The sequence below is a fragment of the Rhizobium sp. B230/85 genome (assembly GCF_019355735.1).
Lineage (GTDB): Bacteria > Pseudomonadota > Alphaproteobacteria > Rhizobiales > Rhizobiaceae > Rhizobium > Rhizobium rhododendri.
The window spans coordinates 403699-519041 of record NZ_CP072157.1 but is presented as its reverse complement, the minus strand read 5'-3'; the positions used below and the strand labels follow the sequence as shown (position 1 = coordinate 519041).

The 115343-nt window shown below is 57.5% G+C and carries 102 protein-coding genes and 5 pseudogenes (1 of these 107 running past the window's edge); 46 read left to right on the top strand and 61 right to left on the bottom strand.

Going from position 1 to position 115343, the window contains the following annotated elements; all coding sequences use genetic code 11:
• A protein-coding gene (locus tag J5289_RS20525; RefSeq protein ID WP_142831109.1) for a polysaccharide biosynthesis/export family protein crosses the window boundary here: on the top strand, nt 1-1200 show its 3' portion. 183 nt of this gene lie to the left of the window's left edge; only the last 1200 of its 1383 coding nucleotides appear in the window; its start codon lies off the left edge, out of view; its stop codon occupies nt 1198-1200.
• Nucleotides 1201-1861: 661 nt separating this feature from the next.
• Here J5289_RS20525 and J5289_RS20520 read toward each other — a convergent pair.
• Both J5289_RS20520 and J5289_RS20515 read right to left on the bottom strand, forming a co-directional pair.
• The gene (locus J5289_RS20520) at nt 1862-3100 is read right to left on the bottom strand and encodes an FAD-binding protein (protein ID WP_209207427.1); all 1239 of its coding nucleotides are present in this window, start codon (nt 3098-3100) and stop codon (nt 1862-1864) included.
• 780 nt (nt 3101-3880) lie between these two features.
• Nucleotides 3881-4294, bottom strand: coding sequence for a helix-turn-helix domain-containing protein (locus J5289_RS20515; protein ID WP_247750746.1), 414 nt, complete (start codon nt 4292-4294; stop codon nt 3881-3883).
• Nucleotides 4295-5091: 797 nt separating this feature from the next.
• On the opposite strand from J5289_RS20515, the gene J5289_RS20510 reads away from it, so the two are divergent.
• The gene (locus tag J5289_RS20510; RefSeq protein ID WP_209186124.1) at nt 5092-5649 is read left to right on the top strand and encodes a fasciclin domain-containing protein; all 558 of its coding nucleotides are present in this window, start codon (nt 5092-5094) and stop codon (nt 5647-5649) included.
• Between the two features lie 69 nt (nt 5650-5718).
• Here the strand turns inward: J5289_RS20510 and J5289_RS20505 are convergent, their stop codons facing one another.
• The 3 genes from J5289_RS20505 to J5289_RS20495 all read right to left on the bottom strand — a co-directional run bounded on the left by J5289_RS20505 (nt 5719) and on the right by J5289_RS20495 (nt 9088).
• Nucleotides 5719-5877: a hypothetical protein gene (locus J5289_RS20505; RefSeq protein ID WP_153816490.1), complete on the bottom strand. Its 159-nt coding sequence runs from the start codon at nt 5875-5877 to the stop codon at nt 5719-5721.
• 161 nt (nt 5878-6038) lie between these two features.
• A complete protein-coding gene (locus J5289_RS20500) occupies nt 6039-7580 on the bottom strand; it encodes a flagellar hook-length control protein FliK (protein WP_209207428.1) in 1542 nt (513 codons plus the stop codon).
• A gap of 377 nt (nt 7581-7957) precedes the next feature.
• Nucleotides 7958-9088: an alkene reductase gene (locus J5289_RS20495; protein WP_209207429.1), complete on the bottom strand. Its 1131-nt coding sequence runs from the start codon at nt 9086-9088 to the stop codon at nt 7958-7960.
• Nucleotides 9089-9184: 96 nt separating this feature from the next.
• Here J5289_RS20495 and J5289_RS20490 point away from each other — a divergent pair, with 96 nt between their 5' ends.
• Complete coding sequence (locus tag J5289_RS20490; protein ID WP_209188084.1) at nt 9185-10099, top strand: LysR family transcriptional regulator; 915 nt, start codon at nt 9185-9187, stop codon at nt 10097-10099.
• Nucleotides 10100-10647: 548 nt separating this feature from the next.
• Nucleotides 10648-11475 carry an SDR family oxidoreductase gene (locus J5289_RS20485; RefSeq protein ID WP_209207438.1) on the top strand — a complete coding sequence of 276 codons (828 nt, stop codon included), beginning with the start codon at nt 10648-10650 and terminating at the stop codon, nt 11473-11475.
• On the opposite strand, the gene J5289_RS29385 is transcribed toward J5289_RS20485, so the two are convergent.
• Nucleotides 11389-11769 carry a transposase gene (locus tag J5289_RS29385; protein WP_257625534.1) on the bottom strand — a complete coding sequence of 127 codons (381 nt, stop codon included), beginning with the start codon at nt 11767-11769 and terminating at the stop codon, nt 11389-11391. The genes J5289_RS20485 and J5289_RS29385 overlap by 87 nt on opposite strands.
• Before the next feature lie 631 nt (nt 11770-12400).
• On the opposite strand from J5289_RS29385, the gene J5289_RS20475 reads away from it, so the two are divergent.
• From J5289_RS20475 to J5289_RS20410, 14 genes are all read left to right on the top strand, one after another.
• Complete coding sequence (locus J5289_RS20475) at nt 12401-13624, top strand: lytic transglycosylase domain-containing protein (RefSeq protein WP_209186963.1); 1224 nt, start codon at nt 12401-12403, stop codon at nt 13622-13624.
• Nucleotides 13621-13992 (top strand): TrbC/VirB2 family protein, encoded by a 372-nt coding sequence (locus J5289_RS20470; protein WP_142831946.1) that lies wholly within the window; start codon nt 13621-13623, stop codon nt 13990-13992. The genes J5289_RS20475 and J5289_RS20470 overlap by 4 nt, the downstream gene beginning before the upstream one ends.
• Before the next feature lie 2 nt (nt 13993-13994).
• Nucleotides 13995-14315 carry a VirB3 family type IV secretion system protein gene (locus J5289_RS20465; RefSeq protein ID WP_142831944.1) on the top strand — a complete coding sequence of 107 codons (321 nt, stop codon included), beginning with the start codon at nt 13995-13997 and terminating at the stop codon, nt 14313-14315.
• Nucleotides 14316-14318: 3 nt separating this feature from the next.
• Nucleotides 14319-16838, top strand: a complete 2520-nt coding sequence (locus tag J5289_RS20460) for a VirB4 family type IV secretion/conjugal transfer ATPase (RefSeq protein WP_209207430.1) — start codon at nt 14319-14321, stop codon at nt 16836-16838.
• On the top strand, nt 16816-17988 hold the full coding sequence (locus J5289_RS20455; RefSeq protein WP_209207431.1) for a lytic transglycosylase domain-containing protein: 1173 nt from the start codon (nt 16816-16818) through the stop codon (nt 17986-17988). Before J5289_RS20460 ends, J5289_RS20455 begins: the two co-directional genes overlap by 23 nt.
• Nucleotides 17989-18010: 22 nt before the next feature.
• Nucleotides 18011-18802: a conjugal transfer protein gene (locus J5289_RS20450; protein WP_209186960.1), complete on the top strand. Its 792-nt coding sequence runs from the start codon at nt 18011-18013 to the stop codon at nt 18800-18802.
• A gap of 214 nt (nt 18803-19016) precedes the next feature.
• Nucleotides 19017-20090: a type IV secretion system protein gene (locus J5289_RS20445; RefSeq protein WP_209188088.1), complete on the top strand. Its 1074-nt coding sequence runs from the start codon at nt 19017-19019 to the stop codon at nt 20088-20090.
• Nucleotides 20091-20148: 58 nt separating this feature from the next.
• On the top strand, nt 20149-20883 hold the full coding sequence (locus J5289_RS20440) for a virB8 family protein (RefSeq protein WP_209186924.1): 735 nt from the start codon (nt 20149-20151) through the stop codon (nt 20881-20883).
• On the top strand, nt 20880-21713 hold the full coding sequence (locus J5289_RS20435) for a TrbG/VirB9 family P-type conjugative transfer protein (protein ID WP_247750747.1): 834 nt from the start codon (nt 20880-20882) through the stop codon (nt 21711-21713). The genes J5289_RS20440 and J5289_RS20435 overlap by 4 nt, the downstream gene beginning before the upstream one ends.
• Before the next feature lie 8 nt (nt 21714-21721).
• Nucleotides 21722-23059 (top strand): type IV secretion system protein VirB10, encoded by a 1338-nt coding sequence (gene virB10, locus J5289_RS20430; protein ID WP_209188089.1) that lies wholly within the window; start codon nt 21722-21724, stop codon nt 23057-23059.
• A complete protein-coding gene (gene virB11, locus J5289_RS20425) occupies nt 23056-24105 on the top strand; it encodes a P-type DNA transfer ATPase VirB11 (RefSeq protein WP_209186922.1) in 1050 nt (349 codons plus the stop codon). The genes virB10 and virB11 overlap by 4 nt, the downstream gene beginning before the upstream one ends.
• Nucleotides 24074-26884 (top strand): type IV secretory system conjugative DNA transfer family protein, encoded by a 2811-nt coding sequence (locus tag J5289_RS20420; RefSeq protein WP_209207432.1) that lies wholly within the window; start codon nt 24074-24076, stop codon nt 26882-26884. The genes virB11 and J5289_RS20420 overlap by 32 nt, the downstream gene beginning before the upstream one ends.
• Before the next feature lie 84 nt (nt 26885-26968).
• The gene (locus J5289_RS20415) at nt 26969-27313 is read left to right on the top strand and encodes a hypothetical protein (RefSeq protein ID WP_209207433.1); all 345 of its coding nucleotides are present in this window, start codon (nt 26969-26971) and stop codon (nt 27311-27313) included.
• Nucleotides 27314-27705: 392 nt separating this feature from the next.
• Complete coding sequence (locus tag J5289_RS20410; RefSeq protein WP_209186920.1) at nt 27706-28047, top strand: helix-turn-helix domain-containing protein; 342 nt, start codon at nt 27706-27708, stop codon at nt 28045-28047.
• Between the two features lie 35 nt (nt 28048-28082).
• Here the strand turns inward: J5289_RS20410 and J5289_RS20405 are convergent, their stop codons facing one another.
• The 5 genes from J5289_RS20405 to J5289_RS20385 form a co-directional block, all read right to left on the bottom strand.
• Complete coding sequence (locus J5289_RS20405) at nt 28083-28628, bottom strand: hypothetical protein (protein ID WP_374108604.1); 546 nt, start codon at nt 28626-28628, stop codon at nt 28083-28085.
• A 396-nt stretch (nt 28629-29024) separates the two neighbouring features.
• Nucleotides 29025-29336, bottom strand: coding sequence for a hypothetical protein (locus tag J5289_RS20400; protein WP_209188092.1), 312 nt, complete (start codon nt 29334-29336; stop codon nt 29025-29027).
• A complete protein-coding gene (locus J5289_RS20395; RefSeq protein WP_247749384.1) occupies nt 29337-29933 on the bottom strand; it encodes a thermonuclease family protein in 597 nt (198 codons plus the stop codon).
• Nucleotides 29934-29956: 23 nt separating this feature from the next.
• Nucleotides 29957-30586 carry a thermonuclease family protein gene (locus J5289_RS20390; RefSeq protein ID WP_209188094.1) on the bottom strand — a complete coding sequence of 210 codons (630 nt, stop codon included), beginning with the start codon at nt 30584-30586 and terminating at the stop codon, nt 29957-29959.
• 17 nt (nt 30587-30603) lie between these two features.
• Complete coding sequence (locus tag J5289_RS20385) at nt 30604-31284, bottom strand: nuclease (protein WP_209207434.1); 681 nt, start codon at nt 31282-31284, stop codon at nt 30604-30606.
• Between the two features lie 115 nt (nt 31285-31399).
• Here J5289_RS20385 and J5289_RS20380 point away from each other — a divergent pair, with 115 nt between their 5' ends.
• From J5289_RS20380 to J5289_RS20360, 5 genes are all read left to right on the top strand, one after another.
• Entirely contained in the window at nt 31400-31732 is a 333-nt protein-coding gene (locus J5289_RS20380; RefSeq protein ID WP_209186915.1) for a hypothetical protein, read from the top strand.
• A gap of 80 nt (nt 31733-31812) precedes the next feature.
• Entirely contained in the window at nt 31813-32562 is a 750-nt protein-coding gene (locus J5289_RS20375; RefSeq protein WP_142831914.1) for a ParA family protein, read from the top strand.
• Between the two features lie 100 nt (nt 32563-32662).
• Nucleotides 32663-32971, top strand: coding sequence for a hypothetical protein (locus J5289_RS20370; protein WP_247749386.1), 309 nt, complete (start codon nt 32663-32665; stop codon nt 32969-32971).
• A 5-nt stretch (nt 32972-32976) separates the two neighbouring features.
• On the top strand, nt 32977-33369 hold the full coding sequence (locus J5289_RS20365) for a hypothetical protein (RefSeq protein WP_209188097.1): 393 nt from the start codon (nt 32977-32979) through the stop codon (nt 33367-33369).
• A complete protein-coding gene (locus tag J5289_RS20360) occupies nt 33335-35350 on the top strand; it encodes a relaxase/mobilization nuclease domain-containing protein (RefSeq protein ID WP_209188098.1) in 2016 nt (671 codons plus the stop codon). The genes J5289_RS20365 and J5289_RS20360 overlap by 35 nt, the downstream gene beginning before the upstream one ends.
• Nucleotides 35351-35464: 114 nt before the next feature.
• Here J5289_RS20360 and J5289_RS20355 read toward each other — a convergent pair whose 3' ends face one another.
• The 4 genes from J5289_RS20355 to J5289_RS20340 all read right to left on the bottom strand — a co-directional run bounded on the left by J5289_RS20355 (nt 35465) and on the right by J5289_RS20340 (nt 37755).
• Nucleotides 35465-35689, bottom strand: coding sequence for a transposase (locus J5289_RS20355; RefSeq protein WP_257625533.1), 225 nt, complete (start codon nt 35687-35689; stop codon nt 35465-35467).
• A 75-nt stretch (nt 35690-35764) separates the two neighbouring features.
• Nucleotides 35765-35977 carry a hypothetical protein gene (locus tag J5289_RS20350; protein WP_209185779.1) on the bottom strand — a complete coding sequence of 71 codons (213 nt, stop codon included), beginning with the start codon at nt 35975-35977 and terminating at the stop codon, nt 35765-35767.
• 29 nt (nt 35978-36006) lie between these two features.
• Complete coding sequence (locus tag J5289_RS20345) at nt 36007-36546, bottom strand: hypothetical protein (protein ID WP_209185778.1); 540 nt, start codon at nt 36544-36546, stop codon at nt 36007-36009.
• Between the two features lie 204 nt (nt 36547-36750).
• The gene (locus tag J5289_RS20340; protein WP_209207435.1) at nt 36751-37755 is read right to left on the bottom strand and encodes a class I SAM-dependent methyltransferase; all 1005 of its coding nucleotides are present in this window, start codon (nt 37753-37755) and stop codon (nt 36751-36753) included.
• A gap of 293 nt (nt 37756-38048) precedes the next feature.
• Here J5289_RS20340 and J5289_RS20335 point away from each other — a divergent pair, with 293 nt between their 5' ends.
• From J5289_RS20335 to J5289_RS20320, 4 genes are all read left to right on the top strand, one after another.
• A complete protein-coding gene (locus J5289_RS20335; RefSeq protein WP_209188100.1) occupies nt 38049-38969 on the top strand; it encodes an AraC family transcriptional regulator in 921 nt (306 codons plus the stop codon).
• A 74-nt stretch (nt 38970-39043) separates the two neighbouring features.
• Nucleotides 39044-40258 carry an MFS transporter gene (locus J5289_RS20330; protein WP_247750748.1) on the top strand — a complete coding sequence of 405 codons (1215 nt, stop codon included), beginning with the start codon at nt 39044-39046 and terminating at the stop codon, nt 40256-40258.
• 9 nt (nt 40259-40267) lie between these two features.
• Nucleotides 40268-41668 carry a hypothetical protein gene (locus tag J5289_RS20325; RefSeq protein WP_209188101.1) on the top strand — a complete coding sequence of 467 codons (1401 nt, stop codon included), beginning with the start codon at nt 40268-40270 and terminating at the stop codon, nt 41666-41668.
• Between the two features lie 381 nt (nt 41669-42049).
• Nucleotides 42050-42538, top strand: coding sequence for a helix-turn-helix domain-containing protein (locus tag J5289_RS20320; protein ID WP_143123038.1), 489 nt, complete (start codon nt 42050-42052; stop codon nt 42536-42538).
• A 91-nt stretch (nt 42539-42629) separates the two neighbouring features.
• Here the strand turns inward: J5289_RS20320 and J5289_RS20315 are convergent, their stop codons facing one another.
• The 5 genes and pseudogenes from J5289_RS20315 to J5289_RS20295 all read right to left on the bottom strand — a co-directional run bounded on the left by J5289_RS20315 (nt 42630) and on the right by J5289_RS20295 (nt 47356).
• Nucleotides 42630-43865, bottom strand: coding sequence for a CapA family protein (locus tag J5289_RS20315; protein WP_209185773.1), 1236 nt, complete (start codon nt 43863-43865; stop codon nt 42630-42632).
• Between the two features lie 81 nt (nt 43866-43946).
• Nucleotides 43947-44792 carry a transporter substrate-binding domain-containing protein gene (locus J5289_RS20310; RefSeq protein WP_202617178.1) on the bottom strand — a complete coding sequence of 282 codons (846 nt, stop codon included), beginning with the start codon at nt 44790-44792 and terminating at the stop codon, nt 43947-43949.
• Nucleotides 44793-44824: 32 nt separating this feature from the next.
• The gene (locus J5289_RS20305; RefSeq protein ID WP_374108611.1) at nt 44825-45553 is read right to left on the bottom strand and encodes an ABC transporter permease; all 729 of its coding nucleotides are present in this window, start codon (nt 45551-45553) and stop codon (nt 44825-44827) included.
• A 64-nt stretch (nt 45554-45617) separates the two neighbouring features.
• A pseudogene (locus J5289_RS20300) lies at nt 45618-46274 on the bottom strand (ABC transporter permease subunit); the annotation flags it as partial.
• A gap of 2 nt (nt 46275-46276) precedes the next feature.
• On the bottom strand, nt 46277-47356 hold the full coding sequence (locus J5289_RS20295; RefSeq protein ID WP_111223089.1) for an IS630 family transposase: 1080 nt from the start codon (nt 47354-47356) through the stop codon (nt 46277-46279).
• A 323-nt stretch (nt 47357-47679) separates the two neighbouring features.
• Here J5289_RS20295 and J5289_RS20290 point away from each other — a divergent pair.
• The 3 genes and pseudogenes from J5289_RS20290 to J5289_RS20280 form a co-directional block, all read left to right on the top strand.
• Nucleotides 47680-47868: pseudogene (locus J5289_RS20290) on the top strand (LysR family transcriptional regulator); the annotation flags it as partial.
• A 79-nt stretch (nt 47869-47947) separates the two neighbouring features.
• A protein-coding gene (locus J5289_RS20285) for an IS630 family transposase (protein WP_374108560.1) occupies nt 47948-49008 on the top strand; the annotation gives its coding sequence in 2 pieces (ribosomal slippage) (nt 47948-48475 and nt 48478-49008; 1059 coding nt in all).
• Nucleotides 49009-49011: 3 nt separating this feature from the next.
• A complete protein-coding gene (locus tag J5289_RS20280) occupies nt 49012-49752 on the top strand; it encodes a LysR substrate-binding domain-containing protein (protein WP_209207442.1) in 741 nt (246 codons plus the stop codon).
• A gap of 787 nt (nt 49753-50539) precedes the next feature.
• Here the strand turns inward: J5289_RS20280 and J5289_RS29925 are convergent.
• The 4 genes from J5289_RS29925 to J5289_RS20265 form a co-directional block, all read right to left on the bottom strand.
• Nucleotides 50540-50647, bottom strand: coding sequence for a hypothetical protein (locus J5289_RS29925; protein WP_348529189.1), 108 nt, complete (start codon nt 50645-50647; stop codon nt 50540-50542).
• 282 nt (nt 50648-50929) lie between these two features.
• Nucleotides 50930-52519: a maltose alpha-D-glucosyltransferase gene (gene treS, locus J5289_RS20275; protein WP_209207443.1), complete on the bottom strand. Its 1590-nt coding sequence runs from the start codon at nt 52517-52519 to the stop codon at nt 50930-50932.
• 564 nt (nt 52520-53083) lie between these two features.
• A complete protein-coding gene (locus J5289_RS20270; protein WP_209185767.1) occupies nt 53084-53578 on the bottom strand; it encodes a cupin domain-containing protein in 495 nt (164 codons plus the stop codon).
• A gap of 345 nt (nt 53579-53923) precedes the next feature.
• A complete protein-coding gene (locus J5289_RS20265) occupies nt 53924-54124 on the bottom strand; it encodes a hypothetical protein (RefSeq protein WP_209188105.1) in 201 nt (66 codons plus the stop codon).
• 434 nt (nt 54125-54558) lie between these two features.
• On the opposite strand from J5289_RS20265, the gene J5289_RS20260 reads away from it, so the two are divergent.
• The 3 genes from J5289_RS20260 (at nt 54559) to J5289_RS20250 (ending at nt 57154) form a co-directional block, all read left to right on the top strand.
• The gene (locus tag J5289_RS20260; RefSeq protein WP_209188106.1) at nt 54559-55491 is read left to right on the top strand and encodes a TIGR03571 family LLM class oxidoreductase; all 933 of its coding nucleotides are present in this window, start codon (nt 54559-54561) and stop codon (nt 55489-55491) included.
• A 91-nt stretch (nt 55492-55582) separates the two neighbouring features.
• Nucleotides 55583-55870, top strand: coding sequence for an oxygenase MpaB family protein (locus tag J5289_RS29920; RefSeq protein ID WP_374108610.1), 288 nt, complete (start codon nt 55583-55585; stop codon nt 55868-55870).
• Nucleotides 55871-56236: 366 nt separating this feature from the next.
• Nucleotides 56237-57154: a DMT family transporter gene (locus J5289_RS20250; RefSeq protein WP_209185763.1), complete on the top strand. Its 918-nt coding sequence runs from the start codon at nt 56237-56239 to the stop codon at nt 57152-57154.
• A gap of 96 nt (nt 57155-57250) precedes the next feature.
• Here J5289_RS20250 and J5289_RS20245 read toward each other — a convergent pair whose 3' ends face one another.
• Together J5289_RS20245 and J5289_RS29375 are read right to left on the bottom strand one after the other, a co-directional pair.
• Entirely contained in the window at nt 57251-57649 is a 399-nt protein-coding gene (locus tag J5289_RS20245; RefSeq protein WP_209188108.1) for a hypothetical protein, read from the bottom strand.
• A gap of 580 nt (nt 57650-58229) precedes the next feature.
• Nucleotides 58230-58784, bottom strand: a complete 555-nt coding sequence (locus tag J5289_RS29375; RefSeq protein ID WP_247749388.1) for a cold-shock protein — start codon at nt 58782-58784, stop codon at nt 58230-58232.
• Between J5289_RS29375 and J5289_RS20235 the strand changes: the two genes are divergently transcribed.
• Nucleotides 58783-59208 carry a DUF4174 domain-containing protein gene (locus J5289_RS20235; RefSeq protein WP_209188109.1) on the top strand — a complete coding sequence of 142 codons (426 nt, stop codon included), beginning with the start codon at nt 58783-58785 and terminating at the stop codon, nt 59206-59208. The two genes, J5289_RS29375 and J5289_RS20235, sit on opposite strands and share 2 nt — an antisense overlap.
• Nucleotide 59209: 1 nt before the next feature.
• Here J5289_RS20235 and J5289_RS20230 read toward each other — a convergent pair whose 3' ends face one another.
• Entirely contained in the window at nt 59210-59608 is a 399-nt protein-coding gene (locus tag J5289_RS20230) for a copper resistance protein CopC (protein ID WP_209207444.1), read from the bottom strand.
• An 822-nt stretch (nt 59609-60430) separates the two neighbouring features.
• Here J5289_RS20230 and J5289_RS20225 point away from each other — a divergent pair.
• Together J5289_RS20225 and J5289_RS20215 are read left to right on the top strand one after the other, a co-directional pair.
• Complete coding sequence (locus J5289_RS20225; RefSeq protein ID WP_209230067.1) at nt 60431-60574, top strand: hypothetical protein; 144 nt, start codon at nt 60431-60433, stop codon at nt 60572-60574.
• 610 nt (nt 60575-61184) lie between these two features.
• Entirely contained in the window at nt 61185-61730 is a 546-nt protein-coding gene (locus J5289_RS20215) for a GNAT family N-acetyltransferase (RefSeq protein WP_209188112.1), read from the top strand.
• Nucleotides 61731-61935: 205 nt separating this feature from the next.
• Here the strand turns inward: J5289_RS20215 and J5289_RS20210 are convergent, their stop codons facing one another.
• From J5289_RS20210 to J5289_RS20175, 8 genes are all read right to left on the bottom strand, one after another.
• Nucleotides 61936-62643, bottom strand: coding sequence for a glutathione S-transferase family protein (locus J5289_RS20210; protein WP_209188113.1), 708 nt, complete (start codon nt 62641-62643; stop codon nt 61936-61938).
• 410 nt (nt 62644-63053) lie between these two features.
• Nucleotides 63054-63308 (bottom strand): hypothetical protein, encoded by a 255-nt coding sequence (locus tag J5289_RS20205; protein WP_209207445.1) that lies wholly within the window; start codon nt 63306-63308, stop codon nt 63054-63056.
• A gap of 447 nt (nt 63309-63755) precedes the next feature.
• On the bottom strand, nt 63756-64004 hold the full coding sequence (locus J5289_RS20200; protein ID WP_209188115.1) for a hypothetical protein: 249 nt from the start codon (nt 64002-64004) through the stop codon (nt 63756-63758).
• A gap of 279 nt (nt 64005-64283) precedes the next feature.
• Nucleotides 64284-65024, bottom strand: a complete 741-nt coding sequence (locus J5289_RS20195) for a 5-formyltetrahydrofolate cyclo-ligase (RefSeq protein WP_209188116.1) — start codon at nt 65022-65024, stop codon at nt 64284-64286.
• An 11-nt stretch (nt 65025-65035) separates the two neighbouring features.
• Nucleotides 65036-66604: an ABC transporter permease gene (locus J5289_RS20190; protein ID WP_209207446.1), complete on the bottom strand. Its 1569-nt coding sequence runs from the start codon at nt 66602-66604 to the stop codon at nt 65036-65038.
• Nucleotides 66594-67364 carry an ABC transporter ATP-binding protein gene (locus tag J5289_RS20185; protein WP_209188118.1) on the bottom strand — a complete coding sequence of 257 codons (771 nt, stop codon included), beginning with the start codon at nt 67362-67364 and terminating at the stop codon, nt 66594-66596. The genes J5289_RS20190 and J5289_RS20185 overlap by 11 nt, the downstream gene beginning before the upstream one ends.
• Nucleotides 67361-68335, bottom strand: a complete 975-nt coding sequence (locus J5289_RS20180; protein ID WP_209188119.1) for an ABC transporter substrate-binding protein — start codon at nt 68333-68335, stop codon at nt 67361-67363. The genes J5289_RS20185 and J5289_RS20180 overlap by 4 nt, the downstream gene beginning before the upstream one ends.
• A gap of 32 nt (nt 68336-68367) precedes the next feature.
• Nucleotides 68368-69054 carry a 5-formyltetrahydrofolate cyclo-ligase gene (locus J5289_RS20175; RefSeq protein ID WP_257625505.1) on the bottom strand — a complete coding sequence of 229 codons (687 nt, stop codon included), beginning with the start codon at nt 69052-69054 and terminating at the stop codon, nt 68368-68370.
• 150 nt (nt 69055-69204) lie between these two features.
• Between J5289_RS20175 and J5289_RS20170 the strand changes: the two genes are divergently transcribed.
• Nucleotides 69205-70056: a MurR/RpiR family transcriptional regulator gene (locus J5289_RS20170; RefSeq protein WP_209188121.1), complete on the top strand. Its 852-nt coding sequence runs from the start codon at nt 69205-69207 to the stop codon at nt 70054-70056.
• Nucleotides 70057-70362: 306 nt separating this feature from the next.
• Here the strand turns inward: J5289_RS20170 and J5289_RS20165 are convergent, their stop codons facing one another.
• The 6 genes and pseudogenes from J5289_RS20165 to J5289_RS20145 all read right to left on the bottom strand — a co-directional run bounded on the left by J5289_RS20165 (nt 70363) and on the right by J5289_RS20145 (nt 78493).
• Nucleotides 70363-73548 carry an efflux RND transporter permease subunit gene (locus J5289_RS20165; protein ID WP_209188122.1) on the bottom strand — a complete coding sequence of 1062 codons (3186 nt, stop codon included), beginning with the start codon at nt 73546-73548 and terminating at the stop codon, nt 70363-70365.
• Nucleotides 73545-74729 (bottom strand): efflux RND transporter periplasmic adaptor subunit, encoded by a 1185-nt coding sequence (locus tag J5289_RS20160; protein ID WP_209188123.1) that lies wholly within the window; start codon nt 74727-74729, stop codon nt 73545-73547. The genes J5289_RS20165 and J5289_RS20160 overlap by 4 nt, the downstream gene beginning before the upstream one ends.
• 252 nt (nt 74730-74981) lie before the next feature.
• Nucleotides 74982-75304, bottom strand: a pseudogene (locus tag J5289_RS29370) (transposase); the annotation flags it as partial.
• Nucleotides 75305-75509: 205 nt separating this feature from the next.
• Nucleotides 75510-76448 carry a 2-dehydropantoate 2-reductase gene (gene panE / locus J5289_RS20155; protein ID WP_209188161.1) on the bottom strand — a complete coding sequence of 313 codons (939 nt, stop codon included), beginning with the start codon at nt 76446-76448 and terminating at the stop codon, nt 75510-75512.
• Nucleotides 76449-76488: 40 nt separating this feature from the next.
• A complete protein-coding gene (locus J5289_RS20150; RefSeq protein ID WP_209188124.1) occupies nt 76489-78045 on the bottom strand; it encodes a Fic family protein in 1557 nt (518 codons plus the stop codon).
• A gap of 208 nt (nt 78046-78253) precedes the next feature.
• A complete protein-coding gene (locus J5289_RS20145; RefSeq protein WP_209188125.1) occupies nt 78254-78493 on the bottom strand; it encodes a hypothetical protein in 240 nt (79 codons plus the stop codon).
• Between J5289_RS20145 and J5289_RS20140 the strand changes: the two genes are divergently transcribed.
• Nucleotides 78390-78617, top strand: coding sequence for a hypothetical protein (locus tag J5289_RS20140; RefSeq protein WP_209188165.1), 228 nt, complete (start codon nt 78390-78392; stop codon nt 78615-78617). The genes J5289_RS20145 and J5289_RS20140 overlap by 104 nt on opposite strands.
• On the opposite strand, the pseudogene J5289_RS20135 reads toward J5289_RS20140, so the two are convergent.
• Together J5289_RS20135 and J5289_RS20130 are read right to left on the bottom strand one after the other, a co-directional pair.
• Nucleotides 78569-78760, bottom strand: a pseudogene (locus tag J5289_RS20135) (helix-turn-helix domain-containing protein); the annotation flags it as partial. The gene J5289_RS20140 and the pseudogene J5289_RS20135 overlap by 49 nt on opposite strands.
• A 185-nt stretch (nt 78761-78945) precedes the next feature.
• Nucleotides 78946-79947: an IS30 family transposase gene (locus J5289_RS20130; RefSeq protein WP_142825025.1), complete on the bottom strand. Its 1002-nt coding sequence runs from the start codon at nt 79945-79947 to the stop codon at nt 78946-78948.
• Nucleotides 79948-80622: 675 nt separating this feature from the next.
• On the opposite strand from J5289_RS20130, the pseudogene J5289_RS29365 reads away from it, so the two are divergent.
• A pseudogene (locus tag J5289_RS29365) lies at nt 80623-80919 on the top strand (YncE family protein); the annotation flags it as partial.
• A gap of 570 nt (nt 80920-81489) precedes the next feature.
• On the opposite strand, the gene J5289_RS20120 reads toward J5289_RS29365, so the two are convergent.
• The 6 genes from J5289_RS20120 to J5289_RS20095 all read right to left on the bottom strand — a co-directional run bounded on the left by J5289_RS20120 (nt 81490) and on the right by J5289_RS20095 (nt 90239).
• Nucleotides 81490-82542 carry a sensor histidine kinase gene (locus tag J5289_RS20120; protein WP_209207448.1) on the bottom strand — a complete coding sequence of 351 codons (1053 nt, stop codon included), beginning with the start codon at nt 82540-82542 and terminating at the stop codon, nt 81490-81492.
• The gene (locus J5289_RS20115; RefSeq protein ID WP_209207461.1) at nt 82539-83981 is read right to left on the bottom strand and encodes an ATPase domain-containing protein; all 1443 of its coding nucleotides are present in this window, start codon (nt 83979-83981) and stop codon (nt 82539-82541) included. Before J5289_RS20115 ends, J5289_RS20120 begins: the two co-directional genes overlap by 4 nt.
• A gap of 510 nt (nt 83982-84491) precedes the next feature.
• Complete coding sequence (locus tag J5289_RS20110) at nt 84492-84932, bottom strand: YqaA family protein (protein ID WP_142831822.1); 441 nt, start codon at nt 84930-84932, stop codon at nt 84492-84494.
• 648 nt (nt 84933-85580) lie between these two features.
• A complete protein-coding gene (locus J5289_RS20105; RefSeq protein WP_209207449.1) occupies nt 85581-87536 on the bottom strand; it encodes a PhoX family phosphatase in 1956 nt (651 codons plus the stop codon).
• 682 nt (nt 87537-88218) lie between these two features.
• On the bottom strand, nt 88219-89172 hold the full coding sequence (locus tag J5289_RS20100) for a carbohydrate kinase family protein (protein WP_209207450.1): 954 nt from the start codon (nt 89170-89172) through the stop codon (nt 88219-88221).
• On the bottom strand, nt 89169-90239 hold the full coding sequence (locus J5289_RS20095) for a Gfo/Idh/MocA family protein (protein ID WP_209207451.1): 1071 nt from the start codon (nt 90237-90239) through the stop codon (nt 89169-89171). Before J5289_RS20095 ends, J5289_RS20100 begins: the two co-directional genes overlap by 4 nt.
• A gap of 294 nt (nt 90240-90533) precedes the next feature.
• Between J5289_RS20095 and J5289_RS20090 the strand changes: the two genes are divergently transcribed.
• Nucleotides 90534-91400 carry a sugar phosphate isomerase/epimerase gene (locus tag J5289_RS20090; protein WP_247750750.1) on the top strand — a complete coding sequence of 289 codons (867 nt, stop codon included), beginning with the start codon at nt 90534-90536 and terminating at the stop codon, nt 91398-91400.
• A gap of 55 nt (nt 91401-91455) precedes the next feature.
• Nucleotides 91456-92721 carry an ROK family transcriptional regulator gene (locus J5289_RS20085; RefSeq protein ID WP_224129354.1) on the top strand — a complete coding sequence of 422 codons (1266 nt, stop codon included), beginning with the start codon at nt 91456-91458 and terminating at the stop codon, nt 92719-92721.
• A gap of 47 nt (nt 92722-92768) precedes the next feature.
• On the opposite strand, the gene J5289_RS20080 is transcribed toward J5289_RS20085, so the two are convergent.
• Genes J5289_RS20080 through J5289_RS20065 form a run of 4 tightly spaced genes read right to left on the bottom strand, consistent with a single transcriptional unit; the run spans nt 92769 to nt 96669 of the window.
• A complete protein-coding gene (locus tag J5289_RS20080) occupies nt 92769-93809 on the bottom strand; it encodes an ABC transporter ATP-binding protein (protein ID WP_209207453.1) in 1041 nt (346 codons plus the stop codon).
• 28 nt (nt 93810-93837) lie between these two features.
• Nucleotides 93838-94650, bottom strand: coding sequence for an ABC transporter permease (locus J5289_RS20075; RefSeq protein ID WP_142831816.1), 813 nt, complete (start codon nt 94648-94650; stop codon nt 93838-93840).
• Nucleotides 94647-95513 (bottom strand): ABC transporter permease, encoded by an 867-nt coding sequence (locus tag J5289_RS20070; protein ID WP_224129356.1) that lies wholly within the window; start codon nt 95511-95513, stop codon nt 94647-94649. Before J5289_RS20070 ends, J5289_RS20075 begins: the two co-directional genes overlap by 4 nt.
• Nucleotides 95514-95523: 10 nt before the next feature.
• Nucleotides 95524-96669 carry an extracellular solute-binding protein gene (locus J5289_RS20065; RefSeq protein WP_209207454.1) on the bottom strand — a complete coding sequence of 382 codons (1146 nt, stop codon included), beginning with the start codon at nt 96667-96669 and terminating at the stop codon, nt 95524-95526.
• Between the two features lie 249 nt (nt 96670-96918).
• On the opposite strand from J5289_RS20065, the gene J5289_RS20060 reads away from it, so the two are divergent.
• Nucleotides 96919-100005, top strand: coding sequence for a glycoside hydrolase family 38 C-terminal domain-containing protein (locus J5289_RS20060; protein WP_209207455.1), 3087 nt, complete (start codon nt 96919-96921; stop codon nt 100003-100005).
• Between the two features lie 268 nt (nt 100006-100273).
• On the opposite strand, the gene J5289_RS20055 is transcribed toward J5289_RS20060, so the two are convergent.
• Complete coding sequence (locus J5289_RS20055) at nt 100274-101068, bottom strand: YdcF family protein (protein ID WP_209207456.1); 795 nt, start codon at nt 101066-101068, stop codon at nt 100274-100276.
• Nucleotides 101069-101558: 490 nt separating this feature from the next.
• On the bottom strand, nt 101559-102596 hold the full coding sequence (locus J5289_RS20050) for a class I SAM-dependent methyltransferase (RefSeq protein WP_209207457.1): 1038 nt from the start codon (nt 102594-102596) through the stop codon (nt 101559-101561).
• 152 nt (nt 102597-102748) lie between these two features.
• Between J5289_RS20050 and J5289_RS20045 the strand changes: the two genes are divergently transcribed.
• A complete protein-coding gene (locus J5289_RS20045; protein ID WP_209207462.1) occupies nt 102749-104821 on the top strand; it encodes a bifunctional diguanylate cyclase/phosphodiesterase in 2073 nt (690 codons plus the stop codon).
• A 431-nt stretch (nt 104822-105252) separates the two neighbouring features.
• On the opposite strand, the gene J5289_RS20040 is transcribed toward J5289_RS20045, so the two are convergent.
• The 4 genes from J5289_RS20040 to J5289_RS20025 form a co-directional block, all read right to left on the bottom strand.
• A complete protein-coding gene (locus J5289_RS20040) occupies nt 105253-106314 on the bottom strand; it encodes a porin (RefSeq protein WP_209207458.1) in 1062 nt (353 codons plus the stop codon).
• A 692-nt stretch (nt 106315-107006) separates the two neighbouring features.
• On the bottom strand, nt 107007-107573 hold the full coding sequence (locus J5289_RS20035; protein ID WP_209207459.1) for a hypothetical protein: 567 nt from the start codon (nt 107571-107573) through the stop codon (nt 107007-107009).
• Between the two features lie 31 nt (nt 107574-107604).
• Nucleotides 107605-108036 carry a hypothetical protein gene (locus tag J5289_RS20030; protein ID WP_209207460.1) on the bottom strand — a complete coding sequence of 144 codons (432 nt, stop codon included), beginning with the start codon at nt 108034-108036 and terminating at the stop codon, nt 107605-107607.
• Nucleotides 108037-108335: 299 nt separating this feature from the next.
• The gene (locus J5289_RS20025; RefSeq protein ID WP_142831808.1) at nt 108336-108740 is read right to left on the bottom strand and encodes a SyrB-like regulator; all 405 of its coding nucleotides are present in this window, start codon (nt 108738-108740) and stop codon (nt 108336-108338) included.
• Between the two features lie 1254 nt (nt 108741-109994).
• Here J5289_RS20025 and J5289_RS20020 point away from each other — a divergent pair.
• Nucleotides 109995-111119, top strand: coding sequence for an IS5 family transposase (locus J5289_RS20020; RefSeq protein ID WP_209230093.1), 1125 nt, complete (start codon nt 109995-109997; stop codon nt 111117-111119).
• A 175-nt stretch (nt 111120-111294) separates the two neighbouring features.
• Here J5289_RS20020 and J5289_RS20015 read toward each other — a convergent pair whose 3' ends face one another.
• Nucleotides 111295-111723, bottom strand: coding sequence for a MucR family transcriptional regulator (locus J5289_RS20015; RefSeq protein WP_209185963.1), 429 nt, complete (start codon nt 111721-111723; stop codon nt 111295-111297).
• A 307-nt stretch (nt 111724-112030) separates the two neighbouring features.
• Here J5289_RS20015 and J5289_RS20010 point away from each other — a divergent pair, with 307 nt between their 5' ends.
• Together J5289_RS20010 and J5289_RS20005 are read left to right on the top strand one after the other, a co-directional pair.
• On the top strand, nt 112031-112324 hold the full coding sequence (locus tag J5289_RS20010; protein WP_307877441.1) for a DUF982 domain-containing protein: 294 nt from the start codon (nt 112031-112033) through the stop codon (nt 112322-112324).
• 1521 nt (nt 112325-113845) lie between these two features.
• A complete protein-coding gene (locus tag J5289_RS20005; RefSeq protein WP_209207463.1) occupies nt 113846-114094 on the top strand; it encodes a hypothetical protein in 249 nt (82 codons plus the stop codon).
• A gap of 709 nt (nt 114095-114803) precedes the next feature.
• Here the strand turns inward: J5289_RS20005 and J5289_RS20000 are convergent.
• Complete coding sequence (locus tag J5289_RS20000) at nt 114804-115316, bottom strand: MarR family winged helix-turn-helix transcriptional regulator (RefSeq protein WP_209207464.1); 513 nt, start codon at nt 115314-115316, stop codon at nt 114804-114806.
• Nucleotides 115317-115343: the final 27 nt, after the last annotated feature.

Sequence of the window (115343 nt, the reverse complement as noted above, 5' to 3'; positions counted from 1 at the left end):
ATCCGGGTGTTCGAATGGCGGCCGGTAACCGGCACCGCATTTGAATGGGTCCCGTTGAACGGCGAGTTTGTTATCTCTGCCGCAGGAACCCTGTCGCTGCCGATTGTCGGAGTGGTACCGGCGAGTGGGCTTACCGTCGATCAGATCTCAGATTCGATTGGCGAGCGCTTGAAGAACCAAGTCGGTATGCAAAAGCGACCAAACGCCTCGGTTGAAGTGTCGGAATATCGGCCGTTTTTCATCGCAGGTCTGGTGACCAAGCCTGGAAAATACGCTTATAGTCCTGGCCTGACGGTGGTTCAGGCGCTCTCCATGGCAGGGGGGATGACAGGTCCTGTCGATGTGAACGTGATGGGTCTGCAACGTGATGTGCTCACAATGCGGGGTGATCTTCGTGCTTTGAATATCGAGCGTTTTGGGCTCCTTGCCCGCCAAGCGCGGGTCGATGCCATCATCAACAATCAGCCTTCCGTTGTCTTTCCTCCAGAACTAACGACCCATTCGGGTCAGGCAATTGTCGATCGCATCATGAAAGAAGAGGCAGACCTCTTCGATACCCGCCAGCGGTCGATCAGCGCTGAGATCGTCGCACTCAATGAAGCAAGAGTTCTTGCTTCGAACCAGATCGAGGCGCTGCAGTCGAAAGCCACGTCCCTGGCAAAGCAGATTGACTTGGCCAGTAAAGATCTTGGAACCGTCAATAAGCTGGTATCTGCCGGACTGAGCGTGTCGGCGCGATCCTTGGGCGCCAGCCAGAATCTGGCAGACCTCGAAAGTCGAAGTCTTGATGTTTCGCTGGCCAATTTGAAAGCCCAGCAAGACGTTGCGAAGGTTGATCGGGACATAACCGATTTACGCAATCGCTACCGAGTGGATGCGTTGACCGAAGCAGCGGACGTCAGGGCGAAGATTGGAGCCAATGCTGAGAAAGTGCAGACAACGCGCGCGCTTTTAGACAATATTGCGCTACAAGCGCCTATGGTCGCCAACTCAGCCGTGGAAGACGGGTTGCAGTCATTTGAAACGACGATTGATCGACTGGTGAGCGGTCATACCAGGACCCTCGCGGTGGGCGACAATGACGCGGTCGAACCCGGCGACCTCATCCGGGTTGAAAAATTGCCCGAGACAAATCTCGGTGCGCCGCAGACAAATTCTCGCAGGCCGGGCCCGTCAGACCAAAAACGCGACGGCTTTTAGAATCGGTCTTCTAAGTTCATCGATTTTTATCGCTGCGCGCGGGCAGAGATTTGCATAAATCGGGCGACTGCTATAGACAAGATTGCACTGCTATTGTTGGCGGGTCTCGGAGCTAACTGTTGATGCATTGGAGTTTCTTAGTCTGGATTTTGGTGGGCATGGTGTGCGCCATCAGACTTCCAATACTCCATTTCACGCTTGTCGTGATTGCCGGCGTTTGCGTCTATGCAGTCCTTTTTCAGTCGTCTTATGTTTCCGCCGGACAACTGTTGGTCTGGTGCCTCATCTACGGCGCGCTTCTGCAGTTTGGGTATGTGTGCACACACTGTATCTTTTATCTCACCTACATCAGAACGGCGGTCAAAGAACGACGCTCGTCCAGTCAAAAAAATCGGTCCGGATCTTAGCCTGATTGAATGTGCTGATCGAATATTTCCAACGACACATGACAAAATCTTTTTCCTTCCCAATCTGGTGAGGATGTCATCTGTGCTCCGTTAAGCGCTCGATAATAGCCACCCTTAGCCCTTGTTGGTTGCGATGGGAATTGACAACTGGCCCCACCGATATTGTCTTGAAAGACAATTGGCCGATCAAATCACACAGTCTGACCGTCACAACCATGTGGCACCCGGTAGAAGGCAAGGTGACGCGCGCCGCGTTAACGGATGGTTGTGAAGAGGTCATTTTTGTCCAGCGAGCGCCTGACGCAATCGAATGCTTCCCACTGAGGAAACGCCGATCTCATATAGGCTTCGTCCGGAATCTTGTGATCTTTTCCCCAGTGTGGTCGGGCTGAAAATGAGCGCATGAGATCCTCGAAAGGGCGCAGGATCTCATCTTGTTCGCTTCGTTTAATCATCCAATAAATATTGAAACAGACAGCATCCTGGCCCGCATTTGGGCCAAGGTAGGACAGGTTATTGCCCTTGACGAATTTCATTTCCATAATTTTTCCGAAGTTTCTGCTAGCAAATTGACTTGCTGCGATACGATCCACAACACGCTCCCAGTCCTTCGTGTCGACCGAATATTGCATACTGATCCGAACGTCACTTTTTGATCGTGCTTTTGTCGCCGGCACGTTTGAGCGTATTATGTCTTGAGCCAAATGCACAGCCGGGCGGATTATCGATCTCAGCATCGACTGCCGTCTTGGCTCCCAAACTGCATTTCGGTGGCTGACATAGGGATTGAAGCCCTCATGCCTATCTTGCCGCTCTTCCAGGCAATCGACCTTTATCTTGTTTGTGCCGAGCGACCAGTGGACCCAGACGTGCGAGCATCGCGACAACACGGCAGTGCGGGTCGCCATAAATTCGTCGAGGTCGATCTCAAGTTTGGTGTAGCGGACCCACGGCATATCAATTGCTTGAAAAACGACTTTGGTGATGACCCCAAGCATGCCGACTGAGACCCTGGCCGCACACATCTCGGCCTCAGACACCAATTTTCTATCGAAAGTCTTGAGCTCACCGGAGGCAAGCACGACGTCCATCGACACAACGAAATCGGACATTGTACCGCTCCGGTGGTTTGTGCCGTGCGTCGCCGTCGCCACCGCACCGCCCGCGGTCATTTCTGGAAGAAAAGCGAGTGATGGTAGACACAGGTTTCGCCGACCGAGCGCGCGTGTAATATCGCCCATGCGCACGCCGGCGTCGACCGTTATGGTCTTTGCAGCCCTATCGATGACACAGAGCCTTCGCAATCCATCCAATTGCAGAGAAATTCCTTTTGTGAAAGAGTGTTCAGACCAAGAGTATCCAAGGCCCATAGGCCGAATTTTCAAACCAGAAGATGTCGCATAAGATACAGCGCGAATGACATCATCTATAGATCGTGCGCGTATTACCTTGGCTGGATAGAAAGTCTTGAAGCTATCATATATATATACCATATTTTATCCAAATACAGATGCTACGATTGCGACGAATGAAGAAACTTTCTCGAAGGTATATAAATGAAATTGCACCGTCTACATAAAATCTGTGCACCTGAGAAATTTATTTAACTATCCCGAAGGATTATGCAATAAAGATGAAAGCGCATTCATCTTATATATTGGTTTGCCTTTCGGCGGAATATTTCCGAATAGTATTGCCAGTTTTTTCAGATCAAATGACACGTTTTGATATGATATTGAGTGTTCCAGCATGCCGATTGCTGGCAGATTTCTAACTCTTGAAGACAATTTATTGGGTTGTACTGCGAAGGGTTCCGCCCGATAATTTTATCCTGTAAACCTGTAAACCTGTAAACCTGTAAACCTGTAAACCTGTAAACCTGTAAACCTGTAAACCTGTAAACCTGTAAATCCTGTAAATCCTGCACCTCGCGCGTCGATGGGCGACCTTGGCCTATTACGCTCGCTGCTGCCAACCTTTAAACTTTGCCCAATGGGCGGCAGAGTTTCACCGAAGTCGGCGAGATTGCTATCCTTAAATAGATGCGAAAACTTTTGTGGTCTCAATGGAACCATTCTTTCGTACCGTCAGCGTGGACTGTCCGCAGGTAAGTGGCCTGACATGCCGAATTACGGTATTCTAAGCGAAAGTTTATTCATTGGTAAGACAAGCTCCTTCACGCCGCCAACGTTGGCGACAGGCTATGGAATAACCTGCCGTATCGGACGAATGGCGATGATTATCGACGACACACTCGGTGGGTGCTTTAGCAATCAATCTTCAGCGTGCTCCTTTGCCAGAGCTGCGACAAGTCCTATAATGCGCTTTCTGATTTCTGGCGATCGGATGCTCGAGAACGCACGGTTGAGATTGCTGCCTTCAATGGTGGCAACGAATTGCGTCAAGTCCCTGAGCGGGGATATCGCATCGCCATCGTCGTGATCAGGCTGCTGCTCATTTCCTTCAAAAAAATAAGAGACGGGGACTTCGAGGATCCGAGCGATGTTGCTCATACGACTGGCACTGACGCGGTTGGACCCCTTCTCATATTTCTGCACTTGCTGGAACGTGACGAACAAATCATCAGCCAAGACAGTCTGGCTCATGCCCTTGATCCTGCGCTGCAGCTTAATGCGCCTCCCGACCTCAATATCGACCGGATCTGGTTGTTTCGAACTCGCGGTCAAATGATCTCTTTCCTTCTCAGATCGACGGTCAATCGTTACCGATTTATTGAATAGCCTTGGAATGAGCAATGGTTCATATGCCGTTCAAGCATATGCCGGCCGAAATTCTCCGAATTTGTTAAGCAATAACTTGGTTATTGTCTCAGTCTAGCTTGACAGATATGCGGGGCATTTGCCCTTACGACGATCGTTTCGTGGCTTCATCGAGGACGTTCTGTGCCGTCATTATACGCTTACTTTAGAAGCGGAAACATCAGGTTCCGCACGCCCCATCCGCGACGCTCTCATTTTTGATAGGACAACCGCAGCACGCCAGGAATGCGATGACCATTTCGAGAATGATAATCGCAACATTTGCAGAAACACCTTCATGGCGGACAGAAATGCAGGGCGGGCCAGGTTGCCGCGCAGCCGCGGTATCGCAAAAGCACAGTTGCGAAACAGGGATCAACGGTAAAGATGCCAAGATGAGAGCAACAGTGCGGTTTCGTTAGGTGATCGAACTCGTTGACTTGGAGACGTCGTGCTTGATCCCTATGTCTTCCCATTCGGCGACGCCGGCTTAAGGCAATCTCCATCGCGCGACCTTCACACGTGTGCCGTAACGAGGGTGGACTTGTCGAGCAACAAAAAATTCGCTCTCAGTGCTGCGTTCGTGTGTCGTCAAAATTTCATATTTGCTTTGAAACCATTGTTAGCGAAGGGCCGTAGCTATCGCTGTATCCATGACGGATACGCGCCATCGGCGTTAGGGAGAGGCCTTTATTCGAGGGGCCAGAAAAACCGGGAAGAATTCCATGATCAAGTCCACACTACGCATAGTCGCAGTCGCGGCTACGCTTGCAGCAGGCACCATGCTGGCACATGCCGAAAACCCAATGGTTGGTGGCGCGGCGATGTATGCTGACAAAAACATCGTCGAAAACGCTGTCAACTCAAAGGACCATACGACACTGGTTGCAGCCGTCAAAGCGGCGGGCCTCGTCGAAACCCTGGAAGGTAGAGGGCCTTTCACCGTCTTCGCACCAACCAACGAAGCCTTTGCGGCTCTGCCGGCAGGTACGGTCGACACGCTCCTGAAGCCTGAGAATAAGGACAAGCTGGTCAAGATCCTGACCTGCCACGTGGTTGCTGCCGACGCCATGGCGGCGACCGTCGAAAAGATGATCAAGGACGACGGCGGCAGCCACAACATCAAAACCGTCGGAGGCTGCGTGCTCACGGCAAAGGAAGACATGGGCAAGCTCACCCTGACGGATGAAAACGGGACCGCCGCTACTGTCACCATCGCTGACGTGAAGCAGTCGAATGGTGTCATCCACGTCATCGACAAGGTACTTCTGCCAAAGATGTAGTCCCAAAATTGGGCGCATTCTATGCGCCCAATTGCCAGGGCCACGCGTGTCGCCCGGACTCAGAGCCGCTTAAATAGCTTGCGGCGGTTGCCCTTCTCGATTTTCATTAGGATCGAAAGGAGATGCTGCCATGAAAATTTTGCGGCTTTTGTTGGAGGGCAGTTGCGCCAGTGGCTGGAGTGCCGGCAACTCTGCAACAATCACCGGCGCTCCACTCTCGATGGTCATTCGCGACCGTTCCGATCTTGTTGCGACGGGCGACACGACATCGGCTGAAGATCGCAGGCTTGATGTGCGGTCAAACTTGTGTAACGCTCGCTACCTGCGAAGTGTAGATGAGCCGACCACTCGACTGCCAGGCAACATGTGGTCAAGGCGTGGTCAAAGTGTCAGAGATAGACGCCCCCGGCACGAGCCCGCTGAGCACCGCCAGCAACGCTATCGTCCGTACCCACGTTGCCTGCGCGCGATATACCATCTTGATCACCGGCCTGTCGTCCTGAATTCTGTCTGCGAGCCTGGCCATCGCTGCCCTGCCCCTGGCTTGTGCCGGGTTGTTGCTGCTGCTGACCCTGGGGGCTCTGCTGGTTGTTGCTCGATGTGTCCGGCGCTGTGTAGGTCACGGTCATGCGATCGACGCTGTAGCCCTGCTGGCGCAGTGAATCGATCATCGCGCTCTGGTCGTTGCTGAGCTGCCTGTAGGCCTCGGCGGAATGGACCTTGAGATCGACGGAAAGCTGCTCGCCCGAAAGCCGCATGGTCGCGGTGACGATCCCGAGGTTATCCGGATTCATCTGAATTTTCAGAGTGTTCATGACTTTGCTGGCACTGGTTGTCGCCGATGCTCCGGTCAGCGCCGCATTGGGCTGCATGGCCGCTGCCCAGTCCTTGTTGCCCGTCAGCGAATTGGCGACCAGTGCCGAATTGGAGCCATCGGCGAGGCCGACGAAGCGTCGGGAGTCGAGGACAGTGACGGTGGCCCCAGTGTCGCCGCTTGCCGATTTGATATCGAGCTGAGGCGTATCGTCCGCATTCCGGCTCGCTGAGAGATCCAGCGACTGTACCTTGCCACTCGCCCGATCGACGTTGAACGTTACGGGGGCGTCACCGTCGGTAGATGTGCCGGCAACGGCATTGCCCTGACCAGCGCTGCCCATTGACGGCGCCAGCATGGTCATGCCTACGGCAACGGCGTCGCCGCTGTCGTCCGCGGCGTCGGCCGGAAGCGCATTTGCAACAGAGGCCGCGCCGGGATCGATCTTGCCATTGCCGGTGTGGAGCTGCCCGGCTGCGGCCAGAACGCTGGCTGAGGTCTGTGCGGGGATGACGGCGGCCGACAAACTGGCTCCGAGCAGCGACAGCACGTCAGCCACCGCGCCGCTGGCGACACTGGCGTCTGATGCATTGGGATCGGCGTCCTTGTTATCGTCGGAGGCAGCGCCGCTTTTGCTGCCCTTGACGCCCGGAATGTCACCTTTGACGGGTGTGGCTGGCTCGCCTGTCGCCGCGCCGGCAACGACATCGGCCAATTGCTGGGCAAGTCCAAGTGGCGAAGTTGCCTCAAGATCGCCCGGTTTCACCGAGGCTCTGGATGTCTGGTCGTTGACGGCGTTGGCTGCCGCGGCGAGAAATTGCGCGGAAGCATTCACGCTGTCATTGCCGGGCCATTGCACTGCAACTGACGGCACTGCCAACGACGCTGCATTCGCCTGATTTTGATCGCCTGATGCGCTTCCTGCAGCGATGGCCTTTGCATCGCCCGTTGTCGGCGTCGTCAGGTTTTTGCCATCCTGATCACTTGCCGATCGGTCGAGAGCGTCCCTAAAGCCATGCGGGTCATCACTCTGCCTCCCGTCGCCGCCAATTCCATTCTTTGGAGAATTCACACCGACTGCGCACGCCGAACCCGTTGCCATAATGACGTCCGCCATATCTTTTCCTTTTTGCCTCGGAACTCAACTGCAGAAAAGCGCACTCATGGGCAGGTGTCTAGGATGACTATCAAAGAAGGATCCCGCCGGTTCGACGTTGCTAATCGAATTGAACCGCTGTTGCGGGCTCCTTCATTCTGTCGCCAACGCTATTTGCCATTTGTGATATTTGATGCGGTTGCCTCATTCAGGCCTCTGCCTCAGGCTTAATCGTTAGAACTTGCGCCAGGCTTTGCGCATCATGCGGATGCCGAGAGCGTACACCCGTAGGTTGAGGAGTTTGGCGAGCGCCCGTGGCTGGGGACTTTCAGATACAATATTGGCCCCTCCCGCGGCAGTCACAAGAGGCCGGACGTGATCCGACCTCGAGAAACAGTTCACGCGGCGGCATAGGGCGGGTAATCGATGTAACCGTGCGCATCGCCACCGTAATAGGTAGTGCGATCCGGTGGGGTCAGCGGCCAGTCATTTCGCAGCCGGGCCACGAGGTCCGGATTGGAGATGAACGGCTGGCCGAACGCGGCCAGATCGATCGTGCCGTCCGCGATCAGCTTGTCGGCGCGCGCGCGTGTCATGTTGCCAGCCAGGATCAACGCCGTGGCGGGAAGGCTCTTGCGGAAGTCGCCGAGCAGACGAACGATGCTGTCAGAGACCGTCTCTCCCTTGGTGTCCTCGCCTCCGACGTAGCCCGATTGGTCCATGATATGGATGTAGGCGATGCGCCGTTCGCCAAGCGCCGCGGCCAGTGCCGAGTAGGTCTCCTCGATCTCGCCGTGATGCGGCATGTCGAATAGCTTGCCAAAGGGCGACAGGCGGATGGCAACACGCTCGCGGCCGATCCGGGAGATGGTGGCATCCACAACTTCGAGCGCGAACCGCAGACGGTTTTCCATCGTGTCGGCGGCGTAGCGGTCCTTGCGATCGTTGACCTCGGGGTTGAGGAACTGCTCGAGCAAGTAGCCGTTGGCACCGTGGATTTCGATGCCGTCGAAGCCTGCTTCAATGGCGTTGCTGGCGGCATTGGCGAAGTCGCCAACAACACGCTCGACCTCCTCTGTCGAAAGCTGGCGTGGTTTCGTTGTTTCGATAATGGCCGGAATGCCGTTCTCATCGTATCCAAAGGCGGTCGCGCCTTTGGCGATTTTCGAGCTGGCGCTGACGGGATCGATGCCACCTGCCTGGATCGAAGGGTGGGACACACGGCCGACATGCCATATCTGAGCGAACATCCGGCCGCCCACGGCACGCACGGACTGTGTCACCAGACGCCAGCCGGCAATCTGCTCGGGCGTGAAGATGCCGGGATTGAAGAGATAGCCCTGACCCTCACGCGAAATCGGAGTGCCCTCGCTGACAATCAACCCGGCTGTGGCACGCTGTGCGTAATAGAGGGCGATTGTCGCGTCGGCAGCATCGTGTGGAGCGCGCGAGCGGGTCATCGGTGCCATGACCACCCGGTTGGCAAGCTGCGATCCGGAAAGATTGAATGGGGTGAAAAGATCTGTCATGCGGTGTCCTCGTTTCCAACTGACCATCTTAATAATGCCTGTCGCGCAAAATATTTATAGGCTACAGTTCCGATCATTGCGGAAGAAAGGTGGTTTATGGCAGAGCCCGTCGATAGTCTTGCCTCGCTCCGAGCGTTCGTGGCCGCAGCCGACACCCGAAGTTTCAAACTGGCGGCCCAGGAGCTCGGACTTTCCTCCTCGGCAATCGGCAAGGCCATTGCGCGGCTGGAGGGACAATTGGCGACGACGCTGTTCCATCGAACGACCCGCACCATCTCGCTGACCGAGTCGGGCGCCATCTTCCTGGTCCGCGCCCGCAGGATGCTGGAAGAACTTCACGCCGGAGAAGCAGAGTTGGCGGAAGCGGCGGGAAGCCCACGTGGCAAGTTGCGCGTCAGCCTTCCTTTGACCGGCTCGCTCTTTACCAGAGCGCTCGCGGCGTTTGTCGCCGAGTACCCACACGTCGAACTCGATCTGGACTATAGCGATCGCATCGTCGACGTTGTCGAGGAAGGTTTCGACGTTGTGATCCGGACCGGGGACACCGGAGACTCCCGGCTGCTTCACAAAACCCTCGGTAGCTTTACCTGGCTCCTTGTGGCAGCACCCAGCTACCTGGAGAAGCACGGAGAGCCGAGAGCGCCAGGGGAGCTTTTTGACCATGTCTGCCTACGCCAAAAATTTTCGTCCGGACGTATAGCCCCGTGGCCGTTGAAATCTGCGCCGGGACAGCAGGTGCCGGTTAGTCTGAGCGCAAGCGTCATCGACCCGCTCCTCGATCTAGCTCAGCGCGGCGGGGGTATCGGATGTTTTCCGGAATTCCTCGTGCGAGAAGGGCTGGCAAACGGACGGCTACGCTGCATTCTTGAAAATGAGGTCGACCGTAACGGGGTCCTGACGATGTTATGGCCAGCAAGCCGTTTTCGTGTGCCGAAAGTCCGTGCCTTTGTGGACTTAGTGTCGAACGAGGTCAGGGCGGAAGTCGCTGGTGCTAAGCGGCTTTTACTATGAAGATCCCGACCTTATGTTTATTGCACTCGTGCTCAAGAGCTAGCGTCGTCAGACCTTCTGGCCTCGGTCCGGACGGCCAAAGCTTTGCGCCGAACCCGCTACGTGCGCCGGCATGAAGACGGCCGCTTCTTGGCTTGGATGTCGCCGGCGGTGATCGAATACAGCACCAACTTAAGCCAAGCTGCAGAGCTGCCCACCCTTTAAGATCGAGCGCCCGCACCCGTAAATGACCACTCGGGGTTTTGGTATCCCTGCTATTTCCCAACTATGTCTCGATTAAATGCCTGATGACGGAGCCCTGGAACGGAACGGCTCATAACTGGTTGTCCCGTGACTCAAAAAAGGAATATGCAATGACCAAGCGTGACGAGACGTCGCTACCAAAATTATCCCGCCGGGCCGTAGTAGGCGGTGCTACTGCAGTCGTAGCCACTGTGGCTTTGGCATCACGCCAAACAAACGCGGCGCAACCATCTACCGCAAATCCGACTGAGGTGAAAATCAGCAACCCGACAGAGCTCTATCCAAAGCCACCGTTCAAATCACAGATGCAGCCTTGGCCTGGCCTCGCTAGCAAGATGGATCCCAAGCCAGATCATGGCGAGACTAGCTACAAGGGATCGGGACGTCTTGCCGGCCGCAAGGCCCTGATCACCGGGGGAGATTCCGGCATGGGGCGCGCGGCAGCCATAGCGTTCGCGCGTGAAGGTGCAGACGTTGCAATCAGCTATCTGCCCGATGAGGAGCCTGATGCCCGTCAAGTCACAGAGCTCATAAAACGAGAGGGTAGAGTAGCAGTGGCGCTACCCGGCGACATCCGGGACGAAGCGCGTTGTGGCAAGATTGTCGAGGAGGCAGTGCGCCAGCTTGGTGGGCTCAATATCCTCGTCAACAACGCCAGTCGACAACAACAGCGCCCGTCGCTTCTCGATCTCTCCAGCGAAGATTTTGATGCAACGATGAAGACCAATCTCTATGCAATGTTTGGGCTGACAAAGGCGGCGCTTCCGCATCTGCCAGAAGGATCGGCTATTATTCAGACAACGTCGGAACAGGCTTACGACCCATCCGAAGACCTGGTCGATTACGCGATGACGAAGGCTGCGATGATGTCCTTCACCAAGTCGATGGCAAAACAGCTCGGCCCGAAAGGCATCCGTGTCAATGGCGTCGCCCCTGGACCGATCTGGACACCGCTGCAGGTAAGTGGAGGTGCCACGCAAGTCAAACTCATGTCCTTCGGCGGCAACACCCCGCTTGGCCGGCCCGGCCAGCCTGCCGAATTGGCGTCAATCTACGTCCAACTTGCCGCGGCCGATGCGAGCTATGCGATTGGTCAGGTGTACGGGGCAGCCGGCGGCAGTGGCCAACCGTAAATGCAGGGGTAGCAAAGAAATCAGCTGCCAGTCGATCTCGCGGCAGAAGAGCGCATCGATGTACTGGTACGAGACCGATTTATCGGGACGATAGAAGGTCACGTCTACCCAGTTGCGCGTGCGCGGCATCAGCTTGATCACGAGTATGCGCGCCAGCCAGAAGACGGGTTCGCTTTGACCCTGCGTGTCGGGATGCAGGGTGTCCGGCTGGACGGTGGAGCGGTTTTTCAGGAGGCCATCGAGGAGATGGATGGCCTCATCGGGTGAGACGCTCGTCGGAGCGAGGGTAGGCAGTGCGGTCGATCGCTGTCATAATGGTGTCCGGAAAAGGGTATGCCGAAGGGGTCGTGGAAACTGCCTAAATCAAAGGCTTCGGGGCATAGCGTTCCGCCGTCCGGAAAGGAATACGTTAAAGGACGGCTTAAGCCGGCATCCACACCGCAGCAAAACCATTCGGAGCTCTATCTGCGCGTTTCCACGCCCGACCAGAAACCGGACCTGAATATGACCGACTGCGAGCTTATGCCGAGCGCGCCGGTCTCGATATAGTCGGAGAATATTGCGACATCGCCTCGCTGATCTTGTAATGCGTCTGGGCCATCGTATCATCCGCTTTCAGGTTGAAAACGATCATACCACGACACTGTCATGCGTACGATCAACATGTACATCTCACCTCCGATAAGCAATATATGTCGACGATACAGACGGAATTGCCCAATTTCGTGTGCCGGATCTCTGCTGGCCGCTCGGACACTCATGCAAGCTCGGTGCTGGTAAAGGACGGGACAGCTGTCCGCTTTGCTCGCATTTGGGGGCTCTGACAACCTCAGTATCCCTAGACGCCGGATAACTGGTCGCCCCAATTGACATGCCTCAGGAAGCGCTCCTTCCCGGGTAGCTCCTTCCAGATAATTATACTCCAGTGAAATTTGCAGTTGATTTCCGTGGCGGAATGCGGTTCAAAGACTTATACCGCAGTATAAGTTTCGTTGGTTTCGCCATGGATCGTATTCCGCTTTCACCTGTGAACAGACCGCAGATATCTTGGTCGCCAAGAAGACTGTGGGTTGCCGGCGCTTCGGCTGCCCTGCTCACCGGCTTTGCATCGGGCCCTTCTGACAGCAACCATCATATCGCTCCGGGACTATCTACACAGGTCAATAAGTCTAGTGGCGTAGGCGCGACTGTAAGAAAGCCTGCGGTGCTGTCGGTGGCAATCCCAGCGTCTGGATCTGTCGCGATCAAGCAGGCTGCCGTCCCGGCACTTGAAGCGACGAACTTCAACCAGCGCTTTGAAGGGCCGCGCGACGAAGATCGGAAGTGGGATAGGGCTCTTCTGTTTGAGGTGGACGGAGAGTCGGATAATAATCCCTCGAGCTTACCTGGAAAGGCGCCTGATAGCGCGACTGCACGGTGCGAACGCACCGTGCAGTCGCCCATTGGTGCTCATTCTCTTGAGAGCCCGCCAGCATCTCCGGTCACGGACCTGGACACCAGCTTGAATGTCGATGCCAGCGGGTCAACAGCACAGGCTCGCCCCGATCTTTTATCCGGCATCCCCACGGACTTTGCGAGGCTCGCGCTGGCGATTGCCGCGACGGATGGAGTTGATCCGAACTGGGTGCTTTCGGTCATGCGGGCCGAGAATGGCGGCTTCGATCCAGGCTTGGTGAGTTCTGCCGGCGCCATCGGACTAATGCAGGTGATGCCACGCGTAGGCAAAGCCTTCGGTGCCAAGGATTTGACCGATGCCGAACAAAACATCCAGGCAGGCACGAGGTTTCTCCGGTTCCTTATCGATAAGTACCGAAATCCGGTGCTGATCGCCGCGGCCTATAATGCCGGTGAACCCAACGTCGACCTTCGCCACTCCCTGCCGCTGAACCGCGAGACCGCCGACTTTGTCACACGTGTCGTCGGATACTATACCGGCACAGTGGTCAGGCAAAGGCATCCGCAAGCTATCCCGCCCTCAGCGCCCGTACCCATCTCGCCGCGCGCCGGGCCTGCCGAGCGAGTTAGATCCCCAATGCTTGTTTTCTCTGCTGCACAGCCGATCCCGCCGGACGCCCGTCCTCAGCGTGAGGAAGGGCGTAGAGATGTTGGCGGACCAGTCAAAATCGTCAAGGAAGAGGTGTCTAAATGAATCCCATCGCGTTCGCAGCCCACACGGCCGCTCTCTATAGCAGCGTTGCCTGGTCCTCCATGGCTCGCCGAAAATGGCTCGGCAACGCCGCCATTGTGCTTGCGGCAAGCCTGATTCTGCTCGCCGCCCAGTACGAGCCGGCGGCGGCACAGAACCTCGATCGTCTCCAGCAGGCGGCTGATCGGCTGGTGCAATTCTTCACGGGCCCGTTCGGCCGCTCGGTCGGCGCGATCGCCTTCATTGGCATGTTCCTCGCAGCGGCCTTCGGATACTGGTCGTGGGGGGCGCTCCTGCGTGTCGGCGGATGCCTTGCCGGTATGTTTGCCGCAGCCGAACTCGTTGACTTCCTCGCCGGCGGGGGGACGTGAGCATGGCGGGTAATGATTCCGACGGGCGTGACGACTACATCGAATCCCATCCGGTTATTCTCGCGCTGACGCGGCCGCCAACAGTAATGGGAATACCCTACACATATTTCCTGGCGGAATGCTTCATCTCGCTGATGGTGTTCTTGATCTTGGGATCGATCCTATGGTTCCCCGCATGTTTCGCCATTCTGCACGGCATCCTCTACGTGCTTACCGTAAAACTCGACCTCTGGTTCTTTGAGATCGTCGGTCGGCTGAGCATGTGCGGCGTCAATCCTCTTGGCCGGAAGCTCGGCGGTGGCGTCAGAACCTACGGGGTGTAAGCGATGAACACGATGGCGAGATCGCTGAAAGGAAGTCTGTCGAGGGGCTGGGAGATCTTTGCGGATCGCCGTGTCGCGACGCATGTCCCTTTCTATGTGCCGATCGAGAACGGCATCATCCGCCTGAAGAACGACTGCCTCGTCTCGACCGTAAAGCTGACCGGCTTTTCCTTCGAGACGGCCGACATCGAGACAATCAACATGCTGCAGCGACAGCGCAACGCCGCCTTCCGCGCGATCTCTTCGATCGGCAGCTTTGCGCTCTATACGCATGTCGTTCGGCGCAAGGTGGCGCCCTCGTTACCCTCGGCTTTCGCCGATCCTTTCATGCAGTGTCTCGACCATGTCTATCAGAAGAGCATCTCCAAGAACGAGATGTTCGTGAACGACACCTATGTCTCGCTGGTTGTGCGGCCGATGTTCAAGAAAGGGTCAGCTCTTTCCCGCATCATGGGCGCCGGCGGCACCATCGTGCGCAAGGAACAATTCCGTGCGATGCGCGACAAGCTGGTCGAGGCGACGCGGGCACTGGAGAAATCGCTTGGCATCTACGGTCCGAGGGTCCTTCGCGACGTGCAGCGCGTGCACGCGGACCTCGGGAATAGCAGGACGATATTCCGTGATGTGTCGGAAGACATGGTGATCGATGAGACCGCGCAAAAAGTCTGGTTCTCCGAACAGTGCGAATTCTTCTACACACTTCTGAATGGCGGACGCGTCCGGCCGATCAGGCTTGGGACGATCCCGGCCGACGAGTTGCTGCCAGCGCGCAGGACATCGATCGGCAACCGCATCATCCATCTGCAGGGCGACACGCCCGATGACGACCGCTATGCGGCGATGGTCTCCCTGAAGGAGTATCCGCCCGAGACCGGCGCAGGCATGCTCGACTATGTCCTCAAGCTGCCGTTCGAGCTGGTGTTGACCCAATCAATGTCCTTCGTCGATGATATGGCTGCGCGCAGTCGGATAGAACGACTAGACCGCCAGATGTCGAAGGCCGACGAAGGTGGATCCAGCGTGCAGGCCAATCTCGACATCGCTCGCGACGAGCTCGCACGCAAACGCGTCGCCTTCACCGAGCATCATCTGACAATCATGCCGATTGCCAAATCGACAACGCAGCTCGACGACGCGGTGGCACTGATCGGAAACGAACTTGGTGCGCTCGGAGCGTCATATGTCCGAGAGGATCTGAATGCAGAACCGGCCTACTGGGCGCAGCTTCCCGGGAATCAGGCCTATATCGCGCGCCGGGCTTTGATCTCGACACTCAACTGCGCGGGCTTAAGCAGCTTCCATGCCTATCCCTATGGCAAGCCGGACGGCAACCACTGGGGCCCGGCGATCACCATCTTTGAGACGACCTCCGGCACGCCCTTCTTCTTCAACTTCCACCAGGGGGATGTCGGGCACACGACAGTGTTCGGACCGACGGGATCCGGCAAGACTGTCATCATGGGCTTCCTCATTCTGCAGGCCTATCGTGTCAGCCCGCGCCTGAAGACAATCGTCTTCGACAAGGATCGCGGCCTCGACATCATGGTGCGGGCGGCGGGCGGAACTTACATGACGCTGGAGCCCGGCAAACCCTCCGGTTGGAACCCATTGCTACTCGATGACACAGAGGGAAACCGGGTTTTCCTGTACGGGCTTTTGAGCTTCATGCTTAAGCCGTCGAAGGAAGGCGAGAGCCTGACGCCGCAAGAAGAATCAATCATCCGCAGCGCGATCAAATCTGTCCTCAAGACGAAGGGCAGGTCGTACCGCCGTCTCTCGTCGTTGCGGGCACTGCTTGCCGGCAGCGAGAGAACGGAGGGCAGCCTGATCGCCCGGCTCGACAAATGGGTCGACAAGGGGCCCTATGCCTGGCTCTTCGACAATGCCGAGGATATTCTCGATATCTCGAGGCCGATGATCGGCTTCGACATGACTTCGATCCTCGACGATCCTACGGTGCGCACCGCAGCACTTCTCTACATGTTCCATCGACTCGACGAAATCTACGACGGCAAGGCGCCGATCATCAATCTGATGGATGAGGCCTGGAAGCTGCTCGATGACGATGAGTTCAAGCGCACGCTAAAGGATTACTTCAAGACCATCCGGAAAAGGAACGGTCTGGTGATCTTCGGCACGCAGTCAGCCGACGATGTGGTGCGCTCGAGCGTCAGCCGCACGATCATCGAGCAGACGTCGACGAACATCTTCTTCGCCAATCCGAAGGCTGACGAAAGCTCTTACATGGAGCACTTCGGCCTATCCCGGGCCGAGTTCGAATGGGTCAAGAACGGGGATCCGAATTCGCGCTTCATGCTGATCAAACAGGCGAAGAACAGCGTGATTGCCCGCGTGGACATGTCCCACATGCCCGAGTTCATCAAGGTGCTGTCAGGCCGAGAGGAGACGGTCCGTGAGGTCGAGATGCTGCTCGACGAGCATGGAGAGGATCCGAAGAACTGGCTGTCGAAATTCTGCGACTGGAACGGGGTAGCGGTCGATGATCAGCGCAAAGCGTCTTGAGAGAGTTGCAGTCGGCGGTTTGGCCCTCGCTGCGGTTCTTGCTGGCAGTACGAGCCATGCGCAGGTGCCGGTCATCGACAATGCGCGCCAGAAGATCCAGCAGGCGACATTGAACTGGTACCAGGGCTATCAGGCCGATTCCCGGAAGCTGAAAGGCGCCTCGGGCGGCACGACCGACAGCGTGGCACCCGGTCAGGGTTCCGGCGCGCCCGCTGATTGCTCGGCGGACGGCATGGCGGGCGGCACCGCGCCGGCGGCGCCATCTCAGCGCACGCCGAGCCAGCAGGAAGTTGCCAGCATGGTCGAGGATGAGGCAATCCGGCAGGGCGTCGATCCGAATTTCGCACTGGCGATCGCCGAGCAGGAATCACGCTTTCGCCAATCCGCCCGCTCTGCGGTCGGAGCCACCGGCGTCATGCAGCTGATGCCGGGGACAGCCGCTCAGCTCGGCGTCAACCCCTACGATACGCGTGATAACATCCGTGGCGGCGTCAAATATATCAAGCAACTCCAGGGGATGTTTGGCGACCGCTACGACCTGATTGCCGCCGGCTACAATGCCGGCCCGTATCGGCAGTCGCTGCAGAATGGCCAGATCCCAAACATTCCGGAAACCCAGGACTACGTCAAAAAGGTCTCTGCCTATTATGCGCGCAACAAGGCTCAGAATGGTGACCGCACCCCGACGCAAGGTGCCGGCGAGCCGGAAACCGTCAGCTACGGGAACGGATGCGGCGAGCAAATCAAGAAAGCCGTTGACCGGAATACGCAGGCGCAGGTCGAGCGCGGTTCGGTCTGGAACGAGTTGCTCGGAAAATCGACCGAAGCGAACCAGCAATATCTTCAGCGCCTAAAGGCTGGCCTTCAGTCGTCATCAGCGAGCCTGCGCGGGACTGGCGGCGGCAATGCCAAAGATTACGACGGCTCGCTTGCGATGGCGCAGATCCAATGCCCGACCAATATCATTGATACCGGCGGCACGCGCTGCTTTGCGGTGCCGTCGAGCGCGAGTACCGAGCAGATCCAGCGCTGGCTCTTCGACCTGCAGGAACAGGCCCGCGCCGATGGCAACGTCGCGACTTTCTCGGTGATGCAAGATCCCGCCTTGGGCCTCGTAACAGTCGTCGATGCCAGACCCACCGCGAAGTGAACGGACAGGAGAGGAAAGTTACATGAAGATATCACTCTTAGCGGCGACTTTGAGCTTGTTGGTTGTTGCTCAGGCGCAGGCACAGGTCCCTGTCAAGGATTCGGAAAACATCTCGCTCAGCGAGGAGATCAAACGACTATCGTCGGAGATCCAGCAGGACACATCCGTCGTCAAGGACAACACCACGAAAACTCTGGCAGCGATCACAGGCGACCGGACGCAGGATGCCAGCCAGTTTGCCAAGCTTGCGACCGGCAATGGCTTCAGCATGGGACAGGCGCCGGATTTCAGCACTATCCTATCGAGCAACCAAGCTGTGTTCGGAGGGATCGGCGGCCAGTTCCAGAACACCGCGGCCAAGCTGATCAACGGCCTCAACCTGGTAAAGATGGTGGTCGATAGCGCCAAGGGCGGCGGGCTGTCAGGCGCCAACCAAGTCTATTCGCAGGGAATCAATGCACTCACCACGCTCACCGCGCTCACCGACGCGATGAACAGCGCGACGAAAGACCGGCAGAACTCGTTCATGCAGGCCACGCAACAGATCGGAACGGCAAAAGACCTGAAAGGGGCTCTGGAGCAAAACACCCAGATGGTGCTTCAGGGGAACCAGACCGCCAACGAAGCCGTCGGCTCGTTGAACAACCAGGTCATGCTGCTGAACCAACAATACAAGGCAGCGCTCGCCACCTCATCGCAGAACCTCAAGACCTTCGCTCCGCTTCCCGACAGCGTGATGCGTGACGGCGGAACCGCGCCACAGGGCAGCTCGGTTCGTGATCAGTTGAAGGCTTTCGAGGAGCAGAACCATTGAGGGTCACCCACTTGCTGGCGATCGGCTTTGTCGCGCTTACCGGTTGCGCCGGGAAATACGAGCAGATGGCGAAATGCTCGGCCGACGAAAACCCTGTACCGGCACCCAGCTACGGGACAGAGCTGAAGCCGACAGCTGCGGAGGTGGCGGTCGAGGCGGCAACCAAAAACGATTGCGGCCCAATGCGCCCTGTCAATCAATTCCAGGATGAGACATGGATCCCGTCAGTTACGCGATAAATTTCTATGGTGATGCGCTTCGATATTTCGACAAGATCAACGAGGCGTCTCTCGAAAGAGCATGGGGTTTGTTTGCCGAGAACAGCAATCTGGTCTCCGGCATACTGGCGATCTTCCTGATCCTCTACTTCCTCTGGGGCGCGCTCGGACTATCCAGCGTTTCCCTGCAGGATATGGCCCTTACCGCCTTCAAGCTTACACTCGCCTATGCCCTGATCATGTCATGGGCGAATTTCTACGACAATATCGGCCAGTTCGTGTTGTCGGCACCGCAGGATCTTGGCTCAGCCATTTCCTCGGCAATGGGTGGTCAGTCGGCGGGTTCGGATATCGCGAGCCAAGTCGCCAGCATGGCGCGCAAGGTCTACGACTTTGCCATGCAGCTCTTCAATTCCTATGAATCCGGATGGCTGCCGAACGTCACCGGCGCCGTCGTCGTTTTCATCGTTCTTGTGTTCGGCCTGTTGCCGATGTTGCTGATCCTCACCGGCGTCACGCTGTTTGCCAAGATGATCACCGCTGTCATGCTGGCGATCGGCCCGATTGCCATCCTTTCCTATTTCTTCGGAATCACGCGGTTTGTCTTCGACGCATGGGTGAGGGGTGTCGCCTATGGCATGTTTATGCTGCTCTTCACTTACATCATGGCCGGGCTGTCGTTCGGGTTCCTGATCGGCATGATGGACACGATCAACGGCGACATGGCCACCAAGGAAAACGCGCTAGCGATCGTGCTTGCCATGGTGCTTTATCTGGCTCTGATCTCTTATTTCATCTTCCAGGTCCCCGACTTTGCGCGCACGTTTTCCTACGGCACCGCATTCTCTGGTGTTCCGGGCGGCGGCGGGGTTGATACCGCATACAGTGCTACCCGCAGACAGTTGGCCTCCAGCAATTCACGCGCCGGCCAAGCAGCTGCAGTCGGGCTCGGCATGCTGGCTGGACCGAGAGGGGCCGTTACGGCAGCAGCTCTTGCTGGTCGCGGCGGCATCGCCGGCGCCGGCGCCCTCGGTCGGATGCTGACCAATCGTCGGCGCAGCAGCGAATGACCAAGAGAGCAAGAACGGCTTCAAATTTCTCAAAAATAGCGACTTCGAGGTTCGAGACTTGGCATTGTTCAGACGGCAATTGAAAGCGGCGCCAGCCGACCGTGTCCCCGGTCCCCAGGATATCTACGACCAGCATCTTTCCTGGGGCGAGAAGAACCGCTCCCTTCGCACTTTGATCGGTCTCATCCTGCTGGTCTTCGCAGTGGCCGGCTGGATCGTCGCCGGCGTGCTTTCTTTTTCGGTGGCGCAACTGTTTCCGCTCGTGCGCACAGAGGTCGTGCCGCTGATCGTCGATAAAAACACCGGTTACATGGAAACCGTCACCACACTCGACAAGGACCGCACGAACGTCTCCGAGATCCAGGCAGTTCGCGCCTCGTTCGTCGGCAATTATGTCATCCGCCGCGAAACCTACGACCCACGCTATCTGTCCGAGAACTTCGACATGATTGCGCTGTGGTCGGAGCCGGGTTCGCCGGCGTTCAAGGATTATTCGGACTGGATGAATCCCTCCAATCCCAGAGGTCCGGTGAAGACGCTCGGAACGACCGGTGAGATCAGACCGGAAATCCTGTCGGTCAATCCACTCAATCAGACGACGATGTCGGTCCGGTTTGAAACGAGAGAGCGCCAGCGTGGCGGCGAGGTCGTCAACCGGTGGTCCGCAACGGTTCGCTATAAACAGATCAACCTTCCCGCCAGCAATCGGGTCCGGCTTTACAATCCGCTCGGCTTCGTGGTCACCGAATATGTGAAGGTCCCCGAGACCATGCCTTCGGGGCTCGTTCAATGAAGCGCAGGATGTGGATAACCGCCCTGTCGCTGTTCTTGGCGAGCTCGGCTGCCCAGGCTGAACTTCTCGCCCGCCCCGGCAGGCTCGACCCCCGGGTGCGGACACTGCCGTATTCGGCAGAGCAGGTGTTTGTTCTGACCGGCACCTACGGGATGGTCACGACAATCCTGTTCGGCGCGGACGAACAGATCACGCAGGTCGTCGCAGGGGATACAGTGTCCTGGCAGATCCTGACATCGGCCGATCGCCGTTCGCTGACCCTGAAACCGATGGAAAAGGACGCCCCGACCAACCTCTCGGTGGTGACGACCAAACGCGCCTATTCCTTCGACCTCGAAGTGAACGATAGCAAGTCTATCCAGAACCAAACATACAACCTGCGATTCATTTACCCGGAAGATACCGGCCTGAAGGGAACGGCAGAGCTCTGGAAGCAGGCCCAGGACGCCGAGCGAAATCCGAACATCAAGAATATTCGCCGCGACAAGGTCAATAACGACTACGGCTTCAAGGGCAGTGATGCAGCCAAGCCGCTCTGGGTCTTCGACGACGGGCTGAAGACCTTCATGAAGTTCACAGGCGATGTGCCCGCCATCTTCATCGTCGACGCCAAACGTCGAGAAAGCCTCGTCAATTATCGACGGGAGGCGGATTACATCGTCATCGACACGGTCTCGCGGCAATGGACGCTGCGCTACGGCACTGAGAACGAGACCTGCCTGTTCAATCTTCGCACAGCCCCTGCCGATGTGCCGGCCCCGATCGAAGGTGCCGTGGCGCCAAAGCGGCTCGGCTCCGCTGGGCTCCGGTCCGAACCCAAGTCACGATAGGAGGCACGATGTCGGATCCGAACTATCACTCGATCGACACCGATACCGCAATTGGCGGCCAGGTCTGGCGATCCGGGATCGGGTTGATGCGTCCGATGGCTGTGGTGGTCGCGATCGCCGGTATCGGCGTTGTTCTCTACTTCCTGTTTTCCGGCGGTGAGCGGGAACCGACCGTCGACACGACGCCTCGGGAAGAATTCCGCCCGGTTCAGGCGCCGAGGAACGAGGGCTTCAATCCGCCGGCGCCGCCGCCCTTGCCGACCGTCCAGGTACCAGAGGCTCCTCCGCCCCCGCAACCCCCGCTGCCGGAACCAGTCGTGCCGGCCCCGGTCCAGATCGCGCCGCCGGTCGATGTCGATTGCTCCAGGGGAAACAATCCCGACAATCCAAGATGTATCGAGCTCGCCCGAAAGGCGAAGCTTCTCGAGCGTGTCCGCTCGTCCGCTGTCGTCTTCGATCAATCCGAGCAGAGGAACGGATCCGCATCGGCTTCCTCCGATGCTTCGGGAGCCGGCCTGGTCGGCGCGAACGGCTCGTCTGGGGCGCCCTCCGGTGGAAACCCCGATGCCGGCGGCGCTACAGATGGCGACCGCGCCTTCCTGAAAGCGATGGGTGGCCAGGGAGTGGAGGTCTCGACGGCCACTGAGAACCGGCGCATCGATGCCTGGATCCCGCAGGGGACGATGATCCGCGGTACGCTCGAAACGGCTGTGAATTCCGATCTCGCCGGCATGGTGAAGGCGATCGTCCGGGAGGATGTCTATTCCTTCGACGGCCGCCGCATCCTCATTCCCGCAGGCTCCTCGTTGATCGGCGACTACAAGTCCGGTGTCGAACGCGGGCAGGAGCGCCTCTTCATCGTCTGGACCCGGATGATACGTGGCGATGGTGTTTCGGTCCAACTTGGTTCCTACGGCACCGACCGTCTCGGCCGCTCCGGCATGACCGGCGTCGTCGACCGGAAATATTGGGAGCGGTTCGGGCCGCCGGCGCTGATGACGATCATCGGCGGCGTGACTCAATACATCGCTCAGCTCGGTCAGAAACAGGATCGCAGTATCACGATCGTCAATACGGACGGAACCGTGACCAGCATTCCCCAGGACAACGGAACCACCTCGCAGGATCGCGCACGCGAGATCGCTGCAGAGACCATCGCGTCAGGCATTCAGCAGCTTGCGACGGAGGCGTTCCAGGACACTAAAAACATCAAGCCGACGATCCATATCGCCCAAGGCTCCGATATCACCGTGTTCGTCACACGAGATCTGGATTTCTCCGATCTCTATTCAGACCCGGTCCGCGAAGCGTTCGAGCGCTTGCGCAGAAAGAAGCTCGGCAAATGAATGCTTGTTTATCGATCTCCGCCGAACAACACTTCCTGTCCGAGGCGCTCGAGCCCATCAAGACGTTTCTCGACGATCCCGGTGTGGTCGAGATCTCCTGTCAGCGCAGCAATGAGATCTGGCTGGAACGCATCGGTCAGCTCAGCATGGTGAGGCAGGCGGTCGATGGGCTCGACCAGGAGGCGATCCGTCACATGGCGTCCCGCGCGGCGTCGTTCACCAAGCAAACCGTCAATGCCGAGAACCCGTTGCTGTCCTCCACACTGGTCGATGGCGAGCGCGTGCAGTTCGTCCTCAATCCGACCTCGGCGACAGGACATGCTTTTTCGATCCGCAAGCAATTCATACGCCGGTTCGATCTCGGCGACTACGAAAAGGCCGGTGCCTTCCGATTCACCAAGGTCACCGGCGACGACTATATCGACGATGTCGATATCGAGTTGTCACGTTTGCTGCGGGCCGGAAGGGCACGCGGGTTCTTGGAGCTCGCGGCTGTCCATCACCGCAGCATGTTGATCTCTGGCGGCACGTCGACCGGCAAGACGACGTTTCTCAACACCATGCTCACCGCCATTCCGAACAACGAGCGGTTCGTCTTGATGCAGGATACTGCAGAACTGGAGCCTTGCCAGGAAAACGTCGTTTCGCTGCTGGTTTCGAAAGGAGGACAGGGCGAGGCCCGGGTGACGATGACCGATCTCCTTGCGTCGGCGTTGCGCCTGCGGCCGGATCGCATTTTTATGGGCGAGCTGCGCGGTGACGAGGCCTTCGACTTTATCAACGCGATCAATACCGGCCATCCGGGCTCGATGTCGACGATCCACGCCAACTCGCCGCATCACGCTTTTAACCGACTGTCGACGCTGGTGCTCAACAGCAACGTCCGCATGGAGCGCGACGACATCATCCGCTACATCCGCTCGATCATTCCGATCGTGGTCCAGTTGAAGAAGAGCGATGCCGCCGGTGGCCGCGGTGTCAGCGAAATTTACTTTGCCGACGAGGTGGATGAAGATGGCAAGCGTCGACACGGACACGCAGGCTGATCGCCCGAAGTGGACGGAGCTTCAGAGAGCTTCGACCTTCACTTTTCCGGTCGCCGTACTCGGGGCTTTCGCGGTGTGGCTGTTGTTCTTCACGCTGATCTACGACGCCTATGTTACGTCATTCGGATCGACCTCCTATTACGACTACATCGCTCAGGCTCGTCTCCTCGATAGCCTTGTTTATACATGGTCCATCGTCCGGGCCCGCAACACGGTCGGGCTGTCGCTGCTCGCCCTCTCCCTCGCCACGCCGTTCCTGTTTTTCCTGCTGTGCCTGTGGATGCTGAAAGGGGGTAGGGCGCTATCGCGGAAGATCCTCTATCTCCTTCACATCAGGTCGATGTTCACCCTGATTGCACACTCGGCACTCATTTTCGCCGCCGCTTATGGCGGTGTCGCCGTCTACGGGATCGTTTTTTACCTCGTGGCGACAAGGGCCGGCGGACATGTCGATATTGCCGACTACTATAGCAATCACCTTGCAGCGATGTATCAGGCACCCTTCGGTGCGACCGACGCGGCAGGCGCATATCGGAAGCCCTCGCGACAGACAGTGCTCGGCGCACTGGCGGGCCTGGGGGCAGCAGGCGCGCTAGTCGGGGTTCCAATCGGCGCCGCGATCCAGAAACGCCAACGGATGATCATGGGCAAAGCGCGGCTGGCAACCTTGAAAGATGCCGCCGACTTTCAGTTGCGTGACAAGTATGGCATCGTGCTCGGCTTGAAACAGGGGCTGCTTCTGCGCAATGACGGCGACCAGCATGTGATGGTCATCGGCTCGCCGGGACAGGGCAAATCGCGCGGCTTCGTCATCCCGACCATGATGAGTTTTAAGGGCTCGCAGGTCGTTCTCGATATGAGCGGTGAGCTTTTCGAGGAAACCTCAGGCTACCTTAAGGACAGGGGCTACGAGATTTTCCTGCTTGCACCGGGGTCCAATTTCACCGACGGCTACAATCCGCTGGATCTGATCAGTGCCGATCCCAACCAGAGGATCACAGACCTGCAGAAACTCACGCAGATGCTGCTCCCGGAACGTCTGCGATCCGATTCCTCCGATTTCTGGGAGGAAAGCGCCAGGATCCTGCTGACGGCAATGCTGGGTTTCGTGCTCGAATGCCCTGATACCCGCAAGTCGCTCAGCGAACTCTACCGTATTCTCAACTCGATGTCGGATGAGCGCAAGGTGATCATTCAGCTTCTGGAAAACTACGAGGCCGTCCTGTCCGACCAGACCCGTATGCAACTGACCAAATTCGCCGGGCGCCACGAAAAGCTCGGGGAGGGCATTGCAGCGGAGATCGTCGCCAAGCTCAATTTTCTGCAGAACCCGCTGGTCGAGGCACTGACATCGATTACGTCAATCCCGATAGACGCCATCAGAAAACGGAAAGTGGTGATTTACGTTCAGGCCGACTGGAATGCCATTCAGATCTACGAACGGCTGATCTCGATGTTTATCCAGCAAATGGCCGACAAGCTCGTGCAGATGGGACGGTTGCGCAACGGCGAGCACGAAGTACTGATGATGCTCGACGAGTTCGGCAATGGTGGCCGCATCGACACTGTCCTGACACTCGCTCCGCTGATCCGCAAGAACGGCGTTCGCTTCGTGTTCATTCTGCAGGATGGCGCCCAACTCGAACGGCTTTACCAGCGCTCTGGCCAAAAGATCCTCATGGGTGCATCGACGATCAAGCTGTTCATGAACTTCCAGAACCAGGAGGACGCGACGGCGGTGTCGATGGCAGCCGGCAGGACGACGGAGTGGGTCGAGCAGTCATCCTATACCCATCGCCATGGTCGCCGCGATCGATCGATTGCAAAGGTGCCGGTTTCGGTCGATCTTTTGCCGGTTAATACGCTGATGATGATGAAACCCGAGGAGGCGATCCTCCAGGTCACCGGCATGCCGCTGATGCGTATCATGAAACTGGACTCCGGTGGCGAGCGCATGTTTTCGAAGGCGCGAAAGTTCAAGCCGGCGACACGGCCATGCATGGAGCCGGTCGAATGGACGATCGCTGATAGCGACGCAGTCAAGCCAATCGTGGCGGACCCTGAGGCGGCCATCCCTTCGAAAACGAGAAGCCCGCCGCCCGGGACTCAAACCGAGATCGACTTAGGCGCCGTGCAGCGACCGCCGCAACCACAGAATATGCGCTTCATCGTCAAGGACGGGGTACGCTACGTCTATATATCATCGCTCGACGAACTTCGTCATCGCCTGGATCTCGACGAGAAACGTGAGGCCGGTGTCAGTCCGGAAGACCTGCCCAAGGGGAACGGCGTGCGGGAACCTGATAGCCGAAGGAACGGGCCGGCCGGCCGGCAGGAGAAAGACGCCGGAGGCAACCGTGCTCCTGTCCTTGCCGAGGAGGGTAGCGATGTCGAGATTGATATCGATCGGGAGAAGCTGGCCCGTAGCGTCTATTCAGGATCTCCAGGAAAAGCGCGAAATCCACCAGGTCGCATTCCGGATTCTCGGGACCAAGGCGGCGAGCGCTCCATCGGCCCGGCCATTCTTCAACGTCAAGAGGTCCGGGAGGTATTCGGAGCGGATATCAAGGCCTTGAATGACGCGATTTTCCAATGTGCTGATGGCGCCTCATTCGAGCCAGCGACGCTGAACGCCGATGTCGAGCTTTTGATTGGACGTCTCTGCGAACGCCTGGCGAGCGAGAGTTCAAAAGCCATTCTGCAGGAGTTCGCTGACGTTGCGCGAGATCCGCTGGGTGAGGAGAGGACGCAGGTCGAGACCGATGGTGGCGTCGACTAGCTGATAGGGTTGGCTTGTCAGTACCGTTCTGTTGTCCAAGCCCTCGTGCAGGGTCCACAATAGTTGCCAAAAAGGGGAGATACCGTGGCGGAAATCAAATACTTCAGGCGTGGAGGTCTTTCGAAAGAGGGAAGCCTCGATCGAATTGTCGACGCTGCCAGAAACGACGGTGGCCTTTGGTTGATGATCAAGGAGCGCGCAATGGAGACACGCGCGCTGACGGTCGAGTTCGAAAGGCTGGGGGCAAACCCCGGCGAAATGGAGAGGCTATTTCCAAGGCGCCTGACACCGACGATCTCTGAGCTGGTAGACGAGCTTGTGTCGTCCATCGCTGGAGGCTGTCCGCCGGAGATGAGGGTTCTTGTTCAAGATGCGTTGCTCCAGGCAGCGAACGCAGAACTCGATGCGAACAGGGGGCGGCCGTCGTGAAAAAACGGGACTGACGAGATCATCTCTCTCTTTGTTGTTCGTCGACCATCGCTAGAGGACTTGCAGACCGGCTGCGCGTAAGCCTGCACAGCGCGAAGCCGTCCGCTCGAAATCCACGTTTGGCAGAGGAAGGAATGCCATGCTACCGCCGGTCCTCTTGCACGGGCCGAGCGCAGCAGTGTAAGACCCGTGAGGACCGTGTGCACAGGTACTGAGAGACAGTCAAAATAGCGTTTAGGCATAAGCCTATCGTTTCGCAACGACGACAGGAATTGGATGAGCAGCGAAACCTCGAGAACATTCCCCATCGGTCGCCGCAACGCCACGTTCCATGGCTGCGACATACTATACGGCCGTCGCCCAATGCGATCCACGGTGGAGGATGGCTGTCGATGCCACGGCTGAAGGGCGATGCCTCCAATGACCGGCAAGACGTCCCGCGCCTGACATCTCTTTCCTTTCAGGAAAGACTTGCCATTGGTCTGGACCGTTTGAAGTCCGAGCGCGGATTGACGAACAAGGAGCTCGGCGAGCAACTCGGCGTGTCGGAAGCCTATATGTCGCAAGTGACCCGCGGAATGCGGGACGTGAAGCTGACCACGCTCGACAAGATGACCCGAGAGTGGAATGTCACGATAGAGGATTTGTTCACGGTTACTGACGACGATCTCGCCCGCATTGCTGCGAAGAAGGCGCGCCGAAGCCAGAGGAAGCCCCCCAAGCCGTTGTCCTGAGTATCGCTGCCGTGGACGCAATGTCGCGCCAGCCACTAATGGTCCAAATCGAACCAAAATCGCTGCTTCACACCTTTGTCGTTCGGGATATCGAAAAAGTAGGGCTCATTCCGTCGCGGCCTTGGTGTCGCAATTTGTTCGATACAGCTGTCGCCCCGATTGCCGAAAACGCGTCGTACAGTTGTAACCTTGAGCGCCGCGTTGGATCCACGCTGACTTGGAGACCGACATAAATCGACGGTCTTGATGCATTGGTTGGGTTCACCCCGCAAACCGGCGTCGCCTTGCGAACTGTAACCGGCCGTGGTTCCGGCCGGGCAGTCTTCAAAGATGTCATGGCCGGGCTTGCCGGCATTGGCTTCATGGCAGACCGGCCACGAAAAGGCCGGCTCATTTATCGCGGCAATAAGGCGGGTCATCGGCGCAACGCAGTAGGGAACGCTATGCCAGGATGGGTTTTTAGATGCCGCGCATAGCAGAACCTGGCATCCCCAGGACACGTCGTCGGCCTTTGCGGCGGTGACAGCCGAAACAGAGGTCGAGCCCACCATCAATATGGTCGCAATTACGAACGGTCTCACTCTATGGCTCCTTTCCCATGGTCATTGGACCTGCGCCCCTGTTTCGCCGATTATCGCGAACGACAGCATTCCAGGTTGTGTCGCCCCGGCGAATGAGCCCCTGGCGGGTGTGATCAAGTCGGTGCAGGTCACGCCTGGTTCGGCTTGACGCGTTTTACACTTCGAAATCCGGATCGAGCGGTCGGATCTGGTAATCGCAGCTGATGCCTCCTCATCGTTGGGAGCGTCAACTTGCGACTTTTGCTTACCCTCATCCTTCAGCCGTAAGATCTCATGCTCAAGCTCCGACGCTTGGCGGCTTCGCGCCATTTCGTTGACCGCGTAGCCGGCAGCTGTTCCAACAACAAGACGTAAGCCACCACGACAGCCCACCGACGGACTTGTTCGCCGTCATAGTCAGTATCCCTCGACGCCCAGCCGCCTCAGGACGATGGCCGGGTTGGTTTCGCAATCCTTTTTCCAGTCGACATGCTGGGCGCATGCATAGGCATATTGGCTGAGGTCGGCTGAAGAGAGATCCGCGAGCGTGTTGCCGACTGCCTTCCAATTCTGCACGTCCGCTGGATCGCAGCCGGCGCCTGCGGCACCGCAAAAGTCTGGATTGCGCTGCTCGATCTGCGTCCGGCTAGTGCTTTCTTGTCCAGTCGCCATCGAAGCACAGCCGGACAGCAGCACCATCGCCATGGCGGTTTTTTGAAAGTGGCTCATTCAGCCTCCGTGCGTGTTACTGAGCGACAGGGAATTGTTCGGGCTCACAGGCAACGGCAGAGGTAAGCCGCTGTCGGGTTCTGGCGAAGGGCCTTTGGCCGTGTCTCCATTGGCCACCGAGGCGGTGTAAAGCCACGGAGGAAGCAGATCTGGCGAGGACCAGACGCCGTAACCGAGCCCTCTGGCCTTCCTTTCAATATCGAAATAGGCCGGCACCTGAGGCTCGCCGCGATAGTTGAATGCGTAGCCTATGCCTTCTGCAATCGCCGTCGCGGCAAGGTTCGTCTCCCCGACAAAACAATGGGCAAGGATCATGCCCCTTCCGTCGCGGTCGATCGGAGTACAATTGACGTCGTGTCCGAGTGTACGAAGGATCATCCATGCGCGCGCAACCTGACCCGCTGGCCACGTTACACCATCGCTCAACGCCGTCTGTTCGATGCGAGGGGCTTCATATCCGGCAAGCCGCACCGCCTGTCCGCTCCTTTTGAATTCAAACGTCGTGGTATCGACGACCTGAACTTTTCCATAGATCTGCCGGGGAAGGTCGGCCGGACGGTTCTGCCCTAGCGATCCTGTCGCCGTCAGCGTGAACAATATAATTGAGAACGGTACAGTTCTCATCGCTGCGCTCTCGCATTTTTTGTGAGGACCGGGATCGGGTGCGGCATATCCGAATACGCCCAGAGGCCCGCGCGCGCTGATCGCGCACTCTCCTCCGCCACCCTATATCCGGGGACGATCAACTGACCGGTGTCGTCAATCGCCGCAAATCCCCATCCATGGGCAATCATATAGGTTGCCAGATCATAACGCCGTTCACCTGTCGTCGTCTGGCAGGCAACCACAGCGTTGTTCTGGTCGATATTTCTGATCGTCGTGCAGACCGGCCTGGTGTCTCTTATCATTGCCTGCGCCATAATGAGGTTGAGCTGGCCACAGTCTCGCACAGCGCCCGGGGAAATCGTGACAGACGTCCCTCGAAGACACGTCTGCAGGCCGTAGAGACGATATCGCCGTCCGCCTGAAACCCAGGTATCGCCTGTTTCGAATTGCGCCTGCGCTGGAAAGGGAACAAATCCAGTTTGACCCTCGATCTTGCTGTCCTCGACTAGACCTCCACCTCCATGCGCCTGAACGAGCGTGATCGGAGCAGGGCGTGCCGCTCCAGGAAGGGTCGAGCCTCCAAGCATGGGCATGATGGTGATCCCGGCGTAGAAGCCAGAAGCTAGGAGCGTGGACATCAACATCAGGAACCTCATCCGGATCACTTCATGGAAGGATTGGCGCGATGGCGTTCACCGTAGGTGTGGACGAAATAGGTATTTGCCCAGATTCCGACCCGCTTCCTGTGGGCATCTTCCTCAACCTTGGCATAGTCTGGAAATATCGGCCAGCCGGCGCGGTCACGTGCGGCGAAAGCCAGTCCCCTGCCGATGAGCGTCTCGGATATCGATTGCACTGCTTCATCCTTGTTGAAGAAGCATTCGGCATAATGCACCGGCGGCGTGCCCCGATTTTGGCCGAGGACGTGGCACGGAAACGCGTCGCCTGCCGCCGCCTTTGCCTCGGCGAGTACCGCGGTCAACCCGGCCAGCGAGATCATGGCGCACGTCGCCTGTAGGCCTGCAAATGCAATCTGCTCGGTTGAAAGGCAACCCTGAGCGCCAGCCAACTTAACCACCGTCCCGTCGGAGGCCAGAAACGCGCTGCCGCCCAACGCGCCCTGAGGTCTGATTGTTTGAAGATGAAGCCGCGTGGCAAGCGATGACGTATCGAGGGGCGTCTGCGGTGCAGGAACAAGATCTCGCCCCTGGGCATAGGCCGTTTGATATTCGCTGATGAACTTCGCAGCCGTATCATCCTGTGCTGCGAGCGCAATGGCCATCGTCGCATTGGCAAATGTGCAGAAGAATAAGCAGTTAAACCACCACGCGCCAGGATTCATGCTCGCATTCCGTAATCTGTTGGCAATCTGAAATATGCACAAAATTATACTGCAGTGCAAGTCTGGAAAATCATCGGCGATTGGGTTATGTCTCTTGGGACTACGGAACATGCGCATGGAGAAAGGCGATGTCAGCATACCGGAAGGCCCTCAGGCTAATAACCTTCCCATTTCGGGCGGCGTGGATCCTGATTTTGCTCGCGAACCTTTTGGTCGTATCGGCTGTCTGGGTGTTGTTGGCGGCATTCGTTTCATACGGTCTTGCTTTGACGATTTCATACGCCTTCCTTCCGACGGAGTGGACCCGGGGGCTTTGGCATTGGGCGGCAGAGCTCTATGCTCAATCCGGTTGGTTCAGCGCCGCAACCACATTCTGTTTCGTGCTGCTTTTACTGCCGATCCTGAAGTTCTGGCCGGCCAGAGACTCGCAAGCGAAAATAGCGCGTGAGCGCAAAGCGACACGGCAAAATAACGATCTGATCGCCGCGCGGCAGCAACGATTAGCGAAGCTTCGGGGATGACGACGCGATGACAGTCAAACCACTCTCGCTAGCCATCTCGACGTTCAAGGGCGGTGCCGGAAAATCGACCTTGAACATCAATCTCGCAGCCGAATTTGCCCAACAAGGACACCGGACGCTGCTGATCGATTGCGATGAACAGGAGTCATCGACGCGCTGGTACAATGTCTCCACGAAAAGGGGACTTCTTCCGACCAACGGGACCCTGCTGCATCTACGCGTGGCTCCGGAGGACAGGTTTGTGGATCGCCTGGCCGACGCACCGGAGGCCGATATCCGGATCTATGATGTCGGCGGATATGTCCATCAACGCGCAATCGACGTTTATTATGAGTGTGATGCTGTTCTTATCCCGGTTATACCGGAGCCGACGGCCGCGACCTCGGCCATCAAGGTGGCGACAATCCTGAAGGAGATTTCCAGAAAGCGGGCTGAGGGACCAATTCCGTACGCTGCGATCTGGAACTATGTCGACATGATCGCGCTCAAACACAACCGCTCGCTGCCCGAGGTTCACGCCATCCTCACAAGCGGCAGAATTCCGGTAGTGGACACTGTTGTTCGCAAGAGCAACCACTTCAGCGATGTCGGAGCCGGCTTCGGCTCGCTTTATTCGAAGCTCGCCAGCATAGAGAATAATCCGGTGCTGACGCCGTCGGCAAAGCGTCGCGCCTCCGAGAGCGTTCTCGACGCGATCGATCTTGTAAAAAGGATCAACAACGAATTCATCAACCTACTGCAGGTGGAGGCCGCATAGCGCAATGTCGAGGGAAAGAATACCGGCTGGAAACATTCTCGCTCTTGGTCGATCTAGAGAAGATCGGGCGAAGGACGTAGAGGAGACGGCGACCTTCTATATGCCAACCAACGTCGATCTTGGAAAGCTTATGCCCGAGGAACCTCCTCGAACAAAAGAACAGCAGGCAACCGTCCGCGGCGCACCGCAACAGCGCCGTACGTCTGGCAAAAACGTCCGGACCAGCCCTTCAAAGGAGGCAAAGAATCCGCCTGCGGGCAGCCTCATCACCAAACGAAAACGTATTTCGCTTTATCTCGACGACGACGTGCTCACAAAGATCTTTCGGGTTTCGCTCGAGCGTCACGAGCAACTGTCATCGGCTACGCACCGGTTGATACTTGAGGCTCTGCAGGCGAGGGGGCTATAGGAGAGATGCGCCAACCGGCTATCATGTTCCGTCTACCACCGCACGTCCTGGTTAATGTGGAGGCCCTTGCCAGACGGCTCGATGTGTCTGCCAACATTGTCGCCAAGCTGATCGTAACGCGGGAAATCATGCATATTCCTGCAATGCTCGAAGAACATGACCGGCAATTGGCAAATATGCACCAGTTTCTGCGCGAACTGGCCTTTCGAAACGAGACGTTTCTCTCCGACAAGGGAGCCGAGATTGCGGCAGTCGAGCCGATTATGGAGAAGCTTGCGCAGGTCATGGCCGCTCTCGACGCCATTCGCGATGCAGCTTTTGTCAGACCGTCAACCTATATCGCCGACCTGATCGGGAAACACGATGAACGACCTTTCCAGAAGTCGCTCCGGATCTAGACCGGGCTGTCGTCGGCTGCCAAGCTATTTCGAGCTGATCGACGACGAACTGCGTCGACGCGGCGGGGGCGGGGGCGTAAAAAGGTCGATACCGGCGAGACTGGCCGCTACGTTGACGAGACAGGGCGGGGCGGCTACGGCATTCAGTCGAGCCGCCGGCAACAACGCCGTTGTGGTCAAAGTCCTGTCTTATGGTGCCGGTGCTAGTTCGATGCGCAACGTCCTTGCCTACCAAAGCAAGGAGGAGAAGGCGCGCGACCAGGACGGCCGTGAAGTGTCCGATCTCAATGCCACGGTGCGGTCATGGGAGCGCGAGTTTGGAAATCGGAAAGGCAGCGATGATATTCTTCGCTTGGCTTACGAGCTCGAAAGCGCAGACCGGGAGCGGGTTGCCCGCGCCCTCGGCTCCCTCGCCGACGAAGGGTTTCGCGAGGTCGGCGATATCGACCGGACCTATGCATTCAGTGTGGGCGCGAGTGTTAAGGGTGGTACGCGTCTGCATTTCGCTCTTGTGATTGCCCATGAGAAAAAGGATCGATCTGACCGCAGCAGCCGAAATCGCATCGCCGCCGAAATCGACAACGTAGGTGCGATCGACGCTCGTTTGAACAAGGTGTTGAGGCAGGAAGGCGTCACACCAGTTTCGCGCTGTCCGGTTGAATTTTCATCTGGCCCGAAAGGCCTGACTGAGACCTTTCACGCCATGCAGCGAGGAGATGCGGAGGTGACGATCTCGACGAAGACGCATGTCGAGGAACGCCCTGGCGCGAGCGGGCGCTACAAGCGGGGCACGGCGCGGCGGGAAGTTAGCACAAAGGATCACAAACAGCTGACGGCCGAGAGCAAGATTATCGGTGCCCTTCTGCAGACCCGCCAGCCGAGGGACTTCATGCACCTGCTCTTGTCTGGACCAGCCAATGTCGATCGCGACCAGTTCGTCCTCGCCGGGCGTGACTTCCTCAAGCAGCAATTTGTTGGGCATCGCTATGCCTACGCCATCCATAACCGTACCGATCACGGAAAGCATCCACACCTGCATGTCATCGTTGCGCTGCGCAACACCAGTGGAAAGATGCTTAACCCCAACATCCGCGACTTCACCGAATGGCGCTCGCGCTTTGCGGAGAGGGCGTGGGAGCGTGGCATCGCAATCGGTCTTCACAAGCGCGTCGACCGTGCAGCCCCGCCGCCCGTCAAACGATGGGAATGGGAAATGTTTCGGCGGATGGGAGCAACCGCGCCGTCAAATGTAATTGAGAAGGTTAGGTCGAAGATTCGCGACACGCCGACCGCACCGAAGCATGAAGGCGCACGGGTGAGGCTCGACCAGAGCCGACGTTCAGTCGAGCGCGTCATTCAGATGCTTGAAGGGGTCGCCAGGGACAGATCAGCACCCAGTACGGCACGAGAAGTGAGCCATGATCTCTGCATCGGTCTTCGGCGCGAGTATGGCAGGCTTGAAGCAGCGGTCCGCGAGGGCCGTGATCCCACACGGGAGAAAGGTGAAGAACACATGCTGCGGTCCACACCCATCAGCGCCAACCAGGCAAAGGCAGCCAAGGAAACGATAGCGACAACCGCCAGCAATGCGGCAGCAAAAATCACGGATTCGTCCGATCGGCAGATCTTTGAGCAGGCGACGAAGATCATTGGAAAGGTTGTCGGACTACAGTTGGATGCAAGGGTTGCAAAGCAGCGGGATCGTATCGATGCAAGCCAGGTCAAGCGTAAGTCGGAACCCCTTGAAACAAAATCGGCCGCCGGTCGTGACCACATCGACGAGCTTAGAATAGTGAACAAGAGCTCGAACAATCGCTCTATCGATGCAGCTCGCGTCGCTCGCTCCAATGCCGAGCGCGACCGACCTGAAAAAGATCGTTCGGATAGCGAGCGCTCAAAAGTGCAGCAGCGCGATAGGGAGATTCCGAAATCCATCAAGCTTCGCCCGCCTCAGGAAAAGGACAGAGACCGCGGCCGCTGATGTCGTTATTAGGGGCTACCGACGATCGATCGGCTCACACTTAAAAAACTGACCGATTGCTGCAGAAAAACACATCTCATCCCTATCGTTTTAGCCGTGCTTGTTCGGGATAGCCTAGACCGCCACGGTTTCCCAAACCCCGGCCTTGCTCCAACGCCGGAAACGACGATAGATCAAGTTCCAACTCACATATTTGGGCGGAACATCGGGCCACGGCGCTCCGCACCGAAGCCGCCAAAGGATACCATTGATGATCGTTCGATTTTGCTCAGGAGCCCGCCCCCGACCACGGCTTTCAGGCTCTAACGGCAGCAAGTCTTTCAGAACCCGCCATTCCACTTCAGTGAGATCGCCCCAGCCCAAGTCTGCCCCCAACTAGCAGCCTCGATTCAACCATCTCTCATTCCGGCAATATCAGCCACGTTTCCGATCCGGGCTGAGCGCCAAAACTTCGATGCCATCTGGTGCATAGGCCTTTCCGTCCGACATCCGAATATGCATTTCATCAAGCGGTCCCTCATGACCTTGCTTAGCCGTGATCACTAAAATCCAGAGACGATCAGTTCGAATGTCATAGCCGCCGACCGTATTGCTCAGCGTTCCGATCTGATCCCAATCAACGGCCATACTGCTACCCACCGATCTCAATCTCGATTCTACCGCCACCGCCCACTATGGTCGACGTCAAACGCCAAGTTCTCCCCGATGCCTAGGGTTCGTCCGATGGCGCTGGAAAGCGAGTTCATTTCAGTAATTTCAATTCGATCAGGTTGCGACTTAATTTCGTTGAGAATATTCTCATCGCCTCTCCTGCTAGAACATAAAATTCCCAAGATGCCCGCTTCTTTTGCCGCACGGATAGATTTCACTAAACTGCTGACGATCACGACACTACCTTTATCGGCCCCATAGCACTCGATGGCTCTGGAAATCACGCGCGTGGCGGTATTGGGTCGCGAATTGTTTGAACCTTGAAGTTCGGTTCCGTTTGGTTGAGACGAATCCGTGTCCGTGATCCAGAAATCGGGTCGTGCTCCCCGAATGGAAAGCAACTCGAAGAGGACTGCCATCACGGTCGAAATTTCTGATGTTCCGGCCCCTTCACTTCGGCGCGAGATAAAGCCAAAGTGAACGTTAAGTTCTCGGATTTGTTTTAGAACTTCGACGAATTCGTGATTGATATCCTTCAGCGTCATGTCTCTGGATACACCTCTATGCCTCAGGAGGAGACCTTCTTCCTCAAAAATAACTAGGCCGGCAGAAGCAATTCTTCGTAGTTGGCAAATCATACCTTGACCACCGGGGCCAAAAAGGTCCCGCCTTTTTGAAGTGTGCACATATAATCAGACGCTGGCTAACGAGTCGGGGGCTGTTTCGCCGCCATGTCTGGTCATGGTTCCCTAAAGCCTAACACCTTGTGTTTGCTGCTTCGGATTCGGATAAAGCCGATGAGGAAGGTCAGTATAGACATATTCTTCTGGTATTGCGGCCGGGCACAGCTTCGATAAAAAGAGGTCGAGATTTTTTGCGCTGTTGCTGGACACAAGCGAATAAAAATTGCCGCTGTTCCATGTGACGAATGTGTGCCCGAAAAAGCGACTCAGTGTCGCGGCTATGTTCGCCAAGCTGACTTCGTTTCGATTCATTCGTGTTAAAACAGTTTCTTCTTTTTTTCGAATGTCGGACGGGGTAAAAAACCGAGCCTTGAAGCCGTGGTCCTTTTGCCGCTCGCGCCGATGGTATTCCTCGGCGTCGTCGTGCCTGAATTTTTCGATGAAGATGAAAAGCCCGTCTTTTCTGAGATGCTGCGATACAAAGCGAATTTGATCGAAGCAATTGGGCGAATACATCTGAAACGTCGTGTCCTCGACGATGATGTCAAAGCCGCCAGTGAATGCGCGTAGCTCATCATCATCTTGGATTTTTCGCGCAGTCAGATGATGAAATGGTCCGTGAAAAAATGTGGCATGCGGAGGAACACCGTAGGCGTAGAAACTTCGCAGATTCTCGACATTTGGGCTGCAAGATAATGTGTCTATCCTGCCATTGCCGAGTTCGGCAATCACGCGCGCCATCGTGCCCTCTGCTGTTCCCAATGTGTAGAGCTTCAACCGTCCCTTTCTGGCTCGGGCATATTTGAGGATTGCACAGCCCATGCGGCATTCCTCTTCGAACCTATAGGGTATGCTGCCGAGATAGTGCTGATCGAATGGCCCTTGCCGTAGCGGATGAAGAGCTGAAAAGCGCTTAAACGTTGAGTCGAGCGGGAAGAGCCGATAGTCGAGCTTCGGTGGCCGAATGGGCATGCCAGTTTGACCAGCTGCCGTTGTCGAAAAGAATTCCGAGAGCTCGTTGAGACGGGGTGCGCGGTCGCACTCCACTATGAAAGCTTCAAATCCGTGCATGCGAAAGACCTGCCTTTCTCTCGCATTATCGCAGCCTGCTCATTTGAAAGACGAACTTCAGAAATTCGAAGCGCCGGCGCTGATCTTGAATTATCAACGACACCAACGCCCTTTTTGCGACAATGCTCGGCCGAAGCATGACCGCGCGCTCTGGTTTCTTGCATCCACGATTTTGATCGGCTTACATGAAATTGATATGAAATTCGACCTCAGGTTAGAGGAGGTTTGATCGGCAACTTTTAGTCAGATATGCTTGCCTCTACACCGATCTTAAACAGGAGAAGCCAGTCAACTTGGGGATCGTTCCGGCCGTTCAACCCGAAAAAATAAAGCAGTCGCAAGCGCAGGTCATCCTTCACAAGCAAGGTCGTTGGAGCCACGCGCGCGCCGATGTCGTTCGTCGGATCGGCTTAGCTCGGCAGGAAATCGACGTGGTAACGGATCACCACCTGATTTTTCTCAACATACGCGGTGCGGCGAAGTCCGGCGAAAATTATATTGACGGGCGAAATGTCGGCTTTACTCCGCGTCAGGACGGCTCACTCGTTTACGTTCCGCCTGGCTGCCGCTGGAGTGGTTGGGACGAGGGCGACTGCGAGGCCTGTTATCTCATGATAATAGTGGCGAGCGAGTTCTTGTCCGACTTATCTGCAAGGTTGCCGAGTGCGGAAAGCTTGCGTCCGAAGCTCGGTTTCAGGGATCTGCCGATACAATGCTTAGTGCGTCAGATTGCCCGCGAGCTCTTGAATGACGATCCTATTACCGACCTGATCGTCGAAGGACATCTAACGGCCATCTTTGGACTTTTGCAACGTGGCTCTCGAACATCGGGCAAGGCGCACCGCGGAGGCCTGGCGCCGGCTCTGCTCAAGAGAGTGATTGAAAAAATCGATGCGTATATCGAGCGACCTCCAAGCGTGCGCTTGCTCGCTGAAGAAGCAGGCGTGACCTACGAGCACTTTTGCCGCGCATTCAAGTACTCGCAAGGCATAACACCCTACGCCTTTTACAATATGCGTCGCCTTGAGCGCGCCAGCGACCTTCTTCGTACGACAGCGATGACTGTAACGGAGGTGGCGCTTGCCTGTGGCTATGCGAGTGGAAGCCATCTCTCGACCAGATTTCGACGCGATACGGGGATTTCTCCTGAGGGATACCGTGCTGTCTGGAGGGAACCTGCTCGTTCCAAGTCAAGAATAATATCAATTTCATGAAAGCCGCAGGCCCCTGAGGGGACTAGAATGAAATCATTCTATTGCCAGGAGGGCTTGCTGATGGGGTCGGGATATTGATACGCGGCGCAATCGAGCGGAAGGCCGCTTGCCGCATCTTTTTGTTCTGCGTAGTGGCATCGTCTGTCGGCCGCAATGCCTATTTTGTGCTAACGGCATGGATCGCCGTCGATATTGGCCACAGGGCGAGCGCTCTTGCCATTCTCCTCGCGCTCGGCAGTGCCGCCGAATTGTTGACGAGTAATGTCGGCGGCGCGGTGGTCGATCGATTTGATCGCAGCATTGTCTGTATGATCTGTGATCTGCTGCGGGTGGCGCTGATGGTATCGACCGGAGTAGGTTTTTCGTTTGTGGACCCCCTCCTCATCCTATACATTTCATGGATCATCTTTGCTGTCATCGACAGAACCTATTCGACGGCATTACAAGCCATGATTCCGTCGATTGTCGGTGCCGAAAAGCTCGAGTCATTCAACTCTGCCTCGTATGTTGGAATGCAAGCAGGCAATTTGCTCGCAGCCATTGTCATGGGAGCCGCTCTGACCGCTATGGGCATGGATCTGGTGCCTGTCCTACCTGGCGCTTGCTTTATTCTCTCTCTGTTGGCGTTGCGGGCTATGCGCAGCCGAAGGCAACTCTACTCTTCCAAACAGCTCGCTATGAGCGGCGGCATTCGTTACCTCGACCTCTTGCCAACGACGTTCACACTTCAGTCGCTGAAGGCCAACGCGTCTATATACGCTCTGATTTACACAATGGGCATGCTTGTGAGCGTGCTCGCCTCAGCATATGTGATCCATGAACTGGACGGCATGGCGCTGCAATTTGGCTATCTTGAGGCGGGATGGGCCTTTGGTTCAATCTCTGGGTGTGCGAGCTTTTTTTTGGGCCGTGGGCATTGGTGGCAGAACATTCTTGTTCATTTGGGGCTTGCTGGCCTGTTTCTTCTCGGTTTTTGGATGGTCCCAGGCGTTGTCTTGGCGGTCTTTCAAATGACGATTCTTGGTATGAGCTATAATATCGCGCGTGTTCTGATCGACGTGCAGGTTCAATCCGTTGTCCCAGTTAGTATGCTGGGACGTGCTCGCAGCCAGATCCACACACTTTGCATGGCTGTCGGGCTCTTAACCTATGGAATCATCGGCTTTTTCGGTAACACCGTCCTGCCTTCACAAATATTCGCGTATTTCGGCGCGGTTATGATCGCCGTTGCTCTCGTCCTTTACTTTAGGATGGATCGGGGAGGGCCGCTGAAAAGCCGGCTTGTTTGAGGAGTAGAGATGTCGAGCGAAGCAGAACTCGTATCCAAGGGCAAGGTTTTGGCTCTGATATTTGAGCTTTTACCCTGGGCTCGACCGTTCGAGCAGGCGCCGGTGGAAGCTTATGCCAAGTCGGTCTTCTCTGTTGCGCGCCATCATCCCGCTTGCGCCGCTCGCAGCCAAGCCATGTCGCTGTTGCAGTCACGGATTGGTGCGGTGGCGCGGCGCCGGGGTTTTTCGGAAGAACAAGCATCTCGACTTGAAAGAGAAATTGAGTTCGCGCCCGTCCTGCAGACCGGTCCGCACCTTCACCTTTTGATTGAGCCCGATGCATTCTATACCCATCTTTTCTCATTGATGGGACTGCGCGCCCATGGCAGGAGGTGCTACATCTCCTATGGTTGTTCGACCGTAAAGTTCGTGGAACGCGGCCGTAAGGGTCCTGCTTGGCTTCAAATTGAAGGCGAGGCGATCAATGTCTTCGGCCTGTCGCGCAGCAAGATGATCCCCTACAGCATTTTAGGCAGAAACAATCGCTACAGCTTCCGACTTCAAAATGCCGACAAGCCCGGCCCCGACTCAGACGCAATTTCCTACCTACGTGCGAGCTTGCCCGCCGACGCGTTTGCTTCAGCATCTGAGGCAATCAAGGCGGCTAACATCGAACTCTGGAATCGCTATTTCGACCGCCGGATCGACTTCCTTCAGTTCGATGATGATGATGTTGCCGATCTCGTGAGAGATCATCTTTGCAATGAGCGGTCCTGGTTGCGGACGGGGCTGATCGAGAACAGACCTTTTGCTGTCAAGCTGCTCGATTGCATCGATCAACTCGCCGGTTCGACGTGGCAGGGTTGGCTTAAGAACTCGACGCACTTTTTCTGGGGCTCTACTAATGGGCGGCTAATTCCGCTCTGGCTCGATGGTTGCGTTCTCCGTTCGAGAGGTGCGGATGACATCAGAATTGACTTTCTATCGGAAGGTCTGATCGAGGCCTTGGCGAAGCGGCGGATCGTACCGAACCTCCTCCTAATGTTTATCGTCACTTCGATTCTGCCCGGCGTTCGTGCACTTGGCGGAAGTCGACACACCGTCTACTATCCTTTGATGCGCTGGGCATTTTGTGAAGCGCTGAGAGGCCAGGATCATGATGCGCAGCTTCTCACCGCGCTGGCCGAGGACGAGCGACCGGGCGCGTGGGCCCACCGAATCATCTCCTCGCCATGCGAGCCATTTTCGCTCTTGAACACCGTCGGCGACGCCGGCGTTGAGACGCTTCTCGACCGGTTCGGCCACATGCGTATTGACGAAGCTGTCGGATCGCTGACAAGCTTCACAAAGGATCCTTTATGGGCGGAGCTGGCCGCAGCTTTCGCATCAGGAAAGGTGAGCAAGGGTTGCCAGCAATGGGCATTTTCCTGATCGTGCTGTAACAATCCACCGCGACACCTTATCTGCGAGGTTGTGAGCTTTGGCTCGATGACGAACTCGCACTCCTGACCCGAAGTCTTTGAATTTTGTGACGAATTCGGTTGCGCAGCGAGCGTATTTCAACTATCTTTCTCGGCGAGGCGGTACGCGCTGCCTTGGGGATTAGAACCCCCTGCTAGCGGTTGGTGCCGGCCGGTACGGCATCACACTTCTTAACCTTTGTGGTCGGGGAGCCTGTGGCGCATGTCCAGGTTCCTCGGAACTAAAGGCCATTGGGCCGTCTAGCACGGTGTTCTAACTCCCCGATCAGTGGGTTAAGCGAGTTTTCAGCGGGGGCGTACCGCATGAAACTCTCCAGTCGGGGTGTCGAACATGAATAGCCACATAGCAGCCATTCAGATCCGATCATCGAGGCGGGCGCAAGGCACGCTATCGCGAACTGAACACGACACGGTTCATCCAGTCGATCTCCATGTCGGGCAGCAGATTCGGATCCGCCGGATACAGTCGAATGTATCGTTGGGAGATCTTGGTGCCGGCATCGGTGTCAGTCTGCAACAGGTACAGAAATACGAAAGTGGCAGGAACCGTGTCAGCGCCTCGATGCTCTACGAGGTTGCAAGTCGCCTCGGCGTCCCTGTTTCAAAGTTTTTCGAAGGCCTTCCGGATCCGGTAGACTCTGAGGGCAGCCAAATCACAACCGAGATCGATGAAAGGATTGCCTATATTTCCACTGCGGAAGGGCGTCGTCTGATTGAGGACGTTTTGCTGCTTCCGGCGCGTGTCCGCAGCCGCGTTGTCGCTCTCGTCACCTCAATTGCTGAGGAAGAAATGGAAGAGCAACTCGGGACGGATCGTTAGTGTAGAAGAGTGTGAAATTGGCGGCTGTAGGGCCGCCACTCCTTGAGATTGAGACGCACAACGTCAGATCTTCGTATTTCCGCTTCGAGCCTTACAGAACGATCCGACCGATACCGTTCTCTAGAGACAGGAGAGTGCCGAAGCCGGCACTACGGTCGGCGAGATCTTTGAGAATCTCGTCCGCCATCTCGCCGTCGACCAAAACAGGAAAGGGGAGTCGATCGCGGTCTTGGTCGGCCAGTGCCTCGGTTCCGCCGATCACGATTGGACGCAGGTTGATGTCTTCCAATCGCCCACCGGGGCCGTAGTTGCAGGTCGCTACGACACTTTTCCAGACTTCCGCCGGGCTCCATTCTCGTTCCTCCTTCTGGGTGTGGAACAGAAAATTTCCGAGCCCATAGAAAATCGGTGTGTCTCGATATATCTCGATTGCTTGCAGAACTGGTGCGCCATGGCTGACGAAAAGGCCTGCGCCTGCGTTCACGCACTGATGGGCAAATTCCTGGACCCAAGAGGGTACCTGCTGCCAGCTCGGCTCCCAATGGTGGTGATGCAGGTACACGATGACAAATGTGTCGGTGCTTGCTTCTTCCACGATCGCGGAAAGCTGGGCCCAGGCGCTATGTCTGTCGATCACGATATGGCGGACATTGTGATCGGCTTTACGAAATGTCGTTCCGTAAAAGTCTATTTCGATGTTGTCATCGACCTCAGGCGAATCCTCGGGTTGGGCATAATTGGCTCTTTCCAGATTTGAACTTAGAAATCGGCTTTGTATGGAGCGAAGTATGTTGAATGTTTCCACCTCTACATCGAATACTCTTGAGACCTTCAGTCTGTTGATGCCGGGCCTTGCCATCCGGCCCTGGCTTGCATCCTCAGCATACATGAACGACGGTCCTGGGCCGGCATCCATAGCAATCAGTGCCACGCTCCTTAATCCGAATGTTTTCTTCTGAGGCTTGGCGGCACGACTCTTATCCGCACCGATACCGGCATGAAGAAAGTCTTGTAACGCCACCTCCTCCAGCGTCGAAAGGATTCCGGACGGGCCGAGATCAAAGGCATGGTTGTTTGCCAAGGCGAGGCTGTTAAATCCTAACTCCTTCAGAGCTGGTAAAACCTCAGGTGCGGAGGCGCCGAAGTATGAGCCCTTGAGTGGCCAGCCGCCATAACGGCCATAAATGGTCGTCTCAAGATTGGTGAAAGCGACGTCGCTCGCCTTAAGAATCTGTGCGATGTCATGCAGTCTGGGGTCACTTATTGTTCTCAGATCGTGACGGATTAGTGATTGACCAGTCAGGGCAATGGAAAAGGGCGAGGACATGAAGTCTCCCTTGATTTTTTGATAATCGATAAGCTATGCGTTCAGCCAATTGGCCAAGGAAAAAGCGCGCGGAGTGCGCCTCTAGTTCGAAGCCTGCGGTGAGACGTCAATTTTGAACCATTCCTCGCTCAGCCGCTTCAACGTTCCGTCTCGCGTCGCAGCTTCGATGGCGCTATTAAACGCGGTGATCAGGTCCTGATCATTCTTTCGCAGGCCGACACCGACGCCCGGTCCCCACAGGCCGCCCGAGAGCTGTGGACCGTATAACGTTGCGGTTTCGCCATCCTTGCTATCCAGGAATGCTTTCCATGTGAAGTAATCGGCAAGGCCGCCGTCGATCCGCTCGGCCACGAGATCTAGATGCATATTGTCTTGGGAATCGTAGCTTCTGATCGTCGCGACCTTACCGAACAGCTCATTCAACACGGCCTCCGAATTCGAAGATCGCAGAACGCCAAGGGTTTTGCCGGCGAGCGCCACGCGAAGTTGATCAAGCATGGTCTGCTCTTCGGCATCGATGCTCGTCAGGTTCAATTTCTTCGATGTATCGGTCGCAGGCAGGTTGAGGTTCTTGCGCACGACGAGTTGGTTGAAACCTCCGGCGTAGGGCTGAGAGAAGGCGATGGACTTCTTTCGCTTTTCCGTAATCGCCATGCCTGACATGATGGCGTCGAACTTGCCAACGGTCAGCGCCGGTATAATGCCGTCCCAGTCCTGCGCTGCGAAAGTGCATTCCACATTCATCCGCCGGCAGAGTTCACGCCCGACCTCGATGTCAAACCCGAACAGCTTACCTTCGGCATTGATGGCATTCCAGGGCGGCGACGCACCTTCGGAAGCGATGGTGATTGCCTTTCTATCCATCGCGACTGAGTTGGTGGCGCAAATCAGCAGGGACAATAGAGCGAGCATTGTGGTTCGTTTCACGACGATAGTCCTTTCATTATTGGGTTTGAATCTTACGGTTCTGATAAGCCAGCGGTGACCCCGGGCTTAGCTTCGCGTTCCAGCGGTAGCGAAGGGTGGCTTTGGTGGGCGCTATTTTGAACGGCCCGGGATGGCGAGTGGGGGTTGGTTGTGCGCGCCCAGTGCATTTCGAGAACCCCAAAAATCTTCGTAATCACGAGGGTAAGGAACAGGTAAAGACAGCCGGCGACAACGAAGACTTCGTACGGGGCGAACGTCTCGGAGACCAACTGGCGTGCGAGACCGGTTATCTCCAGCAAGGTGATCGTGCTTGCGAGTGAACTTGCCTTCAGCATGCCAATGACTTCGTTCGCGTAGGCTGGAAGAACAATGCGGATCGTCAGCGGGAAGATGATCAACCGAGCCATATGCAGGCGCGATATGCCCAAGGCTTTGGCCGCCTCTATCTGGCCTTGCGGGATCGCACGGATTCCGCCGCGAAGAACTTCTGTGGTATGGGCAGCGCTATTCAAGGTGAAGGCAATGAATGCGCACCAGAACGGTTCTCTTATCAAGGGCCAGAGAAAACTCTGCCGGATAAACGGAAGCTGCGCGACGCCGTAGTAGATCAGAAAAAGCTGCACAAGCAGTGGTGTGCCGCGAAAGGCATAGGTATAGGCAAGCACGGGTGCAGAGGCCCAGAGGTTGGATGACGCGCGCAGGAAAGCCAACGGTATCGAGATCGCAAAGCCCGAAGCAAGTGATGCAAATGTGAGCGCCATCGTCAAGAGGAGGCCTCTGGGAAGGGTGAAAAGTGCTTCGAGGGCTACTGAGGTACTCATCACGTCAGCCTTTCGCGCAGGAAAGGGAGTACCGACGTTCGATCAGCTTGAACGAGAGCAGGGAGAGGCTCGTGAGCGTAAGATAGATTGCGGACGCGGCGAGATAGAAGGGAAGGGGCGCGCGCAGGGAACCTGCGCCTACATAGGCAACACGCATGACATCCGTCAGCCCCACGACTGAGATCAGCGACGTATCCTTTATCAGGGAGATACAAAGATTACAGAAGGCGGGTAAGGCGATTGGGATCATCTGGGGAATGATAATCAGGAGCCATACCTGCCAGCGGGACAGCCCGAGTGACATGGCCGCTTCCCTTTGGCCCGCCGCAATTGCGTTGATAGCCCCACGGAATATCTCTGCAGCATAGGCGCTGAACACGACGGTCAAAGCCGTTACCCCGGCGGCGAACGCATTGATCTCGACGTAGCGACCAACAACCGCGCTGAGGAGAGCCGTTCCACCAAAATACATAAGGAGAATAATGAGGAGTTCGGGAACACCTCGAACAATCCCCGTATAGGCCTGCATACCGCCTGCGAGAGTTTTTCGGCTTGAGTTTCTGAGAATTGCGATAAGCAACCCTAATGTGGTTCCAAGTGCGCAGCTCAAAAAAAAGACGATGAGCGTGTTCGTCAAGCCATGAAGGAACTGGTCCGTAAAGTCTAGTGGATGGAATCTAACGCTTGGTGCCCGCGTTTAACGGCGGCGATGATTTTGTCGGGATCGGCGGTCCAAGTGAAGGGCTTTGGCTTTTTGTTGTGCTCAACGAGGAAACGGTTGATGGCGGCCTGGAGATCGACGACGGAATGGAAAACGCCGCGTTTCAGACGCCGCTTCGACAGCCTGGCGAAGAAACCCTCCACCGCGTTGAGCCATGAGCTTGAAGTCGGAGTGAAGTGGAAGGTGAAACGCTCGTGACGGTCGAGCCAGGCTCTCACCTTGGGATGCTTGTGGGCAGCATAGTTGTCGAGGATGACGTGGACGGCCTTGTCGTCCGGCACCTGGGCGTTAATGGCGTTGAGGAAGCGGATGAACTCCTGATGACGATGACGCTGCATGTTGCGACCGATGACGGTGCCGTCGAGCACGTTGAGGGCGGCAAACAGCGTGGTTGTGCCGTGCCGCTTGTAGTCGTGGGTCATGGTGCCGAGCCGACCCTTCTTCATCGGCAGGCCCGGCTGGGTGCGGTCGAGCGCCTGGATTTGGCTTTTCTCATCGACCGACAACACGACGGCGTGGGCTGGCGGATCAACATAGAGGCCGACAACGTCTCGCAGCTTGTCGACGAATTTCGGGTCGTTGGACAATTTGAACTGCCGCCACCGATGAGGTGCGAGGCCATGCGCTTTCCAGATACGCCTGACTGCGCTGGCGCTGATGCCGGCGGCCGTCGCCATCATGTCGGCCGTCCAGTGCGTCGTCTCGCCCGGCGGATCAGCCAGCGTCAGGGCCACCACACGCTCGGCGACATCGGGTCCGAGCCGCACAATACGCGACGGCCGCGTCTTGTCGCGCAGGAGACCCTCGACGCCTTCTGTGGCGAAGCGCTCTTGCCAGCGCCATACGCAGGTCTTCGATTTGCCGGTCTGGCGCATAATCTCGACAGTCCCGACGCCATCGGCACTCAGCAGGATGATCTCGGCCCGCCAGACGTGCTTTTGGGGCGCATTGCGATCCCTGGTCAAGGCCATTAGGCGTTGGTGATCTGTTGGCGAAACGGTGAACGATATTCCTGTGCGCATGCGCCAGACTCGCATGCCAACCCAGCAAATGGAATCCCATACGGGACTCTTATGTCAGGCGGTAACCACTAGCAAATCCTAAGCTCCTATTTTCATCGCGAATAGTAGATATTTATAAGTATACATACTACTCATTACTTCACTTGAGATGTACATGTAACCATATGGCGAAATAAAAGTCTCTGTTAACTAATGATTAATATGACTTATATCTAAAAATATACTTTGCCTTTCGGCCGTCAATTTATAAGATGAAAGAAATATCGATAAGTATGGCTTATGGCCCATTGCGTTGTGCGATATGGGCTGGGGGATGGACGCCTATGGAGATCGTTGGATCAATGGTAAGGATCCGTCAGCTTCAAGTCCTGAGGGAGGTCCTGCGCGCGGGATCGGAAAGGCTTGCAGCGCGAGCGTTGGGAATATCGCAACCGGCGGTTAGTCAGAACGTCAGGCAGTTGGAGGAGGCGATCGGCTTTGCACTCTTTCGTCGCGAGACAAACAGATTAATACGCGCCCTCGCTGAGTTCGACTCTTGGGCTTCCCAAAAGGCGATGAATCTGAATCTCTGGCACAAACTGGAGGTTTGCGATGGGAGCGGCGATTTCATTACGTGCAGATTTTGACGCGGAAGGTCTTCGGCGTCTGGCCCGCCAAAGCAAGCATGCGGCTCAAGCACGTCGTCTTTTGGCACTTGCCGCGATCTATGAGGGAGGCTCACGCTCGGATGCGGCGCGGCTGGGCAATGTGACGCTGCAGATCGTGCGCGATTGGGTCTTGCGGTTCAATGCCAATGGCCCCGAGGGGCTGATCGATGGCAAGGCTCCAGGACCCCGGTCACGGTTGAACGATGTTCAGCGGGCCGCACTGGCAAAGGCCATTGAGCGGGGTCCGACGCCCTATCTCGACGGGGTCGTGCGCTGGCGGCTGTGTGATCTGGCCCAATGGCTCTGGGAAGATTTTCGTGTCTCGGTGAGCCAACAGACGCTGAGCCGGGAGGTGCGTGCCCTTGGTTATCGCAAGCTGGCTGCGCGACCGAAACATCATGAGCAGGACCCTCAAGCCATTGAGGAGTTTAAAAAAACTTCCCCGCCGCAGTGGCAGAGATTGCGAGCGGAGTGGCACAAGGAAAACGAATAGAAATTTGGTACCAAGACGAGGCCCGGATAGGGCAAAAGAACAAGATCACCCGTCGCTGGGCAAAGCGAGGCTCAAGGCCGTTCGCGCCGCATGACCAGCGAACCCGCTCCGCCTACATCTTCGGTGCCATCTGCCCCAAGCTCGGCAAGGCCGCCGCTCTCGTCATGCCGTGGTGTGATACCCACGCAATGACCCAGCATCTGGCAGAAATATCCCGTCACATCGCCGATGGCGCACATGCCATCCTCATCATGGACCAGGCCGGTTGGCATATGTCCAACGCACTCGTTGTCCCCACCAACATCACTATTCTGCCGCTGCCGCCGAAATCGCCAGAGCTGAACCCGGTTGAAAATCTCTGGCTCTTCATGCGCGAGAACTGGCTTTCCAACCGCATCTTCAAATCCTACGACGATATCGTTGCCCATTGCTGCGACGCCTGGCGCAAACTCGAGAGCCAGCCTTGGCGGATCATGTCCATCGGACGCAGAGAATGGGCCGATGGGTTCTGATCAATGAGGACGCGTATAAGTCCTACCGACAAGGCATGGGAACTTCTGCACACAATCGATGCGGCGTTCGCGGGGCTAGACCGGATTGGACCGTCGATCGAATTTCTGCGCAACAACGATACGCGAGTGATTGGGATCGCAGCGCCGAGCGCGTTCTCGTTCGGGACCTTACCGAGGGTTGTCAAGAGCATCAGAGAGACAAGCCGTTCCTATAAAGTGCAGGTCAAATCGGGCAGCTATCAGCAGATCGCTGACCATGTTCAAAGCGGTAGGGTGGATCTCGGGATCTCACGATTGCCGCTAGACGAACGCATCTTCGATTGGATGCCAATTGGTGCGGCGACCAACGTGTGTTTGTTTCCACCAAATCATCGGTTCTCATTGCAGCATGTGGTCACCGCCAAAGATCTTGTCGGTGAAGCCATTATCGACATCGACCCGCAAGTTGCGTCTCACCAGATGAGCGTCAATGCGCTGCGACATATAGGAATTCAGCCGGAAATTGTCGTTGAATATGACTCGAATGGTCACGATGTCGGCTACGTAAAGGCAGGGATTGGCATCTCCATTTCGAACGAGATTATTGCGAAGGAATATGCCAGTTTCGGCATCGAGTTCCGGCCGTTCCAGCCAGGAGCAGTATATCACTATGTTATTATCTGGCAGAAGGAGCGGAAGCTGAGTGATGCTCTTCGATTCGTTGCCGAGATTCTTGTCGCAGCGGCGGTGGATCAGGCTCGCTAGCCGTGCTGCACTTGCCGTTCCAATATGGCCGCTCCCTCGGCTGAAAGCATCGAGATCAATAGATTGGTGCTTAAGGAAATTTCCATGAAATAATTGCTTCTTGTCCTGGGGTGGCTGTATGTGGTGGTCGAATGCGGCTTAACGCGCTTCGACGGGCAAATGGCGGCGTCACACTAAAAACTTTGACCGAACAACCTCAGCCAGAAAGTCAAGTAGATGTCGATTGAGGCGATCAGGAACGGTTGCAAGAAGCCCGTGAGGCTCACCCTCATACTCGATCAGGCGGGCAACCACGATACCGGCCGCCGCTGTGCGGCTGGAGGGGCCGATTGGTACGGTTTTTATCGTTTGTTCCATGGATGACTAAGGTTCGGATTGTAAAGGAAGCGAAATCGCTACGAAAGTCCGTTCGGCTGAAGGCGTCGACGCAGTCGAGCGTGGCCTTGGGACTGGCCATGATTCCGAGAGTGAACGACCATTGGAGGATACCATCGCTCACAGGGCTGGTAACCTATCCAAAGGCGTAGAATGTTTTCGCAAATTCCTGAAGGAAGACAACGCGGTCCTTGCGGATCTGGGACTTCATGCCCTCGAACGCACTCGCATCTGTCGTCCTTCAGAAGATAGCCCGCAAGGAACGCTATAAGGACGGACTTGGGCATGCGAGATGCGCCATGGCGGCTCAGATAGCGGGCAATCCCGCCACCCCCATCGAGAAGCCGACGAGAGCAACCTCATTGAGACCGAGTGCTTCCAATACGGCGGCAAGATCGTCGGCATACGTGTCCTAGTTGTACCCATCCGCCGGATGTCCAGATTGGCCAAAGCCACACCGGTCATATGTGATAACACGGTATCCAGCCTCCAACAGGGGTAGGGTCTGAAATTCGAACATATCACCGGTCAGCGGCCAACCATGAATGAGAACCGCGGGGCGACCCTTGCCCATTTCTTTCACGTGTAGCTGCACGCCATCTTTTGTTTTCACAAATACCGTGATTATCTCCTCGAATCAGCCTCTGAATAGCTGCTGAAAGTGTCACATGTTCCGCGGAATTGGGCTGACTCTGCGGTTGGATGTTGGCATGCTGCCTCCGCCCGTGGTGCCTTGGCTTTCATTTTTGAACTGGTGATTGTTCCATGGGTCTGACCCTGACGTTGTCGGCTCGTCCATCGTCTATCCTTGGCCCAATGTCGGCAAGGCAGCGACCACGCGAAGTGAAAGTCCTTCATAAGGTTCGAGGTTTATCGTCAGTTCTCCAGTCTCCGGCAGGTCGCCTTCGATGGTTTCGTGGATCATGTCGATTACAGGGCCGGAAGCCTGATTTTCCAGTTTGACGATTTCCGAAACGGGTGTGTTCCCAAAATTCAACGCGGTGATCTGCGTCCCGCGATCTTCCGGAAGCTCATGAACCATGATCAGAAGCCCCGGTGAGTGAACATCGGGGATCGCGATCTGGCGCGACATTGCAATGCCATATGCTTCCCTGACCGACAGCAGCTTCTTGAGCTGAGATGCAAAAGAGCCCGGCTTTTCGAGCTGATCGGCAAGAGAACCATACAGCGACTTTGCCCTAGGGAGGCCATGGGAGGAACGCTCGACATGGGGCAGGGTGCCCATGAGGTCATAGGCGCCACGGTGGATCCACCGTGTGTCCCCGTCCGCCACGAGTGACCCGACGCTTTCGATGGGCAGTGGTAACGCCCCCACGATATCCCATCCGGAAAGCGCAAAGATTCCCGGCTGAAATGCGTTGTACATAGCTAGAAGCAGGTGGACTTTCTTGATCAGCTCAACGTCATCGTCCGAAAGCTGCGTGAGATCCTCGATGTTCAGAGCGGCTGCAATCACGCTAGCTGTCGTGCAGGAAACGCCATTCGTCACAAACTTTTGATTGTAAGTTGCCTTGGCTCCGCTCAGTCTCTCATACATCGTCTCGCGCAGGTGGGTTCGAAGCGTTCTTCCTTGCCAGGTTTGCCCCTGAAACGTGTAGATGTCGTCGGCGTGCAGCGTCCAAAAGTGGACAAGCTCGAGTGTCAGCTCGTCATGGTTCTGAAGAGCGTGGATGAGGCTCGCAGGGTCTATCCCGAACTCGTGGACAGTACGCAGCATCATTCTCAGGAATTCGGTGTCGCCAGTAAGCAAGGCATGGTGATAGGCGGGTCGCGTAACGAAGTCGTAGGAGAGATCTGCCCCCCCTTTGGACATCGTGGCGATGTCGTCGACCGCGAGGTTCAATTCCTGAAACGAGAATGCACCTGCCTTTCGGATCACACCCGCCAAGAGTTGATTGCCGACGACGGACAGAGGATGTCCTTCCGACCATGCTTTTCCGGAGCCCAAACCTTCGACCCCAAGAAAGCCATTGGCATCCAAACGCAGACCTCGTGCGCCGAGCACATCGATAGAGTGAAGGGCATCTCCGACAATCATCTGCTGCGCTGCGAACGAAGGGTCGAGCCAATTGAGGCTCGGCTGGCCTTTCTTGAAATAATGGAGGTAAACCCATCGCCGCTCTACGCCATCGACACCTAGAACGGGCGGGGTCGCGCTCCAGTCGGTTTCCTTGACGCCGGGTTCAAAGAAGATGACCCGTTGCAGATGACCGACGATGTAGCCCTTAGCACAGAGGGCGTCGACGGCTGGACCGCCCAGATTTGCCGCGTCCTTGCCTTCCTCGACCTCAGGCAAGAGGCCCCAGTCCTCAATGGCGATCTCGACCATGTGATAAAGGCCGGGGTAATCCTCATAGGCTCTCTCCGCCAATCGGAAATCTGGCCCTTTACCAGTGTGTCCGGGGATCACGTGCGTCGAGCACTACGGCGTTAAACGCCGCTGCCATGCGCCCGAGATTCACGAATTCCTCTTGGGTCCCGAAGGCCGGGTCCGTGCCGACACCGATCCTGTCAAAATGACCATCGACAGAAGGCGTCAGTTCGTCGCCCCTCCAACCACCCGCCTGCTTCGTCGGCCCGATATGAATTGCTTTTATCCCGACGTTAGAAAGGCTGGACCATAGCTTCGCATCGCCTAGGGCCGCGAGCACCGACCCGTCGCGGTCGGTTATGATAGAGCTGGGGTATGCGGAAAACCAAACCGAGGCGATCGCCGCTGCCGATCGCGGGTTGGCCTCTCCGTACCGGCGCTGCCACATACGTGCCTTACCTCCGTAAAGCGCAGCTCGTTCCCGTGCGTAGGCCAACATAGAGTTTGTACGAAGTTTCTGCGTATATTGGGTGTCTTGATTGCCCATATTCGACCTCAAAAGTAATTGCGATCTTCGGACCAGATAAATAGTCGGCTTGGCGCGTTAGTCGGGGGAGCGTCCCGCTATTCTGTCCATATTTTGATCATGGGTCCTAAACGTCCCATGATAGGATCTTTTCCCGGTATCCTTACCCGCGCGATCTGCTTCAGTTGCGCTTCAGAAGCGGCCGAGGTCCGGATGTCGGCTTCTTGACCGGCCGGATATGCACCAATCATGACAAAGTCGCTGGTCGAACTGAGCTTCTTGTGCCCAGTACCTGCAGGGAGCGCCAAGGCGTCGCCAGATCTTACGGTCACCTCAAACCCGCTCATACCTCCAATCAACAAATCGGCTTCCCCTGAGGCAACCCCTAGCACTTCATGCGCCATCGAATGATAATGATGATAATTGAAAACACCGTTGCGCCAGATTCCTTCCCAGCCATTCTTGGCAAATAGCTGTTCAAACCCACTGGCAGCGTCCATTGGGTCGATGGCCGATTTGTATAGCAACACCGGAAGCTTGGTGTTGTTTGGGACCCAACCGCTGGGCTGAAGAAAAATTCGCTCGACGTCCATGATACCCTCCCCGCTGAGAGCGCAACGAAGGGAGCACTCAAAATGTTCCTTAGCCTAGGTGAAACGGGAGGATACTGCGGCGAATGGTAAGGATCCGCCGTCCGCGCACAGACACCAGCGGCGAATACTGGTGGAACCTTCGAAGGCAACGCCTACTGTTTTGGAGATCTCGAAGGCACTGGGAAACCTTCTCGTCTAGATACGATATTCCAGCCCCCAGCCGGACGGTTTAGGAAAGAGCATGATTTTCCATCTTGGAATAACCAAGCGATCTCAATGGCAAAGCCCCTCTCGTCGAGAGAGGACGCTTCAAAGTTGGAAAAGACAATCGTTCGGCAACAGGCACTACTGAGGTGTCCGAAGGCTGTAGTCCAAGCGGCTGAGTGATGTCGGCTCCATACGAGACGGTTCATCTACCGTGCCGGAAATCAGGGCCTCAGCGCCAAGATCGATCCCGACGTTGAACGGCTGGGAGTTGATCGCCGCGATCTCCACCGCGAGGCGGTTCAATTCTGCAGCTAAACCTTCGAAGCGGTTAATGGTCATGAGTTCCTCCTCTGACAAGGCAACCAAAATTTGCAATCGAAGACAACACACTTTATTTTCTGCAGGAGACCTCTTTGATTGCGGCCTGGGCAACATCCAGTCCGCAACAAAGAACTTCCGGGACCAGGCAGTTTGCCGGCATAACATACGCTCAAGCACCGAAGCTGGTCCACGATGCAAGCTGAATGCCCCTCGCAATTGAAGCGTTGCATGTATCGAGACCTCAGCGCCTATCGCATTCAAGACAAGCGCCGCCGATGAGCCCGCCGGCTTCATTCACGGAGACGCTACAATAGATCCTCATGTTCGTGTGGGGCTCGCATTGTTTTTCGCTTCTGAGCGCCGATATGTGAGGTATCGATACTCGACGCCATTCTGGTGGTGACCAGATCGTTTTGAGATCATGTGCCCTAGAACCACAGCTCCGGTGAGAAATGCTTTTAACGCCCGGTCGCCTTACACTCGGCATAGTCCTGCCGATTCAGACCAGCCATACCCATAACTTTAACTATCCCAGTCAGATAGCCATCGCGCGCAAGGCCGACGAACTCGGATTTGATGCACTTTGGGTGCGCGATGTGCCGTTGAACAGCGATAGTTATCCTGATCCCGTAGGTCATTCCGATCCTTGGGTGCTCCTAGGCGCTCTGGCAATGGCGACCACAAACATCCAACTTGTTACCGGAGCAATCGTCCTGCCGCTTCGCAATCCCTTGCATATTGCGAAGGCCGCGCTCTCCGTAGGCGCTCTGTCGGGCGGACGTTTCGTCCTCGGTCTCGGTTCTGGCGATCGTCCTTCTGAATTCGCGGTATTTGGAGAAGAGTTCGATCGGCGAAAGGAGATCTTCCGAAGCAACTGGAGACGTCTAGCTGCGGCCTTGGGGCCTGACGGTGAGGTGCTGGACGGTGACGGTAGGGTTCAAGTTGAATTCTCAATTCGGCCGTTGAGAGCAGAAAGCGCTATTCCGTTTCTATCTATTGGATCCGCCTCGCAGTCGCTGGAATGGATAGCCAGGACTGCCGCAGGTTGGGCCACATACTACCGACCCTTGGCAGCACAGGCGGATCGCATCGCGTTGTGGAAGACCGCAATCGGCAAGGTAACCACTGACTTTAGAAGTTTCAGCCAGTCCATGGTGCTTGAACTCGTCGACGATCCGGACGCGAGCACCGAACCTCTCGGCCTCGGTATTCGCACCGGACGAAAGGGGCTGATCCGGTATCTCGACGAGATCGGGAACCTTGGTGCAAACCATGTCATGCTGAATATCGTTCCTGGCACTAGGTCGGTGGACGAAGTGCTGCAGGAGATCGCGAAAGACGTATTGCCCGACATCAACAATTCGAAGGCCGAGGCTGTGATTTGAGAGATTTTGTCCGAACTGCCGTTGAACGACGGGTTCCTGAGCCTTACTGGTCAGAAAATAGGCCGCATCGAATACGACCAGCCATAAGGCGATTCCGGACTGTTCGGGCCCGGTTCTGTCTGCTGGCGGGTCCATTGGCGATTTTCCTTCGATGCTTGTCGGCGGGATTTCAATGCTCCCCCCTTCAGATGTTCCATTAACTTGCTCTCGTGCGGGGCTGGATCACTCGAATTTCCGCGACGACATGCTTGGACGCTTCCGGAGGACTGCCCGGTTCGTCTCTGCGACGACATTCGCACCCAGGGAACAGGCGACCGGCGAGATAGAAAGGGTCAACCGGATCCACGCCCATATCCGCACGGATAGGATGAGAGTCTAACGTGTGTTCAAATCAATGCTTCTCGGCAGAATCGTATATGGCTAGCCAAACCGCCTCCAGCTTGGCCGCTGTCGATAGTGCACCACCGACCCGAGCGGTTGGCCTTACAGGTCGATGCCGACGGATGTGATGCCATTCCCCTTGTCGTCGATGTGTCCAGCAAAGGCTGACGATTTTAAAACAGATACTCGTGTTGCGTCGTGGCTTCCGTTGCTGATTGAAGCCGGGATACGAGCCCTCCTTCTGTCAGCTCGCTGACATCGCCAGATGGGCTGGCGCGGCTACCTTATTTGATGGTAGTGGCGCACTTGGTCGATAATGTTGCCTGATGCGATGGTGACCGCCGGCTATTTGGGAGGAATTCATATGAAGCCTGCAGTAACCGCCGGGAACCTCGGCAATGCCGTGATGCTCGGCGTGGTCCTGATGCTTTTCGGCGACCTTCTCTTTGCGGTAAACGACGCCGTTGGGAAGTGGCTTGTTGCGAGCTTTGCTCTGGGCCAAGTACTCGTGATGAGGTCGCTAGGCTCATTCATCGTCCTGATGCCAATGATTGCACGGCAGGGGCCGAGGGCGTTGCTGGATGTTCGGCAACCGGGCCTGCTGTTCGGCCGCGCCGTCATGGCGACTGCGGATGTATCCCTTTTCTACGCGGCGGTGGCCTATCTGCCACTTGCCGACGTGATCACCTTCTACATGGCGGCACCGATCTATGTCGCTGCTCTGTCGCATTTCCTTCTGGGCGAGAGGATCGGATGGAGGCGTTGGCTTGCTGTCGGGGTTGGATTTGCGGGTGTGGTGATCGCGCTGAGGCCATCGACCGCGATGTTTACCCTGCCTTCGTTATTTGCTGTCGCCGGGAGCATCGGTTTCGCCCTGACACTTATCTTGAGCCGTTATCTTCGATCGACAAGCGACACCGCTCTTGTCACCTCGCAGACGCTCGTGGTTATGGTAGTGGGCATAATTCTGTCGGTCAGCGACTGGCGGGAGGCCGGGTTCGATATTTGGATCGCAATGCTTTTCCTCGGTGTCGTCGGTACTTGCGCCCATCTTCTGCTGACGCGCGCACTGAAACTCGCGCCTGCCTCACTGCTCGCCCCACTGCAATATACACTTTTGCTGTGGGCGGTCGTGTTTGGGTTTGTGTTCTTCGGCGACATTCCTGACGCCCAACTTCTAGCCGGCGCTGCGATCATCGTCTTTGCTGGCCTATTCATCTTCTACCGAAAAAACGTCAAAGGCGAGGATGCTCAGCCAACCATTCCGTTGGACGGCCGTTGAGCAGGCCGTTCCGATAGGATTGCAGAGGGGACAAGCTTCAGCTTGAAACGGGCATAAGTCACATGGTCGATGTCCTCGCGCTGAGGGGCTCAAAGATTAACCGTTCGCCCCGATGCTCTGGCGCAGCGTTTCCGTAATGCTGATGAGATTGCTTCCCGGCTGAATGGTCGGACAGGGCGCCGGTTTGCCCTTCTTAACAGGCTTCGGGGCATTCTTTTTCTCGGCGATCATGGCCAGCAGGCCCTCGTAGACCGGGTCCTCGACCATAACCGGCGACCAGACCTTTTTCCGGTGCTTGATAAGCTGCACGAGCGGCATCATTTGCGGCTCGGCCTCGCCAGCAAAGCTTTCGAAGTAGCTATCCTCAGCCCGGACCTCATCTTCGTATTGCAGGGTCGAGAGCACGATGTCTTCGCCGCGCGGCTCAAGGGCGACTGCCCTTCCCTGGGATCCGAGCGCCAGCCAAGAGACGCCAACAACGTTGGAAGCGGCCATAGCATCGCGATGATGGAGTATGCCTCCTGGCCGACTGGTTCATTCGGGGTCAGGTAACGTGGCTGTTCCAAATAGACCCATTGGACCGAGACCTTTGGCGCGAACATCTCGAGATCGGTCGTGCGAGTGCTCTCAAGGGCCACGCTGTCGACGTCTCTATTGGTGATGAATGTCGTGGTCGCTCTCGCCGCGGGCATAGCCCTTGGCCTCGGCATCTTCGCTGACAGTCTCCCAGTGACGCCGTTGACATATGCGCTAAAGACCCGTTTTCCTGTCTACGATTAATGTCTTCGGCGAAGACCCGTTCGATGTCATCGATATGGGAACGCCTTTTTTTGACGCCGTCTTCTGGTCACGATGCCCCGCTATCCGGCCGCCCATGGATACGGATCAGGGGACATCTCGATGAGGAATACAGTCTTCAATGCGGCGGCAATTCACCTTGGCTTTCGCACTTCCGTCTTGCGCATCCAGTAAGGCCCCTTGGAGTGCTCTCTTTTGTGAGAGGAAGTCGGGGCGATCTCGATTGCAGAATACCAATGGCTTGGGAGGTGAGCAGCGAAGTATCGCTTCTGGCAGGCTACGCCCGGCGTAAACCCCATTCGCGCTCGAAGAGCTCCTCCTCATCTAGGAGTTGCGTCTTTACCATAGCCTTTGGTGGATGATTACGCTCGATCAATGGTAGCGGTGCCGCAGTAACTGCGACTTCTTCGACAAACTCCTTACCCCCACGGTTGGCGACCGAAAAGTTGATCGCTGCGCCGGGCTCGAGTGTCCCAACGCCGGCCTTCTGCAGCACCTTGAGGTTGACGTAGATGTCGGCACCGCCGTCTGACGGGATGACGAATCCGAAGCCTTTAGCGGCGTCGAACCATTTCACGGTTCCTGATTGCATATTGTTCTCTTGATGTTGGCCATTTTCCGAGAAATTGTTGGAAACGCACGACCGCAAATGGATGCCGAAGACAGCTCGCAAATCGCTCGCTGACGCGGCACTTGCGCATCGCCCCTTCGATTCTTGCAAAATTCGCCCTGATTTGCAACCCAGCGGAAAAGCGACACCATTCGTGCCCCGACAAACTCGAACCCTGCGGGTTTTCGGGCGTTTTCTTCGGATGAAACGGAGATCGAACATGAGAACCTTCCTTATCGCATCCGCCATCGTAATCGCAGCAGCTTCAGTTAGCCAGGTATTCGCTCTGGACGAGCTCGCCAAATACCGGTCCCAGAACCGCGTCATCATCCTGTTCGGTGGATCAGGAGACCAGAAGCTCGCGAAACAGGTCGAGATCTTGAAAACCCAGGAGAGCGGTCTCGCCGAGCGCGACGTCGTGGTGATGACCGTAATTGGGGACGAGGTAAGACCGGTGCATGGGGATGCCACTGGCGTCGATGCTCGCAAGCTGAGACAGGAAGCCGATATCAACGGCAACACGTTCGAGGCTGTTTTGATCGGCAAGGACGGCGGCGTCAAGCTGCGCAGTCTCGACGTCGTGACGGGCGGCAAACTATTCGAATTGATCGACAGCATGCCGATGAGAAAGGCCGGGAGGGGCTGACCTACTGCTGGGCGACGCCCGGAACTCCTGTCGGCATGGGGTCAATGACGAAATCGTACCCGCCCACGTCCACCAGGCCTTGGATCGAGACCGCCCGCCAGCGGATCGAATACGTATCCGGGCGAAGAGGGGTTGAAAGGGGGATTTCCAGATCGGTGCCATTCTCGCCGGTACGGAGGTCGCCGATCGTCACGCGAGCGCCGCGCGAGTTCCTGATCTCCACGATCGTTTCCTTCAGACGGACGCGTTGGGAGAAGGCCAGAACCATGTTGAAGCTGGTGACGTTGGCTTGCTCATGCGCATCAGGCTGAGAGTTCTCGAGCCGGGCGCTTGCGACAGAAGGCAGGCCGAGGAGCATTGCGGCGGTGATGCATAGTCCAATTCGCGACAGCTTTTTCATCGCCTTTTCCTTCGGGAACCTGAACGTCAATCATGCTGCGAGGTCCGCACTGCTGGAAGCGTAGATCACCGATTGTTAAGTCCGTCTTGGCAAAAAATAGTTAGCAAAGTGTAGTGCGATAGGTTCCTGCTGCCGCGATGCAAGAAGGCAACAGGCAGCCAGCCGACTTTATCTTGAAGTGCACCGCGCGATCGCTCGACGCCGGTTTCAAATGGACCCGACCGTCCCGTCAGACCTCTGGTCACTTGGTTCCGGCTGACGCAACGGTAGGTGTCGCGATCAAATTTCGTCCCTTCATGGAGCGCTCTCGAGATGCCGGCCATCAAGTGGCTCCGGGGGTCCGTGTGTTCATAATGCGACCTCCTACAAAGTCTCCGACAATGCGACGCGCGAAGGTTGCTCGCGTCCGAAGTGGATACGGACCCGACAAATTTGCACTCCTTCACGGCATGTGAGGGACCGGTTCGCTGATGATGATGCCGATGGTTTCGCCTTGGCGTTGGAAGCTTTCAACGGCGCGTTTCGCAGCGCCCGAAGCTCCGGCCCCACGTAGCCAGGTCGGTCTTTAGTGGTTCGGGGTCGACGGCCAGGAGTTGCGACCGGAGAGTATCGGAATGGTGAGGGAAGCCTGAGACAAAGTGGTCATGGATGTGGTCGAGCAGGAAGGCTTCGCTCATGGGTTGGGGAGGGTGACCTCCGTTGGCGTGTCTCAAGGATCCATCATGGCGCTCGACGCGGTCGCGTCGGGACGCTGGAAGATCGGTACCCTCGCATCGTCTGTTGGGCGACTGGCCGCTGCCGCCTTTGCCCGCAACGGAGCGAATGGCAATTGTGCTTGTGCACGGCAAGGAAGACGCGACTATACCGTCAAGGGCACCCGGAGCGGCGGACGGACAACTGAAGACGGCCGGGTATGACAAGACGCTCGATATCGGGCCGCGTCGGCCACACCATCTCGATCTTTGATGCGCAGGAGGCGCTAGTGTTTCGAAAAACGAGATTCGCCACCTGACCACCTAACAGGCAGCTATGTCCGATCGCACATCTCAAAGTGAGATCGTCAGACTAGCGCGGCGAGCGGCACCGTTGCCGGATGCCTCCAGCAGCCGAGTAAGTGTCGCTCACGGCGTCGTACCCCATAGTGTACCGCCCGGCACACCATCTAATGTGTCTGATTTCATCTGGGGTCAGGATCGACGCTTCCGAGCTAGATTCTGATTTATCGTCGCCCGCGTATGCCGATACGGACTTCTCTCGCGTTGTTTCATTTTCGTCGTTGACCGGCATCCGCAAGGCATAGGCGGGTGTCAGAACGGTGCATACCAGAACTGCACTCAGCGTGAACATAGAAGCAAGTTTAACGACTGTGGACATCGATGACACCGTTTGTTGTTCGCCAAAGCAACGGTGTTCGGGGTCTTTCCGTTCCGTGGGTCGGGCAACTTTCGTTTCAATAATCAATTTGCCGACGTCCGTCGCATTGGTTACGATGGCGCGACCGGAACGTATTGCGTTCTTCCGATCCGCACGAATATCTGTGGTACGCTGCTCGTTAACACCAATGGAAGGGTGTCGAATGCAAGCGACGGAAACTCTGTTCGAAATCCGCCGGCTGGGCTACCGCCACTTGCCTTCCTATCGAGACATCCGACAGGAAGCTGTTATGGAATGTCCGGAGGAGTTCGGTATCGCCGCGGAACAAGAATTCGCTCGATCCGACCAATGGTATCTCAATCGTCTGGCTACCAGCTTGGTTCTCGGAGGTTTCGATCACGGCGGCTGGCTCTCGGGAACGGTGGCATTAGATTTGCGCCAGACCACAGCCGGCAACGAAGTCGCCGTCCTCTCGGGCATGTACCTGAGGACTCACGCTCGCCGATCTGGACGATCCAGACAGCTTCTTCAGGCTGCGATCTCTCATGCATTTGAGCGATCTCCAACCATCGTGCTGGCGGTCACGTTCTCGAACCAGCGAGCTAGGCTGCTCTACTTAGCCGCAGGGTTTCGCGAATGGAAAGCGGGTCCTCCAGAGGCAGGCGGCGACATCTCCGCCGGTGAGGTCCTGATGCGGTTAGATCAGGAAGATCACTCTTCCACGAACGGCAACTCGCGACGCCTTTGACTTTTGGCCGCCCAACTCTTCGAACGTCTGGAAAACCAGTTGTCCGGCGACTACAGCACCGTCTGCGTCGCTTTGTGCGCCGGAAGGTACGCTGTGGTCTTATGTGATGTGAGACGCGCTGGCGCCGAGTCAGCGCTGGTCGTTCGTATGGGGACGAAAGTCCTTGCACTGCCCGGCGCATTGACATTTCACACCACGTTGTCTTTCATCGAATGAGTTCTCGGAAACTGGACGGGAAAAGTGCTCGTTTCGTCTCATCGTCATTTTCTCGCTTGAACGCGTGATCAGTCCCGACTTCGCGAGCGCGGGCTACCGCTGGGCGAGCATCGATCATTGCGAACCAACGTTTCAGGTTGGGAAAGGCAGTGAGAGGTTCGTCGAGACCCTTCAGCACGCGTTGCGCACGATCAACCCAGCCCCACGCCGACATGTCAGCAATCGTGTACTCGCTTCCCACAATATAATCGCGCCCGATGAGATGGTCGTCGAGAACCTTGTAGTGGCGCTCTGCTTCGGCGCGATAGCGGGTGGTGGCGTAGGTTGACTTGTCGGCGGCGGCGAATTGGAAATGGACAGCCTGTCCGGAAAACGGGCCGAGACCGGTGGCAATGAAGAGCATCCAAGACAGAAGTTCAGGTCGGTCGGCGGGCGATCCCTGGAATTGCTGCGTCTTTTCCGCGAGGTAAAATAGTATTGCTGTTGAGTCGAAAACCCGAGCCTCTGTGCCACCCGGCCCGTCGGTGTCAACGATGGCGGGCACCTTGCCGTTTGGATTGATGGCTCGAAACTCGGCCGAGTGCTGCTCGCCCTTGCTGGTGTCCACGGGAATGACCTCATACGGAAGACAAACTTCTTCGAGGAGCAGCGCAACTTTCGCTGGATTGGGCGTCGGATGGTAATAGAAGCGGATCATAGAAGCTCCCTTAGAAGGTGTGCTGGCGGCACGGAGGTGATGCAGGCACCATGATGCGGTGGCGACGTCCAATCACAAAGGGGTGGTCGCAGTCACCCCTGTCACATGGCAGCTCCTGCACCACAGCTCAGCAAACGACATTCGACCTAAATGATGGTCGCCGTTGAGATTAAGCCTCAAACAAAAAGGGGAGGCCTTGCGACCTCTCTTTCCATGTTGCCACCCGCCTCGTGACTTCCCGATATCTTACCCTTAAAGCTGGGCCTTGGTAAACGATGCTAGCGCGGACCTACAGGGTTTTCAGGCCCAGCCTCATTTTTATCGACCCGAGTTTAATACGGGGTCGTGGATTGCTCCAATCAGTCTTAGAAAATTGTATGTCGTTCGGCGGAATGGGTCAACGCCATCTCTCAATGGAGAACGGTCGGGATGTCTTCGAAAGCGGCCATTCCCTCTTGCTCGACAGTCGCGAGAAACTCGTTGTAGGCTTCGTCGTCGGTGGGAAAAGGGTCGTCCCAAACCGTCGACGTGTTGTTCTCGTTGATCACCTCAAGGTGCCAGAGTTCTTCGGTCTCCAGTCTGAAAATGTTTACCTCAACGACACGGTCATCTTTCGCAAATTTGGTGCAACGCTGGGAGTAGATGATATTTGGATCGTCTTCCATGTAGGCTCCTGAATATGCGGTACCTAAGTTATCAGCACTCCTTCTAGAGCCGATTGCAAATTTTTCACAGCAAATCCGACCGTTTTCAGATTGCCGATTTCGCCGTCACCGGATCTCTACGTTGAATTCTCCTTTCCACGCGGTGACCATTTCCATGATTTACAGCGAATGGGCTCCGAGATCTTCGATAAGCGCCGCGTCAGTGGCTAGCGCGCCTGGGTCAACATCTTTGATTTGACGATGATGGTTTCACGCGCGTGTAGAGATCTTCGGGCGTCGGTACTGTCCTTCCACCTCAAGAGCTGGTCCGGCCGCGAACGTTGCAAGCTGTGATTTTCAATTGTGCCCTCTGCGTCAACAGAGCGCCTCCTGAGAGGAATCAAGCCTTACAAAGTTCAGCGTTAGTCTAGTCGGCCGATATAGGTGCCGCTGGGGCGAGGCCGACTCTCAATCTTGCCCCCTAGCGTCGTCCTGCGTGCCGACAGCCAGATCATGCAGCGTCTGAGTATCGTCGGAGTCAAATTTAGCCGACAGAATAACAGTCAGGAATGCCGCTCGAGCAATTTCTTTCTTGCTTGCATTCGGGTGGACTTCTCGGACGACCTCAATGAGGGTCTCCGGCTTTATCCCCGGCACGACCAGCTTTCTGATAGTCTGCGCGATGGCCTGCATTTCTCGATATTTAGTTTGTCGCATCGCACACTCCGCTTGTATTCAACGGACGATGGCGTGCTACTTTGAAGGTTTGATGATACGCCGCGTGCGAGCCCAGTTGTCCACGGGGCGGATAGCTCGAAAAGTACAAGCGTTGAGGTACGTTCCTGAGCGGGGACTTTCCGGTGGCGTCGTTCACGCAGACCTATCGAGAACCGTTGATATCATGAATAGCATAAGGATTTGCCGCAGCGCCAGCGACCGTCTTGTCATTATGATAGACAGCCGCATGCAAAGCGCCGGAACACGAGGTGATAGGTTCTACAATCCCATTGACTTCAGCTCCTGCAATGGCGGAATGGTTTCAAACATATGCGGGGCCAGGCGATCCCAGATGATCCCGCAGGTCGGCTTGTGCGGACCAACAACCTCGATAGTGCGGGTAGGGGTGAAGATGATATCTGCGACGGTGTCGTAGACGTCGGGCGTGAGCGTCTCATCGAGAACCTGGCAGTCGTGCACCACAGCGGCAGACGGCGTCGCAGTCGAAATCCTACCCAACTGGTACAGCATGCCCCATTCCGCATCGAAGAAACCGTGCCCTTTCCCGAAACGAACGCCTTCATGATTGATGGCACCGGTGCCCGTCACCATGAACTCCACTGGCGGCATGGTGGCTATCTCCTTGAGATCGACTGGGCGGCCAACGCGCTCCATGCCGTCAAGCGTCGAGGCGTACAGACGCAGTTCTGGCGCGATCGTGGCGGGATCGAGCAGCCAGAACCCTCTCTTGATCGAGTACGTGGTCATGAGCACGATCTTGCCGTCTTCGAGAGCCTTGAGGCGAAGGCGGTCGAGGCAATTGTCCGGCGTGATGAAGACGAGCCGGGCGTTCTTATAGAAGTCGTGTTCAACCAGCCGAGCGACGGCCGCTTCGCCTCCCTCGAAGTCGGCGATGAACTCGCCGAAATCGAAATGAAATCGGCTGTCGGGGACGGCTACCTTCCGAAGCTCGTTCCAGACACGCTCGCGCACCGAGGCCTTGTGATCGACGATATCCATTTGGGTTCCCCTTAATTAGCGGCGCGCATGCCGCGCCTTGACAGTACCTGCTGCTCGATGACGACGACGACTTGGTAGAAGACGACGGAGAGGAGGACGGAGACGACCGCGACCGTCCAGATCATCCCGTAGTCGAGATATCCTCTTGATTGATTGAGCAGGTTTCCGAGCCCCGTGCCGGTCGCCAGCCATTCGGCGATCATGACGCCGAGCAGGGCACGCGGGACCGCCAGCCGGATCGCCGCGAACAGGTAAGGCAGCGACGCGGGAATCGAGACCAGGCGAAGCTGCTGGACGGCGCTCGCTCCATAGGCTAGCGGCACGTCCAGCGCGGCCCGCGGCACCAGGGACAAACCCTGAGCCATCGTGACGAATGCGGGGAAGAATGTGACGGAGACCGTGATCCACAAAATGACCGACGGACCGCGACCGAGCATCAATACCAGCAAGGGCGTCAATGCGACGAGCGGCATAGTCTGGCTCACAAGTGCCACGGGCATGAAACCGCGTATGATCGACGGCCGGACGACTGAGGCGATGGCGAGAACGAACGCAAAACCGACGCCCAGTGCCATTCCGACGATTGTCAGCGGTAGCGTCTGGCCCAAGGCCTGCAGAAGACGGATTTGCGCAGTGGGCGACGTCGGCAGGAAAAAGAGGTACTGGACAAGCGCTGAGGGCGTCTTGGCGATCATGGCAGGCGTCCCGGTAGCCGCTAGCAGCAACCACCAGAGGAGGATCGGCAGAAGAACCGAACCGATGGTCAGAAGCGCGTTCTCCCAGACCTTCTCCGTCCTCTTGCCCCGCGGTGGTGCGGCAGGGACAGTCACCGCCTTAGTCGCCCCGGTGAAGCGGCAAGCGATGACTGAGAAGATGACGTATGCGAGACCCGAGACGAGGGTGGCGGTAAGCCCGATGCCCCATAGGCGGTCCGGTTCCCCGCGGCCAAGAGAGCCCAGAAGATAGACGCCGAGCCCGAAGCGACCGCCGCCTCCGAATTCGGCAAGGATGGAACCGAGAACGGCATTGGGTGCAGCTATCCGCAGACCCGACAGGATGGACGGCAGTGCCGCGCGCGCCTGGACCAGCTTGAGCGTGGCCCAGCGTTTGCCGCCATAGGCCCGAACAACGTCGACCATGCGACTATCGCCCTGGGTGATGCCCGTAACCGTCGCAGTCATCGTGACGAAGTAGCAAGCGATCGCAGCGAGCACGACACGAGGCGTCATGCCAGAGAATGTAAGGACCAGAAGCGGCGATATTGCAATCGGCGGAAGAGCGAATAGGGCGATGTTCAGCCCCCGCCCCAGCCGCGCCGCAAGGGGGAAAAGGGCGAAAAGGCATCCCGCGGCGATTGCCAGAGCGTTGCCAACGATAAAGCCTATTCCTGCACCTTGGAGCGTCGCCCATAGATGCGGCGGATAGTCTGCCCCGTCCAGCCATATGCGAGCGACGATGGCAGTTGGCGCTGGTAGCGCACCCTGAGCGATCAGCTTCAGCCGACCCACTAGCTCCCAGACTGCCAACAGGAGCAGCCAGATTCGGACTGTGGAGAGCTTCCCGACGGCTTCAATGCCCATCGAGTGCTCCGGCGATCTCGTCTTCCAGGCGATGAAATTCCGAGGTTGTGAACACGTCCGGCCGCCGGGGTCGGGCCAGTGGAATATCGATGATCTTTCCGATCCGCCCCGGCCTACTCTGCATCACGACCACGCGGTCAGCCAGGAATACTGCCTCGTCGATGCCATGGGTCACGAGCAACGTGGTTGCGCGGCTTTCCATCCAGATGCGCTGCAGCTCGATATTCATCTGCCGCCGGAGGATCTGGTCAAGCGCGCCAAACGGCTCGTCGAGAAAGAGCACCTTCGGATCGGTGACAAGGGACCGGGCGATCGCCACGCGCTGCCGCATGCCGCCTGACAGTTCCCCCGGGAGAGCCTTCTCGAAGCCGGAAAGGCCGACCAGTGCGATCAATCCACGGATCTTGTCGGAGTATTCTCGCCGGGGCATCTTAAGTACATCCAAAGGAAGCGCGACGTTGTCCTCGACGTTTCGCCAGGGCATCAGCGCTGCGTCCTGGAAGGCGACGCCCGTTATGCCGCGTTTGGCAGCCTCTAGCGGCGGCAGGCCTGCGGTTAGGGCAGAGCCTTCGTCCGCGAGGTCGAGGCCAAGCCCGATACGCATCAGGGTGGACTTACCGCAGCCGGAAGGACCGATAAGTGCGGTGAACGAGCCCGCCGCGCAGTCCAGCGAAACCTTGTCCAGCGCCTGCACGGCTGCGCCGCGGCCCGCAAAGGACCGCGACACGTTTTGCAACCGAATGCCGGAAGGCTGGTTCATGCGATTTCCGCGAGGACAGTGGTATCGAAATGCCCGCGCTTGGCGGCGATGCCCACCGTGGCCAGCGCTTTGATGTTGGCTTCGATGGAGGCTTCGCTCATCGAGAAGATTCCGCTGTCGGACTCAATCAGGGGCTTCTGGGCAGTGTTGAAATAGACCTCGTTCTCGATCGAGCGGCCAGTGCCCTTGAACCAGCTGTCCTTGAAAGCGGAAGGGGCGGCGGCCGGATCCTTGAAGTTCTCCTCCCAGCCCTTCCGGCTTGCCTTCATGAACGCGACGATTTCCTTGCGCTTCGTCTTCAGCGCGTCTTCTGTCACCACGACGGTGTCGTTGAAGATCGTGAAACCGAAGTTGTATAGTAGGAACGACGTCGCTTCCTCGCCTGCCTGCTTTATCGTGAAAGGAACGTTGGTGACGAAGTCGAGCGAGGCGTCGATCTCGCCCTTGATCAACGGCGTCGGATCATAGGCGTAAGGGACGATGTTGACCTTCGAGCGGTCCACGCCCGAAATTTTCAGCATAGCTTCTACCGAAATCACGTTGACCGGGGGCACAGCCAGCGTCTTGCCGATAAGGTCCTTGGGCTCTCTGATCGGGTTCTTGGCGAGCGAGATGATGCCGATCGGATTCTTCTGGTACTGCGCACCGATGATCTTGAAGGGAGCGCCTTGTTCGACGATCGCCTTGATAGTCGTGTCCGGCGTCGTCAGCGTCATGTCTGCCTTGCCGGCGATGATCGTGCTTTCGGGAATGACGTCGGGGCCGCCGGAGACGTAATTCAGGTCCAAGCCTGCGTCTTTGTAGTAGCCCTTGTCGGCGGCGAGGAAATAGCCCGTGAACTCCGCGTCATTGATCCAGGAAGCCTGGAAGTTGAAGGGCGACGCCGCGTAGGCCATTCGGCTTAGGGCAGGCAAGGTCGCGGCGGCACCCATCATGCCGAGGAAGCGGCGTCTGTCGATATTCAATGTCATGTGTCTGTTCCCACGTTGCTTTTTGAAGTCTGTCATGCGACTCCGCGAATACGGGCGAGTTCCCGCAAGGGCGGCATTCCCTGGATCTGGTCAGTGGTCAGAAGGTCCCACTTGACACCGCGGGGGCGTCTTCCGGCCCGTGCGACCGATATCAGGCGGCTCGGAGTGGATATGACATCAACGGGAATGTCGGTGTCGCTGATCTGCAGGCGATCTTCGACGACCTGAACGTCGTGAACGATTGCAGCAACCGTAACGGTATCCACGACCAGCCCCAGATCGGTGAACATGCCCCATTCCAGATCGAAGAACCCATGTCCCTTTCCAAATCGTACACCATCGACCGAGACCGCTGACGCGCCCGTGGCGAGGAAGTCGATGCGTCCGAGCGCGGCTATGCCTTCCAGCGTGATCGGCTTCGCAAAGTGTTCGATGCCGTCAAGCCACGCCGCATACCCTTCGACCCCTTCGGGAACAGCGTCCGGGGGCAGGTAGAGGAAGCCACGTTGTATGTTGTAGGTGGCCGTTACCAACGGCACCCGCGCTTTGATCAGCCGTCTGCGCAGTTCGGTGGTGGAATTGTCCGGCGTCACGAAAGCAAGCTTGCTCTGGCGAAACGCCCCAAGCTCGGTGATGCGGTCGGTGGCGGCTTCCACCCCGTCGAAATCCGGTATGAAGTCGCCGAAGCTCATGTGGAAGCGCGTGTCGGGCCGGGCCACGGCCTTCAAACTTTCCCAAATTCGCTGACGGACCACCCGGGATTGCGACATCATGCCCTCGTTTCACTGTTTCATCACAGTGAAACAGTAGTTTCATTATTGCAAGAGGGCTGGTAATCTTTTTTATGCATTCGGCAAAGCGGAGAACTCATGGCGTCGCGTCTCGTCCTACGGATCCAGGAAAGGTATGCCCGGCTCACCGCCGGCGAGCAGAAGCTCGCCCAACTCATTCTCGACCGGGATGACGACATTCTGACCCATTCGGCGACCGAAATCGCGGAGATGGCGGGCGTGTCCAAGGCCACAGCGGCACGGTTCTTCCAGCATCTCGGCTACGCCGACTTCAACGAGGTGAAGCTGCAGGCGCGGGAAGAACGAAACCGGATAGAACCCTATGGCTCGTCGATTACCCAGTCGGAGCAGGTGGCGCTCGGCCGGACGATCGGCACCCATTTGGAACTGGAGCTGAAGAACCTTACCAAGACATTCGAGGAGATGCGTTCGGACAAGGTGCGGGAAGCTGCTGATATCATCGCCGCGGCTCCCCGTGTCTGGGTGCTTGGCCTCGGGACGGAGGAGGGCGTTGCCCGCTACGCGAGGCTTCTTTTCTCCCGTCTTCGCCACAGCGTCATGATACTCGGGATCAATCAGGGATCATGGGCGGAGGACCTGGCGATGACAGGACCCAAGGATGTCCTGCTCCTCTTCACCCTGCCGCCGCATCAGCCGATTTTGAAACCGATCCTGAGTTATGCCGAGACGACACGGGTTAACGTGATCACAGTCACGGATCGGAACTCGATGCTCGACGCCCAGCGATACTCGCGCGTCGTGCTGCCGTGCCATGTCGCAAGCTTTGCCCTCGGCCCGTCGCATACGACGGTCATGAGCGTCGTCCGGCTGCTCGCACTCACGTTTGCCGCCCAGGCCGGGAAGTCTGCCCAGCAGCGGACGGAGATCATAGCCTCCATTCACGAGGAATTGGGCGATGGCGGGGCATGAATTGGACGAGGGACGGTTCACCAACCTTCGAGACCGCTTAGCTCGACTGTCATCGCCGATGGCCGTCCAAGGATTTCACAACTTTTCGCATTCTTCTCTCTGCCACGGCAAACTTCGAAACATTTTGCTGAAGCGTCGGTGTCTATCATCGATCATCGATCAAGAATTTTGGTGACAGATGCCTTGGGATGAGGTGTTTTCCGAACTCGCGATCGTTGCGCTTGCGGCTTCAATTTGGTCTTCCGCATTGGGTGTGATGACCCGATTTGCCATAGGTTGGGCACGAATGCTGCTGCCGCTCGATGATTACTCGGCAGCCTCGTGGTTCACCACGTCGGCCTCATCTTCCTCGATGTTGCGCGGACGATAGCGAGAACGAAGCAGGACGTAGAAGACCGGGGTCAGGAACACGCCGAACAGGGTGACGCCGAGCATTCCCGAGAACACCGCCGTGCCGAGCGACTGACGCATCTCCGATCCGGGACCGGTGGCGACCGCCAGCGGCAGCACGCCGAAGATGAAGGCGAAAGCCGTCATCAGGATCGGCCGCAGGCGGAGGTGACTGGCCTCGACCGCAGCGTCCACCGCGCTCTTGCCTTCGTCCTGGGCCTGCCTCGCGAATTCCACGATCAGGATGGCGTTCTTCGCGGCAAGCCCTATCAGGACGACGAAGCCGATCTGGGTCAGGATGTTGTTGTCCATGCCCCTGAGGTAGACGCCGCAGAGAGCCCCAAGTACCGCCAACGGCACGATCATGATGATCGCCAGCGGGAGCACCCAGCTTTCGTATTGGGCCGCCAGGGCTAGGAACACGAAGACGACCGCCAGCGCGAAGATGTAGGTGCTGCTGCCGCCGGCGTGGGTCTCCTGGTAAGCGAGTTCGGTCCATTCGAAAGTGGTGCCTGGTGGCAGGATCTGGGCCGCCAAACCCTCCATTTTCTTGATCGCATCACCCGTCGACGTTCCGGGCGTGGGGTTACCCTGGAGCGGCACAGAGACGTACATGTTGTATCGCTGCACGAGCGCCGGGCCGGTGGTGTCCTTGATATCGATCAGTGTCCCCATCGGCACGAGAGCGCCGGTGGCAGAACGCACCTTGAGAGCCAGGATGTCCGAACCCTCCATCCGGAATCGCTTGTCCGCCTGAGCCCTCACTTGATAAACCCGTCCGAACGCGTTGAAGTCGTTCACATAAGAGATGCCAAGGTTGCTCGACAGAGTCTCGAAGATGTTGGGGATCGGCACGTTCAGGAACTGGGCCTTATCCCGGTCGATCGAAATGTAGTATTCGGGGCTAGACTGCGAGAAGGTCGTGAATACGCCCGTGAGGCCTGGAGTCTGGTTGGCTGCGCCCATCATCTGCCGGGCGAGACCGAGGGCACGGGCCATGTCCGCGCTCTCTTCGTCCTTGATCATCATCTTGAAGCCGCCCGAACTGCCGACTCCCCGGACTGACGGCGGCGGGATGGCGATGATGAAGGCGTCCTGGATGCCCTGCAGATTCTTGTAGAGGCTTCCGATGATCTTGGTGGCGCTGTCACCGTTGGCGACACGTTCCTCGAATGGCTTGAAGGGCGTGAAGACTACGCCCGCGTTGGAGGCATTGGTGAACGTCGCCCCGCTGAAGCCTGCGAACTCGACGGCGTTTGCAACGCCCGGCGTCTTGCTCGCGATGTCGGCCACCTGCTTGACGACTGCGTCCGTGCGCTCCAGCGACGAGCCATCGGGCAACTGTACCACGACGATCGCGTATCCCTGGTCCATGACCGGGATGAAGCCGTTCGGAACCTGCGTGCTCATGAACCATGTCGCTCCGAGCAGGCATGCAAAGACAAGCATGGAGACGGCTATTCCGATCCGGCTGCTAACGACCTTGCGGATAATCCACGAGTAGCCGCCGCTCATCCGGTCGAAGCCACGGTTGAAGATGTGGGCCGCGCCTCGGCCCGCGCGCGAGAAAGGATCGTTGCGCACCTTTCCGGTGCCATGCTTCTGGAGGACAATGGCGGCAAGTGCAGGTGACAGCGTCAGCGAGTTGAGAGCGGAGATTGCGGTCGCGATTGAGATCGTGATCGCGAATTGCCTGTAGAATTGCCCGGAGATGCCGGGGATAAAAGCTGTCGGCACGAAGACGGCGATCAACACGAGGGAGATCGCGATGACCGCCGTGCCGACCTCATTCATCGTGACGTGCGCAGCACGCCGGGGACTCATGCCCTTAGCCAGGTTTCTCTCGACGTTTTCCACTACGACGATCGCGTCGTCGACGACAATACCGATGGCGAGCACGAGTCCGAAAAGGGTAAGCATGTTCAGACTGAATCCGAACGCGAGCAGGAAGGCGAAGGTGCCGACGAGCGACACGGGAATGGCCACGATTGGAATGATCGCGGTTCGCCAGGATTGCAGGAAGACAAGAACCACGAGGGCGACGAGGATCGCCGCTTCGACGATCGTCCGATAGACCTCAGCGATGGAATCCGAGACGAATGCCGTAGTGTCATAGACAATGTGGTACTCGAGCCCCGGCGGGAAGTTCTTGGACAGATCGCCCATGATCTTCCGGATCTGCGCGGCGGTATCGAGCGCATTCGTGCTTGGACGAGCGAAGATGCCGAGCGCGACAGCCGGATTGTTGTTCAGATAGCTGTTCGTCACATAATCCTGCGCACCGAGTTCGACGCGGGCGACATCCTGCAACTGGACCAGTCGTCCGCTGGGCGTCGTCTTGACGATCACATACCGGAACTGGCGGGTATCGGAAAATCGGCCATCGGTGCGGACCGTGTAGTTGAAAGCGTTGTCCTTGTCGGCAGGCGGCCCGCCGATCGAGCCGCCTGAGACCTGGACGTTCTGGTCGCGCATCGCATTGACGACGTCTGTCGCCGTCATTCCGTATGCGGACAGCTTTTCCGGATCGAGCCAGACGCGCATGGAGTACTGCCGCTCGCCGAATATCTGCACGTCTCCGACGCCCTGTAGCCTGACAAGCTGGTCGCGGATCCTGTTGCGGGCGTAGTTCGACGTATAGAGCTGGTCGTACCTGCCGCTCGGCGACAGGATGTGGATGACCATCATCAGGTCGGGCGACGACTTCTGGGTCGTGACGCCAAGCCGCTGCACTTCGGGCGGCAGCCGGGGCAGGGCGATGGCGACCCGATTCTGCGTCAAGACCTGCGCCTTGTCGAGATCGGTGCCGAGCGCGAAGGTGATGGTCAGCGACATGACGCCGTCGGCGCTGGAATAGGACGACATGTAGAGCATGTCCTCGACGCCGTTGACCTCCTGCTCGATCGGCGTCGACACAGTGTCTGCGATCGTTTGCGGGTCGGCTCCGGGGTAAGATGTGCGGACGACGATCGTCGGTGGCGCGATCTCGGGGTACTGGGCGATCGGCAACTGGGTGTAGGCAATGGTGCCGATGAGCAAAAGCAGCACGGATATGACCGAGGCGAAGATCGGGCGGTCGACGAAGAAATGGGCAAATCTCATTTCGTTGTCTCCACAACTGCGGCTTCCTGGCTCGATGCCGGAGCGTCGTCGCTCTGGGGAGGCAGAACGACCTGCACGGGGGCGACCTTGATACCCGGTCTTACCTTGACCACGCCCCGTATGACGATGGTCTCGTCGCCCTTCAGCCCTCCGCGGATCGCACGGTATCCAAGGATCTTCGGCCCGGTGCGAACGGGCTTGGTTACGACAGTGTTGTCTGGGTTCAGAACGTAGACGATGCGCTCGTTCTGGTCGGCCGAGATCGCCTCGTCGGGCACGAGAACGGCGGTGTAGGAGTTGGAGCCTTTCAGCTCGAGCCTTCCAAAGAGACCGGGCTGGAGCACGAAGTTCGGATTGGGGAAGGATGCCCGGACCCGCATGGTGCCACTTTCGGCGTCGACCCGGTTTTCAGAGAAGTCCAGCTTGCCCTTGAACATCGTCTGGTCGCGGTCGCCCAGTTTGACGGTGACCTCGAGGCCGCCGCCACCTTCCTGCAGGACGCTGCCCTTGGCGCGGGCTGCCTCCGCGTATGATAACAAGCGCCGTTCGTCGACGTCGAAATAGAAGTCGATAGGATCAAGGGAAACGATGGTGGTAAGCGGGGTGATGTCGGCCTGCACGAGATTGCCGACCGAGATCAAATGCCGGTCGATGCGGCCCGTAAGCGGCGCGGTGATCCGGCTGTAGGTCAGGTCGAGGTTGGCCCGCTCGAGGCTGGCCTTAGCACCCTGGAGGTTGGCCTCCGCGGACTGCAGTTCGCGGCGTCTGTCGTCGAGCGTGGCGACCGTCTGGCTGCCGGACGTGACGAGTGCGTTGACACGGTCGAACTGGGCCTTCGCATAGGTCAGGCTGGAGTTGGCAACCGCAAGCGACGCCTGTGCCGAATCCCGCGCCGTCACGTATGGACGCTGGTCGATCTGGAACAGGAGGTCGCCCTGCTTGACAAGGCTGCCATCCTTGAAGGCGATGCTGTCCAGGTAGCCTCCCACCCGCGAGCGGACAGAGACTTCTTCGGCGGCCTGGAAGCGCCCGATAAATTCGTCGGCGTCGGTGACCTCCCTGACGATGGGTTTGGCCACCGATACGGACGGAGGCGGGGGCGTCTGCGCCATTGCGCTATAAGAGGCGACCCCGAAAATGAAAGCAAGCCAAGGCAGGCGTGAGGCGGAATGAGCAGGCATTTTGTTCCCCTGTATTGGTGCCAGTCTTATGCACGCGTGCGATCAGCCACTGTCTGCGGGGTTTCTCCGGAGCTGGATGCTCCCTGTCATGAACTGCGCCCCGTCTTCGTCGGATGACCAATGGGTATCCGTGTTATCGAGGAGCGATCTGAAATAGTCGCTATGCCCGATACCGCACTCGCCACCGAGCGCGCGGCTCACCCTAGCATAGAAATTCTGCTTGTCAGGTGTGAGTTCAGGGCGAACCGCGACTTACGCGCTTCCGAAGATACCCGCGCGCCTGATTTGGGCGAGAACTTTTTGACGAAAGACCTCTGCCGGCGTTTTGTAACCGAGGCATTTACGCGGCGTCGAGTTTAGCCTGTTGCAGATCTCCACCAGATCGCCCTCGGTGATTGACAGCGGATTGACCTCTCTCGACAGCCATTTGCGGGCCCGGCAATTGGTGTTTTCCACGGTGTCTTTTTTCAGGGCGATTGCGGATCGCAGAACCAGGTCTGCGCTCCGATCCCTGCCTGTAGATACGGCCAGTCGGTAAACTCGGAGCCGCGGTCGAACGTACACGATTGTGCAGCTCAACGAAGATTTCTGACGATTGAAGTACATCATCGAATGGTCGGCTGCTCCTGAGCTTCAGCGATCGAGATTATTGAGCGAACAGGCCGTCCTAATTATCGGGATGGCCAGCTCAGAGATCGCGTCCGCAGTGGCGCTAGTCGTCGATGCTGGTGTTGCAGAGGCGCGCTTGCAAAGGCCACGGCTCCGTCAATTTATTCTCCGTTAACGCCCGTCACTTTCCGCCAACCGCCGTCTGCGCGCTTCGTAAGCCCTCATATGCACAAACGCGATCCGTAAAACCGACGCCGATGCCATGTCGGACGCTCTGCCCAACATATCCCCGATTATGTGATCGGCCTCGATCTTGCCGCCGCCCTCGAGATCGCGGAAAAGCGACGCCGTCATCGGCGATCCTGCCGCAGTGAACATCTTTCTAAATCGCTTGAGGACCTCAGGCCGTACCGGGTAGCCGCATGCGTTCGAAATCGCGTTGCATTCATCGAGCAGCGCTTCCGCCACATCGTTCCCACCTGCCTCGACGATGTCGCCGATAGGCGCTCTCATCAAAGTGGTCAGCCCGGCGTTGGTTGCGATAAATACCCATTTCTCCCACATCTCTTGGACAATGAGATTGCTACGGATGACTTCGAAGTCCGCTCCACTGAAGGTCTTCTCGACCTCTCCTGCGAAGCCTTCGTTCTGAGGGTCGCGAGCGCCCAGCGTCAAGCTTTGCAGTCGCCCCGTGTGAACTATCTCGCCGTCCGAATTCAAAGACGTCGCAATCATGCAAAGGCCGCCAAGGACGCGCCCGGAGCCAAATCGGTTATCGAGCATCTCCATGTGCCGCATGCCGTTCAGAAGGGGGAGAATTCGCGTAGACGGGCCGACGGCTGGTGAGAAGTCTGTGATTGCCTGCTCGAGATCGTAGGCTTTGCAGCTCAGCAATACGAGATCGTAGTGCTGCTTCAAATTTCCTGCGATAACGGTCGCCGGGTTAGAGACGCTCAGGTCGCCAACCGAACTCTTGACAACCAGTCCTTGCGTGGCAAGTTTCTCAGCGCGATGCTGGCGGACAAGGAAGGTGACGTCCCTGCCTGCTTCGAGCAGACGGCCGCCAAAATAACCGCCTATGCTGCCTGCTCCTACGACGAGTATTCTCATGGCTTCATCCTTTGCCCGTCTACCGCCGGCCAGCGGGTTCTCAGTGATTTTGTGTGCTCTCGTGATCTTCCGGCTCGAACGCATCGGCAATGATCTGCTCGATGTTGGCCACTTCTTTGTCCGTCAGCTTCACGAATTCCCTATTTCTTCGCTTTTTGGAGAGTTGACCGTTGTTCTGGCTAACGAACGTAATAAGCGAGCCAATCATCGAATCTGGCATCTCCAGCAGGTCCTGTATTCTTTGTTTCGCCTCGTCGTATGAAGCCAAATATGCAATTTCTTTGGGAAGGTCTTCTTCGATTGTCCTGATGACGCACGCGTATAAGAATTCTGACAGGGATGTATAATCGCCGTAGCGATAAAGATCGGCGGTGTCGTTCAGGACGGAAACGTTCTGCTGCGCAGTCGGCACCCACTCGATATACGGTAGAAGGGGTCCGGTGAAGTTGCGTAGGTGCGCTGCGTAGTCGGCTTCGCGATCGAGCAGAACAGTTGAGACTGGGAATATCAATCCTGCGGGCGTGAAGCCGCGTTCGGCAAGTACATGGTGTATCAGATAGCGGTGTAGTCGTCCGTTCCCATCAACGAACGGATGCACTGCGACGAAGCCGAACGCCACAATAGTCGCTTGCACAACGGCGTCTACTCCGCTTTCCGCCATTCTCTGCCCAGCATCGATTATGCCTTCAATAAGAGCTTTAACGTCTTCATGTCGGGCTGACACGAATTCTGGCAGTGGATTGTTTTCTCGGTCTCGTACACCAATAAATCCATCTTCGTCACGCAGGCCTTGTTTTATAAAGCGGTCTTCTTCGATAACGATGGTTTGCAGGCGCTCAAGTACATCTACGGAAAGTGGGTATTTGCCAGCTTGGGAAACGGCTCTCATCCATCGTTCAAGCCGATTTCGGGGCGGGCGTTCACCTTCGATTTGATAGGAGGCCTGTGTGTCAGCAAGTAACATGAAGCTGGCCGCGCGCGCGATAACGCCTGTGCTGACTCCGCCTATCAGGTCTTTTGTCTGCACGTCCCAATGGCTGCCGACAGCATTGTCAAGTGTAGGCGTCCTTCTTACCATCGGGCAGAACTCGCGGTTGCCTAACAAGTTGTTCCTCACGCGGTGGCGGGTCGAATTGGCCGGCAGAGATGTAAAATACGCGGCCGGATCGATGGCATCGACGTAGTTGCCGCGATTGGCATCTGGAACATTTAGTTTTTCATCTGTCAGCCATTCATAGAAAAACCAGACGCGGCGGGCCATCGCCCCCGTCGGTTCGCTGAGCACCAATTCCTCGATTTCACGTTTTGGTGCCGCGGTAAGGAGACGCTTGAGTATCAGCAAGTCGACGCCTTCGTAACGTAGGGCGAACGTCAGATGACCAGCGAGGGTATTGGCGGGCGCATAGCGGGCATCGTAGATTTTCCAGCCGTCCATCTCTCGTTTGGTATCCCTGAGGGTGACGTCTGAAATGGCTGTTGGTGTTTTCAAGGGAGCCTCTACCGAAAATTCGGTTATCAGAGCGCTCCAGCCGACAAGGGTGGCGCGTGCCGGCACCAAACGTTCCTGAAATATGCGGGGGAATGGTCTGAACGTCATGATTGGCTCCGTGTGGGAAATCAATTAAAGATATGGAAATACGATTACCATCACGTGTCAATGTGGAGAGTGGATTAATTTCATTTATTTTCGGTTATTTTGTGCGGTTTTTGCGGAGAATTGATTATAGCTCTAAACGCAGAAAAGTGGAAAATCGATTATTAGTGTGGAAAGTTGATTATAAATAACATGATCTGCGATTTTTTGATTATTTTGAAATCGGCAGCGGCGCGAAGGAACTGACTGCAAATAGCGTCCAAGACCCTCCTGGCGGCCCCTGTGCAATATTCAGACGCGCGCCATCGATGTCGACGGCTTCCTGGACGCCGTGATCGATGCGGACAATGGCAACAGTCCTGTTCGACATCGCGGCCAAGTACGTCACCCCCATCGCCGAGGGCAATGCCAGACGCCATCCCGTGTTGGCGATGATGCACGTCTCCGTCATGGTCAACGATCATTTCGCCGCCAGGAGCAATGGAGAGGAGGACGGCGACGGCCTCTTTTCAGGTAAATGCGGACATCGTGATCGCTTCTTCGACAAGAGGCCGGCCGAACCGGCACTGTCATAAGCCTGTAGCAGCCTGTGGACCTGACTGCGACAGAGAGCATGCAGTTCGGCCGCCTGAACTACACTCAAGCGATGATCCCGGATCTTCTGGATGACTTCGAGGCGATGCAATTCTTTCTGCGACATGGTGATCAAACAGGACATGACGACTCCGTTCGCTCCTGGTCTCCACCAGGCTGGACGTCGTCATCCTTGGTCCCAACATTGATGTTGACCAGTGCATCGAAAGGCGAGACTGTCGCATGTCTAACTGGCCCAACTGTCGCATTACTAAATAGCCGTGGAGAAGCTAACCCAAGTGCATCATGCCTGCTTTGCAGGATAGGGGATCACCTGTCTTCGTGCAAATGCGCCATAAACACCTCGGTCGGCGTCCGGTATCCGAGACATTTGCGCGGTTGATTGTTGATATGGCGTGCAAGGTAGAGAAGGTCGCGTTGTGAAACTTCTGCCAGATCTGTGGTACCAGGCAGATAGCGTCGAATGCGCTTATTGGTGTTCTCGACTGTGCCTTTTTGCCAAGGTGCACTTGGGTCGCAAAACCAACTGCACGCACCGATCCCATCTTCCAAAGCCCTGAATCCGGCAAACTCGGTACCACGATCAAATGTGAAGCTTTGACGCGCGAATGCCGGTAAAGGCGAAAACGCTCTGATGATCTTGTCCATGATCGGGCGCGAGTGTCGGCTCGGGTTCTTGATGAGAACGGTATAGCGGCTCCTGCGCTCCACGAGAGTAGTGACATTCGCATGGCCGAGTGGGCGTTCGAAGATGAGCAGGTCGCCCTCCCAATGCCCAAACTGTGATCTATCTCCAACGAAATCAGGTCGTTGGGATATGCGGTGCGTGGCCGGAAACGCACCGTCGCGTGGCTTTCTTGATCGCATAGGACGACGTTTGCGGCGTGCCTCTGGTAGATATTGATAGAGACCGAGCCCATAATCTTCTTTGCTGTAGATGAAGCGATAGATCGTCTCCTTACAAACGCGAATGAGACTGAGGCCGTCCGACAGCAGGCGTCCGGCAATTTGTTCCGGCGACCAGCGAGCCTCCAGCTGGCTGACAATCTCTGTGCGCAAAGTCGGGTGGCGCTGCAGCTTTCTCAACCGGCGGCGCCGCTCCTTGGCAATACCGTCGGCAACCGTACTGTAATAGCCGTCGTAGTCCGGCAGTTCGCGATCGTGAAACGTATTGCGCCTGATCTCGCGGTATATGGTCGAGCGATGACGCCCGAGCTGACGGGCCATCTCGTTGATGGGAACGCTTGACGCCACCAGGTGATGCAGGCGTCGGCGATCGGCGAGGGTGATCTGCGTGTAGCATCGAGACATACCAAAATCTCCAAAGTGAAACCCTTGAAATCATTGGCATGTCGCACTTGAAAATAGAATGTACCCCGCTACATGTCAAAGCTGCGTAAGGTAGGTTATGGAACTAAAGAGAAAATAGGGCCACGTAACGTAGTGTAAAAGCCGCTCAGGTTTTGCTCGAATCCGATGATTTTGAACTCAGAGTCCGCTCAGGATTGCCTCAGTGGGATTTCCAAAACATCACCTCATGGGTCGACAGCCCCTATCCGGAGCCGGAAGGTTGAGAGCCGTCGGCTCATAACTGAGTGGTTGCAGGTTCGAGTTCTGCCGGGCCCACCACATTCTGCAGTTCGTCAGGACGGTGAAGCTGTCGATCCATACGGGGTACATAATCCGGCAATCACGTCCCTTTCGATCATCCAGATTTTCCTGGCGGGTGCTGATCCCTACGACGATTGCCCCTCCGCCAACCGACAATTAAAGCGTTTCACAGGCGTGACGCCGCGGCAGTTGACGACGCCGCTGGAGTGAGACTGCGGGAACAGTTTTTTACCGACCCAAACACCCGCCTTGCATATCAGTTCATGCCCAGAACAGCCGCAGGCCAAGGCCAACTTCCGTTGGAACTCTTTGGCCGCATCATTGAACGTGCGGATCGACGACGGATACCGGTCACGTTTGTTGTCGAAATCAATTATGACGTCGAGGCGGTCCGCCGTGATGTCGTCAATCCAAACGCCGATCTTGCGGGTTTACGCCGCCGAGCAGTTCTCCAACACCGTGTCGGTCACCGATCCGGTCGACAACAAACTTCTTGGTGTGATCAAGCTCGGCGATCCGCAGCCGGGCAATCTGAGGCCGCTCTACAAGGGCCAGGTTCTCGTCCACGGCGTGGGCTTCCCTACCGACCACAAGACGATCGCCGTCGTTTCGATCGGCTCGAATTCCGTGACGTTCATCGATACTGCGACGAATACCGTCAAGCACACGACCTAAGTGGACCGCGCGCCGCACGAGGCCTTCAACGGCGGCAACATACGGCCAATGCGGATTTGCGAGCATCGCCCGCCTAACCTTGACGAGGTCGACCTGCCTGTCGCGGACAACCCGTTCGGCAATCTCCGGCGTATCCATTCCCCAGCCGGAAGAAACCGGGATGCCCACCTCGTCACGGACACGCTTGGCGATCGGAGCGAGGAATGCAGGGCCCCACGGAATTTTCGCGCCAGCGGCGGAATTCGGACTGCCGCCCACCCCCACCCACGTCTTCAAGGATCCAGCCTCGATGAATATACGCTGGTCGACGACGGGCGGACGTATGCTCCCCGTCCAGTTCACGACGGGCTCTTTGATAACGGCGGAGAAGAGATCGAGCTTTTCGTCGAACAGGTTTTCGTACTCGGATAGCTCGTAGCCGAACAAAGGAAAGGATTCCGTGAAGGAGCCCGGTGTCCTTTTGACGCGAGAGAAAGGTACGCGCAGGCGGCTAAATCGATCCTTGGCCGCCAACTATCTGCAAAAGTATTACGAGAAATCTCGATCACGCGCCGCTTGCGGAAATGGTCATGAACCTGTGGTGCCGCTCGAAATCCTTGTCACGGGACCGCTTACGCTGCATCGGAAGCCACCTGGAGCAAAAACGATTTCGGGAGCCGTTCCGAACAGCGATCCCAACGCAGACCTCACATATCGCGTGCCGTATCCCTGCCGCGTCGGCTCGCGAACCATGGGCCCGCCCACTTCGGTCCAGTTAAGGGAGAAATCGGAACTGTCGTCTTTTGCGAATGTCCAGACGATCTCTACATGCCCCTCAGGTCGGGAGAGCGCACCGTATTTGATGGCGTTGGTGATGAGCTCATGCAGGCACAGCGCTATCGTCGTTCCAGCGTTGCGACTGACGACAATGCCCGGCCCACTGACTTTTATGCGGCTCACGCCATCCTTGTTGTAAGGAGAGACAGTCAGGTCAACCACTGCGGAAAGCGCGACCTCCTCGCCACCGGCTTCGAAAACGGCCGTATGCACGTCGGAAAGCGCTTGAAGGCGACCGGTATAATCGCTGGCGAGGTCCTCGACGGTTGTGGCTCCGCGTCGAGTCATCTGAAAGATCGAGCCAACGCTTGCCAGGATGTTTTTTACCCTGTGATTGAGCTCCAGACGAAGCTCTCTTTCGCGCTCGATGGAATCTCGGACCTGACGTTGGCGCAGTCGTACCAGGAGGTTTGACTGGATCCCGTTCACAAGTTCCAGCGGGGCTATTGGGCGCGTGTGAAACAGGAGACGTGCTCCGGGCCAGGAATTCTGCAATTGGACACGGATTCGTGCAATCGGCGCGCTACGTTCCAGGAGGACGATGATGGGTACTTCCGACCAGTCGGGCTGCTCTGCAAGATGCTCCGCAATGCGCGCAACTGCCTCCGGATTGAGCGCCTCATGGGTAATGACAATGATGCCGGGCGAACGGGCTAAGTGCTCACCCAGCTCGTCGCCGGCCTTTGCGGGCATGACCTCGATCATCTGTTCCCGAAGAAATGCTGCAATGTAATCGGCATCCTTGCGAAAGGGAGCCAGGACGAGCACCCAGTCCAGCTCGCTGTCGGTTGGAACATCATTCATTTTGGATCTGGAAGCGGATTATAGGCAACCACGCTGACGCTACCGCTTTCGATCAGCAGTTCACGTACATTAAGATCATGCGGGCCGTGGCGCTTCTTGACCACGGTTATATTCCGGCGCAGCCGCCCCTCATGCTCCATGATCCGCAACAGCAGGACGGTATCGCCAAGAAAGCTGACATCGACATCTATGCCAACATTCTGGCCTATCAAGCCGTGTTGAGCGACAATCAACATGGTCAGGACACCGGAGCGGGCCAAATACTTCAAGAGGGACTGGATATCGCGCACCGCTTTCTCGCGGTGCGGCAGAGAATTTAGGTATCCCGTCAGGCTGTCGATCACCACCACCTTCGACTTGTTCTGTGTGACCGCATCCTGGACGATCTGGCCGAACTCTCCCGGCGAGATTTCATTGGGATTGAAATCTCGCAAGATGAGTTTGCCGTCTTTATGGAACTGCCTCAGTTCCATACCCAGGCCCTCGGAACGGCGGAAGAAGGTTTCCAGCCGCTCCTCGAACAGGAACAGCGCCACACTTTCACCGCGCTCGAGCGCTGCTGTGGCGTAGAGGGATGACATCGTCGACTTGCCGGTGCCCGACTGCCCGATGACGAGTGTCGTGGTCCCGGCCTCCTGGCCTCCCCCAAACATTTCGTCGAGCTCTGCGACACCGGATTTGATCAGTTGCGGCTTCGGATTTTCCGACGCCTTGCTGGACATAATTCGAGGGAACACGAGGACGCCCTCCCCTTCGCGGATAGCCATGTCGTGATATCCGTCGGCAATCGGTACGCCGCGCATCTTAGAGACCTCGATGCGGCGGCGCACACCGCCATATTCCTCGAGCGACTTGTCAAACCGGATCACACCATGAGCAAGCCCCTCGACCTCCTCGCCACTGCGGTCGGCGCCAGCGGTCTGGGTATCGAGCAGCAAGGCCACGACGTTCTGTTTGGCAAGGAATGACTTAAAGCCAATCAACTCGCGGCGAAAACGGGGGCTATCGCCGGTGATGAGCCTGATTTCGAGAAGGGAGTCGTAGACGAGACGGCGCGGCTTGTGTTCCTCGATCGCCGCTTCGATAGCTTTTCTCGTTTCGTCCAGACGAAGATCGGCCGTCAGGAAGATGCTCTGATCGTCCGCTTCGTTGACGGTACCGGATGTCGACAGTTCCTCGACCCGGATCCCATCGAGCGTCCACCCGTGCGAAATGGCGATAGCTTCAAGCTCTGCGGCGGTCTGGGAGAGCGTGACGTATATGCAGCTTTCGCCGGCCTCGACACCCGCGCGCAAAAATTGCAGAGCGGCTGTCGTTTTACCCGATCCCGGCGCTCCCTGCAGCATATAAAGGTTCGACGCTGGCAGGCCGCCGCGCAAAATCTCATCGAGCCCGGTAATTCCCGTACTGACAAAAGTAGGCTTTTTCTGTTTGGGCATGTTCGTCTTCCGCTGCAATGCTTGGCGCAAATTGAAAATCGGTGGCGCGCATCGTCCAGGGAAGAGCCGCTCTCTTCTTATATTCACCTTTCTGCGAACTTCAATTCCGGGGTCGCGCCCGCCAGCCACAATTTTCAACAATGCCTGTCATGGAGGCAATCGGATTGCGCCCGCAGGATGTATGCCGAGAATTTTGGGCGCGTATTGTTGGGTCAGCCGTAAACTGACTGAAATCGCGTGTATGCGTTCATCGGGTAAAATTGACTGTCTCTGTCCGGGGCTATCGCAGAGCGAAAGCTACGCATGGTCGAGGCGAAGGCGTTGCGATGCCCTCATCCTACTCGAAGCGGACGGTCTGCTTGGCTAAGCGCTCTCTTGCAAGAGTTGAGCGACAGGCGCGTGAAGTTCCGTTGGGTGCCTGCTGCGGTCGCTTTTTGATCAGCCGTGTTCGATTGGGTGACGTCGAAAGACAGCATGTCGGTGATATCTCTTCTCGCTTCAAAACATCCTTCAACCAATCAGGTGAAGGGTAGCGAGCGCAAGCACGACGTAACGCCCGGTTTTCGCGATGGCAACAAGGATTGTGAATGTAAGAAGTGGCTCCCGAAGAACACCAGCGATAACGGTGAGGCCATCGCCGACGATTGGCATCCATGACAGCAAAAGCGACCATTTGCCGTATCGCCGATACCATTTTATCGAGCGTTCCAATCCCTTGTCGCTCAACGGGAACCAGCGATACTCTCTAAAGCGCTCTATCCACCGCCCAAGAAACCAGTTCGCCATGGCTCCGAGAGTGTTGCCAACAGATGCAACGATAACCACGCCCACGACCGAAAATTTTGTCGAAAGGAGCATGCCGACCAGAACAGCTTCAGACTGCAATGGGAAGATGGTGGCAGCAATGAATGCCGTTGAGAACAGGCCCGCATAGGCGGCAATATTCAGCATTTTTCCAGCAATCTACGAGTTTGCGAGGAGCTTCACCTCCAATGATCCCGTCGGTCAGGACAGGCGCACCAAGGACCGAGGCCATGTAATGCGACAGGAGGGGATAGTCATCTCCGAAGAACATCCACGGGAACAGAATCGAATCCGAGCGCCAAAATTCCTCGCGCAATGGCCGCCAAGCGGATAGCGCTTTCTGTGAACCCGGCGTCATAGAATTCCCTTGAATTGTGATTGGCCTGGCTCTCTAAAATCGGACTTAATCCCTGTCTCAGCCAGCGAGGTCTCGTCGGGAAATCAGCCCGGCAAACGGAAGGCGATCTGCGAGCGGATGGGGACCAAGGTCGGCCTGTCGGTTGTCTCTCTTAGGAAAGGGCGTCCCGTGCCAAGTTGAGAAGCAACGAGAGAGGCGCCAGAAGGGCTCCTTCCCGTCCACAGGATTGTCTTGAGAAAAACGGCAAGGGTGTGCGGTCTCTGCAAGAGGCGCAATCGATGACCACCACCGCAGGTCTTGCCCCAGGCCCAAATATTGGGCTGAACCGCCGAAAGCCCGTGATTGCTCAGGCATTCAAGGCCGCTCGGTTTTGCCGACGATCGGCTGCGCCGTCACAGCGCCGCCCGCCCAAAAATGTCCAGCGCCCGCTGGCCGCATCAGGCTTTCCCGAGCTTGATGCCGGTCGCATCCGCCGTAAGATAGCCGACGGCCGCGCCGAAGCGGTCCTTGTAGTTGGCGCGAACCAGCGGATCGAGGCTATCCTTCACTTTGGCGTGGAGCTTCTCCCAGTCGCCCGGGTGCTGAAAGTTGCTCATCACATAGGTCCAGCCATTGAGTTCGTCGACCGCGTGGAGGCCCGTCGATTCCGCGCCGGCCGGCATCGACATGATGCGCGACAGCTGCCTGTTGTCGACATTGTAGGCCCACAGGAAGTTGTTGACATGCATGCCGCTGTCCTCGCCGACGAACAGGGTGCGCAGGCGCTCGGAGAACTTGATGTTATCCGGATTGCCGATCTTGTCGGGATTGGCAGTGTTGCCAAGTTCGTCGGTAGCGATATCCTCGCCCGTCAGGACAAATCGGGTCTCAAACGGCACCCATTCGCTGGCGATCGCCTCTCCGCCGCTGTCCTTCTGGGCACCACCCATGGAGTGCGCCAGAATACCGCCTGCCTCGAGAGGCTTGTCGAAACCGATGCCTGACGTTTGGTACCACCCCTTGCCGCCCTTGACCATCGAGTCCTTGATGTAGGAAATCGCCGAGTAGGCAACCTTGTCCTTCGCGTTGACGGTGGTGCCTTCCATTTTTGTAAAGGCCATGCTGCCGCCCATAAGCGCTGCATAGCGGTGTGTTTCCAGGAAGGCCGCGGCCTTTTCCATGCCTGGCGCGAGCTTCACCCAATGGAAGGATCCACTCATGGCGATGCGCGCGTAGCGCAAATCTTTGGGATCCTCCTTGGCGATCTCCATGATGGCCTCAGGCTTCACCGTGTCGGCGAGTTTCTCGATCTCCGCGCTGGTGGCATGGCCGAGCTTAATCCAGGTGATCGTGTCGGCCGGTGCTGCTGTGTCGGTGGACAGGGTGCCGCCGAGCTTGGCAACGTAGAGCGTCCCGCCGGAAAGGTCCGCTTCCCTGTCGGCGACGAACATGAACAGGCCGCCATTGGTCGCATCGTCGCCCATCAACAGCGTGCGACGGTCAGGCATCACCTGCACCAGTTCGTGCGAGATGCGACCAATGCAGTAGTGCTTGGTCAGCGTGCCGCTTCCGTCGGCATTGACCCTGACTTCAGGCAGGTGACCGTAATGATAGGGATTTGCAGCCTTTTCGTCTCCAAACAGATTTTTGCTATAGGCCAGGAGCTGCTTGTTCGATGAGGCCGCGAAGGCGTCGGGCTCGTATTCCTCGCTCGACAGATGGGTGTTCCAAGGCGAGAGGCTGGCGCCGCAGGTGATCCAAAGACCATGCGCCTGGGCGGTGTCGACGTTGTGGTACTTGACCAGGCCGAGCTTGCCGGTGCCCGGATCCTGATCGAGTGTCAGGACGGCGATTGGCGAGGGCATGCGGCCATAGGTGTCGTCGCCTTTCTGGTCGCGCGACATGTACTCGAACTGGACGACGGCGAATACAGTATTGCCCTTGACGCCATCGACCTTCGCGCCGGCGATCGGTGCCAGTAGCGAAGTCCCGTCTGGACAGTCGGAGAAAAACTGGCGCTCCCTGCCCGGTACCGAAGTGTCGATGATCGGCTTGTTGTGGATATCGTAGTAGCCGCCGGCCAGGATTTCCCCGCCCTTGCCGTCCGGCACCATGTCACCCGTCATGAAGAAGGGCTGATAGGACAGCTTGAACGCCTGCGTATTTCCGTCTTCGAGCGTCACCGTCAGCTGCGAAGCAACGGTCGTGGTCGCCATGGCCGCCGGATCCGCCAAAGAGGGCGCGGCCATCGAGCTGAACGTTGCCGAGACAAAGTTTGACGGCGCTGCGGCGGCATCACGCGCCGCGCCGAGAGCGAGAAGCGAGCTGGCGGCCGAAGCGCCGAGTGGCAGCATGGGGACGCTAGCGAGGAATTTCAGGGCCTGGCGACGCGTAGAGTGGGTGGATTCCAACATTTGATACCCTCCGTTTATGCCGGGTCATGACCCGATGCGACCGCGTTCGCCATGAGCAATGGACGGACTGCGAGCCTATTGTCTGGTGGGATAGCGGGATTGCAAGACGTCTTGATGAAGTGGAGCCTAGCATTTTTTGTCCCGGTCGAAGGACGGATACCGGAAAGCGTCGATCACGGAGCGCTTCCCTCACCGTCCTTGCAATGTGGGGGCGGTGAAAGTCTTCACACCCTGTGACTTGGGAAATTCGCCGCCTTCTCCCGTCTGAATGTGGCGTGGCATATGAAACCTAACTCAAAGGTTAGGATTTTGAGCCCCGTTTTCGGACCGTCATTTCCCCTTTCAATTCTAGGCTAGAGAGGCTCTGGTTTTGGCCTATGCGGCAAGTTGAAAATCCTGTCTTCTCTGGGCCGGGCAGCCTGCCTTCTGGCGAGTGCTCGTCTCCCTCGGGTATCGGCTGGAGCAAATCGCCCTGCAGCGGGGATGGCCAATCGCCCTTGCGCCGAGCGAAAAGGGACGCGGTCGACTTCCTCCTGACCCATCTCGACGCCTCCGCCGCAACGTCACGCCATTGGCCGTAACACGACGACGGGTTGGCCCGTTCGATTGACGAGCCGTGATCAGCCTCGGCGACTGGAGCCGCAATGGGACACGCGGCAGCGCGGCTTGAAACCGCCCCAGACTAGGCCGGGCGCAGTACCTTGGGGCCGCTGCTGTGAGGCAGGCCGACATCATATTGGCGCGGTGACGTCGAGATGGCTCGGGAGGCCACGGCAGCGCCCCTCTCTAAGCAATTGGGAAAAGCGTTTTGGGCGCTCAGGGCAGCCAGGAAGGCGGCATTGAAAATATCGCCTGCGCCGACCGTATCCACCGCATCGACATGCGGCGCCGCAGTGCGGTGAAGGGCTCCCCGCGCATCGACGCCAATCGCCCCCGACGGCCCGCATTTCACGACAAGAAGCGAACCGGCGGGCATATGCGTCTTCAACTGGGCGGCAGCGCCGTCAACGCTCTCAAGACCGGATAGACCCAGTGCCTCAGCCTCGTTGAACAGGGCGCAGCCAGCCCGGGCCAGCCAGGCCATCGTTCGTGCCCTGTTCGCCGCGGTCCAGCCCCCGTCAGGCCAACCGGGATCAATCGATGTCGTGATACCGTGTAGGTCTGCCCAATCGAACAGTCGGTCATAGTCGCGGGCCAGGGTCTCGGTCTGGAAAGCTGCGGACAGCAGCAGATGTCCTCCCTTCAGCCGTCGTGCATCGAGCGCCACCAATGCATCGTCGATACAGAACCGGCCAAGATGGCCGCGCGTGCTGAAAAAGGTCCGCTCGCCATCTGGATGCGTCACACCGACTGTGATCGCCGTCCTGTCGGGCGCCCGCACCCATGTCTCCGCGTAGGAACCGAACGCGCTTCGCAGCCATTCCCCGAACATGTCCTCACCCGTGCTGGAGGCAATCGCAAAGTCCACCCCCATACCCATCCAGGCGAGCGCTGTATTGCCAGCCGAACCTCCGACCCGCAGCTCGTCATGATCGACGATGACCTCCGTGCCGGGACGGGGCCAGGGGCTTGCGGGCCCCAGTATCAGATCGACATTCACATTGCCGATGACGGCCAGAGGGGTCCCGATATTCATCGCGCCGCCGCTTTTATCATGGCTTCAAACAGGGCCAGGTCAAATTTGGATTCTGCGGGCGGCGTCCGGTTCTCTCCACCTTGCGTTGCCGCCGCATGGAAGGCGCGCAGCTCGGCGTCGAACGGATCCTGGTAGAAGGGACCGAGTCTCGTGAGGACGTTGCCCTTCTCCGTGGACGCCTGGATATCAAGCGTCATCGGCAGATTGCGGATATAGGGGGTGGGATATTCGAATGCGAGACGTCCGGTTCGCGTGTTGATTTCGAAGCCCGCCTCGAAACGCACGACATCGCCAATCATGCATTCGTAGAGCGCGGTAAAGTGACCGTAGTCAAACAGCGCGGTGATCTGTGTGCCGCCCTGCTTGATCTCTGTCGCGATAACCCGTTGGGGCACGCCGAGAAGGTCACGCATGGCCGACAGGGAATGGGATGACAGGCCCGTCAGCACGGAATAGGCAGTGACATGATCGGACGGCGCATCGGCGCCGCAGACATCGGCAACCATCGCCTGGCGCAGCGCACGGCTTTCCGCGACGAGAACCGCAGCGATGTCGTTCTGCGGCGTGATGACCCGGTCGGTCTGCCGAAAGAACCACGGCCCCTCGCAGATGACGTCGCGCACGCGCACATAGGTGATGTCGTCGAGCTTCGGTAGGCGTGCTTTTGCCTCAAGGAAGGCAGTGGCGTATCGCCGCATGTAGCCGACCATCGCCACACGGCCGGAGGCCCGTGCCGTGGCATCGAGCTCGTCGAGGTCGCTCTGCGTCAGGCAACACGGCTTTTCGACCAGGACATGCTTGCCTGCTTCCAAGGCCGCGCGGGCATGGCGGCCGTGATACTGGTCGGGGCTCATCACCAGCACGGCGTCGATATCGCCTGAGGCGATCAACGCGCCGGGCGTGGAAAATAGCCGGGCGATGTTCCAGCGCGCGCCAATCGCTTCGGCGACAGACGGGGACGGGTCATAGGCGCCAGCCAGAGCGAACTGGTCTCCCAGTCGCTGCAAAATCGGCAGGTGGATGAGTTGAGCCACTTCCCCAAGGCCGATCAAACCAAGTCTGAGCACGTTTTTTTACCTTTTCACTCGGGGCGCCGCATCGGCGCAGACCTTAGACTCGCACCGTAGTGATGCGGGGCCCGTACTGCGGCGAGCCTGTCACATAATAAATATGCATTGAAGATTTTATCAATCCGAAAAATCCTGAATTCTGGACAATTTAAGGGGATCGCGGCTGGGGAATGCTCCCGTTATCCTATAAAAGTCCTAAATTTAAAGAAAAAGCATGGACTCCCTTTTCCAACTTGCTGTTCTGGAATAGAAGATGTGTCGAGGATTTAATTCTCGAAGGAGATGGAAACGATGAAGGTTGCGACGGCTCCGGACGCTTGGGGCGTATGGTATGCGGATGACCCGAAACAGACGCCGTGGACGCGTTACCTTGACGAGGTGCGCGATTCCGGCTTCACCTGGACGGAAACCGGGCCCTGGGGCTACCTGCCGACCGATCCCGCGCGTCTCACCGACGAACTGGCTGCCAGAGGACTTTCCGTATGCGGGTCGGCTCTGGTGCATCTTCTTGCGCCAAGAGATGCGATGGACACTTTGCGACCGCGCCTTGAGCAAACTTGCGGCCTGCTCAAGGCGATGGGGTCGGAGTGGGTCGTGCTGATGGACGATTCGGACCTTCCTCCGGCGGGCGGGCAGCGCGCGCTTTCGGCGGATGCCTGGAAGGGAATGGTGACGACTGTCAGGGAAGCCGCTCGCTACGTGGCCGAGGAACACGGCCTGCATCTCCTGTTTCACCCGCATGTCGGCTCCGGCGTCGAGACGGAAGAAGAGGTCATCCGCCTGGTCGAGGAAACGCCGGCCGAACTTGTCGGCCTTTGCTTCGATTTCGGCCATCACGCCTATACCGGCGCCGATGCCTTCGCCTTCATGAAGCGCTATGCCGAGCGGATCCCCTACTATCACTTCAAGAATGTCGATCCTGTGCTACTCAACAAGATCCGCGACGAGAATATCGATTTTATCAAGGGCTTCCAATCCGGCGTGATGTGCGAACTCGACAAGGGCATCGTGGATTTTCGCGAGGTGCGGGATTTCCTTGCGGCTCGGAATTTCGACGGCTATGTCGTCTACGAGCAGGATATGTATCCGTGTCCGCCCGAAAAGCCTTTTCCGATTGCGCTTCATAACCGTAAGGTGCTCAAAAGCCTCGGGCTCTGAAGCGGTATCGCATGGCGATCGCGCGGCAGGAAAACGGGCAGCAGGCGGAAGCGATTTGGAGCAGGAAGACAACAGGCCGATCAAGGATGAGGATGTCCGGATCGCGGGCAGCCGCATCGAGGATGCGCGGATTTTCAATCGGCGCCTCGTGTTCGAGACGATCTTCCAGCGCGCTCCAATCAGCCGTGTCGAGATTGCCGGCATTGTCGGGCTGAAACCGCAGACGATTTCATCAATCACCCGCGAACTCCTGGAACAGGGGCTTATTTCGGAAGCCGGGCGCTCGTCCGGCCTTCGCGGCCAGCCGCAGATCTACCTCGAACCCCATGCCGACGCTGGCTTTTCCGTCGGCATCCACATCGACCGCAACCATTGCCAGCTGATGATCTGCGACTTGAAACGCAGAGCGCGCGCGCGCCTGGAAATCTCGTGCAACACCCGCGATCCGGAAGAAACGGTTGCCCGCATGGCCGAGGGCATCGCGCAGGCGCTGGACGACAACGCTATTCCGCGCGGCAAGGTCTGGGGCATCGGCCTCGTGCTGCCGACATTCGGCTCCGATGTCTACGACTTTGATTTCTCCATGCAGCATTGGGAAGCCTGGCGCGACGTGCCCTTCGTCGAGAACCTGCAGAGCCTCTGCGGCTTGCAGGTGCTGGTGGAAAACGATGCGACCGCGGCAGCGATCGGCGAGCGCATCCACCGGTCAGGCGCACAGGATGCCACTTTCGTCTATTTCTACATCGGCCACGGGACAGGTGCCGGCCTCATCATCGACGGCTATCCGTTCAAGGGCGTCGGTGGCAATGCCGGCGAGCTTGGGCTGCTGCCGATCGCCGGTCTTGATGGATCGCCCGTCTGGCCTGAGACCGGCGCCAAGGATATCCTGTCGCTGACGGGTCTTGCCCATGCCTGCGGCATGACGGAGGAGACTGTCGACAACGATGAGCTCAACCGCCTGTGTGCCCTCAGGGATCATCGCTTGATGAACTGGCTGGCCAGTGCGGCTGCCGTGGTGCGCGATGCGACAGCGATCATCGAGGTCATGTTCGACCCGGGCTTCATCGCGGTGGGCGGGGCGCTGCCGCGCGCGATCGTCGAGATGCTGGTCGATCGCGCCTACCCGCTCCGGCCGACGCCGGCAGCCCGGCGCGACCGCGCGTTTCCGCGCCTGATGCCGGCGATCCTGATCCATGATGCGGCCGTCACCGGTGCGGCCATGCTGCCGATCTTCGTCAACACCAGCCATAATTTCCGTCACCTCTACTTCCGCCAGGTGCTGGGCGACGAACGTCCCTTCGACGGGGCGTCGCCGGTCTGAAAGCCCCGCCGCGTCTCAATTGCGGGAGGGCCTTGCACCCGCAGCCGTCAGGACGGGACGGTTGAGATGACCTTGCCTTCGCGAAACAGCGCAAAGCGCGAGACGCGGATAGACAGTGTCTGCCCCTCGGCTATGTCCGCACTTTTCGGCACCTGGATCCGCACCATCGTGCCGTCGTCCGCCTGGCTCTCCACCTTGATGAAGGATCCGAGATTGACGGTCCGGGTGACGAGCACGCCGCCGTCGCCGGTCTGACCCTCGACGACGATGTCTTCGGGACGAACCGCAAGGGTTGCGGCGCCCGCTGTGACCGATGTCGGGATCTCAAGCCCCGCGATCCGGATGCGCCCCGCATCGACCGCGCAATCGAACATGTTCATGTCGCCGATGAAGCCTGCCACGAAGGCGGTCTGCGGTGTTTCGTAGATCTCGCTTGGGCTGCCGACCTGCTCGATACGCCCCGTGCTCATCACCACGATGCGGTCAGCGATGGATAGCGCCTCATCCTGGCCGTGCGTCACGAACACCGTTGTGATCTTGAGCTTACGCTGGATCTGCCTGACCTCTTCGCGCAGGCGGTCGCGCAGATGCTGGTCAAGGCTGGCAAAGGGTTCGTCCATCAACAGGATCTTCGGCTCGAGAACCAGGCAGCGCGCAATCGCCACGCGCTGCTGCTGGCCACCGGAAAGCTGGCGCGGCATCCGGTCGGCATGGTTCTGGAGACCCACCAGATCAAGCGCTTCCTTGACCTTCGCGGCAATGACCGGCTTGCTCATCTTACGCAGCTTCAGGCCGAAGGCGACATTCTCGAACACCGTCATGTGGCTCCACAGAGCGTGGCTTTGGAAGACCATGGCCGTCGGCCTATGTTCCGGCGGGGTCGACACGACGTCTGAATTGTCGATCAGCACCCTGCCGCCCGAGGGGCTCTCGAAGCCGCCAATGATGCGCAACAGCGTGGACTTGCCGGATCCGGACGGCCCGAGCAGGCACACCAGTTCGCCATCGGGAAAATCCAGGGACAGCGGCTCGATGGCGTTGATGGGGCCATACATCTTGGAGATATTGTCGAGGCGGAGCGTTGCCATGCGTATTTTCTTTCTCTTGGATTGCGCGTCAGCCGCCGAGGCCCTTGGCAAAGGCGTCGCCGCCGATGACCCGGCGCGCAAGCAGGATTGCCGCCAGCGACGGCACCCAGAGCATGACCGACAGGACCGCCCCATACTGCACGACCAGCTGGTTGTTGATCATCGACATCATCAGCAGCGGCATGGTGCGGATACGGGGTGCCCCGACGAGCCAGGCACCTTCCGTTTCATAGAAGGTCCACACGAACGTCATCAGCAGGGCGGCGGCGATGGTGGGAAGCGCTTGCGGCAGGGTGATCGACCAGAAGACCCGGAACGGCCCGGCGCCGACGTCGCGCGCCGCCTCCTCCATCTCACGGCTGACGGCCCTAAAGGCGGCCGTCGGAAGCCAGATCATCAGCAGCAGCGTGTTGAGGAGTTGGATGATGACCACCCCGCTATAGGTCCCGACCAGGTTCATCGAGAGGAACAGAACCGCGATTGATATGATCAGGGCAAAGCGGGGAAAGGCATTGGCCATCAGGAAGGACATCATGAAACCGGCCTTTCCGGGAAAGTTCATGCGCGCGAAGGCATAGGCCGCCGGCAGGCAGATCAACGCCGACAAGGCCGTCACGATCGTCGAGAGCTGCAGCGACGTCACGAAGGCGGCCCAGACTTCCGGTCGGCCCAGGACGGCGTACCAGTATTTCAGGCCCCATTTGGTCGGCAAAATGGCCGGGTAGAACCACTGCTCGGCAAAGGCCCAGAGGAAGACCGTGAGGATCGGCAGGGCGACGAACAGGACGAGGAAGGCGAGGATGATCCAGCCGAAGACGTCGACGCGGCGGTTGAAGGTCATCGGATGTCCTCCGCGCGGCGGGTCGAGACCGAGCGCACATAGGCAAGGCCGGCGATCGAGCAGATCATGAAGGTGATTGTCGCCTGCGTTGCGGCCTGGACGGGGTCGCGGACGCTGGCAAAGGTACGCAGCATAAAGGGGCCCATCATCTCCGGAGCGGTCGGACCCAGCATGAACGGCATCAGCGCCTGTCCGAAAAAGCCCAGGAAATTGAGCGCTGCGACGATCAGCAGCGAGTGCTTCATCTGCGGCAGGATGATGCTCCGCAGGATGCGCAGCTTGCGCGCGCCGATATCCCTCGCAGCCTCGATGGACGTGTCGGAGATATTGGACAGGCCGGAGACGAGGATCAGCAGCGCAAGCGGCATGCCGTCCCAGATCAGCCCGATCACCGGGCCCCAGGGCGTCAGGTAGGGCGAGTGGTAGCCCGGGATCCCGACCTTGGTGAGAAGACTCTGCAGCCAGCCATTCGGGCCCATGTAGCGGATCAGCGCATAACAGACGATGATGCCCGGCACGAACATCGGAAACAACGCCAGCCCCTGGATGAGAGACGCCAGCCAGCCGCGCGAAAACCGCATGTAGAGCGCGATTGGCAGGGTGATCGCGATCAGGAGCGCTAGGCTCACGAAGGTGGTCCAGAACGTCCGCATCAAGTTGGCAAGACTGTAGGGGTCGGAAAAAAAGAAGACGTAGCTGGAAAATGTCAGCCTGGTGCCACCGTCCGGCGACTTCCTGAGCACCGTGCTGAGTATCGTCAGCACGGCAGGATAGAAGAGAAAAACGGCGATCAGCAGGACGGGCAAAGCGATCAGGAGCAAGCCCTTAAGCTTTGCCGTCATTGTCCGGGCGGCGGCATCCATCGGCTGGGCCTCAGCGCTGGATGGTCGAGGCGACGTTGCGATACCAGGCTTCAAACAGCGCCGGCTCCCAGGTGGCCGGGAAGACCGGAATGGATCTCGGCGCGACCTTGGCGAATTTCGCCTGAAGTTCGGCGGCCATGAACTCCCATTTTATTCCGGGAAAGCCACCGAGCGCCGTGACGACTTGGTTCTGCACCTCCGGGGAAATCAGATAGTCCGCAAGCTTGAGCGCCGCGCCCTTGTTGGCAGCGACGCTTGGCACCACGATCCCCGAGAAGCCACCGGTGAAGGCCAAATCCTGGAGTTGGGCAATCGCGGTCGTCGGCGGCACCACGCCCTGGCTCATCGCCTGCAGCGCCATGTCGGACCAGGCGACCGTCATCGTGACGGCGCTGCTCGCCAGGAGCTGAATCGACGCTGTATTGCCGGACGTGTATTCGCCGCCATTGTAGAGCGAGGGTGCAATATCCTTCAGGAGTGGCCACACCTTCTCGAAAATCGGCGTCGCTGTATCAGCGGTGTAGTTTTCCGGCTGGAAAAGCTCCGGCTTCTTGCCGGTGACTTCCTGCAGCGCGCGCTCGATGAAGCAGGCGCCGGAATCGCCGAGGTCGGGACGGGCATAGGCGAACTGACCCGGATTGGCCTTGATCCAGGCCACCAGTTCCGGAAAGGTTTGTGGTGCCTTGGCAACCTTGTCGCCATTATACATCAACACGACCTGCGAGCCGCGATAGGGCAGAAGCGTCGCATCCTGAAGGACGACGGGGTCGACCTTGGCGTAATTTCGAAGATTGGCCTTGCTGAAATCGACCCAGAGACCGGCCTTGATGGAATCGGTCGGATAAAAGGGCGTCACCGCCTCAAGCATATCGACCTGGGGGTCCTTCTTGGCCTGGAAGGCCGCCATTGCACGGTCGGCCAAGGTGTTCATGGCCGAGCCGCCACCGCCGGCGACAAGATTGAGCGTCACACCCGAATTGGCCGCCTCGAAGCCTGGCTTGACGACCTGGGTCCAAAAATCGATGACGTTGGTGTCGCTGTTGAAAAAGATATCCAGAACGCCCGGGGCGGCCGAGGCGATGCGGATGCCGCCGGCCATGATTCCGACACCGACAGCTGTCGTTGCTGTCAGAAACTCACGTCTTCCAATGTTCATGCTATCCTCCATTTTTCGGGCTGTGAAATGACTTGCATGCCGATATGTTGCCCTGGTCGTTCCCGGTGGCTGCAGATCTCCGCCTGCTCTAATTAAATACTTACCATGAATTTTATCGGCGATGTCAAGGGAGAGTGTGAGCAGAATTTCCATGGAGAAGTTTTTCTATCAACCGAGGACCAAGTTATATGGCCAAAAATGAAAATATCTTATATCTTTATTGATGATTAAATATTGGGGGAGTTCCAGATGCGGGCCTATCGCGATCGCCAACGTAGCCTTGAACAGCTGTCGCGCCACATGGAAGTCTGGGTAGAGGAACTGCAAGCCTTCGAGATGCGCCAGCGCCTTGCCCTTACCGGCTGGCAGTCGACAAACCCGCAGGGCCAGCAACGGCCGATAGCGACCGGAGGCGCCTGGGACGACCGGTTCGGCATCCACCGCTTCGAAATGACCGGAAGCATTTCCGTTCCCCCCGGCGACGGCGTCGAGCTGCGGCTGGATTTCGGCGGCGAGGCCCTGGTGCGTCTGCATGGCGACGATGGGCAGGTCTTGGAGAGCTTTGCCGCCAATCCCTGCCACCGTCGCTTCCAGGTGCCGCAGGAGACGTCGCTGCGCATTGTGGCCGAGGTGGCCGCGCGCAGCCTGTTCGGCGTCCCAAACCGCGAGCCGCGTTTTGCAATGGCCGAGATTGTTCTGTTTCATCCCGAAATCCGCGCCTTGCGTCGCCGCCTGATGGTACTGCGCGACACCGCCAACAGCGTGGATGATGTCGAACTCTCGCGCTCCCTGTTCGAAGCTGGCGAGATTGCCATCAGCGGCCTGCGGCTTCCCACGGCCACGACCGCCGTTGCGCCGCGCGTCGCCGGCCGCCCCTGGGCACGCGATATCTGGGAGCGCAGCTTCGAGCCGTCGGACCGGCCCGAAGCACTCGGCAAGGAGGCCTTGGCGTCCGTTTGTCGTGCCTGCGAACTTCTGGATGGGATGCTCGATGATCTGCGCAAGGCCTATCCCAAGCAGGGCGACGTGCTGGTCACCGGGCACGCCCACATCGACTACGCCTGGCTCTGGCCGCAGCCGGAGACCGTGCGCAAGATCGTGCGGACGTTCAACAGCGTCAACTCACTGCTGCAGCGCCATCCGGACTTTCACTTTCTGCAATCGTCTTCGCTCTATTACAGCCATGTCGAGGATGAAGATCCAGCGCTGTTTGCAGACATCCGCAAGCGAGTGACGGAAGGCCGCTGGGAGATCATCGGCGGGATGCTGGTGGAATGCGACACCAACATGCCCTCGGCAGAAGCCTTCACGCGCCAGTTTCTTCTGGGCCAGCGCTATTTCCAGGCCAAGTTCGGCATCACCTGCTCGACGGCCTGGCTGCCGGACACTTTTGGGTTCACGGCCGCCATGCCGCAGATCATGCGCCATGCCGGCATCGATACGTTGGTCACCATCAAGGTCAGCTGGAACGAGACGAACCGTCTGCCGGAGAACCTGTTCCAGTGGCAGGGTAACGACGGCTCGCGGGTGCTTGTCCATACGTTCGACGCCTATGACAATGACGGTTACAACATGCTGATGACGCCGATGGCGCTGTGCGAGGTGTGGAAGAAGCATGGGGCCAAGGATCTCGTCGGAACCGTCATTGCCAGCTACGGCTGGGGTGATGGTGGTGGCGGCCCCGACCCGGACCAAATCGAGATCATGCCACTGCTGAACGCCATGCCGGCAATCCCGCATGTGCGCCAAGGACGCATCCAGCCGCATCTGGACGAGATACGTGTGGCGCTATCGGATGCAGCCCTGCCGGTCTGGGCCGGCGAGCTGTACCTCGAATATCACCGCGCGACCCTGACCACCCAGGGTCGCACCAAGCAGCTCAACCGCCGGGCCGAGCATGCGCTGGTTGCCGCCGAGGCCATGGCCGTCATCGATGCCCTCGACGGCGGCGTCACCGCCATGCCGGACCTTGCGCTCGATTGGACGCTCATGCTGCGCAACCAGTTTCATGATATCCTGCCCGGCTCCTCCATCCGCGAGGTCTACGAGCAGACGGAACCGGAGCTAGAAGGGGTCGTCGCCCGTGCCGACCGTCTGTGGCGACAACGCCTGGAAGCACTAGCATCGCGCAGGCGCGGCGCGCGGCGCGGGCTGCTTGTTGCCAATCTCTCCGGTTCGGCCAAACGGCAGTGGCAGCTTGAAAGCAGCGCGCCCCTCCCCGCCGGACTGGCGCCGCAGCACAGTCAAGCCGGCTACGTTGTAACGTTCGACCGACCGCTCCAGGCGCTTTCCCTCGGCTTCGTGTCGGCGACGGGACCGATCAGCAGCCTCGTCGTTGACGACAGTCGGATGGAGAATGCCTTCGTTCGCATCATCCTCGACGCGCAGGGTCGGATTTCGAGCCTCCTTGACAAGCGCTGCGGCCGGCAACTGATCGATGGCGCCGCGAACCGGCTGATGCTCTATCGCAACGACCTTCCCCGCAATTTCGACGCCTGGGATATCGAACCCGGCTTCGAGCTCGGCGAGGAAGAGCTGTTGTCTCTGGAAAGCCGTGAAGTGACGGAATCCGGCCCGCACCGTGCAGAGATCACGTTGGTCCGGCGCTTCAGCGCCAGCACGATCACCCAACGCCTGCGGCTGTGGGCCAACAGTCCGCGTCTGGAGATCGTCACCGATCTCGACTGGCACGACCGACGCACCTATCTGAGGGCGGCCTTTCCCCTGAACGTGCTCGCCGAAGAGGCGGTGTTCGACCAGGCAATCGGCGTGACGCGTCGGTCGACCCACGATAATACCACCTGGCAGAAGGCACAGTTCGAAGCCTGCGGCCATCGCTTCGTCTCGCTGTCGGAAACGGACTGGGGCGCGGCCCTCTTGTCGGCCGACAAATACGGCTTTTCAGCCAAGGGCAACGTCCTGACGATCAGCCTCGTGCGCGGGCCGATGTTCCCGGACATGCTCGCCGATGAGGGGCACCAGCGCTTCACCTATGCGCTGCTGCCACATGACGGACGCTGGTGGAGCGCCGATGTGCAGGCGGAGGCTGATCTCGTCTGCGATCCGTTGCGCTTCACCGTGGCAACCGCAGATGCCGATTATGATCTGTCGCCTGTGACCATCTCGGACCAAGACGTGCGCATCCACGCGCTGAAGCCCGCCGAGGACGGTGATGGCTATGTGCTGCGTTTTTCCGAGGCGGTTGGCAGGCGCGGTTCCTATGCGATCTGCGTGCCGGATGGCCGCACATGCAGGGCTACAAACGCATTGGAAGCCGAACTTGAGGATATGCCATCCACTCTGAAACCCTTCGGCCTCGTGAGCGTCCGCTTCTGAAACGACACCTTGTCGCCCGTCCCTGCGCGCGAATGGATCTATACAGGTGGCGCCATTGACACGGCCTTCGCGTATCCCGGCGATGCGGCAAGTTTATGATATGGACGACAAATCTGGCGAGGCCGGATCTCGCCGATCGGCGCGGGGGCCGCGCCGTCTTGCTGGCCCCGCACACCCGGGAAGCCGCCGGACTGGCTCCCTGGGTTCCCCGACTGCTCGCCCTTCGCCGTCGGTTTCCCTTCCGGTATCCCGCCTGCTGGTGCTTGCATCAATTCGCAGCCGGCAAGAACGTCTGCGTCTTGCCGGTCAGGCGATAGGCGGCCAGACCCAACCATTCGTGAGCGGCGGTGTCGCTAACATCCAGTCCTTCGGCGATAGTACTAAACGGCAGTTTGAACTCTGCAGTTCGTGTGCGGTAATCAACGGGATAGGGAACGGTGATGAATCCAACCGCTCTGAAGGACGCCACCGCACGCGGCATATTATAGGCTGAGGTGACGAGCAGCCAATTGTCGGACGGCTGTGGTTTGGCCACCGCCATGCTTTGAACGGCATTTTCATAAGTTGTCTGGGAACGGCGCTCAGTTTCAATGCGCTCTGAGGCTATCCCAAGGTCCACAAGCACGCGCTGGGCAATCTCCGCCTCGGTTTGAATTTCTCCGAGCACGAGGTGGCCACCGCCACCAGACAGGATAATGCGAGCCTGGGGATAGCGGCGTGCAAGCGCGGCAGTCTGAAAGATCCGCTCGGCATTGTTGTTGAGTGTAAGGCTGTTTCTACTCGCTGTAATATGGGCTTCTTCAGCCCCACCGAGCATCACGATACCTGTCACGTAATCGGGAAGGTCGGGGGCGGTGAACCGGTCCTCCAGCGTTGTGAGGACAGCGGGGCCGACCGGAGACCAGCCCGCTATGCAAAGCAGTACGGATGACGTGCCGAGCAACCACGAGGCGGTGCATTTCCATCGTAGGAGTAACGCTGCGATCCCTAAAAGCCCGAGTAAAGCTATCAAATTCGATGGTAGGAATACTGACGCAACCAGTTGGTAAAATATGAGGAACATTCTACATCTGCTTTCAAGGGATAGCGTTGCGCAGGGGAGGTGTCTGGAAGCGACCTGTCATGTAGTTGCCGTTCATCCCTTAGAGGTTTTGTCAGACTACGCATCATTTAGTTCTGAATGACGCACGAAATCAGACGACTGTAACTCTTACTTTGCCAAGATTGGCCGAACTCGGGTTTGTTAGGTCGTAACTCGACCAATGACAACTCGCCTTTCTGTAATGACGTGGCCCAAGGCCGGCACACACAGAGTGCGGACCCGACAAAGCAGATAGGTCGACTTACGGCATAGACTGCTGCAGCTGCGGCCTGTCGAGCCCGGGACGGACCAAATCCTTCGTGGCACCGGCCTCAGCCTTCCTGGTACATCGAGGGGCAACCACGCAACCAGTATGTAAAAGAGACGCGTGAATCGATGACTGGCTCGCCCGCCCCTGCCCGGTCAATCTCAACACTATCGCGAAAAAGTCCGAAAGCGCGCAGACAGACGTCTACAGCCGTCTCAACGACGCATAGGCGACGTTGCGATTGGCCCCTGACCAGACCGCCCCGTCGAATTTGCTCATATCGTTCGCCGCGTTCGATATTTTCCACATCTCCGACTCCGGCCTTAATAGGAGCGACCAATTCATAAAGGTCTCCATGTACCCATCCACGCCGACTTCGTCGGAGAAATTAGCAAACAAGAAAACCCCACCCGGCTTCAACATCCCTAAGCAATGGCGGGTCAGCTTAACGGCTACACTGAAGGATAGATAATCGTAGAGACCTGCGGCATAGATCAGGTCGAACTGACCGAGTGTCTTTCGTCCGGTGAGTATTTCAAGTACCGACCCACCCATGGCCTGGACGCAGCTTCCCCCATATTCCGCGTGCATGGAAGCAACGCTCAGCGGATCCTGGTCCAGAGCGACCCATCGCTTGATCGTTCCACCATTTAGCGCGTTCGATTTTTCTGCTTCCCGCAAATGACCAGCGGCGATGGTAAGGACTTCGGCATCGGATCCGCGACTTGCGGTGATCTCATCCACCTGACGGGTCAGGATGTCGCGACGCTCACGAACCGCGACTGATGAGGATGCATTGCTCGTGAATTCGTAGAGAGACCGTCCCCTTGCCGATGCTTGCTCTAGCGATCCACTTACGCTCGGGTGGCGGTAGATGAAGTCTAGAAGGTGTGCGTCGCCTGAATATCCTCTAGGCTTGTCGAATGACCAGCGCGTGAAGGGGTCTTCCAGGAAGACCGCAGCGACAGGATGGCTTCGTGCAACATCAACGAGTTCAGGCCAAGCGCCGGGGAAAAACTTTCTGCGCGTGAGGTGAAGCTGTTTGCTGAGCCGCTCGATGACGAGAGACGGCTCGACGCCGCTCTCAAACTGTTGCCGCGCAATCTCCAATGCCAGGGCCAGCTCGGCTTTTCCAACGGCTATCTTTTGGTGAAGCGGTTGATGCTGATGCTCAAACTCGCGAGCGATCAGTTCGGGGGTGATAAGACTTTGTCCATCAAGTTGCGTGGAGGTGCGGTTCAAAGCGGGACTCCCGTTAATAGAGTCGTAACTCTAATGGGAGGTAGGGCAACTTGCGAGTGGAAAAACTGCTCATATACCGAGAATTGAAAGGCGGGTCGCCCATATCGATGGGGACGACGTCATACCCTCAAATCAATAACCGTGGTATCTTCATGATTTATCAGAATAAATCCGGATATTTAGGGAATGTGACGCAGCTTAAATCCGGGCACGCAGGTCTTGACGTGGCGGTTCATTTCGGGGCAAACGAAACTTCGGCGCCAATCTCCGACGCTGATTTTGTCGTGGAAAAGCCAAAACCGGCGACCCAAGAATTGAAGGCCCTCTATCGCCAAAAGCAGGCAGAAGCCCGCCGTGCCGTATCGAGGAAAGGGCTGTGGCTGGCCGTTCTCGTCTACCTCCTGTTTTCACTGACAGACCTGCTTTTGATCGCAGACGTTGCGCCTTATACGGTAATAGCAAGATTTGTGGTTGGGGCTTCCGCGTTAGCCGTGATCGAACTTCAGTACCGCTCCGGCCAAAAGGCTGACAGTCTCGATATAACGTGCGCCGCCGCCCTGGTGTTAGGATATGTGGGCTGGCTGTTGCCGGCGATGGCATCCGGAGAGATATCAAATCTCTCCTATTACATGGTCTTCGGCGCAATATTCATGATGGGGATTAATCTTTTCTTTGACTTCAGAGTTTCCCTCGCACTAAGTGCTTCAGCTGCCGTTCTGGGTTCTTTTTTAGTTTCCCTTTGTTTCTTTCCGAGCGACATCTATCATACGCTTTCGTTCGTCATATTTTATGTTTGCTGCTTCATATTTACCTCTTATGTGAACTGGAAGCTGAATGCCGAACGCTATCAGGTTTTCCTGAACTCACTCGAGGCGGCCGCCCAGCATCACGAGGCGAGCGAGCGCGGCAAAGCTTTGCTCAGGCTATCGATCACCGATCCCCTGACAGGTCTATCCAACCGGCGCGCTATTGATCGCACGCTTCGCGAGTTCTGGGAGAAGTGGCGATCCAGCCAACAAAGCTTCACCGCAATCCTGATCGACGTCGATCACTTCAAAAAATTCAACGATTTGTATGGCCACCAGGATGGCGATGACTGTCTTGTTCGCGTTGCAGAAGTGCTCCGGGCAACCGTTGAAAAGTTCGGCGGCTCATTGGGTCGCTACGGGGGCGAGGAATTCATAGTGTTGACGCATGCAACATCTGCCGAAGAGTGCTTTACTTTTGCAGAAAACATTCGCAAAGCCGTAGAGGAGATGACGCCTTCACCCCAAATGCGTCCGCAGGGGGCACCGGTTGTTACCGTGAGCGTGGGCGCTGCACTGACCGGTCCGCACTCCGCAACAAAGGTCGAAAAGCTCATTCATGAAGCAGACCGAGCCCTTTATGCGGCCAAGGCTGGCGGACGCAATTGCACAAGGCTATATGATGCATTGGATCCCGCATGCCGCGATGACGAGGAGGACCTCGTCGCACTGCTGAGAGTGGCTCTTCGGCAGGAGTTGGTATCGCTCGTATATCAACCGATCCACGATGTCGCCTCTGGCTCAACGAACACTGTAGAAGCCCTGATGCGCTTGAAGACGGCTGATGGCGTTTCTATCGCTCCCATCGCATTCATCCCTGTCGCTGAGCATACGGGTTTCATCCACGAACTAGGGCGCTGGCTCGTTCGCACCGTTTGCATCGAGCTGCTAGCAAACAATCGAATTCAGACCGTTTCAGTCAACATCTCCCCGGTCCAGCTGAAGTCGGAAGGCTTTGCTGCGTCTGTCGCGGCCATTCTTTTGGAAACTGGGGTTCAAGGCAGCAGGTTGGCGTTCGAAATCACGGAAGGGTTGGACATTGACGTCGATGCACAGGTGTTGATGTGTGTCGAAGAGTTGCGCGGGCTGGGTATTTCAATCTGGCTCGACGACTTTGGTACCGGCTTTGCTGGGTTGTCCTGGCTTCGCCTGATTGATTTTGACACGGTGAAGATCGATAAATCCTTCTTGAACGACGCGACGTCGCCAAGGGGTAAGGCCATGTTGCGCGACATGGTAAGCCTTCTGCGCAACCACGTGGACGACGTTCTTGTCGAGGGTGTCGAGACCGAGGAGCATATGACGCTAATGCGCGAGCTCTGGATTGATCAAGTTCAAGGCTATCACGTGGGTCGTCCGGTTCCGGCCCATATGATTAAGTCTGGCGACGACGGTGCCGCAATCGCGTCGCCACATTAGACCCGACCGGGCGTTATGGTGGTGCGCGATCAATGCAAGGCCTGTTCACATTTTCTAAGCTGACAGATTCGTCTCGGTGATGGACAGGAAGACATTTTTACGTCTTTTCAGCCAGTAAAATTCGCCATGGTCGGATGGCCTTCTAATTTCGCTTTAGCCGCGCAACGGTGTGCTTATGAAGACAAGCGGAACAGCACTTGGTCTGGAAGCCAGCACTCTCTGTTAGGGCGGGCGACGGCAGAGAAGATGAGCTTAGACTAAGGAACGGGTGGCTATAGTGAGGCTCGGGCTCCTACCGGACGGGTGGGAAAAACGCGTTGGACGGGCGACTGCCACAGGCACAATTTGAAGATCACAACGCCGATCGCCAATATCCGTCTGTCAAAAAAGCCCGGCTCAGAGGCCGGGCTTTTAATGTCAGATAAATCAGATCAGAATGTGCGCTGGAAGCGCAGAACGCCACCGAACGTGTCGGCGTCGCGAACTGCGTTGTCGTATTTAATGTACGTCAGTTCAGGCTGAACCTTAAAGCCCTTGGCGATAAAGTAGTTTACGTTGGTGGTTGCTTCGAAGGTCTTACTGTCGGAATAGGCAAGCTGGGTATTCCAGTCGAGCTTGTCGTTGAACTTGACAGTCGTGCCGCCCCAGACAGTCCAGTCGCCCGTGCTTGCGCCGCTGGCGTCGCCGTTGGCGTAACGGTTGATCTTGTCGCCATCCGTGTTCCAGGCGCCCATAAGGAATGCCGAGAACGTCCCAAAATCGAGATCGAGGCGAGCCTTGATGGCGCCTTCTTCGACAACGGAGTCGTAGCCGCCGACGACCTTCAGGCCGACCATCCCGGTCTTGTAGCCGAGGCCAGCAACGAAGTCAGGAGTGTAATGGTCTGACTCATCACGGCCCGTGTTCGGGTCGGTTGCACCAGCGCCAGACTGGCTGTCCTCTACCGATAGAACGCCCGTGAATCCATTACCGCCGTCGTAAACGTAGGAGAGCTGGTTGAGCTCGTAAGGTCCGTCGCCGATCACGTCGTCGTTGATAACGTTTCCGGCGTAACCGATCCACTGCATGTATTGCGAGTCGGTTTTACCAACAATGAAACCACCAAGGCTAATGCTTGCGAACAAAACCTTCGAGTCGTTGTTACCTTCCGTCGAGTCGAAGCGGTAGATCATGTTGGTCTTCAGCGGACCGTATTCGGTGTCCGTTGCTGTGTCGACGTTGAGTTCAGCGCGGGTATGCCACTCGGTGCCGGTCTTCTGGCGAACGCCAAAGGCGTAGGGATCGTGCCACAGCACTTCGGTACGAACCATGCCACCGACCTTGAGGCAGGTTTCCGTGCCTGGGATGTAGAAGTAGCCAGCGCCGTAGGCGTCGCAGATGCGGACAAATTCAAGCGGCTCGGGCTCAGCAGCGACGATAGCGTCTGCAGCGTGAGCACCGGATACTGCTGCCAGGGCAGCAGCGGAGCCGAGAAGTAGGCTCTTGATATTCATGATTGACCTCCAGTTCAATGTTGCGAATAGATCCGGCAAAGCCTGCATTGGGGCTCCCTCCCCATGTTCGCGAAGTCGAACAAACACACTTGCGCCTTCATTAGTAAGCATGGCTTTGTAATCGCTCGACCGCAAACGACTTCTTTCGCAAAAGCTGATTTAGGAAGTCCTTCGGCAAGTGATGTTGCAGAAAGGGCACAAAGTCCAGCTAGATTTACTGTGAAGATCTCAGTGGATGTCGGGGAGGCTCAAAGATAGTGAACGCGGCGCGCATGTCTCAATGATCGCCGACAGCACCAAGCTGGCGTTGGGTCCGCCTTCCCTACTTTGCCGGCGATCACTCGTTTCCGCTGCACAATTCCGGTTGAGTGACCGACGCTGACGGAGGTGCTCCCGGTCCAGAGCCTCCATCTTTTAGACAACGTCGCTTGATAGGCCTGCCCGCTTGCCGCTGTCGACCTCGGACCTCGTCGTAAACTGATAATGCGTATGTGCCGAGCAGCCTATCCTCGCTTCGATCAAAGGCAGTTGCCCAGCGCGAGGGATGCTGCGCTTCACGTGACCCGCTTCGTCACTATTTGTACGGCACCGCACCACTTCAGGAAGAATTTCGTCGTCATGCTTGTCATAGACCCCACGTCCCGCGAGTTGGGGCCTCCGGCAGACCCAGGGCGGCTCAAAGAGGTGGACCGTCAGCGGCCTTCAAATCGCTTTAGCATCGCCCTCAGCTGCGCGTTTTGCTGTTTCAGGTGTTCCGCCAGCAACTGCTTCAGGCGTCGGTTTTCGGCATCGAGCAACGGCAACTCGTCAATGTGGGTGTCCACACTCGCAGCCTTCACCGTAGCGGCAGGCGCTGAGTTGCGACCCCGGGCGTTCTCCAACTGACTTCTCCTACGATGCTTCAGTGTCCCTGCCATTTTCGGTTTGAACTTGCCTTCTGCCGGATGCAACGCGGTGTTTTCCAGGCAAGCCTGTTCTTGCTGATGCCGTCGGATATCGTCGGGCCCGATCGACGGCCGCAGACTTAGTTGGTTTTCACCGGCCTCATGGATATCGGTAGCATCCTCCGGTCCGGATGGTTGATCAACACGGGAGATGGGCGACTGCGAAACGGCGTTCTGCATGAACGGGAGCTTTGCTTCCGCTTCCCGCACAAGTGCTCCAAAATCGGTCTCGCCCCAGATGGATTTCGGCCGAGTCTTCAACCGCCGGCGCGCCGATTTGATTTCGACGACGAAACTGCGTTGCTGTGGTTTCATTGCTGAATTCTCTGGTGATCGTCTTGCAGGCTCAGGAGCGGTCGAAGCGCACGAGCATTGCTCTCAGCTGGGCATTCTGCACCCGGAGCTTTTGCGCAAGCTGGTCTCTCAAATGCTTGATGTCCCTGTCGAGATCTGTGACGTCGTTGGAAAGGACGTTCGTTGGCGGCGATAGGCCTGCAACGGGCGTCTCCGTGGCGCCAACGGCGGTCTCAGGTGTTAGATCGCCGCGGACTTGCCTTAACCCCTTGCCCCTCGTCTTGGGCGCCTTGAGCGACTGAACGTCTACCTCACCTTCAGGTAACGGGTCTCGCGGATCGGAGATGGACTGCCCTTGATCCCCAGTCGCCTTGGCCGTCGCTGCATGTGTCTCGTCCAATGGCAAGGCGGGTGCTGCTGGATCGGTATTGCCGTCGGTTGCAGCCGCCGTTGGCACTTGAGCGTCGGCGACAGCTGAATCCATATCCCCAGGCCCAGCGGCGCCTTCCGGAGAAGAGAGGAGAATAGTCTGAGCGGGCTGTAGTTCTACCTCGACATTGCCGGCACGTCCGCCATCTTTCGTATCAGACGTCTTTTGCCGGGACATCAATCGCGCGAGGTATTGCCAAGGTGCTTTCATGGTAAGTCTTTCCGGGCGGCAGACAACGCGGTGGTTGTGACAGCCCCAATCCGGCTCGCAGGGCGAGCCGGAACATCTTTAACACGAGCTTCGAAAATGGTGGCGGTGGTCGATTGCGCACCGCCGGCAGGTATCTGCCCAGATCAGACGCCGAGGCGTTTGCGTAAATCAGCATTTTCCGCACGCAGCTTTTCGGCCAGGGTCTGGCGAAGCCGCTTGTTTTCTTCCTCAAGCTGAATGAGATCAACCATCTCGTCGCTCGTAGTGGCGGCGGCGTGTGGCGTTGGCAGAGTGATAGGCTTAGCTTTTGCGGCCGCTTTGCCGGCCGTCTTCCTCGCGGTGCCAAGGGCAGGCTTTTCGCCATCCGCTGGAACGGGTTCAGCACGCGGGGTGCGCTTTTGACGAACCTTCGGTGAGCTTGCAGCAGCAGCCTCGATCTCGGCCTTGGACCGTCGTGGAGCACGCTGCTTTTTGGTCACAGCCGCCTCTTGCGGCGCCTCCAATTCTGCAACTTCACTTGGGATGCCTGTTTCGCTTTCGTCTGCCATTGCTCTCTCCATGACGGTATGGATTCTTTTCGACTGCTAGACAGCGGATGTCAACAGAACCGAACTAAATCATCGGTTGACACGCAACTTTTGCATACAGTCCGACCTCCGAATTGGAGTTATAGGCCGCAAATTCCCTTACTACGCAGTCGCCAGCGACACCTTGAATATGGCGGCGCAATCGACGTTCCACTGGTGGTGCCCGCGAGCATGGCGCGCAGCTGCCACCCCACGATTGGCAAAGTGCCGAGGAAACTTTCGACTGACTGGGGCTTAAAGCGAGCGTCGAGCGGAGAGGCGACGCACCTCACGCTATGGGTGGCCCGCTCGCAGGCAGTTCGACAAATATCTCCGGCGATCTGGCGACTTGGCCAAGGGCGGGACGCATCGTCGGTGCCACGATCATTCATGCCCCAAGCCAACATACGGTCAGGAGGGGAAAGAGGTCATCAAAGCGGGCGAGACCCCTGAAGGGTAGAAAGAAGAGCCCGCTAAGCTCGCGCAAAAGGAGCGCAGCCCGCCCGACGTTCAGATCGGAACGCCGAAACTGGGCTCGCGGGGCGCTCCAAGCCTATTCACAAATCACGGGACGACTATCGAGAAAATGGGATGCCCGCTGCTTATGGTGGAGGCGAGTTACGCAGAGGCTCGCTCGCAGCTGGCGAAAGATACAGGTCTGGGCCAGAAGGATCGCTTAACGCGTTCGATGAAGTGATTTTCCGAATTGTCACTCACCGAACCGATGTCGGAATCACGGCATGATGGCACGGCTGAAGCGGGCAACCCGGCGTATCTCTGGACGTTGACGTATCACAGGGCCAATTGTAACCGACAGCTCGCGCGACTGAAGTAAGATGTGCAACGATTTCTAAAAAGATATTTTTCGGATTGCTGCGTAGCTTTGGATTTTGGTCGTAGGGATTAGTCGGGTTAAATTTGAAAAGGAATCCGGGACTTGCGGTGCATGCTCACGTGGTGGCTGGATCACGTCTTTCTAAAGGACGGGCTGTTGATAGGCCCACAAGCGGGTGGCTCAACAATTGGGGCGACGCAAAGATAAATTTTTTTCCGTGCTTGCTTGGAGGCAATTTCCGGTGACTGATAGTTATGGCCTCACCACCCACCGGAGCTACGCACTGGAGGCTCGCTAGCGGTACAAAGCTTTGCAGCCCTAACAGGATGCGGAAAAAGGCCCTTGCTGTGAACGGACTGCCATGATTCCATGCCTGAGTGATTGGTCGGCAGGAGCAGGACATGCGCGGTAATGATATCCAGACGGCGGGTTTGTTTTCTTATGTGAGCTGCGAAGCCCGGGTTCCGACAAGCCATCCGCTGCGGGCGATCCGCGCGATTGTAGACGAGGCGCTGGAAGTTTTGTCGCCGGATTTCGAGGCGATGTATTCAGCGATCGGCCGTCCGTCGATCCCGCCGGAGAAGCTGCTGCGCGCTCTGTTGTTGCAGGCCTTTTACACGATCCGCTCGGAGCGTCAGCTCATGGAGCAGATGGACTACAATCTGCTGTTCCGCTGGTTCGTCGGCTTGTCGATGGACGCGCCGATCTGGGACGTCACCGTGTTCACCAAGAACCGTGAGCGGCTCTTGGCTGGCGATATCGCCGCCAAGTTTCTGGCCGCGTTGCTGAGCCAGCCGCGGGTGAAAGCATTGCTGTCAGACGACCACTTCTCGGTGGACGGCACCTTGATCGAAGCCTGGGCCAGCATGAAGAGCTTCAAGCCCAAGGACGACACAGATGGTGGCGACACCGACGGCAGCGGCTCTGGCGCTGAAGAGAAACAGCCGCCAGAAGCCAAAGGCCGCAACTCTGAGCGCGATTTCCACGGCGAGAAGCGCAGCAACGCAACCCACGCATCGACCACCGACCCGGACGCCAGGCTTTATAAGAAGGCCCGTGGCCAGGCGGCCAGGCTTTGCCACATGGGCCACGTCACCATGGAAAACCGCAATGGTTTGGTTGTTGACGCCACGCTGACCCATGCGACCGGAACCGCCGAGCGCGAGGCGGCACTGGATATGGTGGGCCGCATGGATGGTCGTCATCGCATCACATTGGCTGCAGACAAAGCCTACGATACGGCCGATTTCGTTGCTGCCTTGCGGGACGCAAAGGTGACGCCACACGTCGCCCAAAACACGACGAACCGACGCTCGGCCATCGACGGTCGCACCACCCATCACCCTGGCTACGCTGTCAGTCAGCGCATTCGCAAGCGTATCGAGGAAGTGTTCGGTTGGGCCAAGACCAGCGGCGGAATGCGTAAGACCCGCCATCGTGGAAAGGATCGCGTCGGCTGGATGTTCACACTGACAGCCACCGCTTATAATCTGGTGAGGCTGCCAAAGCTGCTGGCGACAGCCTAATCGCGCCCGGAATCCGCCGAACCAGGCGGATGACGACAAAATGGGCCGACAACGGCCGCTGAAAAAGCCTCATCACGGCCTGTCTTCGAGCCGTCTAGCCAGGATCGGCGGAAAAATCGGCGCTATTTCCGCGACCTGCTAAGCTAGGAAACGTTTGCAAAATCGAACAACGAGCTCAGACTAAACGCTTCTTCCTTCGCTGACCCAGGCCCATTTCCGTTGCTAGTTGCGAGCGGGCCCGGGAGTATGCCGGAGCGACCATGGGGTAGTCGGCAGGCAACGCCCATTTTACACGATATGCTTCTGGAGAAAGTGCGTGGTTCGTAATGATGTGTCGTTTGAGAGACTTGAAAGCTTCACCACATTCCAGGCACGTAATCCGGTCATCTTGCAACGACTTCCTCACGGAGATTGCGGGCTTTCGCTTTTCGGCGACGGGAAGAACGGCGCTTCCAGACTTTGTTTTAAGTGCAGATTTGATCGAGATGATCAGATTGGCGATATCGTTGACGGGGACGACATGGTTGCTCAGATAGGCTGCCGTAATCGCCGCCGCTAACTGAACCAACTTATCGGCGTCTTCAATACGATTTTCGTTGCTCATTCAATCTCCGTGCACTTAAGGGGAGCGTTCACTATCGGGGACGGCGTCCGCTGAAACCGAGCTTTCTCATGATCTATTCGAAGTGCCGCGGGTGACATTGAGTAGCCCTGGAGCAGCCGTTTTCCGGGACCAAGATCGAATCGCCGATGGCGCTTTTGACAAAAAGGTTTTGGCAGTTACGTCACCGGCACTCAGCTGTTTTGTCTGGCGCTGGTTAACCAACCGTAAATTTCCACAGGTGGCCGCATCGAAATAATCGCCGCCGGACCTGTCTCGGCATGCGACTTGCTTGTTTATCGCTGTCTTAATGGCGGAGCTCGTATCTGGCATGCTGCGACACACATCAAATCAGTTTCCAACCGTCAGGCTCGTCCTGAAGGGTCATAAAAAATACAAAAGCATCAGAACGGTGCATGAGGCAGCCGAAATGTTGTTGGGAGAATGGCCAACTGACGACGGCGACTGTTACTTTGAGGCGATCATGACTTGCCATGACGCGCTTTACAAAGCGACGCCGCCAGCGCTTGTTCGCGCAGCTTTGATCCGTGCCGCTGACGAGGAAAATATTGGGCATATTTCTTTAGTCAGTGCAGCCAGATAACGTCTCGCCATGCGTAACGGAGGTACCCTAAATAGACAGAGGGAAACGAAGACTGCCTGGTTGGCAGATCCGGTTGGGCAAATTGACGGTCGGCCGCTTCATCGTTCGTTTGATAGAGCTTGCATTAGGCACCGTCGAATTTGCCGACCGGGCGTATCCGTTCCCTTGGCGCACGACAGCTGCAAGTGCCACGGTTGGACATGCAGATCGTCTTCCAAGACCTTGTGCACTGCCTGTCTTCCGGCGCGCGCCCCTGACAACCGGCTGAAACGCAAGCTGCGAAACATCCAAACAATACTAGCGGTGGTATTGATCCGAGGTCAATAAAGCGGCGCTTCGAGACAGAGGCGTCGGGCCTTACCAGCGCGTCGGCCTGACCGAAGATCATCTCGATCGCTGTTCGCACGAATTCTCCGGCGGTCAGCGGCAGCGCTTTTTTGTTGCCCAGGCCCAGGAAGTGTCGCCATGGCGGATAATCGGCGATAGAGCCGTATCGGCGCTGGATGTGTCATTCCAAGCAGAGGTCGTCAATCAGAGGATCGAGATGTAGGACGAACTCGGGTTTTACTTCCTTTTCATTCCGCGCGATATGGCGGTAGTCGAGCGGTTCAGCCACCGACTTGCTGTCATGAACGTAAGGTCGATGGGTGCGATTGGATCCTGTTCTCAATCTTCGGCAACCCGCAGCACGGATATACTCATCTCTTCTATCGGCCGCACCAAATTTCGAGACACGGCAACGGTACAAACAGCGAATTGGAGTTGGCGGGCTTAGTCACCCCTGCTATCCGTGGAATATTAAGTCCCTTCGTCCAGTCACCGAATGATTACAAGAGTACACCAAATCTCGTAAGTTGACTCAATTGAATAATGGTATTTCTATCAAGATATTCAGTGACTTGGGGATTGTTTCTGGCAAATTTGTCGAACAGGTCTTACTTGGAAGAGGCCTTGGAAAACGAGGCGCGGCCGTCTCGGATCCAAACGAGCGCGGTCAGACGGGCGTTGCGACCGTCATAACCGTTGTTTTCGGTGGCGATCGCCTGGTTGTGGATAACTCACGTGCTCGATTGCAAGTTTCAGTGAGACGCCTGGTACGTTCTTTGTAACAACGGTAAAAATGCGGCTTGCCACTCGATGGAATTTTAGGAAGGCCTTGGGAACAATGATCCAGCGTTATGGAATTTAACAATCCCTATACCGGCCCCAACGCCATCAAGGGGTTACTACAGCACCGAACGCATAACCTTTGGGATATTCTGGCAACGCGTATCGTCAAACGGACCTGTTCCTACGGGCAGGCTACTTATGGCACCCTGGACGAACCGGATTTCCTTCAGCAACATGCCGGTTGACAGCATCCCCACGAAATCATCGTCACCGCAATGTTACGGCTTGTTGCCGACCATATCATCTGCGATCACCGCTGGTGTGCAAGCCCGAAGCGATCCGAAATAATGCAGATGGTTTGTCACGCGAACCAATGGCCTAGTCCAGTTGATGACGATGGATGTGCTGCTAATGCCAAGTGTCAATGTCTCGCTGACGGTGTTGAGCTTTCCGGACGTGCCCCGAAAATTTACCGCCCGCCAGATTCGCAGTCTGGAAGGTTGCTTGGCGCTGCTGATCGCCGGGGTACATCTTGGCCTGCAGTGGCCGGTGGCGATGAAGGTGAAGCGGCGTCGCCAGGGGCCGACGCGTCGAGTTTCGAAACAGACCAGGGATTGCATGCCACTGAGGCATCCCGGATATGCCGGAAGCCGTGACTGAACATGATTTGCAGACCCCTTTTATGAGTGCGCGGCCTAAGGCAACGTCGGACGAATCCTGGAGGGAGCCACGAATTACTCGGACAAAAAGCGAAGACTGCCAAATAGCGCCTGATAGCGAGCGTTGGGCTCCCGCGTGGTACTTTGCGTTCTTAAAGTCCTAACCTTGCTCTGGAATCCCTTGGCTAGGCTGCCGTGGCCAATCCACATGGTGGTCGCTCTGGGAAACCTATCTCCGATCTCCGGCGATCAGAACGATCGTTTGTGCGAACGAGCGGGGGCGCGGCCAGCCAAAGCCATCCAGCGGATGCCGGTGACTTTCTCCTTCAAGATAATATTGCAAGAGGGCAACGGTAAGCGGAGCGACGAAATCGAGCGTCGTCAGTTGTGCGACTGCCAATCAGCGGGTCGCCGAAGAGCCCGCCACCAGGCTGCGAGCCTGAGGATGGAGGCAGGAACAGCGTGTGCCTGTTCAGGCTCATGGGCTCACGCTGGTTCTGCATGTAGCCAAGCACCGCGGCGATTGGCAAGGTGAGACACTGCCGATAAACTGGTCGGGACGACATAACCTGCGACAAGCCAGTTTACCTGAGCGTCCTGGAGCGCGAACATCCAATAGCCACTTGTAACAAGTGCTATCCCAGCGCTCCGGGATGAATGCGGTGTTCTACACCGCATGAGAGCAACCATTTCTCGCGAGAGTGGGCAGGTCAGCTTGGGCGATTCTGAAGAGGTTTCGACTGTTCTTCAGACGGTTCGTCTTCCGCGATCTTGCGCAGCAGGAACAGCAATGCCACCCGTTCGGCCGGATTGAGGCGCGCCATCGTCTTTTCGCTGATCAGGCTCGCCTGTGGATACATGGTCTGCAGGAGCGCCTCGCCCTTGGGCAGGATGCCGATGATAACTTTGCGGCCATCTGCCTCATCCCTTGAAAGTTCGATCAGCCCCCTCGCCTTCAGTCGGTCTACGATACCGCGGATTGTCGCTTGGTCAACGGAGGTGGCCTTCACAAGCTCAACCTGCGAACGTGGTCCCAGATCGTGCAGTGCGCACAGGGTGACGAATTGCACCGACGTGAGGTCAGGATCAATCGCACCTTCCTGGAAGATCGAAAGGTGCCGTTGGTATGCCTTTCGCAAGAGATGCCCGACCTGCTCCGTCACTTTATAGTCGGCGCGCGATGGCGTGGCATCTTTCAATTGATCGTTGCTTTTCTTTCTCATTTTACCGCCAGGCCTCTGTTTGGCGGG

What these genes read in the sequence shown, in the direction of transcription:
- J5289_RS20520 (WP_209207427.1), bottom strand. Translation starts at nt 3,100, where the DNA reads ATGGTATATATATATGATAGCTTCAAGACTTTCTATCCAGCCAAGGTA.
- J5289_RS20510 (WP_209186124.1), top strand. Translation starts at nt 5,092, where the DNA reads ATGATCAAGTCCACACTACGCATAGTCGCAGTCGCGGCTACGCTTGCA.
- J5289_RS20505 (WP_153816490.1), bottom strand. Translation starts at nt 5,877, where the DNA reads ATGACCATCGAGAGTGGAGCGCCGGTGATTGTTGCAGAGTTGCCGGCA.
- J5289_RS20500 (WP_209207428.1), bottom strand. Translation starts at nt 7,580, where the DNA reads ATGGCGGACGTCATTATGGCAACGGGTTCGGCGTGCGCAGTCGGTGTG.
- J5289_RS20495 (WP_209207429.1), bottom strand. Translation starts at nt 9,088, where the DNA reads ATGACAGATCTTTTCACCCCATTCAATCTTTCCGGATCGCAGCTTGCC.
- J5289_RS20490 (WP_209188084.1), top strand. Translation starts at nt 9,185, where the DNA reads ATGGCAGAGCCCGTCGATAGTCTTGCCTCGCTCCGAGCGTTCGTGGCC.
- J5289_RS20485 (WP_209207438.1), top strand. Translation starts at nt 10,648, where the DNA reads ATGCAGCCTTGGCCTGGCCTCGCTAGCAAGATGGATCCCAAGCCAGAT.
- J5289_RS20470 (WP_142831946.1), top strand. Translation starts at nt 13,621, where the DNA reads ATGAATCCCATCGCGTTCGCAGCCCACACGGCCGCTCTCTATAGCAGC.
- J5289_RS20465 (WP_142831944.1), top strand. Translation starts at nt 13,995, where the DNA reads ATGGCGGGTAATGATTCCGACGGGCGTGACGACTACATCGAATCCCAT.
- J5289_RS20460 (WP_209207430.1), top strand. Translation starts at nt 14,319, where the DNA reads ATGAACACGATGGCGAGATCGCTGAAAGGAAGTCTGTCGAGGGGCTGG.
- J5289_RS20455 (WP_209207431.1), top strand. Translation starts at nt 16,816, where the DNA reads ATGATCAGCGCAAAGCGTCTTGAGAGAGTTGCAGTCGGCGGTTTGGCC.
- J5289_RS20450 (WP_209186960.1), top strand. Translation starts at nt 18,011, where the DNA reads ATGAAGATATCACTCTTAGCGGCGACTTTGAGCTTGTTGGTTGTTGCT.
- J5289_RS20445 (WP_209188088.1), top strand. Translation starts at nt 19,017, where the DNA reads ATGGATCCCGTCAGTTACGCGATAAATTTCTATGGTGATGCGCTTCGA.
- J5289_RS20435 (WP_247750747.1), top strand. Translation starts at nt 20,880, where the DNA reads ATGAAGCGCAGGATGTGGATAACCGCCCTGTCGCTGTTCTTGGCGAGC.
- virB10 (WP_209188089.1), top strand. Translation starts at nt 21,722, where the DNA reads ATGTCGGATCCGAACTATCACTCGATCGACACCGATACCGCAATTGGC.
- virB11 (WP_209186922.1), top strand. Translation starts at nt 23,056, where the DNA reads ATGAATGCTTGTTTATCGATCTCCGCCGAACAACACTTCCTGTCCGAG.
- J5289_RS20420 (WP_209207432.1), top strand. Translation starts at nt 24,074, where the DNA reads ATGGCAAGCGTCGACACGGACACGCAGGCTGATCGCCCGAAGTGGACG.
- J5289_RS20410 (WP_209186920.1), top strand. Translation starts at nt 27,706, where the DNA reads ATGCCACGGCTGAAGGGCGATGCCTCCAATGACCGGCAAGACGTCCCG.
- J5289_RS20400 (WP_209188092.1), bottom strand. Translation starts at nt 29,336, where the DNA reads ATGAGCCACTTTCAAAAAACCGCCATGGCGATGGTGCTGCTGTCCGGC.
- J5289_RS20390 (WP_209188094.1), bottom strand. Translation starts at nt 30,586, where the DNA reads ATGTTGATGTCCACGCTCCTAGCTTCTGGCTTCTACGCCGGGATCACC.
- J5289_RS20385 (WP_209207434.1), bottom strand. Translation starts at nt 31,284, where the DNA reads ATGAATCCTGGCGCGTGGTGGTTTAACTGCTTATTCTTCTGCACATTT.
- J5289_RS20380 (WP_209186915.1), top strand. Translation starts at nt 31,400, where the DNA reads ATGGAGAAAGGCGATGTCAGCATACCGGAAGGCCCTCAGGCTAATAAC.
- J5289_RS20375 (WP_142831914.1), top strand. Translation starts at nt 31,813, where the DNA reads ATGACAGTCAAACCACTCTCGCTAGCCATCTCGACGTTCAAGGGCGGT.
- J5289_RS20370 (WP_247749386.1), top strand. Translation starts at nt 32,663, where the DNA reads ATGCCAACCAACGTCGATCTTGGAAAGCTTATGCCCGAGGAACCTCCT.
- J5289_RS20365 (WP_209188097.1), top strand. Translation starts at nt 32,977, where the DNA reads ATGCGCCAACCGGCTATCATGTTCCGTCTACCACCGCACGTCCTGGTT.
- J5289_RS20360 (WP_209188098.1), top strand. Translation starts at nt 33,335, where the DNA reads ATGAACGACCTTTCCAGAAGTCGCTCCGGATCTAGACCGGGCTGTCGT.
- J5289_RS20350 (WP_209185779.1), bottom strand. Translation starts at nt 35,977, where the DNA reads ATGGCCGTTGATTGGGATCAGATCGGAACGCTGAGCAATACGGTCGGC.
- J5289_RS20345 (WP_209185778.1), bottom strand. Translation starts at nt 36,546, where the DNA reads ATGACGCTGAAGGATATCAATCACGAATTCGTCGAAGTTCTAAAACAA.
- J5289_RS20340 (WP_209207435.1), bottom strand. Translation starts at nt 37,755, where the DNA reads ATGCACGGATTTGAAGCTTTCATAGTGGAGTGCGACCGCGCACCCCGT.
- J5289_RS20325 (WP_209188101.1), top strand. Translation starts at nt 40,268, where the DNA reads ATGTCGAGCGAAGCAGAACTCGTATCCAAGGGCAAGGTTTTGGCTCTG.
- J5289_RS20320 (WP_143123038.1), top strand. Translation starts at nt 42,050, where the DNA reads ATGAATAGCCACATAGCAGCCATTCAGATCCGATCATCGAGGCGGGCG.
- J5289_RS20315 (WP_209185773.1), bottom strand. Translation starts at nt 43,865, where the DNA reads ATGTCCTCGCCCTTTTCCATTGCCCTGACTGGTCAATCACTAATCCGT.
- J5289_RS20305 (WP_374108611.1), bottom strand. Translation starts at nt 45,553, where the DNA reads ATGGCGCTCACATTTGCATCACTTGCTTCGGGCTTTGCGATCTCGATA.
- J5289_RS20295 (WP_111223089.1), bottom strand. Translation starts at nt 47,356, where the DNA reads ATGCGCACAGGAATATCGTTCACCGTTTCGCCAACAGATCACCAACGC.
- J5289_RS20280 (WP_209207442.1), top strand. Translation starts at nt 49,012, where the DNA reads ATGAGGACGCGTATAAGTCCTACCGACAAGGCATGGGAACTTCTGCAC.
- J5289_RS29925 (WP_348529189.1), bottom strand. Translation starts at nt 50,647, where the DNA reads ATGTTCGAATTTCAGACCCTACCCCTGTTGGAGGCTGGATACCGTGTT.
- J5289_RS20270 (WP_209185767.1), bottom strand. Translation starts at nt 53,578, where the DNA reads ATGGACGTCGAGCGAATTTTTCTTCAGCCCAGCGGTTGGGTCCCAAAC.
- J5289_RS20265 (WP_209188105.1), bottom strand. Translation starts at nt 54,124, where the DNA reads ATGACCATTAACCGCTTCGAAGGTTTAGCTGCAGAATTGAACCGCCTC.
- J5289_RS20260 (WP_209188106.1), top strand. Translation starts at nt 54,559, where the DNA reads ATGCTTTTAACGCCCGGTCGCCTTACACTCGGCATAGTCCTGCCGATT.
- J5289_RS20250 (WP_209185763.1), top strand. Translation starts at nt 56,237, where the DNA reads ATGAAGCCTGCAGTAACCGCCGGGAACCTCGGCAATGCCGTGATGCTC.
- J5289_RS20245 (WP_209188108.1), bottom strand. Translation starts at nt 57,649, where the DNA reads ATGGCCGCTTCCAACGTTGTTGGCGTCTCTTGGCTGGCGCTCGGATCC.
- J5289_RS20235 (WP_209188109.1), top strand. Translation starts at nt 58,783, where the DNA reads ATGAGAACCTTCCTTATCGCATCCGCCATCGTAATCGCAGCAGCTTCA.
- J5289_RS29375 (WP_247749388.1), bottom strand. Translation starts at nt 58,784, where the DNA reads ATGTTCGATCTCCGTTTCATCCGAAGAAAACGCCCGAAAACCCGCAGG.
- J5289_RS20230 (WP_209207444.1), bottom strand. Translation starts at nt 59,608, where the DNA reads ATGAAAAAGCTGTCGCGAATTGGACTATGCATCACCGCCGCAATGCTC.
- J5289_RS20225 (WP_209230067.1), top strand. Translation starts at nt 60,431, where the DNA reads ATGGCAATTGTGCTTGTGCACGGCAAGGAAGACGCGACTATACCGTCA.
- J5289_RS20215 (WP_209188112.1), top strand. Translation starts at nt 61,185, where the DNA reads ATGCAAGCGACGGAAACTCTGTTCGAAATCCGCCGGCTGGGCTACCGC.
- J5289_RS20210 (WP_209188113.1), bottom strand. Translation starts at nt 62,643, where the DNA reads ATGATCCGCTTCTATTACCATCCGACGCCCAATCCAGCGAAAGTTGCG.
- J5289_RS20205 (WP_209207445.1), bottom strand. Translation starts at nt 63,308, where the DNA reads ATGGAAGACGATCCAAATATCATCTACTCCCAGCGTTGCACCAAATTT.
- J5289_RS20200 (WP_209188115.1), bottom strand. Translation starts at nt 64,004, where the DNA reads ATGCGACAAACTAAATATCGAGAAATGCAGGCCATCGCGCAGACTATC.
- J5289_RS20195 (WP_209188116.1), bottom strand. Translation starts at nt 65,024, where the DNA reads ATGGATATCGTCGATCACAAGGCCTCGGTGCGCGAGCGTGTCTGGAAC.
- J5289_RS20190 (WP_209207446.1), bottom strand. Translation starts at nt 66,604, where the DNA reads ATGGGCATTGAAGCCGTCGGGAAGCTCTCCACAGTCCGAATCTGGCTG.
- J5289_RS20185 (WP_209188118.1), bottom strand. Translation starts at nt 67,364, where the DNA reads ATGAACCAGCCTTCCGGCATTCGGTTGCAAAACGTGTCGCGGTCCTTT.
- J5289_RS20180 (WP_209188119.1), bottom strand. Translation starts at nt 68,335, where the DNA reads ATGACATTGAATATCGACAGACGCCGCTTCCTCGGCATGATGGGTGCC.
- J5289_RS20170 (WP_209188121.1), top strand. Translation starts at nt 69,205, where the DNA reads ATGGCGTCGCGTCTCGTCCTACGGATCCAGGAAAGGTATGCCCGGCTC.
- J5289_RS20165 (WP_209188122.1), bottom strand. Translation starts at nt 73,548, where the DNA reads ATGAGATTTGCCCATTTCTTCGTCGACCGCCCGATCTTCGCCTCGGTC.
- J5289_RS20160 (WP_209188123.1), bottom strand. Translation starts at nt 74,729, where the DNA reads ATGCCTGCTCATTCCGCCTCACGCCTGCCTTGGCTTGCTTTCATTTTC.
- panE (WP_209188161.1), bottom strand. Translation starts at nt 76,448, where the DNA reads ATGAGAATACTCGTCGTAGGAGCAGGCAGCATAGGCGGTTATTTTGGC.
- J5289_RS20150 (WP_209188124.1), bottom strand. Translation starts at nt 78,045, where the DNA reads ATGACGTTCAGACCATTCCCCCGCATATTTCAGGAACGTTTGGTGCCG.
- J5289_RS20140 (WP_209188165.1), top strand. Translation starts at nt 78,390, where the DNA reads ATGGCAACAGTCCTGTTCGACATCGCGGCCAAGTACGTCACCCCCATC.
- J5289_RS20145 (WP_209188125.1), bottom strand. Translation starts at nt 78,493, where the DNA reads ATGACGGAGACGTGCATCATCGCCAACACGGGATGGCGTCTGGCATTG.
- J5289_RS20130 (WP_142825025.1), bottom strand. Translation starts at nt 79,947, where the DNA reads ATGTCTCGATGCTACACGCAGATCACCCTCGCCGATCGCCGACGCCTG.
- J5289_RS20120 (WP_209207448.1), bottom strand. Translation starts at nt 82,542, where the DNA reads ATGAATGATGTTCCAACCGACAGCGAGCTGGACTGGGTGCTCGTCCTG.
- J5289_RS20115 (WP_209207461.1), bottom strand. Translation starts at nt 83,981, where the DNA reads ATGCCCAAACAGAAAAAGCCTACTTTTGTCAGTACGGGAATTACCGGG.
- J5289_RS20110 (WP_142831822.1), bottom strand. Translation starts at nt 84,932, where the DNA reads ATGCTGAATATTGCCGCCTATGCGGGCCTGTTCTCAACGGCATTCATT.
- J5289_RS20105 (WP_209207449.1), bottom strand. Translation starts at nt 87,536, where the DNA reads ATGTTGGAATCCACCCACTCTACGCGTCGCCAGGCCCTGAAATTCCTC.
- J5289_RS20100 (WP_209207450.1), bottom strand. Translation starts at nt 89,172, where the DNA reads ATGAATATCGGGACCCCTCTGGCCGTCATCGGCAATGTGAATGTCGAT.
- J5289_RS20090 (WP_247750750.1), top strand. Translation starts at nt 90,534, where the DNA reads ATGAAGGTTGCGACGGCTCCGGACGCTTGGGGCGTATGGTATGCGGAT.
- J5289_RS20080 (WP_209207453.1), bottom strand. Translation starts at nt 93,809, where the DNA reads ATGGCAACGCTCCGCCTCGACAATATCTCCAAGATGTATGGCCCCATC.
- J5289_RS20075 (WP_142831816.1), bottom strand. Translation starts at nt 94,650, where the DNA reads ATGACCTTCAACCGCCGCGTCGACGTCTTCGGCTGGATCATCCTCGCC.
- J5289_RS20070 (WP_224129356.1), bottom strand. Translation starts at nt 95,513, where the DNA reads ATGGATGCCGCCGCCCGGACAATGACGGCAAAGCTTAAGGGCTTGCTC.
- J5289_RS20065 (WP_209207454.1), bottom strand. Translation starts at nt 96,669, where the DNA reads ATGAACATTGGAAGACGTGAGTTTCTGACAGCAACGACAGCTGTCGGT.
- J5289_RS20060 (WP_209207455.1), top strand. Translation starts at nt 96,919, where the DNA reads ATGCGGGCCTATCGCGATCGCCAACGTAGCCTTGAACAGCTGTCGCGC.
- J5289_RS20055 (WP_209207456.1), bottom strand. Translation starts at nt 101,068, where the DNA reads ATGTTCCTCATATTTTACCAACTGGTTGCGTCAGTATTCCTACCATCG.
- J5289_RS20045 (WP_209207462.1), top strand. Translation starts at nt 102,749, where the DNA reads ATGATTTATCAGAATAAATCCGGATATTTAGGGAATGTGACGCAGCTT.
- J5289_RS20040 (WP_209207458.1), bottom strand. Translation starts at nt 106,314, where the DNA reads ATGAATATCAAGAGCCTACTTCTCGGCTCCGCTGCTGCCCTGGCAGCA.
- J5289_RS20035 (WP_209207459.1), bottom strand. Translation starts at nt 107,573, where the DNA reads ATGAAACCACAGCAACGCAGTTTCGTCGTCGAAATCAAATCGGCGCGC.
- J5289_RS20030 (WP_209207460.1), bottom strand. Translation starts at nt 108,036, where the DNA reads ATGGATTCAGCTGTCGCCGACGCTCAAGTGCCAACGGCGGCTGCAACC.
- J5289_RS20025 (WP_142831808.1), bottom strand. Translation starts at nt 108,740, where the DNA reads ATGGCAGACGAAAGCGAAACAGGCATCCCAAGTGAAGTTGCAGAATTG.
- J5289_RS20020 (WP_209230093.1), top strand. Translation starts at nt 109,995, where the DNA reads ATGCGCGGTAATGATATCCAGACGGCGGGTTTGTTTTCTTATGTGAGC.
- J5289_RS20015 (WP_209185963.1), bottom strand. Translation starts at nt 111,723, where the DNA reads ATGAGCAACGAAAATCGTATTGAAGACGCCGATAAGTTGGTTCAGTTA.
- J5289_RS20010 (WP_307877441.1), top strand. Translation starts at nt 112,031, where the DNA reads ATGGCGGAGCTCGTATCTGGCATGCTGCGACACACATCAAATCAGTTT.
- J5289_RS20005 (WP_209207463.1), top strand. Translation starts at nt 113,846, where the DNA reads ATGCCAAGTGTCAATGTCTCGCTGACGGTGTTGAGCTTTCCGGACGTG.
- J5289_RS20000 (WP_209207464.1), bottom strand. Translation starts at nt 115,316, where the DNA reads ATGAGAAAGAAAAGCAACGATCAATTGAAAGATGCCACGCCATCGCGC.